General features: G+C 64.4%; 99 protein-coding genes (2 of these 99 running past the window's edge). 69 read left to right on the forward strand and 30 right to left on the reverse strand.

The window, feature by feature from the left end; genetic code table 11:
- Window positions 1-199: the 3' portion of a nuclear transport factor 2 family protein gene (locus AAN986_RS04855; RefSeq protein ID WP_016445466.1), read on the forward strand. It extends 269 nt beyond the left edge of the window; the window shows 199 of its 468 coding nt (coding positions 270-468); its start codon lies off the left edge, out of view; it ends in the stop codon at window positions 197-199.
- Window positions 200-270: 71 nt separating this feature from the next.
- Here AAN986_RS04855 and AAN986_RS04860 read toward each other — a convergent pair whose 3' ends face one another.
- Together AAN986_RS04860 and AAN986_RS04865 are read right to left on the reverse strand one after the other, a co-directional pair.
- Window positions 271-597: a hypothetical protein gene (locus AAN986_RS04860; RefSeq protein ID WP_047217169.1), complete on the reverse strand. Its 327-nt coding sequence runs from the start codon at window positions 595-597 to the stop codon at window positions 271-273.
- 142 nt (window positions 598-739) lie between these two features.
- Window positions 740-2239: an efflux transporter outer membrane subunit gene (locus AAN986_RS04865; protein WP_047217184.1), complete on the reverse strand. Its 1500-nt coding sequence runs from the start codon at window positions 2237-2239 to the stop codon at window positions 740-742.
- An 89-nt stretch (window positions 2240-2328) separates the two neighbouring features.
- On the opposite strand from AAN986_RS04865, the gene AAN986_RS04870 reads away from it, so the two are divergent.
- The 4 genes from AAN986_RS04870 (at window position 2329) to AAN986_RS04885 (ending at window position 7927) form a co-directional block, all read left to right on the forward strand.
- Window positions 2329-2946 carry a TetR/AcrR family transcriptional regulator gene (locus AAN986_RS04870; RefSeq protein ID WP_016445469.1) on the forward strand — a complete coding sequence of 206 codons (618 nt, stop codon included), beginning with the start codon at window positions 2329-2331 and terminating at the stop codon, window positions 2944-2946.
- A gap of 77 nt (window positions 2947-3023) precedes the next feature.
- Window positions 3024-4202, forward strand: a complete 1179-nt coding sequence (locus AAN986_RS04875) for an efflux RND transporter periplasmic adaptor subunit (RefSeq protein ID WP_047217168.1) — start codon at window positions 3024-3026, stop codon at window positions 4200-4202.
- The gene (locus AAN986_RS04880; protein ID WP_047472581.1) at window positions 4195-7263 is read left to right on the forward strand and encodes an efflux RND transporter permease subunit; all 3069 of its coding nucleotides are present in this window, start codon (window positions 4195-4197) and stop codon (window positions 7261-7263) included. The genes AAN986_RS04875 and AAN986_RS04880 overlap by 8 nt, the downstream gene beginning before the upstream one ends.
- 76 nt (window positions 7264-7339) lie before the next feature.
- Entirely contained in the window at window positions 7340-7927 is a 588-nt protein-coding gene (locus AAN986_RS04885) for a peroxiredoxin (RefSeq protein ID WP_047217167.1), read from the forward strand.
- Window positions 7928-7945: 18 nt separating this feature from the next.
- Here AAN986_RS04885 and AAN986_RS04890 read toward each other — a convergent pair whose 3' ends face one another.
- Window positions 7946-8320 (reverse strand): DUF779 domain-containing protein, encoded by a 375-nt coding sequence (locus tag AAN986_RS04890; RefSeq protein WP_047217166.1) that lies wholly within the window; start codon window positions 8318-8320, stop codon window positions 7946-7948.
- A gap of 67 nt (window positions 8321-8387) precedes the next feature.
- Window positions 8388-9911: an aldehyde dehydrogenase family protein gene (locus AAN986_RS04895; protein ID WP_012207447.1), complete on the reverse strand. Its 1524-nt coding sequence runs from the start codon at window positions 9909-9911 to the stop codon at window positions 8388-8390.
- A 322-nt stretch (window positions 9912-10233) separates the two neighbouring features.
- Between AAN986_RS04895 and AAN986_RS04900 the strand changes: the two genes are divergently transcribed.
- A complete protein-coding gene (locus tag AAN986_RS04900; protein WP_047217165.1) occupies window positions 10234-12204 on the forward strand; it encodes a sigma-54-dependent Fis family transcriptional regulator in 1971 nt (656 codons plus the stop codon).
- Window positions 12205-12219: 15 nt separating this feature from the next.
- On the opposite strand, the gene AAN986_RS04905 is transcribed toward AAN986_RS04900, so the two are convergent.
- Window positions 12220-13638, reverse strand: a complete 1419-nt coding sequence (locus AAN986_RS04905) for an RtcB family protein (protein ID WP_047217164.1) — start codon at window positions 13636-13638, stop codon at window positions 12220-12222.
- A 162-nt stretch (window positions 13639-13800) separates the two neighbouring features.
- Complete coding sequence (locus tag AAN986_RS04910) at window positions 13801-14565, reverse strand: IclR family transcriptional regulator (protein ID WP_043822117.1); 765 nt, start codon at window positions 14563-14565, stop codon at window positions 13801-13803.
- 69 nt (window positions 14566-14634) lie between these two features.
- On the opposite strand from AAN986_RS04910, the gene AAN986_RS04915 reads away from it, so the two are divergent.
- Both AAN986_RS04915 and AAN986_RS04920 read left to right on the forward strand, forming a co-directional pair.
- Window positions 14635-15822 (forward strand): M20 family metallopeptidase, encoded by a 1188-nt coding sequence (locus AAN986_RS04915; protein WP_047217163.1) that lies wholly within the window; start codon window positions 14635-14637, stop codon window positions 15820-15822.
- A 51-nt stretch (window positions 15823-15873) separates the two neighbouring features.
- Window positions 15874-16878, forward strand: a complete 1005-nt coding sequence (locus AAN986_RS04920) for a tripartite tricarboxylate transporter substrate binding protein (protein WP_047217162.1) — start codon at window positions 15874-15876, stop codon at window positions 16876-16878.
- A gap of 16 nt (window positions 16879-16894) precedes the next feature.
- Here AAN986_RS04920 and AAN986_RS04925 read toward each other — a convergent pair whose 3' ends face one another.
- Complete coding sequence (locus AAN986_RS04925; RefSeq protein ID WP_047217161.1) at window positions 16895-17749, reverse strand: LysR substrate-binding domain-containing protein; 855 nt, start codon at window positions 17747-17749, stop codon at window positions 16895-16897.
- 131 nt (window positions 17750-17880) lie between these two features.
- Here AAN986_RS04925 and AAN986_RS04930 point away from each other — a divergent pair, with 131 nt between their 5' ends.
- Window positions 17881-18294: a VOC family protein gene (locus AAN986_RS04930; protein WP_012207434.1), complete on the forward strand. Its 414-nt coding sequence runs from the start codon at window positions 17881-17883 to the stop codon at window positions 18292-18294.
- On the forward strand, window positions 18291-19271 hold the full coding sequence (locus AAN986_RS04935; RefSeq protein WP_047217160.1) for a glyoxylate/hydroxypyruvate reductase A: 981 nt from the start codon (window positions 18291-18293) through the stop codon (window positions 19269-19271). Before AAN986_RS04930 ends, AAN986_RS04935 begins: the two co-directional genes overlap by 4 nt.
- A gap of 17 nt (window positions 19272-19288) precedes the next feature.
- Here AAN986_RS04935 and AAN986_RS04940 read toward each other — a convergent pair whose 3' ends face one another.
- Complete coding sequence (locus AAN986_RS04940) at window positions 19289-20179, reverse strand: LysR substrate-binding domain-containing protein (RefSeq protein ID WP_047217159.1); 891 nt, start codon at window positions 20177-20179, stop codon at window positions 19289-19291.
- A 168-nt stretch (window positions 20180-20347) separates the two neighbouring features.
- Between AAN986_RS04940 and AAN986_RS04945 the strand changes: the two genes are divergently transcribed.
- Window positions 20348-20743: a RidA family protein gene (locus tag AAN986_RS04945; RefSeq protein WP_016445482.1), complete on the forward strand. Its 396-nt coding sequence runs from the start codon at window positions 20348-20350 to the stop codon at window positions 20741-20743.
- An 86-nt stretch (window positions 20744-20829) separates the two neighbouring features.
- On the opposite strand, the gene AAN986_RS04950 is transcribed toward AAN986_RS04945, so the two are convergent.
- Window positions 20830-21774, reverse strand: a complete 945-nt coding sequence (locus AAN986_RS04950; RefSeq protein ID WP_013800697.1) for a LysR family transcriptional regulator — start codon at window positions 21772-21774, stop codon at window positions 20830-20832.
- Between the two features lie 155 nt (window positions 21775-21929).
- On the opposite strand from AAN986_RS04950, the gene AAN986_RS04955 reads away from it, so the two are divergent.
- The 11 genes from AAN986_RS04955 to AAN986_RS05005 all read left to right on the forward strand — a co-directional run bounded on the left by AAN986_RS04955 (window position 21930) and on the right by AAN986_RS05005 (window position 34570).
- Window positions 21930-22781 carry a fumarylacetoacetate hydrolase family protein gene (locus AAN986_RS04955; RefSeq protein ID WP_047217158.1) on the forward strand — a complete coding sequence of 284 codons (852 nt, stop codon included), beginning with the start codon at window positions 21930-21932 and terminating at the stop codon, window positions 22779-22781.
- 172 nt (window positions 22782-22953) lie between these two features.
- Entirely contained in the window at window positions 22954-25050 is a 2097-nt protein-coding gene (locus AAN986_RS04960; protein ID WP_013800699.1) for a hydantoinase/oxoprolinase family protein, read from the forward strand.
- On the forward strand, window positions 25047-26837 hold the full coding sequence (locus tag AAN986_RS04965; RefSeq protein WP_043822131.1) for a hydantoinase B/oxoprolinase family protein: 1791 nt from the start codon (window positions 25047-25049) through the stop codon (window positions 26835-26837). Before AAN986_RS04960 ends, AAN986_RS04965 begins: the two co-directional genes overlap by 4 nt.
- An 8-nt stretch (window positions 26838-26845) precedes the next feature.
- Window positions 26846-27211 (forward strand): hypothetical protein, encoded by a 366-nt coding sequence (locus tag AAN986_RS04970; RefSeq protein WP_239972366.1) that lies wholly within the window; start codon window positions 26846-26848, stop codon window positions 27209-27211.
- Window positions 27208-28281 (forward strand): GTP-binding protein, encoded by a 1074-nt coding sequence (locus AAN986_RS04975; protein ID WP_349335588.1) that lies wholly within the window; start codon window positions 27208-27210, stop codon window positions 28279-28281. The genes AAN986_RS04970 and AAN986_RS04975 overlap by 4 nt, the downstream gene beginning before the upstream one ends.
- Window positions 28282-28327: 46 nt before the next feature.
- A complete protein-coding gene (locus AAN986_RS04980) occupies window positions 28328-29326 on the forward strand; it encodes a tripartite tricarboxylate transporter substrate binding protein (RefSeq protein WP_088163726.1) in 999 nt (332 codons plus the stop codon).
- A gap of 78 nt (window positions 29327-29404) precedes the next feature.
- Window positions 29405-30523: a porin gene (locus tag AAN986_RS04985; RefSeq protein WP_349335589.1), complete on the forward strand. Its 1119-nt coding sequence runs from the start codon at window positions 29405-29407 to the stop codon at window positions 30521-30523.
- A gap of 131 nt (window positions 30524-30654) precedes the next feature.
- Entirely contained in the window at window positions 30655-31635 is a 981-nt protein-coding gene (locus AAN986_RS04990) for a quinone oxidoreductase (RefSeq protein ID WP_012207424.1), read from the forward strand.
- The gene (locus AAN986_RS04995) at window positions 31632-32627 is read left to right on the forward strand and encodes a LysR family transcriptional regulator (RefSeq protein WP_343739325.1); all 996 of its coding nucleotides are present in this window, start codon (window positions 31632-31634) and stop codon (window positions 32625-32627) included. Before AAN986_RS04990 ends, AAN986_RS04995 begins: the two co-directional genes overlap by 4 nt.
- On the forward strand, window positions 32624-33514 hold the full coding sequence (locus AAN986_RS05000; protein ID WP_252651396.1) for a DMT family transporter: 891 nt from the start codon (window positions 32624-32626) through the stop codon (window positions 33512-33514). The genes AAN986_RS04995 and AAN986_RS05000 overlap by 4 nt, the downstream gene beginning before the upstream one ends.
- Before the next feature lie 84 nt (window positions 33515-33598).
- Entirely contained in the window at window positions 33599-34570 is a 972-nt protein-coding gene (locus AAN986_RS05005) for a LysR family transcriptional regulator (protein ID WP_016450917.1), read from the forward strand.
- A 48-nt stretch (window positions 34571-34618) separates the two neighbouring features.
- Here the strand turns inward: AAN986_RS05005 and AAN986_RS05010 are convergent, their stop codons facing one another.
- Both AAN986_RS05010 and AAN986_RS05015 read right to left on the reverse strand, forming a co-directional pair.
- Entirely contained in the window at window positions 34619-36886 is a 2268-nt protein-coding gene (locus tag AAN986_RS05010; RefSeq protein ID WP_349335590.1) for a xanthine dehydrogenase family protein molybdopterin-binding subunit, read from the reverse strand.
- A 14-nt stretch (window positions 36887-36900) separates the two neighbouring features.
- Window positions 36901-37374, reverse strand: coding sequence for a (2Fe-2S)-binding protein (locus AAN986_RS05015; RefSeq protein ID WP_012207419.1), 474 nt, complete (start codon window positions 37372-37374; stop codon window positions 36901-36903).
- A 252-nt stretch (window positions 37375-37626) separates the two neighbouring features.
- Between AAN986_RS05015 and AAN986_RS05020 the strand changes: the two genes are divergently transcribed.
- A complete protein-coding gene (locus AAN986_RS05020) occupies window positions 37627-37908 on the forward strand; it encodes a hypothetical protein (RefSeq protein WP_043822143.1) in 282 nt (93 codons plus the stop codon).
- Window positions 37905-38186 carry a type II toxin-antitoxin system RelE/ParE family toxin gene (locus AAN986_RS05025; RefSeq protein ID WP_349335591.1) on the forward strand — a complete coding sequence of 94 codons (282 nt, stop codon included), beginning with the start codon at window positions 37905-37907 and terminating at the stop codon, window positions 38184-38186. The genes AAN986_RS05020 and AAN986_RS05025 overlap by 4 nt, the downstream gene beginning before the upstream one ends.
- 45 nt (window positions 38187-38231) lie before the next feature.
- Here AAN986_RS05025 and AAN986_RS05030 read toward each other — a convergent pair whose 3' ends face one another.
- From AAN986_RS05030 to AAN986_RS05045, 4 genes are read right to left on the reverse strand one after another with little or no spacing between them, the layout of a single operon-like run.
- The gene (locus AAN986_RS05030; protein ID WP_349335592.1) at window positions 38232-39422 is read right to left on the reverse strand and encodes a cytochrome c; all 1191 of its coding nucleotides are present in this window, start codon (window positions 39420-39422) and stop codon (window positions 38232-38234) included.
- Window positions 39423-39434: 12 nt separating this feature from the next.
- Window positions 39435-40256: an ABC transporter ATP-binding protein gene (locus AAN986_RS05035; protein WP_013800718.1), complete on the reverse strand. Its 822-nt coding sequence runs from the start codon at window positions 40254-40256 to the stop codon at window positions 39435-39437.
- Entirely contained in the window at window positions 40250-41305 is a 1056-nt protein-coding gene (locus tag AAN986_RS05040; RefSeq protein ID WP_349335593.1) for an ABC transporter permease subunit, read from the reverse strand. The genes AAN986_RS05035 and AAN986_RS05040 overlap by 7 nt, the downstream gene beginning before the upstream one ends.
- Window positions 41302-42408, reverse strand: coding sequence for an ABC transporter substrate-binding protein (locus AAN986_RS05045; RefSeq protein ID WP_013800720.1), 1107 nt, complete (start codon window positions 42406-42408; stop codon window positions 41302-41304). Before AAN986_RS05045 ends, AAN986_RS05040 begins: the two co-directional genes overlap by 4 nt.
- 218 nt (window positions 42409-42626) lie before the next feature.
- On the opposite strand from AAN986_RS05045, the gene AAN986_RS05050 reads away from it, so the two are divergent.
- From AAN986_RS05050 to AAN986_RS05080, 7 genes are all read left to right on the forward strand, one after another.
- Complete coding sequence (locus AAN986_RS05050; RefSeq protein WP_349335594.1) at window positions 42627-44042, forward strand: O-acetylhomoserine aminocarboxypropyltransferase/cysteine synthase family protein; 1416 nt, start codon at window positions 42627-42629, stop codon at window positions 44040-44042.
- A gap of 35 nt (window positions 44043-44077) precedes the next feature.
- A complete protein-coding gene (locus AAN986_RS05055; RefSeq protein WP_043790067.1) occupies window positions 44078-45181 on the forward strand; it encodes a 2-oxoglutarate and iron-dependent oxygenase domain-containing protein in 1104 nt (367 codons plus the stop codon).
- A gap of 19 nt (window positions 45182-45200) precedes the next feature.
- A complete protein-coding gene (locus AAN986_RS05060) occupies window positions 45201-46013 on the forward strand; it encodes a MetQ/NlpA family ABC transporter substrate-binding protein (protein ID WP_012207412.1) in 813 nt (270 codons plus the stop codon).
- Window positions 46014-46026: 13 nt separating this feature from the next.
- Window positions 46027-47193 (forward strand): methionine ABC transporter ATP-binding protein, encoded by a 1167-nt coding sequence (locus AAN986_RS05065; RefSeq protein WP_349335595.1) that lies wholly within the window; start codon window positions 46027-46029, stop codon window positions 47191-47193.
- On the forward strand, window positions 47171-47836 hold the full coding sequence (locus AAN986_RS05070) for a methionine ABC transporter permease (RefSeq protein ID WP_013800725.1): 666 nt from the start codon (window positions 47171-47173) through the stop codon (window positions 47834-47836). Before AAN986_RS05065 ends, AAN986_RS05070 begins: the two co-directional genes overlap by 23 nt.
- Window positions 47837-47947: 111 nt before the next feature.
- Entirely contained in the window at window positions 47948-48436 is a 489-nt protein-coding gene (locus tag AAN986_RS05075; protein WP_012207409.1) for a VOC family protein, read from the forward strand.
- Between the two features lie 87 nt (window positions 48437-48523).
- Window positions 48524-49462, forward strand: coding sequence for a CysB family HTH-type transcriptional regulator (locus AAN986_RS05080; RefSeq protein WP_013800726.1), 939 nt, complete (start codon window positions 48524-48526; stop codon window positions 49460-49462).
- 20 nt (window positions 49463-49482) lie between these two features.
- On the opposite strand, the gene AAN986_RS05085 is transcribed toward AAN986_RS05080, so the two are convergent.
- The 5 genes from AAN986_RS05085 to AAN986_RS05105 form a co-directional block, all read right to left on the reverse strand.
- A complete protein-coding gene (locus AAN986_RS05085; RefSeq protein WP_034397032.1) occupies window positions 49483-49974 on the reverse strand; it encodes a GNAT family N-acetyltransferase in 492 nt (163 codons plus the stop codon).
- A gap of 72 nt (window positions 49975-50046) precedes the next feature.
- Window positions 50047-51165 (reverse strand): bifunctional nicotinamide-nucleotide adenylyltransferase/Nudix hydroxylase, encoded by a 1119-nt coding sequence (locus tag AAN986_RS05090; protein WP_047217182.1) that lies wholly within the window; start codon window positions 51163-51165, stop codon window positions 50047-50049.
- Between the two features lie 46 nt (window positions 51166-51211).
- The gene (locus AAN986_RS05095) at window positions 51212-52912 is read right to left on the reverse strand and encodes an NAD+ synthase (RefSeq protein ID WP_047217147.1); all 1701 of its coding nucleotides are present in this window, start codon (window positions 52910-52912) and stop codon (window positions 51212-51214) included.
- Between the two features lie 39 nt (window positions 52913-52951).
- The gene (gene pncB, locus AAN986_RS05100; protein ID WP_047217146.1) at window positions 52952-54151 is read right to left on the reverse strand and encodes a nicotinate phosphoribosyltransferase; all 1200 of its coding nucleotides are present in this window, start codon (window positions 54149-54151) and stop codon (window positions 52952-52954) included.
- A gap of 56 nt (window positions 54152-54207) precedes the next feature.
- A complete protein-coding gene (locus AAN986_RS05105) occupies window positions 54208-55038 on the reverse strand; it encodes an isochorismatase family protein (RefSeq protein WP_047217145.1) in 831 nt (276 codons plus the stop codon).
- Between the two features lie 249 nt (window positions 55039-55287).
- Here AAN986_RS05105 and AAN986_RS05110 point away from each other — a divergent pair, with 249 nt between their 5' ends.
- The 19 genes from AAN986_RS05110 (at window position 55288) to AAN986_RS05200 (ending at window position 81521) form a co-directional block, all read left to right on the forward strand.
- Window positions 55288-55680, forward strand: coding sequence for a DUF2304 domain-containing protein (locus AAN986_RS05110; protein ID WP_047217144.1), 393 nt, complete (start codon window positions 55288-55290; stop codon window positions 55678-55680).
- A complete protein-coding gene (locus AAN986_RS05115) occupies window positions 55667-57178 on the forward strand; it encodes a mannose-1-phosphate guanylyltransferase/mannose-6-phosphate isomerase (RefSeq protein WP_047217143.1) in 1512 nt (503 codons plus the stop codon). Before AAN986_RS05110 ends, AAN986_RS05115 begins: the two co-directional genes overlap by 14 nt.
- A 24-nt stretch (window positions 57179-57202) precedes the next feature.
- On the forward strand, window positions 57203-58495 hold the full coding sequence (locus tag AAN986_RS05120; RefSeq protein WP_047217142.1) for a nucleotide sugar dehydrogenase: 1293 nt from the start codon (window positions 57203-57205) through the stop codon (window positions 58493-58495).
- A gap of 8 nt (window positions 58496-58503) precedes the next feature.
- The gene (locus AAN986_RS05125) at window positions 58504-59460 is read left to right on the forward strand and encodes a Gfo/Idh/MocA family oxidoreductase (protein WP_082138038.1); all 957 of its coding nucleotides are present in this window, start codon (window positions 58504-58506) and stop codon (window positions 59458-59460) included.
- Between the two features lie 54 nt (window positions 59461-59514).
- The gene (locus AAN986_RS05130; protein ID WP_082138037.1) at window positions 59515-60099 is read left to right on the forward strand and encodes an acyltransferase; all 585 of its coding nucleotides are present in this window, start codon (window positions 59515-59517) and stop codon (window positions 60097-60099) included.
- A 16-nt stretch (window positions 60100-60115) separates the two neighbouring features.
- Window positions 60116-61213: a DegT/DnrJ/EryC1/StrS family aminotransferase gene (locus tag AAN986_RS05135; protein ID WP_047217181.1), complete on the forward strand. Its 1098-nt coding sequence runs from the start codon at window positions 60116-60118 to the stop codon at window positions 61211-61213.
- Window positions 61210-62298, forward strand: coding sequence for a UDP-N-acetylglucosamine 2-epimerase (non-hydrolyzing) (wecB, locus tag AAN986_RS05140; RefSeq protein ID WP_047217140.1), 1089 nt, complete (start codon window positions 61210-61212; stop codon window positions 62296-62298). Before AAN986_RS05135 ends, wecB begins: the two co-directional genes overlap by 4 nt.
- Window positions 62298-63080, forward strand: a complete 783-nt coding sequence (locus tag AAN986_RS05145; RefSeq protein ID WP_047217139.1) for an ABC transporter permease — start codon at window positions 62298-62300, stop codon at window positions 63078-63080. Before wecB ends, AAN986_RS05145 begins: the two co-directional genes overlap by 1 nt.
- Before the next feature lies 1 nt (window position 63081).
- Window positions 63082-64839: an ABC transporter ATP-binding protein gene (locus AAN986_RS05150; protein ID WP_349335596.1), complete on the forward strand. Its 1758-nt coding sequence runs from the start codon at window positions 63082-63084 to the stop codon at window positions 64837-64839.
- Window positions 64839-66221 carry a class I SAM-dependent methyltransferase gene (locus tag AAN986_RS05155; protein ID WP_162233969.1) on the forward strand — a complete coding sequence of 461 codons (1383 nt, stop codon included), beginning with the start codon at window positions 64839-64841 and terminating at the stop codon, window positions 66219-66221. Before AAN986_RS05150 ends, AAN986_RS05155 begins: the two co-directional genes overlap by 1 nt.
- Before the next feature lie 55 nt (window positions 66222-66276).
- On the forward strand, window positions 66277-67635 hold the full coding sequence (locus tag AAN986_RS05160) for a glycosyltransferase family 4 protein (RefSeq protein WP_082138034.1): 1359 nt from the start codon (window positions 66277-66279) through the stop codon (window positions 67633-67635).
- The gene (locus tag AAN986_RS05165; protein WP_082138033.1) at window positions 67635-70802 is read left to right on the forward strand and encodes a D-glucuronyl C5-epimerase family protein; all 3168 of its coding nucleotides are present in this window, start codon (window positions 67635-67637) and stop codon (window positions 70800-70802) included. Before AAN986_RS05160 ends, AAN986_RS05165 begins: the two co-directional genes overlap by 1 nt.
- The gene (locus tag AAN986_RS05170; RefSeq protein WP_082138032.1) at window positions 70802-71968 is read left to right on the forward strand and encodes a transglutaminase-like domain-containing protein; all 1167 of its coding nucleotides are present in this window, start codon (window positions 70802-70804) and stop codon (window positions 71966-71968) included. The genes AAN986_RS05165 and AAN986_RS05170 overlap by 1 nt, the downstream gene beginning before the upstream one ends.
- A 93-nt stretch (window positions 71969-72061) precedes the next feature.
- Window positions 72062-73984, forward strand: coding sequence for an asparagine synthase (glutamine-hydrolyzing) (asnB, locus tag AAN986_RS05175; protein WP_047217133.1), 1923 nt, complete (start codon window positions 72062-72064; stop codon window positions 73982-73984).
- Window positions 73985-74053: 69 nt separating this feature from the next.
- A complete protein-coding gene (locus tag AAN986_RS05180; RefSeq protein WP_162233968.1) occupies window positions 74054-76054 on the forward strand; it encodes a glycosyltransferase family 4 protein in 2001 nt (666 codons plus the stop codon).
- 150 nt (window positions 76055-76204) lie between these two features.
- The gene (asnB, locus tag AAN986_RS05185; RefSeq protein ID WP_349335597.1) at window positions 76205-78088 is read left to right on the forward strand and encodes an asparagine synthase (glutamine-hydrolyzing); all 1884 of its coding nucleotides are present in this window, start codon (window positions 76205-76207) and stop codon (window positions 78086-78088) included.
- A gap of 4 nt (window positions 78089-78092) precedes the next feature.
- Window positions 78093-79274, forward strand: coding sequence for a hypothetical protein (locus AAN986_RS05190; RefSeq protein WP_156179753.1), 1182 nt, complete (start codon window positions 78093-78095; stop codon window positions 79272-79274).
- Window position 79275: 1 nt separating this feature from the next.
- On the forward strand, window positions 79276-80409 hold the full coding sequence (locus AAN986_RS05195) for a glycosyltransferase (RefSeq protein WP_047217130.1): 1134 nt from the start codon (window positions 79276-79278) through the stop codon (window positions 80407-80409).
- Window positions 80406-81521, forward strand: coding sequence for a glycosyltransferase (locus AAN986_RS05200; RefSeq protein ID WP_047217129.1), 1116 nt, complete (start codon window positions 80406-80408; stop codon window positions 81519-81521). Before AAN986_RS05195 ends, AAN986_RS05200 begins: the two co-directional genes overlap by 4 nt.
- On the opposite strand, the gene AAN986_RS05205 is transcribed toward AAN986_RS05200, so the two are convergent.
- The 3 genes from AAN986_RS05205 to metK form a co-directional block, all read right to left on the reverse strand.
- Window positions 81518-83368, reverse strand: coding sequence for a glycosyltransferase (locus tag AAN986_RS05205; protein ID WP_047217128.1), 1851 nt, complete (start codon window positions 83366-83368; stop codon window positions 81518-81520). The two genes, AAN986_RS05200 and AAN986_RS05205, sit on opposite strands and share 4 nt — an antisense overlap.
- Window positions 83369-83379: 11 nt before the next feature.
- Window positions 83380-85389 carry a tetratricopeptide repeat protein gene (locus AAN986_RS05210; protein WP_047217127.1) on the reverse strand — a complete coding sequence of 670 codons (2010 nt, stop codon included), beginning with the start codon at window positions 85387-85389 and terminating at the stop codon, window positions 83380-83382.
- Window positions 85390-85624: 235 nt separating this feature from the next.
- Window positions 85625-86806, reverse strand: coding sequence for a methionine adenosyltransferase (gene metK, locus AAN986_RS05215; protein WP_017403953.1), 1182 nt, complete (start codon window positions 86804-86806; stop codon window positions 85625-85627).
- A gap of 135 nt (window positions 86807-86941) precedes the next feature.
- Here metK and AAN986_RS05220 point away from each other — a divergent pair, with 135 nt between their 5' ends.
- Both AAN986_RS05220 and AAN986_RS05225 read left to right on the forward strand, forming a co-directional pair.
- The gene (locus tag AAN986_RS05220) at window positions 86942-87793 is read left to right on the forward strand and encodes a lysophospholipid acyltransferase family protein (RefSeq protein WP_082138030.1); all 852 of its coding nucleotides are present in this window, start codon (window positions 86942-86944) and stop codon (window positions 87791-87793) included.
- A complete protein-coding gene (locus AAN986_RS05225; protein WP_047217126.1) occupies window positions 87790-88656 on the forward strand; it encodes a lipid A biosynthesis acyltransferase in 867 nt (288 codons plus the stop codon). Before AAN986_RS05220 ends, AAN986_RS05225 begins: the two co-directional genes overlap by 4 nt.
- Here the strand turns inward: AAN986_RS05225 and AAN986_RS05230 are convergent.
- The 3 genes from AAN986_RS05230 to zwf form a co-directional block, all read right to left on the reverse strand.
- Window positions 88650-89561: an alpha/beta fold hydrolase gene (locus AAN986_RS05230; protein ID WP_047217125.1), complete on the reverse strand. Its 912-nt coding sequence runs from the start codon at window positions 89559-89561 to the stop codon at window positions 88650-88652. The two genes, AAN986_RS05225 and AAN986_RS05230, sit on opposite strands and share 7 nt — an antisense overlap.
- Before the next feature lie 45 nt (window positions 89562-89606).
- On the reverse strand, window positions 89607-90368 hold the full coding sequence (gene yihA / locus AAN986_RS05235; protein ID WP_017403957.1) for a ribosome biogenesis GTP-binding protein YihA/YsxC: 762 nt from the start codon (window positions 90366-90368) through the stop codon (window positions 89607-89609).
- Between the two features lie 218 nt (window positions 90369-90586).
- Complete coding sequence (gene zwf, locus AAN986_RS05240) at window positions 90587-92041, reverse strand: glucose-6-phosphate dehydrogenase (RefSeq protein WP_047217124.1); 1455 nt, start codon at window positions 92039-92041, stop codon at window positions 90587-90589.
- Window positions 92042-92195: 154 nt separating this feature from the next.
- Here zwf and pgi point away from each other — a divergent pair, with 154 nt between their 5' ends.
- Window positions 92196-93740: a glucose-6-phosphate isomerase gene (gene pgi, locus AAN986_RS05245; protein ID WP_026062014.1), complete on the forward strand. Its 1545-nt coding sequence runs from the start codon at window positions 92196-92198 to the stop codon at window positions 93738-93740.
- A gap of 23 nt (window positions 93741-93763) precedes the next feature.
- On the opposite strand, the gene AAN986_RS05250 is transcribed toward pgi, so the two are convergent.
- Window positions 93764-94666 (reverse strand): SMP-30/gluconolactonase/LRE family protein, encoded by a 903-nt coding sequence (locus AAN986_RS05250; RefSeq protein ID WP_206424513.1) that lies wholly within the window; start codon window positions 94664-94666, stop codon window positions 93764-93766.
- 231 nt (window positions 94667-94897) lie between these two features.
- Here AAN986_RS05250 and AAN986_RS05255 point away from each other — a divergent pair, with 231 nt between their 5' ends.
- The 12 genes from AAN986_RS05255 to AAN986_RS05310 all read left to right on the forward strand — a co-directional run bounded on the left by AAN986_RS05255 (window position 94898) and on the right by AAN986_RS05310 (window position 108864).
- Window positions 94898-96208: a sugar ABC transporter substrate-binding protein gene (locus tag AAN986_RS05255; RefSeq protein WP_047217122.1), complete on the forward strand. Its 1311-nt coding sequence runs from the start codon at window positions 94898-94900 to the stop codon at window positions 96206-96208.
- 35 nt (window positions 96209-96243) lie between these two features.
- Window positions 96244-97101: a sugar ABC transporter permease gene (locus tag AAN986_RS05260; protein WP_016445524.1), complete on the forward strand. Its 858-nt coding sequence runs from the start codon at window positions 96244-96246 to the stop codon at window positions 97099-97101.
- 4 nt (window positions 97102-97105) lie between these two features.
- Window positions 97106-97927 (forward strand): carbohydrate ABC transporter permease, encoded by an 822-nt coding sequence (locus AAN986_RS05265; protein WP_047217121.1) that lies wholly within the window; start codon window positions 97106-97108, stop codon window positions 97925-97927.
- Window positions 97928-97950: 23 nt separating this feature from the next.
- Entirely contained in the window at window positions 97951-99003 is a 1053-nt protein-coding gene (ugpC, locus tag AAN986_RS05270; protein ID WP_349335598.1) for a sn-glycerol-3-phosphate ABC transporter ATP-binding protein UgpC, read from the forward strand.
- Between the two features lie 62 nt (window positions 99004-99065).
- Complete coding sequence (gene dalD / locus AAN986_RS05275) at window positions 99066-100505, forward strand: D-arabinitol 4-dehydrogenase (RefSeq protein WP_047217119.1); 1440 nt, start codon at window positions 99066-99068, stop codon at window positions 100503-100505.
- A 1-nt stretch (window position 100506) separates the two neighbouring features.
- On the forward strand, window positions 100507-101475 hold the full coding sequence (locus tag AAN986_RS05280) for a carbohydrate kinase (RefSeq protein ID WP_047217118.1): 969 nt from the start codon (window positions 100507-100509) through the stop codon (window positions 101473-101475).
- Between the two features lie 62 nt (window positions 101476-101537).
- On the forward strand, window positions 101538-102470 hold the full coding sequence (locus AAN986_RS05285; protein ID WP_046238457.1) for an AraC family transcriptional regulator: 933 nt from the start codon (window positions 101538-101540) through the stop codon (window positions 102468-102470).
- 279 nt (window positions 102471-102749) lie between these two features.
- Entirely contained in the window at window positions 102750-103400 is a 651-nt protein-coding gene (locus tag AAN986_RS05290; RefSeq protein ID WP_016445530.1) for a c-type cytochrome, read from the forward strand.
- A 139-nt stretch (window positions 103401-103539) separates the two neighbouring features.
- On the forward strand, window positions 103540-105723 hold the full coding sequence (locus AAN986_RS05295) for a cytochrome c biogenesis protein ResB (protein WP_047217117.1): 2184 nt from the start codon (window positions 103540-103542) through the stop codon (window positions 105721-105723).
- A complete protein-coding gene (ccsB, locus tag AAN986_RS05300) occupies window positions 105720-107057 on the forward strand; it encodes a c-type cytochrome biogenesis protein CcsB (protein WP_016445532.1) in 1338 nt (445 codons plus the stop codon). Before AAN986_RS05295 ends, ccsB begins: the two co-directional genes overlap by 4 nt.
- 192 nt (window positions 107058-107249) lie before the next feature.
- Entirely contained in the window at window positions 107250-108230 is a 981-nt protein-coding gene (gene msrP, locus AAN986_RS05305) for a protein-methionine-sulfoxide reductase catalytic subunit MsrP (RefSeq protein WP_047217116.1), read from the forward strand.
- Window positions 108231-108243: 13 nt separating this feature from the next.
- Window positions 108244-108864 carry a protein-methionine-sulfoxide reductase heme-binding subunit MsrQ gene (locus AAN986_RS05310; RefSeq protein ID WP_026062808.1) on the forward strand — a complete coding sequence of 207 codons (621 nt, stop codon included), beginning with the start codon at window positions 108244-108246 and terminating at the stop codon, window positions 108862-108864.
- Here the strand turns inward: AAN986_RS05310 and AAN986_RS05315 are convergent.
- The gene (locus AAN986_RS05315; RefSeq protein ID WP_012207382.1) at window positions 108861-109688 is read right to left on the reverse strand and encodes an MBL fold metallo-hydrolase; all 828 of its coding nucleotides are present in this window, start codon (window positions 109686-109688) and stop codon (window positions 108861-108863) included. The genes AAN986_RS05310 and AAN986_RS05315 overlap by 4 nt on opposite strands.
- Before the next feature lie 91 nt (window positions 109689-109779).
- Window positions 109780-110061 carry a lipoprotein gene (locus AAN986_RS05320; protein ID WP_082254145.1) on the reverse strand — a complete coding sequence of 94 codons (282 nt, stop codon included), beginning with the start codon at window positions 110059-110061 and terminating at the stop codon, window positions 109780-109782.
- A 12-nt stretch (window positions 110062-110073) separates the two neighbouring features.
- Here AAN986_RS05320 and cyaY point away from each other — a divergent pair, with 12 nt between their 5' ends.
- Window positions 110074-110412 carry an iron donor protein CyaY gene (cyaY, locus tag AAN986_RS05325; RefSeq protein WP_017406663.1) on the forward strand — a complete coding sequence of 113 codons (339 nt, stop codon included), beginning with the start codon at window positions 110074-110076 and terminating at the stop codon, window positions 110410-110412.
- A gap of 70 nt (window positions 110413-110482) precedes the next feature.
- Here the strand turns inward: cyaY and AAN986_RS05330 are convergent, their stop codons facing one another.
- Complete coding sequence (locus tag AAN986_RS05330) at window positions 110483-112807, reverse strand: penicillin-binding protein 1A (protein WP_017406662.1); 2325 nt, start codon at window positions 112805-112807, stop codon at window positions 110483-110485.
- Between the two features lie 371 nt (window positions 112808-113178).
- Here AAN986_RS05330 and AAN986_RS05335 point away from each other — a divergent pair, with 371 nt between their 5' ends.
- The 3 genes in view from AAN986_RS05335 to AAN986_RS05345 are tightly spaced (each overlapping or abutting the next) and all read left to right on the forward strand, a layout consistent with a single transcriptional unit that may run on beyond the window.
- Window positions 113179-114258, forward strand: coding sequence for a pilus assembly protein PilM (locus AAN986_RS05335; RefSeq protein ID WP_026062715.1), 1080 nt, complete (start codon window positions 113179-113181; stop codon window positions 114256-114258).
- Window positions 114255-114866: a PilN domain-containing protein gene (locus tag AAN986_RS05340; protein WP_016445538.1), complete on the forward strand. Its 612-nt coding sequence runs from the start codon at window positions 114255-114257 to the stop codon at window positions 114864-114866. Before AAN986_RS05335 ends, AAN986_RS05340 begins: the two co-directional genes overlap by 4 nt.
- On the forward strand, window positions 114866-115343 hold the 5' portion of the coding sequence (locus tag AAN986_RS05345) for a type 4a pilus biogenesis protein PilO (RefSeq protein WP_016445539.1). Its footprint extends 203 nt past the window's final position; the window shows 478 of its 681 coding nt (coding positions 1-478); the start codon lies at window positions 114866-114868; the stop codon falls past the right edge of the window. The genes AAN986_RS05340 and AAN986_RS05345 overlap by 1 nt, the downstream gene beginning before the upstream one ends.

Raw genomic sequence — 115343 nt, forward strand, 5'->3', positions numbered from 1 at the left:
CTATGAGTGGCACGACGATGCCGGGAACTGGTTCCGGTCGTACGGCAACGAGAACTGGGAGTTCGAGGCCGACGGTCTCATGCGCCGGCGCTTCGCATGCATCAACGACATGCCCATCCAGGAATCGGAGCGCAAGTTCCACTGGCCGCTGGGGCGTCGCCCCGATGACCACCCCGGTCTGTCCGACCTGGGCCTTTAGGCAAAGCCCCGGGCCACGTCCCCAGGCAGCCAGCCGCTGCCGCGATGGCCTGGGCGGGAAGGCGCTCCGCCTTACCGACTCAGCGCCTTGCGGACCTCCGCCTGGAACGCCTCGCTGTTGCGAAGGCGCAGGTACTCCTGGTATGCGGCCCGATATTCCTGCGTTTCGACTCCGTAGGAGATCGATATCTCCGCATGGCGGTCCAATCCGGCGCGGCGCCAGAGTGCGAGATCGGCGATGACTTCGGCGCGGGAAAGCGCTGCGTCCGATGTGGCTGCCGAGGCGTCTTGCGGCTGCGAATGGGCTGCGAAGCAGGTCGAGAAGGCGATGGCCGCAAGCGCCGGCTTCAGGATGCGTGCGGCTGCAGCAACGGTGGGGGAGGGGGTTGTGTTTGGCATGGTTTGACGGATGGGGGTGGGTGGAGCCGGGCCATGGCTTCGGCCGCCCGCGTGGGCAGGGCGCCCGGGCCGCATGTCCCGCAGGGGTGTTCAGTTGCTTTGCTGTGTGTGGAAAGGGGGCTCCTTTCGGGAAGTGGCAGGTTCAGGGGGCAACGCTGGCGGGAAGACCGTGGCTGGCGGCTGCCAATGCCCTGGAAGGCTCCGGCGTCCAGCCGCCGCCCAGCGCCTTGAAGATCGCCACCGTCGAGCGCGCCGACTCCATCCGGGCCTGCGCCTGTGCATCGAGCACGCCCAGCAGGCTTTCATCCGCCTGCAGCACCTCGATCAGGCTGACCACGCCCTTGTCGTAGGCGGCGCCTGCGGCCTGCCGGGCCCGCGTGAGCGCATCCGCGCCCCTGGCGAGCACGGCCATCAGCTCCTGTCGCCTGTCCAGCGAGACCAGGGCGTTCTCCACTTCTTCCGTGGCGCGCAGTACCGACTGCCGGTAGGCGGCAAGGCTTTCCGCCTCCTGTGCCTGCGCCTGGTGGATCTGGGCGTTGATGCGACCGAAGTCGAACAGCCGCCAGCGCAGGCCGCCCACAACGCTGGCCTGCGATGCGCCGGCGCTGAAGAGATTGCCCGCGGAGATGGAGGTGGCGCTGCCGATCAGGCCGCTGATCGACAGCTTCGGGTAGTACTCGGCGATCGCCACGCCGATGCGTGCGTTCGACGCTGCCAGGCGCCGCTCCGCCGCGATGAGGTCCGGGCGTCGCCGCAGCAGATCGCCGGGCGCCTCCGCCAGGGAAAGGGTTGGCAGCACGGGGACCGGGCGGGGATCGGCCAGTTCGGCCCGGTGCGTGCCGGGTGCCGTGGCCAGCATCACGTCCATGGCGTTGAGGGCGGCTTCGAGCGCATTTTCCAGCGGCGGGACGGTGGCTTGCGCCCGCGCAAGTGCCCCCTCGACCTGGCGCAATTGAAGCTCCGGTGCCAGGCCCTTGTTCCACCGCAGTTCGACGATGGAGCGCAGTTGCTCCTGGGTCCGCACTTGCGAGCGTGCCACTGCCAGCCGCGCCTGCAGGCCGCGAATCTGGATATAGATGTCCGCAGTCTGGGCGGCCACCGCGAGCCGCACGGCAGTGGCGCCGGCTTCCGATGCCTGGTACTCGGCCAGGGAAGCCTGCCTGGCCCTGCGCAGGCCACCGAAGAGATCAAGCTCCCAGCTGGCTCCGAGGTTGGCCTCCTGGGCGCTGCCGTAGCGATCGAATCCCGGCATGGAGTCGAGCACCCGGCCCAGCGGAGTCTCGACCGACTGATAGCTCCTGGCTGTTTGCGCCGAGACCTGGGCCGACGGCAGCAACGCAGCTGCCGCCGCGTCCAGCCCGGCGCGTGCCTGAAGCACGCGGCCAGCGGCCTGGGCAACATCCAGGTTCTGCTGCAGTGCCGCCGTGACGAGGCGCGCCATTTGCGCATCGCCAAAGGCTGCCCACCAGGCTGCAAGGTCCGTGGGGGAGTCCGGCGAGGGAGGCTTGCCCTCACCCAGAACGCGGCCCCCCATGTAGGCCTGGGGCAGGGCCGTGGCGGGCGGCTGGTAGTCAGGGCCTACCGCACACCCTGCACAAAGGCTGGCGAGCATCAGAAAAACGGGGGCGGCAAGACGCGGCATGTTCAACAGTCAGAAGCGTGGTGACGCTGTGACTATATTCCAAAATGGTCACTTGCATAGTATTTTTTTGATGGAGTAAGCTAGGCCGCATGAGCACCACCAACGTCTATCCGACCTCTGCGCGCGGCCCGGTCGAACACGATGTCCGGCAACAGATCGTGACTGCGGCGAAAGAGCATTTCAGCCGCTACGGCTACGAGAAAACCACGGTGTCCGACCTTGCCAAGGCCATCGGCTTTTCCAAGGCCTACATCTATAAGTTCTTCGAGTCCAAGCAGGTCATCGGCGAGATGATCTGTTCCAACTGCCTGATGGAGATGGAGGCGGAGATCCGCCAGGCCGTCGCCAGCACGGATGCGCCTCCCGAGCAGCTGCGGCGCCTGTTCAAGGCGATCGTCGCTGCCACGCTGCGGCTTTTCTCCGAGGACCGCAAGCTGTACGAGATCGCCATTTCGGCGTCGGCCGAGCGCTGGCAGGCAGCGCAGGCCTATGAGGAACGCATGCATCAGCTGCTGCTGCAGGTGCTCGACGCCGGGCGCCAGCGGGGCGATTTCGAGCGCAAGACGCCGCTGGATGAAACCGGGCGCGCCATCTTCCTGGTCATGCTCCCCTATCTGAACCCGGTGATGCTGCAGCACAGCCTCGACCATGCGGACGAGGCGCCCGCACAACTGGCCGGATTGGTGCTGAGAAGCCTGTCGCCCTAAATCCTGCAGTTGTGACCATTGACATAAATGGTCACTAATCACAGAATCGGGTCCTGCTCATTGATCGGGACCCCCTCATGCTTCGGCACCGCCATCTGTCCATCGCCGCTGTCGGCGCACTGTCACTTGCACTCGCAGCCTGCGGCAAAAGCCCGCCGCCGGATCCGCGCACCCAGCCACCCCTCGTTCGTACCACCCTGGTAGCGCCAGGCAATGCTTCCGAGCGCGTCTTCACCGGCACCATCGCGGCCAGGGTGCAGGGCGATCTTGGATTTCGCGTGGCCGGCAAGGTGCTCGAGCGCCTGGTGGATACAGGCCAGACGGTCAGGCGCGGCCAGGCATTGCTGCGCCTCGACCCGGTGGACCTGAAGCTGGCCGCCCATGCCCAGCAGGAGGCCGTCGCAGCCGCCAGGGCACGGGCTCAGCAGGCCAGCGACGAGGAGCAGCGCTACCGGGACCTGCAGGGAACGGGTGCCGTTTCGGCCTTGGCCCATGAACAGATCAAGGCGGCCGCGGATGCCGCCCGCGCCCAGCTCAGGGCGGCCGAAGCGCAGGCCGCCGCAGCGCTGAACGCCAGCCGCTACGCCGAACTGCTGGCCGATGCCGATGGCATCGTGATGGAAACACTTGCCGAGCCTGGCCAGGTCGTCAGTGCCGGCCAGGTGGTCGTGCGCCTCGCCCATGCCGGCAGGCGCGAAGCGGTCGTCCAGTTGCCCGAGACACTGCGCCCCGCGCTGGGCTCGGCGGCCCAGGCCCGCCTGTTCGGCAGGGAGGATGTGGCCGTCCCCGCCAGACTGCGCCAGCTGTCCGATGTGGCCGACCGGGCCACCCGCACCTTTGAGGCCCGCTATGTGCTGGACGCCGGCGCGGCGGCCAGCGCTCCGCTGGGCAGCACGGTCACGCTCAGGATTGGCGGGACATCGACATCGACATCGACATCGACATCGACGGCCGGCAAGTCAACCCTGCAGGTCCCCATCGGCGCCATCCTCGATGAGGGCAAGGGCGCCGCTGTCTGGGTGGTGCAGGGCGATCAGGTCAGGCGCCAGCCCGTCACCGTGGTTCAGGTGCAGGACGGCAATGCCCAGGTGGTGGGTGCGCTCGGCCAGGGGGACCGGATCGTCGCGCTCGGCGCGCATTTGTTGAGCGAGGGGGCGCAGGTGCGGCTGGACAGCGAGGCGCCGGCGCCTTCAACGGCAACAACGGCAACAACGTCCACGGCGTCCTCCGTGTCCAAGGGAGCGTCCCGTGAGTGAAGGCCGTTTCAACCTGTCGGCGCTTGCCGTCCGTGAGCGCTCCATCACGCTGTTCCTGATCCTGCTGATTTCGCTGACGGGTGTCTTTGCCTTCCTGAAGCTGGGCCGGGCGGAAGATCCGGCCTTCACCGTCAAGGTCATGACCATCATCACGGCCTGGCCTGGCGCCACCCCGCAGGAAATGCAGGACCAGGTGGCAGAGAAGCTGGAAAAGCGCCTGCAGGAGCTGCGCTGGTATGACCGCACCGAAACCTTCGTCAGGCCGGGGCTGGCCTTCACCACGCTGACCCTGCTTGACTCCACGCCCCCCGGCGAGGTGCAGGAGGAGTTCTACCAGGCCCGCAAGAAGCTCGGTGACGAAGCCCGCAACCTGCCGGCGGGCGTGATCGGCCCGATGGTGAACGACGAGTACGCCGACGTGACCTTTGCGATCTACGCCCTCAAGGCGCGCGGCGAGGAGCCCCGGGCGCTGGTGCGCGATGCCGAAGCCTTGCGCCAGCGTCTTTTGCATGTGCCGGGCGTCAAGAAGGTCAACATCGTCGGCGAGCAATCCGAGCGGATCTACGTGGAGTTCTCGCACGAGCGCCTGGCCACGCTGGGCATCAGCCCGCAGGACGTCTTCGCGGCATTGAACAACCAGAACGCCCTCACCCCTGCCGGGTCGGTGGAGACCCAGGGACCGCAGGTGTTCATCCGCATCGACGGGGCGTTCGACGCGCTGCAGAAGATCCGCGACACGCCCATCGTGGCCCAGGGCCGCACGGTCAAGCTGTCCGACATCGCCACCGTCCAGCGCGGCTACGAAGACCCCTCGACCTTCATCATCCGCAACGGTGCGGAGCCGGCCTTGCTGCTGGGCGTCGTCATGCGCGACGGCTGGAACGGGCTGGACCTGGGCAAGGCGCTGGACCGGGAGGTGGGCGCCATCAACGCAGACATGCCGCTGGGCATGGGCCTGACCAAGGTGACGGACCAGGCCGTGAACATCAGCGCCTCCGTCGATGAGTTCATGCTCAAGTTCCTGGCCGCGCTGCTGGTCGTGCTGGTGGTGTGCTTCGCCAGCATGGGCTGGCGCGTTGGCGTGGTGGTGGCTGCGGCCGTGCCGCTGACGCTGGCGGCCGTGTTCATCATCATGGCCGCCACGGGAAAGAATTTCGACCGCATCACGCTCGGCTCGCTGATCCTTGCGCTGGGCCTGCTGGTGGACGACGCCATCATCGCCATCGAGATGATGGTGGTGAAGATGGAGGAGGGCTACGACCGCGTGGCCGCGTCCGCCTACGCCTGGAGCCATACCGCGGCGCCCATGCTGTCCGGAACGCTGGTGACGGCGGTGGGCTTCATGCCCAACGGGTTCGCACGCTCCACGGCGGGCGAGTACACCAGCAACATGTTCTGGATCGTCGGCATCGCGCTCATCGTGTCCTGGGTGGTGGCCGTGGTGTTCACGCCCTATCTGGGCGTGAAGATGCTGCCCCCTCTCAAAAAGGTCGAAGGCGGACATGCGGCGATGTATGGCACGCCCCGCTACGAGCGCCTGCGGCGCGTGCTGGGCAAGGTGATCGCCCGCAAGGGCATGGTGGCCGCAGTCGTGGGCGGGCTCATGGTGGCTTCCGTGCTGGGCATGTCCATCGTGAAGAAGCAGTTCTTTCCCATCTCCGACCGGCCCGAGGTGATGGTCGAGGTGCAGATGCCCTACGGCACCTCCATCGGCCAGACGAGCGAGACCACCCGCACGGTGGAAGCCTGGCTGCTGCAGCAGCCCGAATCGGAGATCGTGACCGCCTATATCGGCCAGGGCGCACCGCGCTTTTTTCTGGCCATCTCCCCTGAGCTGCCCGACCCGTCGTTCGCCAAGATCGTCGTGCGCACCGCCAACCAGGCGCAGCGCGACGCGCTCAAGCTGAGGCTGCGCGAGGCCATCGCCCAGGGACTGGCCCCGCAGGCGCAGGTGCGCGCATCGCAGATCGTGTTCGGGCCGTACTCCCCGTTCCCCGTGGCGTATCGCGTCTCCGGCCCCGACCCGCAGCGGCTGCGCGACATTGCCGGCCAGGTGCACCAGGTGCTGCACGACAGCCCGATGATGCGGACCGTGAACTCCGACTGGGGCGTGCGCACCCCCGTCATGCGCTTCACCCTGGACCAGGACCGGCTGCAGGCCATGGGCCTGACCTCCGCGGCAGTCGCGCAGCAGCTGCAATTCCTGCTCAGCGGCGTGCCCGTGACCACCGTGCGCGAGGACATCCGCACCGTGCAGGTGATGGCGCGTTCTGCGGGCGGCACCCGCCACGATGTGGCCAGGGTCGGCGACTTCACGCTCACCAACGCCACTGGCCAGCGCATACCGCTGTCGCAGCTGGGCGAGGTCACCGTGCAGATGGAGGAGCCCGTCATGCGCCGCCGCGACCGCATGCCCACCATCACGGTCCGCGGAGACATCGATGACAGCCTGCAGCCGCCCGATGTCTCTGCGGCCATCACCCGGCAGCTGGAGCCCATCAGGAAGGCGTTGCCTGCGGGCTACCGCATCGACGAGGCCGGCTCCATCGAGGAATCCGGCAAGGCCATGACGGCCATGCTGCCCCTGTTCCCGATCATGATCGCCATCACGCTGATCATCATCATCTTGCAGGTGCGGTCGATATCGGCCATGGTCATGGTGTTCCTGACCAGCCCCCTGGGATTGATCGGCGTGGTGCCGACGCTGATCGTCTTTCAGCAGCCCTTCGGCATCAATGCACTGGTGGGGCTGATCGCGCTGTCGGGCATCCTGATGCGCAACACGCTGATCCTGATCGGGCAGATCCAGCACAACGAGCAGGAGGGGCTTGCGCCGTTCCAGGCGGTGGTGGAGGCCACCGTCCAGCGCGCCCGGCCCGTGATCCTGACCGCGCTGGCGGCGATCCTGGCCTTCATCCCGCTGACCCAATCGGTGTTCTGGGGAACGCTGGCCTATACGCTGATCGGCGGCACGCTGGCCGGCACGGTGCTGACGCTGGTCTTCCTGCCCGCCATGTACTCGATCTGGTTCAGGATCAGGCCCGGCGAATCCCCGCGCTGATCCACGGCAAATGCGCCAGCGGCCCGGGCCGATTGGCCACAATGGCGCATCCCGTTCCAGGCTCAGGAGGCCATGCATGTCCGATATCCGCTGCGGCGATTCCACCCAACATCGCACCTCTTGGGGCCGCCGCTGCGCGCGCGCCGCCGCACCCGTGCTTGCGGCGCTGCTGCTGTCGCCGCTGGCCCAAGCCGCGCTCAAGGTGGGCGACACCGCGCCGCGCTTCACCACGCCGGCCGCGGTGGCGGGCAAGGCCTTCGATTTCGACATGGCCGCCACGCTCAGGAAGGGGCCGGTGGTGCTGTATTTCTTCCCCAAGGCCTTCACCCAGGGCTGCACCATGGAAGCCCACGCCTTTGCCGAGGCCACGCCGCGTTTCGCGGCCATGGGCGCCACGGTGGTGGGCATGTCGCATGACGACATCGATACGCTCAAGCGCTTTTCCACCGAGGCCTGCCGCGACCAGTTCGCCGTGGCATCGGACCCGCAGGCGCAGACCATCCGCGCCTACGACGCCTCGGCCGCCGCCAACCCCCAGCGCGCCGACCGCATCTCCTACGTGATCGGGCAGGACGGCAAGGTCCGCTTCGTGCACATGGGCTCGGACCCGGACGAGCATGTGCGCCAGACCGAGGCCGCGGTCAAGCGGCTGACCGGAAAGTAGCCCGCCGCGCGGCCCCTGTCAGGGGCCGTTGCCCTCGCCGGCCAGGATCTCGGCGTATTCCTCGTCCGTGAACAGCCTGGAGCGTGTGTGGAAGGCCTTGCCCGTGCTGCCCTCCAGCGAGAAGGTGCCGCCCTGGCCCTCGATCACGTCCAGGATGAGCTGGGTGTGCTTCCAGTATTCGTACTGCGACTTGCCGATGTAGAAGGGCGCGCCGCCCACCTGGCCCAGCACCACGTCCTGGGCGCCTATCGTCAGCTCGCCGGGCAGGTAGCAGTTGGCGGCGCTGTTGTCGCAGCAGCCGCCGGACTGGTGGAAGAACACCGGCCCGTGCTGCGCCTGCAGGTCGGCGATCAGCGCCAGCGCGGCGTCGGTGGCAATCACTTTGTCAACCATGGGGTGGTCCTTTCCTGGACGGCCGGCCGCGCTGCGCGCCGCCGGCCGCATTCACCTGGGAAGAACTTCAGAAGAAGCCCAGCTTGTTCTCGCTGTAGCTGACCAGCAGGTTCTTGGTCTGCTGGTAGTGGTCCAGCATCATCTTGTGGGTCTCGCGGCCGATGCCCGATTCCTTGTAGCCGCCAAAGGCCGCGTGCGCCGGGTAGGCGTGGTAGCAGTTGGTCCACACGCGCCCGGCCTTGATGGCGCGGCCCATGCGGTAGGCCACGTTGCCGTTGCGGCTCCACACGCCAGCGCCCAGGCCGTAGAGCGTGTCGTTGGCAATGGCCAGGGCCTCGGCCTCGTCCTTGAAGGTGGTCACGGCCAGCACGGGGCCGAAGATTTCCTCCTGGAAGATGCGCATCTTGTTGTGGCCCTTGAACAGCGTGGGCTGCACGTAGTAGCCGCCTTCCAGGTCACCGCCCAGATGGGCCTGGCCGCCGCCGGCCAGCACCTCGGCGCCCTCCTGCTTGCCCAGGTCCAGGTACGACAGGATCTTGGTGAGCTGCTCCTTGGACGCCTGCGCGCCCATCATGCTGTCGGTGTCCAGCGGGTTGGCATGCCGGATGGCGGCCACGCGCTGGAGCACGCGCTCCATGAAGCGGTCGTAGATGCTTTCGTGGATCAGCGCGCGGCTGGGGCAGGTGCAGACCTCGCCCTGGTTGAAGGCGAACAGCACCAGCCCTTCGACGGCCTTGTCGAGGAAGGCATCGTCCTTGTCCATCACATCGGCGAAGAAGATGTTGGGCGACTTGCCGCCCAGCTCCAGCGTGGCAGGGATCAGGTTGTTGGCGGCGGCCTGGGCGATCACGCGGCCCGTGGAGGTGGAGCCCGTGAAGGCGATCTTGGCGATGCGCTTGCTGGTGGCCAGCGGCATGCCGGCCTCGCGGCCGAAGCCGTTGACGATGTTGAGCACGCCGGGCGGCAGCAGGTCGGCAATGAGCTCGGCCAGGATCAGGATGCTGATGGGCGTGGACTCGGCCGGCTTGAGCACCACGCAGTTGCCCGCGCCCAGCGCGGGTGCCAGCTTCCAGGCCGCCATGAGGATGGGAAAGTTCCAGGGAATGATCTGGCCCACCACGCCCAGCGGCTCCTGGATGTGATAGGCCACCGTGGTCTCGTCGATATGGCTGAGCGCGCCTTCCTGGGCGCGCACGCAGCCCGCGAAATAGCGGAAATGGTCCACGGTCAGCGGGATGTCGGCATTCAGCGTCTCGCGGATGGCCTTGCCGTTGTCCACGGTCTCGGCATAGGCGAGCAGCTCCAGGTTGGCCTCGATGCGGTCGGCGATCTTCAGCAGGACGTTCGCACGCTCGGCCGCGCTGGTGCGGCCCCAGGCGTCGCTGGCGGCATGGGCGGCGTCCAGCGCCAGTTCGATGTCCTCGGCCGTGGAGCGCGCGGCGCGGGTGTAGACCTTGCCGCTGATGGGGGTGACCACGTCGAAGTACTGCTCCTTGACCGGAGGTACGAACCTGCCGCCGATGAAGTTGTCGTAGCGGGCCTTGTAGGCGATCTTGGCGCCAGCGGCGCCGGGTGCTGCGTAGACGGTCATGCTGCTTGTCTCCTGAGGATGCTTATGGGTCTGTTGTGATCGGGTGTGGATCGGGATATCCGGCCATGGCCGGACGGCAGACATGATTCAAAAGCCGTGCCAGCCCGCAGGCCGCAGGGCAGGTGCCCGCAAAGGCGCGCGGGACGTGGCTGCTGCGGGTATTCCCGTGCGCGTTCGCCCTGTGCCGTGACGTTGCGCAACAGGACAACTGTCCAGAAATGGAACAGTCGGGCGCCTGACCCGCCACTTGGCTTGCCCGGTGCCCGCCGGCCCCGCATACTGGCCCGCAACGCGGCGCAATGACGCCCGAGCAGGAGACAGCATGCAATCGAGAGCCTCCCTTGTGGCCTTGCGCCAGGCCCGTCACAGCCTGATGGAGTCGGGCCTGTGCCCCAGCGGCCTGGTGGACGAGCGCCTGGCGCGCTCGTGGCAGCGCTGCATCGAGCAGGGACTGCGTCCCACCGGGCGCCTGGGCGCCGCCGATAACCTGGAGCAGCATGCGCTGGGCGTGCTGCGCAGCCGCCACCATGCGCTGCTGGCGCATTCACGGCCCGTCATGGAGTACCTGTCCGAGCAGGTGCGCGGCAGCCAGAGCGTGGTGGTGCTGGCCGGCCCCTGCGGCACCCTGGTGGATACCTGCGGCGACCCCTTCTTTCTGGGCAAGGCCGAGCGCGTGGCCCTGGCCAGCGGCGCGTCCTGGCATGAGGCGCAGCGCGGCACCAATGCCATCGGCACGGCACTGGCCGAGATGGACTCCATCGAAATCCAGGGCGGCGAGCATTTCCTGGAGCGCAACGGCTTTCTCACCTGCGCGGCCGCGCCCATCCTGTCGGGCACGGGCCAGCTGCTGGGCATCCTGGACATCTCCAGCGAATATGGCCGGGGCAGCCCGCACACGCTGGGCCTGGTCGGCACGGCGGCCCGCATGATCGAAAACCGCCTCATGGCCTGCGACGGCCAGCGCCACATCCGCCTGCACCTGCACGCGCGGCCCGAAGGCATTGGCACGGTGGGCGAAGGCATTGCGCTGATCTCGGGCGACGGCTGGGTGGTGGGTGCCAACCGCGCCGCTCTGGCCTTGCTGCGCCTGTCGCACGCGCAGCTGGGCAGCGTGGCGCTGGACCAGGTGCTGGACGCCAGCCTGCAGGAGCTGCTGTCACGCCAGCACCGCCAGCCCGATGCGGCCCAGCCGCTGCGGCGCCATGACGGCACGGCGCTGTTCGGCCAGCTGGTGCCGGACCGGCGCACCATCATGGCGGGGGCGGCGGCGCAGACAGTGCAGGAGGCGCTGGGAGCGCGGCAAGCGGGGGAAACACGGCAGGCCCCCCGCGATGCGCTGGCGCGGCTGGACACGGGCGATGCGCGCTGGCGTGCGGCGGCCGACAAGGCCCGGCGCGTGCTGGGCAAGCCGATTGCGCTGCTCATCCAGGGCGAGTCCGGCGTGGGCAAGGAATGGTTTGCGCGCGCGGCCCACGACAGCGGGCCGCGCCGCGACGGCCCCTTCGTGGCCATCAACTGCGCGGCCATGCCCGAGTCGCTGATCGAGGCCGAGCTGTTCGGCTACCGCCAGGGCGCCTTCACGGGCGGGCGGCGCGAAGGACAGGCGGGCCTGCTGCGCCAGGCGCACGGCGGCACGCTGTTCCTGGACGAGATCGGCGACATGCCGCTGTCGCTGCAGACCCGGCTGCTGCGCGTGCTGCAGGAGCGGCAGGTGGTGCCGCTGGGCGGTGGCACGCCCGTTGCGGTCGATTTCGCGCTGGTCAGCGCCTCCAACCGCAGGCTGCGCGAGGATGCGGACCAGGGGCGCTTTCGTGCCGACCTGTACTACCGCATCAACGGCCTGGCCGTGGAGCTGCCTCCGCTGCGCGAGCGCGGCGACTTCGAGGCGCTGGCCGCGCGCATGCTGGCCGACATCGAACCCGCGCGCCCGCTGCGCATGGCGCCGGCCCTGCTGGCGCAGCTGGCCGGCCATGGCTGGCCCGGCAATCTGCGCCAGTGCGCCAGCGTGCTGAGAACGGCCTGCGCCATGCTCGATCCCCATGAGGACTGCCTGCAATGGCAGCACCTGCCCGACGACTTCCAGGCCGAGCTGGCGCAGACCGCCCGCAGCGGCCCCCGGCTCGACGCTGCGCCGCAGAGCCTGGATGAACTCTCGCGCTGGGCCGTGCGGCAGGCGCTGGAGAACTGCCGGGGCAATGTCACCCAGGCCGCGCGCATGCTGGGCATCAGCCGCCAGACGCTGTACCGCAAGCTGGCCCAGGACCGTGCGGCGGACGGCTTGCGGCTGCAGTGAGGCGCCTGCCGGTGCTCAGGCCTTGAAGGTGATCCAGGGCCTGAGCTTCACGGCGGCGTGGATCAGGCCGGCGGCCTCCTGCGACTCGATGACCGGGCCGATGGGCTTGTAGGCTTCGGGCGCCTCCTCGATGCGGCGCTCCTCGCGCAGCGTCACGCATTGCCAGCCCTGCTCGGCCGCATGGCCTGCACTTGCCTCGGGGCGCAGCGCGCGCACGGCCTGGCGGCGCATGCGCCGCCCCGCGCCATGGCTGCAGGACCAGAGCCAGTCGGCCGCGCCCAGGCCCGTGACCAGGTAGGAGGCATCGCCCATGGACCCCGGGATCAGCGCGAAGTCGCCCTCGTTGGCCGGCGTGGCGCCCTTGCGGTGGATGTTCATGCCGCCTTGCTGCAGGACCACGTTGTGCGGCACATCGACCACCAGGCGCGAATCCGCTGCGCCCACGATCTGCTCCAGGTCCTTGCGCACCAGCTCGGCCAGCACCACGCGGTTGGCCCAGGCATAGCGCGCCGCCACGCCCATGGCCTGCAGGTACTCGCCGGCCAGCGGACCCGACAGGCCGTACAGGCCGCTGGCCGGGTGCTTCACGCCTTGCGGCCACTCGGCCCGGGCGCGGTCCATCCAGGCCTGGCCCACGTAAAAGCCCAGGTCGCGCGAGCCGCTGTGGATCATCACCACCACGTCGCCCGCGCGCAGGCCAGCCCGGTAGGCCGCGTGGCGGTCCAGCACCTCGTCGACCACCTGCAGTTCCACGAAATGGTTGCCCGATCCCACCGTGCCCAGGCACGGGTCGCGGAACACGGCATGGCGCTCCTGCAGATAGGCATGGGGCGCGTGGCGGGCGCTGCCAGCGAAGCTGTCCAGGCCGATGCAGGCGGCCAGCTCGCGGTGCAGGCGGTCCCTGTCGACATGGCCCCACAGGCCCTGGCCGCTCAGCCGGTCCACAAAGGCGGCCGGCCCGTGGTCGAACAGCGCGCGGAAGGCGGCCGTGGTCACGGGCACGTCGCGCCCGCTGCCCAGCAGGCTGGCGGTCAGCAGTTCCACCAGCCGGCCCTTGTGCGGCGCCAGCTGGTCCAGCCGGGCGCCCGTGGTCAGCAGGCGCACGCTGCAGTTGATGTCCGTGCCGATGGCGGCCGGAATGACGAAGTCCGATGGCGTGGCCACCACGCTGCCCACGGGCGCCACCGTGCCCGGATGGAAGTCGGGCGTGGCGCAGGCGCGGCAGACGGCGCCGTGGCTGCCCTGGCCGTCATGCCGGCGCACGGCGGCAAAGGCCAGCAACTGGCGCACGGCCTTGTCCTCCAGGGGAAGGCTGTCGGGAAGAAGAATGTGGGCCTCGGCCTGGCCATCGCGCACGTGGTAGATGCCGTCGCGATAGTCGAGAGAGATGCCCGTGCGTGCAAAGGCACGCTGGAGTCGTTGAGGAGTGCTCATGGCTGCAGATCCGCGAGGCCTGGTTGGCGCTCGCCGCGTCCGATGGGTGTACGGACGATGAAAGACACCCGGGCGGCAAAGGCCCGGAAAACGTCTTTCCTGCAGCAGCTCGTTCAAGAAAGAAGGGGGCAGTATAGCGGGATCCGCGCTGGACGGCAGGCGCTACGCGTTGCGCCGCTCGTACTGGGCGATGGCGTTGAGCAGCAGGGGCGAGAACTTCTTCGCGTAGTCGGCGCCGCTCCACTGGCTTGACGATCCGCTCAGGTGCAGGGCGCCCAGCGGCACGCCGTCGGCATCGACCACGGCGGCGGCCAGCGCGACCTCGCCCATGATGAATTCATCGACCACCATGGCGTAGCCGCGCTCGCGCACCTTCTTCAGTTCCGCCTGGACGGCCTTGGCCGTGGTCAGCGTCCGGGGCGTGCTGGCCAGCAGGCGGCCGGGGGCCAGCAACTGCTCCACCTGCGCCTCGTCCAGCCGTGCCATCACGGCGCGCCCGCCTGCCGTGCATTGCAGGGGCACGCGCCGGCCCACGAGCGAGGCGTGGTAGTGCTCGGTGCTGGTCTGGTGGCGCAGCACATGCACCAGCCAGTCGCCGTCGCGCAGCGACAGGCTGATCTTCTGCTCCGTGTCCTTGGACAGCTGCAGCAGCAGGGGGTTGAGCGCCTCCGCCAGCGCATGGGTTCGCAGGAAATGGAAGGTCAGGTCCAGCACGCCCGGGCCCAGCCGGTAGCGGCGGGTCTGGCTGTTTTGCTGCAGGTAGCCCTCGGCGCTGAGGGTGTAGGCGTAGCGCTGGGCGGCGCTCTTGTCCAGGCCGCTGCGCTCCATGATTTCCGTGAGGCTCAGGTCGCCCGCCGCGCCCTTGAAGCAGTCCAGCACGCGGAATGCCTTGCCCACGGAGCCCACATACAACGCGTTTTCGATCATCGTTTTACCTGATTGTGAATCTAAAGTATTAAATAACAATACCAAGTATTGAAAATACGGAGGCAGCGGATGCCACAGCAAGCCATTGTCAGTGCGGACCGGGCGGTCGGCGCGTCGGAGTGGATCAAGGGCCAGCGGGAGAACATGCTTTCGCTGCTGGCCGACATCGTCAACATCGACTCGGGCAGTTTCGACAAGCCTGGCGTGGCGCGCGTGTTCCGGCGCCTGGAGGCCTTCTTCCTGAGCCAGGGGCTGCAGGTCAGCCCGCATTTCGTCGATGGCGTGGAGGCGGCGATCTCGGTCACCGTGAACGCGGGCAGCACCGTGGGCAGGCCCGTGCTGCTGATGGGGCACTGCGACACGGTCTTCCCTGAAGGCGAGGCCGCGCGCAGGCCGTTTCGCATCGAAGGTGGCAGGGCCTACGGCCCGGGCGTGGCCGACATGAAGTCGGGCATCGTCATGAACGCCTTCCTGCTGGCTGCGCTGGCCCACAGCGCGGAGCCTGCGCCCGAGGTCACGGGCCTGTTCACCTGCGACGAGGAAATCGGCTCCCCCCTGAGCAAGTCCGTCATCGAGCCCTTTGCGCGCAAGGCGGGCTTTGTCTTCAATGCGGAGCCGGGCCGGCCTTCGGGCAACGTGGTCACGGGCCGCAAGGGCGGCGTGTTCTTCGGCGTGGAGATCGAGGGCAAGGCGGCGCATTCGGGCGCCAACTTCGCCGAGGGCATCAGCGCCATCTCGGAGCTGGCGCACAAGGTGGTGGCGCTGGACGCGCTCACCGACCTGGACAAGGGCGTCACCGTCAACGTGGGCCTGGTGTCGGGCGGCCTGTCGGTGAACACGTCGGCGCCGTCGGCCAAGGCGGCCATCGACCTGCGCATCTTCGACCTGGACCAGCGCGAGTCCCTGGTGGGCCGCATCCGCTGCATCTGCGACAAGTCCTTCATCCAGGGCACGCGCTCCACGCTGAACATCACCGGCGAGTTCCGCCCCTTCGTTCCCACGCCGCAGTCGCAGCAACTGTTCGAGCTGTACCAGGCCGAGCTGGGCGTGCTGGGCCACAAGGCCGAGGGCGAGTTCAGCGGCGGCTGCGCGGACTCGGGCGTGACCTCCAGCCTGGGCGCCATCACGCTGTGCGGCACCGGCCCCGTGGGCGGCAAGTTCCACACCACCGACGAGTACTGCGAGGTGGACACCATCGTCCCGCGCGGCCTGGCGGTGCTCCACACCATTGCGCGCCTGCCCCACGCCCGGTGGTAGGGCGCGCCTGATTCCCGCCTTCCCCCTCAAGCCACTGCCTGGTGCACTTTCATGAATCCACTTGCCTTGCCCACACGCCGCTCGCTCCTGAAAATCGCCGCCGGCCTGCCGCTGGCGCCCCTGCTGCTGCAGCCTGCCGCGGCCTCGGCGCCCGGCCCGGTCAGCCTGATGGTGCCCTACCCGGCAGGCGGGCCCAGCGACGTCAGCGCCCGCATCCTGAGCAAGCCCATAGGCGAGGGACTGGCGACCAAGGTGATCGTGGAAAACCTGGGCGGCGCCACGGGGACGATTGCCGCCTCCAAAGTGCTGGGCGCCAGGGCCGACGGCAGCATGTTCTTCCAGGGCACGCAGAACGAACTCATCCTGCCGCCGCTCACCAACAAGGCCGTGCGCTACCAGCCCGATGCGTTCGAGAACCTGCAGTACATCACCGTCACCCACCTGGTGCTGCTGGTGCGTTCGGGCCTGCCGGCCCGGGACATGCAAGAGTTCCTGGCGCTGGCGCGCTCGCGCAACGAAAGCAATTCGCTGACCTACGGCTCGGTGGGCGTGGGCTCGCTCTACCACCTGATCACCGAGTACATGGGCAAGGTGGTGAAGGTGCCGTTCACCCACGCGCCCTATGCGGGCACGGCGCCCGTGATCCAGGACCTGGCCGGCGGCCAGATCGACTTCAGCATCATGCCGTTCCAGGCGTCCATGCTGGAGATGATCCGCACCGGCCGCTTCCGGGCGCTGGCCGTGCTGTCGCGCAACCGGCCTGCCGTGCTGTCGGCCGTACCCAGCATCACCGAAGTGCCGGCGCTGCGCGATTTCGAGTACGCCAGCCTGGCGGGCTACTTCGTCAAGCGCGGCACGCCGCAGGACGTCAAGCAGCGCCTGAACCAGGCCATCGGCCAGGCCCTGCTGGACCCGCAGGTCATCGCCAAGCTGGAGGCCGACGGCCGTGACGTCGCCAAGCCCATGGGCCTGGACGATGCGGCGGCCGCCTATGCGCGCGAGATCGCCAAGTACCGCGAGATGATCCGCGTCACGGGATACGTGCAGGCGGATTGAGAACGAAGGCCGCAACCTAAGCGAGTGCACCCTCCAGCAGCTCGGCCATGCGCGGCAGGTCGGGCTCGGCGCTGGTCACCAGCCAGATGGCGCGCTCATAGGCGGCGCCCGCAATGGGCAGCATGCGGCAGTCGCCCATGAAGCGCTCCAGGCCCGTCCAGTGCGGCACCAGGCCCACGCCCATGCCGTCGGCGGCCAGCATGGCAATGGCCTCCAGCGCGTCCAGGTCGCACAGCACCGCAGGCTCCAGCCCCTGGTCGGCCAGCCAGTCGGCCGCATGGCGGCCACCCCAGGCATCGGGGTCGTAGCGTATGTAGGGCAGGCTGCGCAGCAGCGCGGCAGGCCGGCCGCGCGCCTGGGGCGGTGCCAGCAGCACCAGCGGCTCGCGGCGCAGCTGCACGCTGCGCAGCGCCTTGGGCAGTTCAAAAGGGGGCGCCACGATGACGGCGGCATCGAGCTCGCCGGACTGCAGCATCTGGAACAGCGCGCGCGAGGTGCCCGGCACGATGACGGGCCGGCACTGTGGCGCCGCCTGCGTGAGCTTGCGCAGCGCGGCCGGCAGCATGCCCGTGAGCGCGGTCGAGATGGCGCCGATGCGCAGCGTGCCGGCCAGGCCATCGGCGCTGGCATCGCTGCCCAGCAGCGCGGCCTCGCGCACCAGGCGCCGCGCGCGCGGCAGCAGGTCCAGGCAGGCCTGGGTGGGGCGGGCCGCATGGCCGCTGCGCGAGAGCAGGGCAAAGCCCAGTTCGCGCTCCAGCGCCTGCACGCGCTGGCCCACGGCGGCGGCGGTCAGGTGCTCGGCGCGAGCCGCATCGGCGATGGAGCCGCTGTCCACCACGGCGATCAGGCTCTTGAGATAGCGGGTCTCCAAAAGATTTCCTTGGGGATTGCAAAGAAATCAACGCTATCACTTTTGAAAAGCCTCTGCTAGGCTCGCGCCACCCACGGCAGGCCACGGCCTGCGAACCTGCCTGCACCACAAGCACAACCAAAGGATCAGCCATGCGCACCAGTTTCCACCTTGCCTACCATGTCCGCGATCTGGACGAAGCGCGCGCCTTCTACGGCACGCTGCTCGGCTGCCAGGAAGGCCGCAGCACCGAGACCTGGGTGGACTTCGACTTCTTCGGCCACCAGATCTCGCTGCACCTGGGCGAGCCCTTCCCGGTCACGAACACCGGCCGCGTGGGCGACCACATGGTGCCCATGCCCCACCTGGGCCTGGTGATGGCCATGGACGACTGGAAGGCCCTGGCCGCGCGGCTGTCCGGCGGCGTGGTGGACTTCGTGCTGCAACCCGGCATCCGCTTCGAGGGCGAGCCCGGCGAGCAGGCCACCATGTTCTTCCGCGACCCCAGCGGCAATCCCATCGAGGTCAAGGGCTTCGCCGATCTGGACAAGGTCTTCGCCAAATGAGCGGTTCGCTGTCTCCTCGCGCCTCGCTCCCCCCGCTCCCCCCGCTCCCTTTCCTCTGCGCACCCGGCTACCCGGCAGCCCAGGCCTGGCTGCAGGCCCTGCAGGCGGCCCTGCCCGAGGAGCGCGTGGTGGCGCTCGATACGCTGGATGCCGACCAGCGCGCGGCCTGCGAGGTCGCCATCGTCGCCAACCCCCAGCCTGCCGACCTGCGCACGCTGCCGCGCCTGCAATGGGTGCACAGCGTCTGGGCCGGCGTGGAGCGCCTGGTGGCCGACCTGGGCGATACCGACCTGCGCATCGTCCGCCTGGTGGACCCGCAACTGGCCGACACCATGGCCGAGGCCGTGCTGGCCTGGACCCTGTACCTGCACCGCGACATGCCGCGCTATGCCCGGCAGCAGGCCGCGCGCCAATGGCTGGCGCATGACGGCGTGCGCGCGCAGGACAGGACGGTATCGCTGCTGGGCCTGGGCGCACTGGGCGAAGCCAGCGCGCGGCGGCTGCTGGCGGCAGGCTTCAAGGTGCGCGGCTGGAGCCGCACGCCCAGGCAGATGGAAGGCGTGCAATGCCATGCGGGTGATGCCGAGCTGCCCGCCATGCTGGCGCAGACCGACATCCTCGTATGCCTGCTGCCGCTCACGCCGCAGACGCGCGGCATCGTCGGCGCGCAGGCGCTGGCCGCGCTGCCTGCCCATGCCTCGCTGATCAACTTTGCGCGCGGCCCCATCGTGGACGATGCCGCGCTGCGCGCCGCCCTGGACAGCGGCCGCCTGGCCCATGCCGTGCTGGACGTGTTCGAGCAGGAGCCCCTGCCCGAAGCGTCCTGGCAATGGGCGCACCCCGCCGTGACCGTGCTGCCCCACATCTCGGCACCCACGGACCGCGCGACGGCATCGGCCATCGTGGCGGGCAACATCCGGCGCTGGCGCTCCAGCGGCGAGCTGCCGCAGGCGGTGGACGCGGCGCGGGGCTATTGAGGGCGGCTACGGTACGGCTATGGCACGGCCATGGACTGGCTTCTGAGCCAGTCCATGACGGCGCGCACATGGGGGCCCGGCTCCCGTTGCTCGCCCACGGCCAGATGGTAGGTATGGCCGGTGATCGAGGGGCCGAAGGGCTGCAGCAGGTGGCCGGCCGCAATGTCCTCGGCCACCAGGGCCAGGCTCACCAGGGCAATGCCATGACCGGCGATGGCCGCCTGGATGGCATGGCCCTCGTCGGAAAAGCGCAGTTGCCCCGCCGGTGAATTCCAGGCCAGGCCTGCCTCGTCAAACCAGCGCTCCCAGGTGGGATTGCTGGCGTGCGCCGTCTTCCAGTCAAAGCGGATCAGCGGCAGGCGGGCCAGGTCGGCCGGACACAGCACGCCCAGCCGGGGATTGGCCACGGGCGCAAAGCGGTCGCTGAACAGGGGCTCGGCCACCAGGCCCGGATAAGGGCCGCGCCCGTAGCGCACGGCGATATCGACGGCATGGGAGCGCAGGTCCACCACATCGTCCGAGGCCTGCAGTTGCAGGTCCACCTCAGGGTGCATCGCGCGGAAGCTGGCCATGCGCGGCACCAGCCATTTCACGGTGAACGCATTGGTGGCCGAGATGCTGACCTGGGCGCGCAGGCGCTTTTGCAGCAGGCGCTCCAGCGTGGCGGCAAAGGCGTCGAAACCATCGCGCAGCACCGGATAGAGCTGGGCGCCGGCCTCGGTCAGCACCACCTTGCGTACCTGGCGATCGAACAGCGCCAGGCCCAGCTGTTCCTCCAGCGCGCGGATCTGGTGGCTGATGGCCGTGGGTGTCACGGCCAGGTCGTCGGCGGCCTGCTTGAAGCTGCCCAGGCGGGCGGCGGCCTCGAAGGCGCGCAGTGCGGAAAGCGGCAGCTGGTTGCGTTGCATGAGGGCTGGAGGACGCAAGGGTCGGGTGAGGAATGGGGTGAGCAATGGGGTGAAGAAAACTCATCTTATGCCTGACAAATGAACCTTTGTCGCAATCATCTGGCTTCCCTATCGTTCACCCATGCCCCAAGCGCGATCCTGCCGGGGATGGATGAAGGAAATGAAACCATGCTGCACCGTGTCACCACGCAACCCGACCCCTACGAGCCGTTTTTGCTGTCGCAAGGCATTCGCTTTGGCGAGCTGCTGTTCATCTCCGGCCAGGCCGGCGCCGGAGACGATGGCCGCATCGTGCCGGGTGGCTTCCTGGCACAGGGCCGGCAGGCGTTTGCCAATCTGCGCCGCGCGCTGGAGGCGGGCGGCTCCAGCCTGAAGGACGTGATCAAGGTCACCATCTTCGTCACCGACATGGGCCACTTCGACGAGGTGGTCGCCCTGCGCCGCGAGTTCTTCGGCGCCCCCTATCCGGCCGACACGATTGCCCAGATCCAGGCGCTGTACGACCCGGCGGCCATGATCGAGATCGAGGCCATTGCAGCCGTGCGTGATGGCCAGGCGCGCTGACATGGTTGCGGCCGTTCTGTTCCGATGGCCTGGCCACGGCGTGCATGGCCGACGACTGGAGCCGATGGGGCCGATATCTGATCCCTTCAACCGCCGAGCAGTCCCGAGGTGCTCAGCGGCCCCGGCGACAGCTGCTGTCCCCAGGCCTGCGTCAATGCCTCGATGGCATCGCCCACCACGCGGCAGGCCTGGGTGAGCTTGCCGTGCCGGGGCAGGGCCAGCGTCACATGGCGCACCAGGCCGGGGTTGACCAGGCGGCTGGCCTGCAGCCGGCCCTGGCGCAGCTCGGCATCGATGGAATACGGGCCGATCACCGAGTAGAGGCCGGGCGCGTGGGCCACGAGTTCCTTTTGCACGGTCAGCGAGTCGGCCTCGGCCGCCGCCGCGAGCCGAAAGCCGTGGCTGTGCGCGGCCTCATCGAGCGCGTCGCGCCAATGGCTGGGGCGTCGCGGCAGCACCAGTTGCAGGCCGTCGAGCGCGGCGAACTCCGTGGTGGGCGCCAGGGTCAAGGGGTCGCCAGGGCGCGACACCAGATAGCTGTGCGCGGTGCTCAGCAGCCGCTCATCGCCGCCGGCCGGGCGCGCGAAGCGAAAGAGGATGGCCAGGTCCACGGCGCCGCTGTCCAGCAGCGCGTCGAGCTCCGTGCCCTGGGCCTCGGTGATGTTCAGGCGTATGCCGGGGTGCTCGCGCTGCAGCCAGTCGAACACATGCGTCATCAGCGGGTGCGCGGCCGAGGGCACGATGCCCAGCCGCACCTCGCCCCATAGCTGGCCTGCGTCCGCACGCAGTGTTTCCTGCAATTGCTCGGTTTCCTGCAGCCAGCTGCGCAGCCGCAGCGCGGCCCGCGCGCCCAGCGGCGTCAGCGTGACGCCCCGGCCCGTGCGCCGCAGCAAGGGGCCGCCCAGAGACGCTTCGAACTCGCTGATCTGCCGGCTGATGTGCGACTGCACGGTGTGCCGCCGTGCCGCGACCTTGCTGATGCTGCCGGCTTCGGAGACCTCGAGGAAGAGCTTGACGCTGGGCAGGTGCATGGTGGTTACCCGGTTGAGGTATGCCTGATGAGGCAATTCTGAAAGCCTGAAATTCTATCTATCCAGATATCAACGGGATTTCTACAGTGCAGTCATGCCTTGCCAGCGGCCTTGCCGTGGCAGGTTTTCCAGACACCGAACCTAAGGAAAATCCGTTGAAACTCGCCAGCTTCATCCATGCCGGACAGCCCCGCTACGGGCAGGTTCTGGCCGAGCGCTTCCTGCAGCCGCCCGCCGACTTTCTCGCCCGCCATCCCGACCTGCTGTCCGTGCTGCGCGCACAGGCGCTGGGCGAGCTGGAGCAGGCCCTGCAGGCCGGCGCCGTGTCCGTCGATGCGGCGCAGACCCAGGCGCTGCCCGTCATCCCCAACCCCGGCAAGCTCATCTGCGTGGGCCTGAACTACAAGACCCATGTGGCCGAGACGCGGCGCGCCGACAGCGAGCACCCGTCGCTGTTCCTGCGCTTCAACGACAGCCTGGCCGCCGATGGCGACGAGCTGCTACGCCCGGCCTTTTCGGAGCGTTTCGACTGGGAGGGCGAGCTGGCCTTCGTCATCGGCCGGGGCGGGCGCCACATTGCAAAGGAAGATGCCTTCGACCACATCGCCGGCTATGCCTGCTTCAACGATGTGAGCGTGCGCGACTGGCAGCGCCATACGCACCAGTTCACGCCCGGCAAGAACTTTCCCGGCACGGCGCCCTTCGGCCCCTGGCTGGTCACGCGCGACGAGGTGGCCGACGTGCGCAGCCTGGCGCTGCAGACGCGCCTGAACGGCAGCGTGGTGCAGCAGGCCAGCCTGGGCGACCTGATCTTCGACATCCCCACCATCGTGGCCTATGTGTCGCGCTTCACGCCGCTGTCGCCCGGCGATGTGATCGCCACGGGCACGCCGGGCGGCGTGGGCGACCGCCGCGAGCCGCCTCTGTACATGAAGCATGGCGATGTGGTCGAGGTCGAGATCACGGGCCTGGGCGTGCTGCGCAACCGTATCGGCACTGATGTCTGAGATGACTCCCCCTGAGTCGCTTCGCGCCTTCCCCCTCTCTCGCTTCGCGGGAGGGGGACGACACCCTCGGTGCGGGGCGGCCCTTCCTCGGTGTCCCTCGCTTTGGGGCACGCCGGTTTCAAGGACTGTGGGCGGCGCATGGCGCTGTGAATAACTGTCTCTGGAGAATTTCATGGATAACCAACAAGCGATTTCGCAGCGGCCCCGGCTGCGCATTGCCGTCGATATCGGCGGCACCTTCACCGACATGGCGGCGTTCGACGAGGCCAGCGGCCAGCTGCTGTTCGGCAAGGCCCTGTCCACGCATGGCGAGCTGGTCAACGGCATCCAGGCCACGATAGACAGCGCGGGCATCGACTGGCGCGACGGCCATCTGTTCCTGCACGGCTCCACCATTGCCATCAACACGCTGCTGGAGCGCAATGGCGCCCACACCGCGCTGCTGATCACCGAGGGCTTCCGCGACATCTACGAGATCGGCCGCGTGAACCGGCCCGATGCCTACAACCTGTTCTTCAACAAGCACCAGCCGCTGGTGCGGCGCTCGCTGCGCCATGAGGTGTCCGAGCGCCTGCGCGCCGACGGCAGCCTGCACAAGCCGCTGGACGAGGCAGCCGTGCGCGAGCTGGCCCGCGAGCTGGCAGGGCAGGGCGTGGAGGCCGTGGCCGTGCTGCTGCTGCACTCCTACCGCAACCCGGCGCACGAGCAGCGCGTCAAGCAGATCCTGCAGGAAGAGATGCCGGGCGCCTTTGTCTGCGCCTCGCACGAGCTGTCGCAGGAGTACCGCGAGTTCGAGCGCGTGTCCACCGCCGTGGCCAATGCCTATGTGGGGCCGCGCGTGTCGCAGTACCTGGGCCAGCTGGAGAACCACCTGGGCGGCAAGGGCTTCGAGGGCGATTTCTACATCGTGCAGTCCACGGGCGGCCTGTTCCCGGTCGAGCATGCCAAGGTGGGCTGCGTGCGCATGCTCGAATCGGGTCCGGCGGCCGGCGTGATCGGCGCCCAGGCCATCTGTGCACAACTGGGCATGGGCGACGCCATCGCCTTCGACATGGGCGGCACCACGGCCAAGGCCGGCGTGATCAGCGAGGGCCGGCCGCTGACCACGGGCTCGGCGCTGATCGGCGGCTACGAGCAGGCCCTGCCGATACAGATCCCGATGATGGACATCCACGAAGTGGGCACGGGCGGCGGCTCCATCGCCCGCGTGGAGACGGGCAACGCGCTGCGCGTGGGCCCGCAGAGCGCCGGCTCCATCCCCGGCCCCGTGGCCTATGGCCGTGGCGGGCTGGAGCCCACGGTGACCGACGCCAACCTGGTGCTGGGCCGGCTGGACGCGGAGCATTTCCTGGGCGGCGAGCTGCAGCTGGACATGGACGCCTGCCAGCGCCAGATGGCCGAGCGCGTGGCGACCCCGCTGGGCCTGGAGCCCACCGAGGCGGCCGACGGCATCCTGCGCATCGCCGTGACGCAGATGTCGCATGCCGTCAAGGCCGTGACCACCGAGCGCGGCCTGGACGCGGGCAGCTTCACCATGGTCGTCTACGGCGGCGCGGGGCCGCTGCACGCCTCGGCCATTGCGCGCGAGATCGGCATCCGCAAGGTGCTGATCCCCTATGCGCCCGGCTATTTCTCGGCCTACGGAATGCTGTTCTCCGACCTGCGCTACGACTACGTGCGCTCGGTATTCCGCAAGCTGGGCGAGGTGTCCTTCGAGGAGATCGAGGCCGCCTACCAGAGCATGGAGGACGAGGGCCGCGCCGCGCTGGCGCAGTCCGGCATCGCGCCGGACGGCATCGTGATCGAGCGCGCCGCCGACATGCGCTACGTGGGCCAGGAGCATGCGGTGACCGTGGACCTGCCCATGGCCTTCTTCGAGGGCAGGGACCGCTCGGCCATCAAGCGCCAGTTCGACGAGCTGCACAAGGTGCGCTACGGTACCTCGGCCCCGCAGGAGCCGGCCGACCTCGTGAGCCTGCGCGTCACCGTGCTGGGCACGATGAAGAAACCGCCCAGGCACAGCGTGGAACGCGGCAGCGCCGAGCCCAGCCGTGCCTCCGTGCGCACGGTCAAGCCCGTCTATTTCCGCTCCAGCGGCTGGGTGGACACGCCGGTGCATCTGCGCGAGCGCCTGTTGGCGGGCAACGAGATCGCGGGGCCCGCGCTGATCGAGGAACACGCATCCACCACCGTCGTGCAGCCCGGCGACCGGCTGCGCGTGGACGAACTGGGCAATCTGCAAATCGACATCGGGAGCGACCGCACATGAACCACCCCACTGACTCCAGGCCCGTCGATCCGGTCACCGTCGAGATCATCCGCAACGGCCTGTACGCCGTCACGGAGGAGATGAAGACCAACCTGACGCGCACGGCCTACAACCTCATCATCTACGAGGCGCTGGACTTCACGGTCGGCCTGTTCACGCGCGAGGGCGACACGGTGTCCATCGGCCTGGGCCTGCCCATGTTCATCCGCGGCATGTCGGAGACGGTCAAGGCCAAGATCCGCCACTTCGGCTACGAGAACATCCTGCCCGGCGACATCCTGGTCACCAACGATGCCTACACCACCGGCAGCCACCTGAACCACTTCACGTTCACCATGCCGGTGTTCCATGAGGGCCGGCTCGAAGGCTTCACCTGCTGCATGGCCCACTGGCTGGACGTGGGCGGCACGCTGGGCAACGTCACCACGGACATCTTCAGCGAGGGGATACAGATCCCCATCATGAAGTACCAGCGCCAGGGCGAGGTCAACCAGGACCTGATCGACATCATCGCGATGAACGTGCGCCTGGCCGAGCGGGCCCTGGGCGATCTGCGCGCGCAGATCACGGCCATCACCACGGGCGAGCGCCGCTATGTGGAACTGCTGCAGCGCTATGGCGTGGATGCGGTCAACGGCGCCATCGCGCAGATCATGGATTCCAGCGAGGCCGTGGCGCGCAAGAACACGCTGTCGATTCCCGATGGCGTGTACGAGGCCGAGTCCTTCATGGACGACGACGGGCTGGACATCGGCAAGCGCATTCCCATCCGCGTCAAGGTCACGGTGCAGGGCGACGAGATGACGGTGGACCTGTCGGACGTCTCCAAGCAGGTGCGCGGCTTCTACAACTCCGGCTTCACCACGGGCATCGCCTGCGCGCAGGTGGCCTACAAATGCCTCACCACGCCGACCGACTACCCGGTCAACGACGGGAGCTTCCGGCCGCTCAAGGTGATCATGCCCATGGGCACGGTGATCAGCGCCGAGAGGCCCTATCCCATGCGCGTGTGGATGACCTTCCCCATGACGGTGATCGACACCATCTTCAAGGCGCTGGCGCCCGCGATTCCCGACCGCTCCATCGCAGGCCACCATGCGGACCTGGTGTTTCCCAACATCCATGGCATCTCGCCCGAGGACGGGCGGCTGTTCATCGTCGGCATCGGCCCGCTGGGCGGCGGCTGGGGCGCCAAGAGCCGTGAGGACGGCGTGTCCGTCACCGTCTGCATCAATGACGGCGACACCCACAACAGCCCCACCGAGCAGCTCGAGGCCAAGTACCCGGTGCTGGTGGAGAAGTACGAGATCCGACAGGACTCGGCCGGCGCGGGCCAGTATCGGGGCGGCCTGGGCGCGGAGATGGTGGTGCAGGCGCTGTCGCCCTTCACCGTCACCACGCGCATCGACCGCGTGCACTGCAAGCCCTGGGGCCTGGAGGGCGGCGGCGACGCCATGGGCAACGGCCTGGCCGTGCGCCACAAGGGCGAGTGGAAGACCGACCATGCCAACGCCAAGATCTTCAACGTGCGCCTGGAACGCGGCGATGCCTACCGCATGCTGTCGGGCGGCGGCGGGGGCTTTGGCGACCCGCTGGCGCGCGAACTGGACAAGGTGGCCGAGGACGTGCGCGAAGGCTATGTGAGCGCCCAGGTGGCCCGCGAGGTCTACCGCGTGGCGCTGGATGGCCAGGGACAGGTGGACCACGAGGGCACGCAGGCGCTGCGCAGCGGCAGGTCTCCGTCCGCCGCAACGGCAACCTCAGCCGTAGCCTGGGACGGGCAGTGAGCACGGCCATGGCCTCAGACCACGCCCTGCAGGCCGAGCGGCTCTGGGACCTGTGGTGCGCCCTGGCGCTGCGCCATGTCGCGCTGGGCGGTGCCTGCGCCTGCGGGGCGGGCGGCATCAGCCTGCGGCTGGAGGACTTCGAGCTGGACATCGTGGACTACCTGCAGGACGGGGGCGAGCGCTGCGAGCAGCCCGAGGTGGCGGCCTGGTTCCGTGCCCGGCCCGCACCCGAGCAGGGCGCGCAGCCGCTGCGCGGCCTGCTCGATGCGCTGGGCTCGGACGAGGTGCCGCAGGCCGTGGCGCAGTGGGCGCTGGCGCGGCTGGAGCGCACGCTGCGCTCGTTCGCCGAGGTGCATGGTGGGGTGGCGTCATGAGCGGGCATTTCTCCAGCCTGCTGGCCCTGCCCGAAGCGGCGGACCAGCGCATTCCGGCCACCGTGCTCACGGGCTTTCTGGGCAGCGGCAAGACCACGCTGCTCAACCGGCTGCTGGCGCTGCCGGACCTGCACGGGACGGCCGTCATCGTCAACGAGTTCGGTGCGGTCGGCATCGACCAGGACCTGACCAGCCTGGCCTGCGAGGACACGGTGCTGCTGGCCAATGGCTGCCTGTGCTGCAGCGTGCGCGGCGATCTGGTGGAGGCGCTGGAGCGCCTGGCCCTGCGCGAACAGGGCGCGCCGCGCCGCGTGCTGATCGAAACCAGCGGCCTGGCGGACCCGGGGCCGATACTGCGCTCCTTCCTGGGCGAGCCCGCCGTGCGGGCGCGCTATGCGCTGGCCGGCGTGGCCTGCACGGTCGATGCCGTGCTGGGCAGCGCCACGCTGGCAGGCTATCCCGAAGCCGTGCGGCAACTGGCCGTGGCTGACCTGGTGCTGCTGACCAAGACAGACTTGCTGGGCGGCGCACAGCCCGCTGCGCAACTGCTGGCCCAGGTGCAGGCCATCAACGGCGAGGCGCCGCAAGGCATGGACCCCGGCCACCATGTGGCGCTGCTGCAGCGGCTGATGTCGGAAGGCGCGACGGGGCAGGAGGACGCCGCTGCGGGCATGCTCCAGGCACCCGGCTACCGGGCCATGGCTCCGATGACAGCGCCGGCAGGCGCGCACCGCGACGGCATCTCGTCCTTTGTGCTGCAGCGCGACGAGCCCCTGCCCGCGCAGGCGTTCGGCGAATGGATGGACTGGGTCACGGCCATGCGCGGCGATGACCTGCTGCGCGTCAAAGGCATCGTGCACCTGCAGGAGCACCCGGACCAGCCCCTGGTCATCCATGGCGTGCAGCACCTGTTCGCCCCGCCGCAGACGCTGCCCCGCTGGCCGGGTGCCGACCGGCGCACGCGCATCGTCTTCATCACGCGGGGGCTGGATGCCCAGGCCCTGGACGACACGCTGAGCGTGCTCGTGCGCAGGCACAGGCGGCGCGCGCCGAATCAGGACCCGGGCTGAGCCACGCAACGGCCGGCCCATTTTCAAAAGAAACAGGAGACAAAGCATGAAGACTCTGACACGGCTGAAGGGGCCGGTGCTGGGCGCCTTACTGGGTGCGCTGGCTGCCTTGCCCATCGCCAGCATGGCCTCGTCCAGTGCGCCCGCCGCCTTTCCCGAGCCGGGCAAGATGGTCAAGGTCATCGTCCCGTTCGTGGCGGGCGGCGGCGTGGACAGCGCCGCGCGCCTGTTCGCCGAGCAGTTGCGCAAACAGCTGGGCACAACGGTCATCGTTGAGAACCGCGTGGGCGGCAGTGGCGTGGTGGGCGGCCGCGCGGTGCTGGCGGCTGCCCCCGATGGCTACACCCTGCTGTTCTCGGCCGCCACGCATGTGCTGGCCAAGCAGGTATTGGCCCATCCGCCCTATGACCCGCAGACCGACTTTGTCCCCGTGGCGCGCGTGGGCGAGGCGCCGCTGATGCTGGTGATCTCGCCGCAACTGCCCCACAGCAAGCTGGGCGAGGTGCTGGCCGCAGGCGCCAAGAGCACGTGGACGGCGGCCATTCCCGCCGTGGGCGCACCCAGCCACCTGGCCACGCTGCTGCTGGCCCAGCAGGGCCGCATGCGCCTCGAGTACGTGCCCTACAAGGGCACGCAGCCCGCGCTGGTGGATGTGGGCGGCGGCCATGTGGACCTGCTGCTCGACTCCATGGTCTCCGTGCTGCCCCTGGCCAAGGCCGGCAAGGTGCGGCCGATTGCCATCACCTCCGGCAAGCGCAGCCCGCTGGCGCCCGAGGTGCCCACCATGCAGGAAAGCGGACTGCCGCGGTTTGCCTACACGTCCTGGTACGGACTGTGGGCGCCCAGGGACACGCCTGCCGACCGGGTGCAGCGGCTGAACCAGGCCTCCAACGCGGCGGTGGCCGAGCTGGCCAGGTCCGGCGCCTTCGCGAGCCTGGGCATCGACACGGTTTCGGAGAGCACCGAGCAGTTCAAGCGCTTCATCGCCGCCGATGTGGCGCAGAGCGCCGCGCTGCTCAAGGGCGCGGGCTTCAAGCCCGAGTAGCCGGGCAGACCCCGGCACACGCCCGAGAAAAACAAAGAGCAAAGAGCAAAGCAAAGCAAAAAACCACAAGGAGACAACATGCAGGTATTCATACGCCATGCCCTGGCCGCCTCGCTGGGGCTGGCCGCCGCGCATGCGGGCGCGCAGTCCTCGGTATCGATCTCGGGCACCGTCGATGTGAGCGTCAGGCAGGTGCGCAACCAGGGCCTGGGAACGGTCACCTCGCAGGCCAGCGGCGCCAACTCCACCAGCAAGCTGGTATTGCGGGGGCAGGAGGACCTGGGCGACGGCCTGAGCGCGGGCTTCTACCTGGACGGCAGCCTGCTGGCCGACACCGGCGCCATGGGCGCCAGCGGCCCGTTCTGGGACCGGCGCTCCACGGTCAGCCTGGCCTCGCGGCAATGGGGTGAGCTGCGGCTGGGGCGGGACTGGGTGCCCACGCACCTGGTGTGGAGCGGCTTCGATCCGTTTGCCACGCTGGGCATCGGCAGCGCCAATGGCTTTCGCTCGTTCACGGCTTCCCGCGCGCTGGGCCAGGCCTTCGGCACGGCGCCGGAGTCGCAGTCGGCCAATCCCACGCTGCGCGTGAGCAATGCGGTGGAGTATTTCCTGCCGGCCGGCCTGGGCGGGCTGCAGGGCGTGTCCGGCAGCCTGATCGCCACCCTGGGCGAGAAGGGCGCCACGGCGGCAGGCCAGACGCGCGGCAACGGCTTTCGGCTGGGCTGGGCGGGCGCGGGCTGGAACGTGGCGGGCGCGCAGTTCACCACGCGCAACACCCTGAGCGGCATCCATTTCAAGGACCAGAGCTACGGTGTCTCCTACGACTTCGGCTGGCTCAAGGCCAGCCTGGCCCAGCGCCGCTGGGTCCATGGCGTGGACCGCACGGTCAACACCCTGGTGGGCATGAGCGTTCCCGTGGGCAGCGGCGTGGTCAAGCTCAGCTACGTCAAGGCCGACCAGAAGGGCGCGACGGCGGCGCAAAGCGCCAGCGATGCCGACCTATGGGCGCTGGGCTATGTGCACTCGCTGTCGCGGCGCACGGCGCTGTACGCGCATGCGGCCCGCATGTCCAACCGCAATGGGGCGGCCTTCGCCATTGCCGGGGGTGCGGCTGTCAGCGGCAATCCGGCCGCGGCCAATTACTTTGGCGGGCGCGCTTCCACGGCCTTCGAGCTGGGCCTCCGGCACGACTTCTGACGGGCGGCGTGGGCGGCGTGCGCGCTGGTTCGTGGTCATTGCTGCACCCCATGCAGCAGTGAACTGCACGCCGGCCTATTGCTGCCCTCAATCGCTTCTTCTACGCTGCACCCATTTCACGGAGCAGCGAGATGAATCCATTGATCAAGGTCCGCATGGACGCCGCAGGCACCCCCGACGCCATGCGCCTGGAGCCGGTCGAGGTGCAGGCGCCCGGCCCCGGCCAGGTCTGGCTGGAGCAGACGGCCATCGGCGTGAACCCGCTGGACGTGAGCCAGCGCAAGGGCGCTGTCGCCATCGCCTTTCCCTCGGGCCTGGGGCTGGAGGGCGCGGGGCGGGTGGCCGCCGTGGGCGAGGGCGTGACGAATGTGGCCGTGGGCGAGCGCGTGGGCTACGCCACGGGGCCGCTGGGCGCCTATGCCAGCGCCCGCCTGTATCCGGCCGAGCGCCTGGTGAAGCTGCCCGATGCGCTGCCTGACGACGCGGCGGCGGCCGTGCTGTTCAAGGGCATCACGGCGCAGTACCTGCTCAAGACCACCCATGCCGTGGGCCCCGGCAGCCGCATCGTGATCTATGGCGCCGCCGGTGCGCTGGGCCAGTTGATGTGTGCCTGGGCCAGGCACCTGGGCGCCCTGGTGATCGGCGTGGTGTCCAAGGCAGCCAGCGTGGAGCGCGCGCGGGCGGCCGGCTGCGACGAGGTCTTCGTGTTCGATGCGGCCACGCTGCCGGGCCAGGTGCTGCAGGCCACCGGGGGCCTGAAGGCCGACGTGGTCTACGACCCCATCGGCCGCACGACGCTGGGCGCCTCGCTGGACTGCCTGCGCCCGCGCGGCCTGCTGGTGTCCTTCGGCGCGACCTCCGGCCTGCCCGATCCCATCTCGGTGGCCACGCTCAATGCCAAGGGCTCGCTGTTCCTCACGCGCCCCTCGCTGGCCGCGCACACGGCCACGGCGGCCGAGTACCAGGAGCGCGCACGGGACGTGCTGGCCGCCGTGGCGGCCGGCATCATCGTGCCAAGCGTTTGGCGCCGGTATGCGCTGGCGGAGGTGGCGCAGGCGCATGGCGACCTGGAGCAGGGACGCTCCCAAGGTGCGATCATCCTGACCCCATGAACCTTCTGGACAGCCAGCACGCCGATGAACTGGCGGCCCTGGTGGCGCTGCATGAACAAGGCTCCTTCGCTGCGGCGGGGCGGGCCTTGCTGCGCCATCCGTCCGTGCTGTCCAAACGCCTGAACGCGCTGGAGACCCGTCTGGGCGTGCGGCTCGTGGAGCGCAGCACACGCCATCTGCACCTGACCGACGAGGGCCTGCGCCTGGTGGACAAGGTGCGCCAGGCGGCCGGCCTGATCGCCGATGCCCAGAAGGAGGCCGCCCAGGGCGCCTCGCAGGCGCGGGGCCGGCTGCGGCTGTCGCTGCCGGCAGCGATGGGGAGGCGCTGGCTCAGCCCGCTGCTGGCCGAGTTTGCGCTGGCCCATCCGCAGATCGTGCTGGAGGTGGAGTATGCGGACCGCTTCGTGGACATCGTGGGCGAGCGCTTCGACGCGGCGGTGCGCATAGGCCGGCTGGCGGACAGCCGTCTCGTGGCGCTGCGGCTGGGCGGGCACCAGCGCATCCTGGGCGCCGCGCCCGCCTACCTGCAGGCCCACGGCACGCCGGTGCACCCCGAGGACCTGGCGGCGCACCACTGCCTGGGCTTCACGGGACTGCAGTCGTTTCCGCAATGGGAGCTGGTGCACGGTGGCGCATCGGGCGATGTGCCTCAGGGCCAGGCCCGGCACACGGTGCTGGTGCGCGGCCCCATGGTCAGCAATGACAGCGAGGCCCTGCTCACGGCGGCCGTCATGGGGGTGGGCATTCTGGCCGGCGGCGACTGGCTGATGAGCGAGCACATGGCCGCAGGCCGGCTGGTGCGGGTGCTGCCGCAATGGCGCCTGGATGGCGCCTCGGGCATCTACTTCGTGCGGCCCTCGGCGGCATTCAGCAGCGCGGCCATGACGGCGCTGCGCGACTGCCTGGTGCGGTGGTTTGCCACGCGCAGCCCCTGGCGCACGGGGCATGACACACTGGCGCCGCCCCTATCGTCTTGCGCATCCGCTCCATGACCCAAAAAACCTCGCCGCCCGCCTTGGCGGCCGCCTTGCTTCCCTGGCTGTTCGTGCTGCTGTGGAGCACGGGCTTCATCGGCGCCAAGTTCGGCCTGCCCTATGTGGAGCCGCTGACCTTTCTGACGCTGCGCTATGCCATCGTCCTGGTGCTGATGGCGGCGGTGGTCCTGGTGCTGCGCGCGCCCTGGCCGCGGTCGGCACGCCAGTGGCTGCACATTGGCGTGTCAGGGCTGTTCGTGCATGGCGTGTACCTGGCCGGCGTGTTCACGGCCATCGCCCATGGACTGCCTTCGGGCGTGACGGCCCTGGTGGTGGGGCTGCAGCCGCTGATCACGGCCCTGGTGGCCGGCACCTTGCTGGGCGAGTCCGTGCGGCCCCGGCAGTGGGCCGGGCTGGCGCTGGGCTTCACGGGCGTGGCCCTGGTGGTGGCGGGCAAGATCGCCTCGGTGCCGGTCCATGCCCTGCTGGCCATGCTGGTGCCGGCCGTGGTGGCGCTGGCCGGCATCACGGCCGGCACGCTGTACCAGAAGCGGTTCTGTCCATCGTTTGATCTGCGCACGGGCTCGGTCATCCAGTACCTGCCCTGCCTGGTGGCGACGGGGGCGCTGGCCCTGGCCACGGAAACCATGCAGGTGCGCTGGAGCGGCGAGTTCCTGTTTGCGCTGGGCTGGCTGGTGCTGGTGCTGTCCGTGGGCGCGGTCAGCCTGCTCAACCTGCTGATACGCCGCGGCGGCGCCGTGCACGTGGCCAGCCTGTTCTACCTGACGCCGCCGGCCACGGCCCTGATCGCCTGGGCCATGTTCGGCGAGACGCTGGGCGGCCTGGCGCTGGCGGGCATGGCCTTGACGGCAGCCGGTGTATGGCTGGCGCGCCAGGGGCGCTAGCTTGCCCCGCAAGCCGCGGGCAGGGCATGCGCAAAGGCGGGATACTGCGGCACTGTCAGCCCACGAATACCGGATTTCCGCACCATGCCCATCAATGAACTGCGCGCCATCGCCACCTTTGCCAAGGCGGTCGAGCTGGGCAGCCTGCGCCAGGCGGCGCTGTCCCAGGGCGTGAGCCCCCAGGCCGCCAGCCAGGCGGTGGCCCATCTGGAGCAGCACCTGGGCGTGCGCCTGCTGCACCGGACCACGCGCAGCCTGGCGCTGACCGAGGAGGGCCAGCGTTTCCTGCAGGACACCCAGCCGGCGCTGGCCGCGCTGGACCGCGCACTGAACCTGGCACGCGACAGCCGCGAGGGCATTGCGGGGCCGTTGCGCATCGTGGGCCCCAAGTCCTGCTTTGCGCCCGTGCTGATGCCGCTGCTCGATGAGTTCTGCCGCCTGCACCCGGGCATCGTCCCCGATGTGCGGCTGGACGACGGCATAGGCAACTGGGTGCTGGACCGGGTCGATGCGGGGTTTCGCATCGGCGCCTCGCCCGATGAAAGCGTGATCGGGCGGCGGCTGTTTCCCGTGCAGCTCATCGTCTGCGCGGCGCCGCAGTACCTGCAGCGCCATGGCGTGCCCCGGTCGCTGGACGAGCTGGCCGCGCACCGCTGCAGCATGTTCCGCCATGCGGCCACGGACACGGTGATGCCCTGGTACCTGCCGGTCGATGGCGAGCTCACGCACCGCTACCTGCAGCCGGCCCTGTCCACCAACGATGCCGAGCTGGAGCTGCATGCCGTGCTGGCCGGCCAGGTGCTGGGCCAGCTGTCCAACATCTGCGCGGCCGCGCACATCCGCGCGGGGCGCCTGGTGCCCGTGCTGCTGGCGCATGTCAGCGAGCACATCGGCCTGCATGTCTACTACGGCAGCCGCGACGCGCTGCCCCGGCGCGTGCGTGCCTTCATCGACCTGGCCGTGCAGCGGCTGCAGGACTGCCCGGACTATCTGCTGACCATGGAAGAACTGGAAAGGGCGGCGGCCGCAGGTGCCGCCGCCCTTTCCGGGGGCTGACCGGGATCAGGTCCGGCCGTTCAGGCCAGATCGATCACGCCAGCTCGATCACGCCAGGTCGAACGGCAGCTTGCGCACGGGCTTGCCCGTGAGCTGCGCCACGGCGTTGGCGAAGGCCGGTGCCAGCGGCGGCAGGCCGGGCTCGCCCATGCCCGTCGGTGGCTCGGCGCTGGGCACGACGTGGACGGCGATCTCAGGCATGTCGGTGATGCGCGGCACGGCGAAGTCGCCGAAGTTGCTCTGCTCCACCACACCGTCCTTGAGCGTGATCGCCGCGCCGGGCAGGCACATGGACAGGCCCATCAGCGCCGCGCCCTGCACCTGCGCCTCGATGGTGCGCGGGTTCACGGCCAGGTTGCAGTGCACGCCTGCCGTGGCCTTGTGCAGCACCGGGCGGCCGTCCTTGACCGAGGCCTCCACCACATAGGCCACCACCGTGTCGAAGGACTCGTGCACGGCCACGCCCCAGGCGCGGCCCGCGCGCAGCTGGCGCTTGCCGTAGCCGCTCTTGTCCACGGCCAGCTGCAGGGCCAGGCGATGGCGCGGGTGCTTGTCGCCGAACATCTGCATGCGGTAGGCCACGGGGTCCTGGCGGCTGCTGCGCGCGATCTCGTCGATCAGCGTTTCCATGACGAAGGCCGTGTGGGTCGATCCCACGCTGCGCCACCACAGCACGGGCACGTTGACCTTGGGGTGGTGCACGGTCAGGCGCATGGGCAGCGGATAGGGCTCGCGCATGCCCTCCACGGCCGTGGCGTCGATGCCGTTCTTGATCATGCCGCCCTCGAACATGGTGCCCGCCGTGATGGACTGGCCCACGATGGCATGGTCCCAGGCCAGCACCTTGCCGCGTTCGTCGAAGCCGATCTTCGCGCGGTGCAGGTGCATGGGGCGGTAGTAGCCGCCCTTGATGTCGTCCTCGCGGCTCCAGACCATGCGCACGGGAGCGTTCAGGCCGGCGCGGCGCGCGGCCAGCGCCACCTGGCAGGCCTCGACCACATAGTCGCTGGTGCCCACGCCCCGGCGGCCAAAGCCGCCGCCGGCCATCTGCACGTGCACGCGCACCTGTTCGGGCTTGAGGCCCAGCACACGCGCGGCGGCCATGCCGTCTACGCCCGCGAACTGCGTGCCCAGGTAGAGGTCGGCTCCGGCCTCGCCGGTCTCGCCCATCTGCACCGTGCAGTTGAGCGGCTCCATGGGCGCATGGGCCAGGTAGGGGAAGCTGAACTCGGCCTCGATATGGCGCGGCGCCTTGTCCAGCGCCGAGATATCGGCGTCGAAGTGGCGCGCGCCGGGCTGCGCGGCCAGTTCGCGGTACTGGGCCAGCTGGCGTTCGCTGTCCACCTTCTCCACGGCGTCGGTGTTCCATTGCGCCTTCAGCGCCTCGCGGCCCTTGCGCGCAGGCCAGTAGCCGGTGGCGATCACGGCCACGCCTTCGCCGCCGCCGTCCACGGGCACGCGCAGCACGGCCTTGACGCCGGGCACGGCACGCGCCGCAGCGTCGTCCAGCGAGGCCAGCTGTGCCTTGAACACGGGCGGATGTGCAATCACCGCCGTCAGCTGGCCCGGCAGGTGCATGTCGATGCCGAAGCTCTGCTGGCCGCTGCTCTTGGCCCGGGCGTCGATGCGGCCCGTGGGCTTGCCGATCAGCCGGAAGTCCTTGGGATTCTTCAGCACGACGGTGGCCGGCACGGGCTGGGCCATGGCGGCCTGGGCCAGCTCGCCATACGACAGCTTCTTGCCATTGGGGCCGAGCACGAAGCCCTCGCGCGTGCGCAGCGTGGCGGCGTCCACCTTCCACTGCGCGGCGGCGGCGGCCACCAGCATGGCGCGCGCACGGGCGCCCAGCTCGCGGTACTGGGTGTAGCTGTGCTTGAGGGCGGTGGAGCCGCCCGTCATCTGGATTCCGTAGCGCGGATCGGCATAGGCCGCATCGTTGCCGCCCAGGCGGGCGCGGACCTTGCTCCAGTCGGCGTCCAGCTCCTCGGCCAGCACCAGGGGCAGGGCGGTGTGCACGCCCTGGCCGAACTCCAGGCGGTTGATGGCCACGGTGACTTCGCCGCTGGGCGAGATCTCCACGAAGGAGGCGGGCTGCTCGGTGGGCTTGAGGCCGGCGGCCTCGCCCTTGCCCGGCGCCTGCGCCATGGCGGGAAACACGCCCAGGGCCAGCGAACCGGCACCGGCGATCTTGAGGAAGCTGCGGCGGGGGATCTGTGCAAGGGCTGGCGCGTCGGCGATGGCGGCAGCGGCCTCGTCACGGTCCAGGATGTGCTGCAGGGCGCGCGGCAGTTCGGCGGGGTTGAAGGTGGTCAGCATGCGGCGTTCTCCGTTCAGCCCAGGGTGCGCGCGGCATCGGCCACGGCCGTGCGGATGCGTGCATAGGTTCCACAGCGGCAGATGTTGCCGGCCATGGCCGCGTCTATCTCCTCGCCGCTGGGCTTCTTGCCCTTGGGCAGCGACTTGAGGAAGGCCGTGGCGCTCATGATCTGCCCGCTCTGGCAATAGCCGCACTGGGCCACGTCGTGGCGCACCCAGGCATCGCGCACGGCGGTGCCCACGCGGTCGGAGCCCGAGGTCATGGCCTCGATGGTGGTGATCTTCTGGCCCGCGGCCGCCGAGATCGGCGTCACGCAGGAACGTATGGCCTGGCCATTCATGTGCACCGTGCAGGCGCCGCACAGCGCCGCGCCGCAGCCGAACTTGGTGCCGGTCATCTCCAGCGTGTCGCGCAGAGCCCACAGAATGGGCGTCTCGGGGTCCAGGTCCATGGAAACGGTCTTGCCGTTGATGGTGAGATCGGTCATCGCAGTCTCTCCTTGTTGTGGGTCAGTCAGGCAGGGGTGGGGTCCCCGCAGTAGTGTCGTGCGCAGCGGCGGCCCATGGAAGCCGGGCGCCGTCGAGGCGCGAATATAGAAAGAGGCCTTGCTTGCAACTAGTCCTGATTTGCTTGATGCATTGGCAAGTGCAAGTTGCGAATGGGGTGAAGCGGTTGAGTCTCTGGAGTGTTTGGTACTGACGATGTATATACTTTGTTGGTATCTTCACAGGAGTCAATCATGCCCAAGGAAGCCGTTTTCACCATGAAACTGGAAGCCGAGCTGCGCGAAGACTTCATGGCCGAAGCCGCAGGCGAGGACCGGCCCGCATCCCAGGTCATGCGGGAGTTGATGCGCGACTACATTGAGCAGCGCCGCAAGGCCCGCGAATATGACGGCTATCTTCAGCGCAAGGTCGAGGAGGGACGTGCCTCCATGCGCGCTGGACTTGGCCGCTCGAATGAGGAAGTCGAGGCCGAGTTCGCTGCCCGGCGCCGTCAGGTTGCGGCAGACCGTGCGTGAAAGTCATCTGGACGCCGCAGGCGCAGCAGGATCGCGCCGATATCTGGGACTACATCGCAGCTGACAATCCTCGCGCAGCCTTGCGCATGGACCTGCTTTTCAGCGACGCAGCGGCCCGGTTGGCCGCGTATCCCAAGATGGGCAAAACGGGCAGGATTGCCGGCACGCGCGAGCTGATTCCCCATGGAAGCTACCGCCTTGTCTATGAGATAGAAGGCACGACGGTCTGGGTGCTGTCCCTGGTGCACACCGCGCGCCAGTGGCCGCCAGCGCGGTGACGATAACTGCATGCCAGGCCGGGATGGCCCTGATCAATGCACAACTCAATGCACAAACCCACCCTTGATGAACCGCACGGGCTCGGCGTCCATGCGTGCAATCAGCGCGCCCAGGCCGTCGGCCACGGCGCCAGCGCCGGAGGTGGTCTTGGCCGCCGTGTCCGTGCGGCAGACCAGGTCGTCCTCCGACCAGCCCTGGGCGCCCGGACGCGATAGCGCGCGCAGCCAGCCGCTGCGGTCGCCCAGCCATTGCATGCCCTGCAGCTGCTCCGAGCCGCTGAGCAGGGCCATGGCCTGCCAGGCGCGCGGGTCGTTGACGGTGCAGTCCAGGGCGCTGGCGGCGCGGTTGCCGCCATCGGGCGACAGCTGCAGGCTGACCAGGCGCGGGTCTTCCTGCACCGGGCCGCTGCCTGCCACCACCCTCAGCCGCTGCTGGCGGCTTTGCCAGGTGCTCAGGCGGCGTGCGGGCTGGCCTGCGCACTGCACGGCCATGTCGGGAAGGCCCACGGGATAGGGCCAGTTGCCGGCGATCTGCAGCATCTGGCCTGCGGCGCGGGCCTTCATGAAGTCGATCAGGGCCCAGGCGTCGTCGCTGGACAGCCGGTCGGCCTGGCCGTGTGCCCGTGCGCCGTCGCCAGACTCCACGGGGCGGCTGTCATGAAGAATGGCCCAGAGCAATTCCCCATCGGCGCGGCGCCACAGCAGCGGGCTGGTGAAGTTGGGGGGCCAGACCGGCTGGCTGGCGGCCAGCGGGCCGTGGCCCCGGCCATCGGCACCGTGGCAGGCCGTGCAGTGCTGGGCATAGACCGCGCCGCCGCGCGCAATGCTCTCCACGCTGAAGCCCGTGGGCGAGGCATGGAAGCTGGTGGCATGCGCGGGCACCAGGATCAGGTCGGCACGCGGCCAGGGGGCCAGCAGCAGGGCGAGCGCGGCCAGCGCGGTCAGCACCAGGGCCGGCAGGCGGATGCGGCGCAGCACCAGGGCCAGCGCCAGGGCCAGCACCAGCAAAACGATGGCGGTGGCCACGGCCGCCAGCGACCACAGCAGGCCCCGGGCCTGGCCCAGGTCGATCACCAGGTTTTCGCCGGACAGGCGCAGGGCCCAGGGCCAGGCGGGCTGCCCATCCACCGTGCCGGCCAGGCCCAGGCCGTGCAGCAGCTGCAGCAGGCCGACCTGGGCCTGCTGCATGGCGCCGATCAAGGGGTTGAGCCAGTCGGGGGAGTCGCTGCGTTGCATCGGAGGCGGGCGCTACCAGGTCTGGTCCAGGCCCAGGTGGCGCAGGGCCTCGTGGCGCAGCTCGGACAGGCGGGCGTGGCCGCGCTGGCGCGGGTAGGGCAGGTCCACATCGATCTCGGCCACGATGCGGGCAGGCCGCTGGCTGAAGACCAGCACGCGGTGGGCCAGGAAGAGGGCCTCTTCCACATCGTGGGTGACCAGCAGCACGGAAAAGCCTGCGCGCTGCCAGATCTTGAGGATCTCGCTTTGCATGGCCAGCCGCGTCAGCGAGTCGAGCTTGCCCAGCGGTTCGTCCAGGATCAGCAGGCGCGGGTCGTTGACCAGCGCGCGCGCCAGGGCCGCGCGCTGGGCCATGCCGCCCGACAGCTGGTGGGGATGGCTGTCCGCAAACTCTTCCAGCCCGACAAGGCGCAGGGCCTCGTCAACGCGGTGCGCCTGGCTGTCCAGCAGTCCGCGTGCCTGCAGGCCCAGGGCCACGTTGCCGCGCACCGTGCGCCAGGGAAACAGCGTGGGGTCCTGGAAGACGACGATGCGCGAGGGATCGGGCTCGGTGATGGCCGTGCCGTCCTGCGCCACGGCGCCGGCCGTGGGCGCGTCCAGCCCGGCCACCAGGCGCAGCAGCGTGGACTTGCCGCAGCCGCTGGGGCCCAGCAGGGCGACGAACTCGCCAGGCCGCACCTGTAGGCTGACCTCGTCGAGCACCTGCAGCGCGCCCTGTCCCTGGCCGAACCAGTGGCTGACGGCCTGCACATCGATGGCCGCGCCGGCTAGGGCCGCCCCTGCGATGGCGGGCGTGGCTGCGGCGTTGGCGGCATGTTCTGCGGCAATCACCATTTGACGGTTCCCTTCTGCCATGACAGCGTGCGGTCGCGCACGGTGAACAGCAGCGTGATCAGGCCCGAGCACAGCACGGCCATGACCAGCAGCGCCGTGTACATGTTGGCGTAGGCTGCCCAGCCCTGGGCCCACTGCAGATACCAGCCCAGGCCGGCCTTGACGCCCATCATCTCGGCCGTGATCAGCACCGAGAACGAGGCGCCCAGCCCCATGAACAGGCCCACGAAGACCTGGGGCAGGGCGGCCGGGATGGCCACGCGCAGCACCAGGAACCAGGGCGATGCGCCCAGCGTGCGCGCCACGTCGTAGTAGCTCTTGCTGACCGATGCCACGCCCGACCAGGTCAGCACGGCCACCGGGAAGAACGTGGCCAGCGCCACCAGGAACACGGCTGCCGAGTAGCTGGACGGCGCGAAGAAAAAGGCCAGCGGCAGCAGGGCCGAGGCCGGCACCGGCCCCAGGAAGCGCAGCAGCGGATGCACCCAGTAGCCCGCGATGCGCGACCAGCCTATCCACACGCCCGTGAGAAACCCGATCACCGCGCCGAACACGATGCCGTTGAGCAGCAGCCGCAGCGAATACAGCGTGGACAGGCCCAGGCGCTGCCAGTCCTCATGGACCACGTCGATCAGGCTTTGCGGCGGTGCGAAGAACGGCGGCGGCAGCGCGCCGAGCTTGGCCGTCAGCGTCTCCCACAGCGCCAGCAGCAGTGGCGCCGCCACCAGCCAGGCACCGGCCGGGCGCAGCCAGCGGTCGATGCGCCGTACGCGCCGTACTCGTCGCACAGGCAGCGCAGCCGATGCCAGCAGCAAAAGGGCCACGGCCAGGGCGGCAATGCCGAATTCCTGCGTGAACGCCCATTCGCTGAAGCCGATCTCCTTGTTGGGCCACAACAGGGTCAGCATGCCCAGGCCGGCCCAGGCGGCGGCGGCCAGCAGGCCGGTGCGCCAGGGGCCGGCCTTGCGCGTGCCTTGCGCCTGTTCCCGTTCCAGGCCGGGTGCGGCATCCGTGGCGCCCAGGCGCCAGCGTGGTCTTGCGGTGCTCATGCCAGCACGTCCAGCGTGATGTGACTGGCAAAGCGGCCAGGGTCGGTCTGCTTCTTGAGCACGCCGGCCGTGCGGAAGTCGGCCGCAAAGGCCTGGACCTCGTCGCGCAGCGGCTTGCCGTGCGGATGGTGCTTGAAGGTCAGCTCGGCCAGCAGGCGCTGCAGGTCCTCGACGGGCACCTTGGGCGAGTACTTGGCAAAGATCTTCGCCGTTTCGTTGGGGTTCTCGGCGATGTAGTCCGAGGCCTGGGTCAGCGCGCGCACCACGCTGGCCGCTGCGGGCTTGTTGGCCCGGGCGAACTTTGCGCCTGCGCCGATCACGCAGCAAATGCTTTCGGCGTACTCGTTCTTGGCGCTGTTGCCCAGTTCGAGGAAGGTGCCGGGGTTGCGCTTTTCGATCAGGTAGAGATTCGGGTCGCCGTCGGCAATGGCCTGGATCTCGCCCTTCTTGGCGGCCACATCCAGCAGGTCGGCCGGGTAGACGCGCCATTCGATGTCCTTGTCCACATCCAGACCGCGCTTGGCCAGGTGGATGGAATAGAACTGCTTGGCCGGGCTGTTGAGGTCGGCCACGCCGATGGTCTTGCCCTTGAGCGTGCTGGGGTCCAGCGTGACGCCGGCCGACTTCAGGCCCACCAGGCGCAGGCAGCCGCCGTGCACGCTGCCGATGAGCTTGACATCCAGCCCCGCCTCCAGCGGCTTGATCCAGCGGTGGATCAGGCCCGCGCCCGCATCGGCCTTGCCCGTGGCCAGCGCCTCCAGCAACTGGTCGGCCGAGCCGCCCCAGTTCAGCAGCTCCACGTCCAGGCCGTTGCGCTCGAAGAAGCCGCGCTCCAGCGCCACGGGAATGGGCGAATGGCAGAAGCTGGCCTGGCTCCAGGCAAAGGTGATCTTCTGGCGCGGCTGCGCCCCGGCGCGGCCGCTGAACCAGGCGGCCGATCCCAGCGCGCCGGCTGCGGCGCCGGCGCGGATCAGGGTGCGGCGCGAGAGCGAGGGCTCGGTCGCCTCGGGAGCATCGAGCGCCCCGAAAGCACCGCAATCGGCGCCATGGGCGCAGCGGCTGTCCTGGGTCCTGTCGATCTCGGTCTGGGTCTTGCGGGTCATGGAACTCCCTCCAAAGCAGTTTCGGGACTGCCGATGCTGTCCGCTGAGTGCCGTGTTTCCAACGACGCAAAACGCGCATCCATATGTGCGTGGCAACTAGGAAGGGCGCGGCCCGGCGACATGCGCAAACCGAATAAGCGAACGCGTTTTTCTTCGTAGTGCGCAGGGCGCGGGCTTCGAATAATGGGCTGCATCGACCACTCATACGGAGTCCATGCATGACCTCAGCGACCGGCACCGAGTCCGCCCCGCACGACGCAGCCAGCGATGCGCTGTGGCAGCAGGACACCCAGGCCCTGCACGCCGGCTACCGGGGGCGAGAGCAGCAGCGCAGCGCGGCCGTGCCCATCTACCAGAGCACCTCCTTCGTGTTCGACAGCGCCCAGCACGGCGCCAACCTGTTCGGCCTGGTGGAGGAGGGCGATGTGTACTCGCGCACGGCCAACCCCACGCTGGCGGTGCTGGAGCAGCGCATTGCGGCACTCGAAGGCGGCGTGGCCGCGCTGGCCCTGGCCTCGGGCATGGCCGCCATCGACGTGGCACTGGCCACGCTGGCCAGTGCGGGCGACCATGTGGTCGTGGCCTCGCAGCTGTATGGCGGCACGCACAACTTCATCGCCCATGTGCTGGCCTCGCGCGGCGTGCAGAGCACGGCCGTGGCCAAGGATGATTTCCAGGCGTTGCGCCGGGCGATAGGGCCGCGCACCAAGGCCGTGTTCGTGGAGTCCGTGGGCAATCCATCGGGCGGCATTGCCGACCTGCGCCAGCTGGCCGACGTCAGCCATGCGGCCGGCGTGGCGCTGGTGGTGGACAACACCGTGGCTTCGCCGCTGCTGCTGCGGCCCTTCGACTGGGGCGCCGACATCGTCGTGCATTCGGCCACCAAGGCCATCGGCGGACACGGCAATGTGCTGGGCGGGCTGATCGTGGACAGCGGCCGCTTCGACTGGGTGGCGCACGCGGGGCGCTACCCGCAGTTCAGCGCGCCCGAGCCGGCCTACCAGGGCTTTGTCTTCACCGAGAAATTTCCTGACCGGGCCTTCATCGCACGGGCCCGTGCCGTGCTGCTGCGCAACTGCGGCGCGGCGCTGGCGCCGCACAGCGCCTTCCTGCTGCTGCAGGGCCTGGAGACACTGGGCCTGCGCCAGGAGCGCGCCAGCCGCAACACGCTGGCCGTGATCGATTTCCTGCAGGCTCATCCTCTGGTGGAGCGCATACACCACGCCAGCCAGAGCGGCCACGCCGACCACGCGCTGGCCCTGCGCCAGCTGCGCGGCGGGCATGTGCCGGCGCTGCTGGGCTTCGAGCTGCGCGGCGGCCGGCCGGCGGCGCGCGCCTTCTATGACGCGCTGCGCCTGTTCCTGCGCCTGGTCAACATCGGCGACAGCAAGTCGCTGGCCGCCATTCCTGCCGAGACCACGCACAGCCTGCTCAGCGACGAGGAGCTGGCGCGCGTGGGCATTGCGCCCGGGCTGGTGCGCCTGTCCATCGGCATAGAGCACCCGCAGGACCTGCTGGCCGACCTGGAGCAGGCGCTGGAGCAGGCGCAGGGCCATGCGGTGTTGGCTGCCGAACGCGGACAAGACCGCGAACAAGACCACGAGCAAGACCGCGATCAGCGCCTGGCGGCCTGAGCGCCCCTTCCTTCCCACTTCCCTGGCAGCACAGCATGAGCACCTTGACAGCATCCACCCTCGAAGCGCCCGCCGCCACGGCGGCAACCCCGGCCCTGCCCGTCATCGACCTGCAGGCCCTGCGCGACCCGGCCACGCAGGCCCAGGCGCTGCGCCAGCTGGCGCGCACGGCACGCGACACCGGCTTCTTCTACCTGGAAGGGCACGGCATAGGCCGGGACGCATGGCAGGGCATACAGCGGCGCGCGCGCGAATTCTTTGCGCTGCCGCTGGCGGACAAGCAGGCGCTGGCCATTGCCAACACGCGGCACTTCCGGGGCTATACGGCCGTGGGCATGGAGATCACGCGCCAGCGGCCCGACCAGCGCGAGCAGATCGACCTGGGCGAGGAGTCGCCCGAGATTCCCGCAGGCCCCGGCGTGCCGGACTGGAAGGGGCTGCAAGGCCCCAACCAGTGGCCGCAGGCCCTGCCCGGGTTCCGCGAGGAGGTGCTGGCCTGGCAGGCGGCAGCGCATGGCGTGGCGCTGGAGCTGCTGCGCCACTTCGTGGCCGCGCTGCAGCTGCCCGAGGGCGCGTTGGACGCCCTGGTCAGCGGCCTGCCTGCGCACCGCATCAAGATCATCCACTACCCGGGCAGCGAGCTGGGCGCAGCAGGCCAGGGCGTGGGCGCACACAAGGACGGCGGCCTGCTGACCCTGCTGCTGCAGGACGAGGTGGGCGGGCTGCAGGTGGAGACGCCGGCTGGCTGGGTCGATGTGCCGCCGCGCGACGGGGCCTTCGTCATCAACATCGGCGAGATGCTGGAGCTGGCCACCAACGGCTATCTGCGCGCCAACGTGCATCGCGTGCTGGTGCCGCGCGCGGGCGTGCAGCGCTACTCCATCGCCTACTTCCTGGCGCCGCGCCTGGACCTGGGCCAGGTGCCGCTGCTGACCCTACCGCCCGAGCTGGCCGTGCTGGCCACGGGGCCGCAGAGCGACCCGGACAACCCGCTGTTCAGCCATGTGGGCGAGAACGCGCTCAAGGGCCGCGTGCGCTCCCACCTGGATGTGGCCCAGCGCTTCTATCCCGAGCATTTCGCCCGCCTGCAGGCCCAGGCCCGCGCGGCCGGCCGTGAGCTGCACCCTGGTGCCTATTGATTCTTGAAAGGACTGTGCGATGGACAAGCGAGTATTTCTGCGGGGACTGGCGGCGGGGGCCTCGGTGGCGGCGATGTCAGGCGCCATCCGGGCCGCGCAGGCCGGCCCGCTGCGCGTGGGCGTGCGCGGCGGCGTGGACGAGGAAATCTGGGAAGTGGTGACCCGCGTGGCACGCGAGCAGGGTCTGCAGGTCAAGCCCGTGGTCATCAGCGGCGCGGCCAGCCCCAACGAGGCGCTGAACAACGGCGACATCGAGGCCAACTCCTTCCAGCATGTGCCGTTCCTGCGCGACCAGAACCAGCAGCGCGGCTACCGGCTGGTGGCGGCGGGCGACACCTACATCTCGCCCATCGCCTTCTATTCGAAAAAGCACAAACGCCTGGCCGACCTGCCCGCTGGCGCGCGCCTGGGCATTCCCAACGATCCCAGCAACCAGACGCGCGCGCTGGTGGTGCTGCAGGACCAGGGCATCCTGAAGCTGCGCGAGGGCTTCGACCCCTTCAAGGGCACGGCGGGCCTGGCCGACATCGCCAGCTACCAGAAGAAGGTGCAGCTGGTGGAGGCGGCCTCGGTGGTGCTGGCGCGCTCGCTGGACGATCTCGATGCCTCGGCCATCGTCAACAGCTTTGCCTACCAGGCGGGGCTGATCGCCACGCGCGATGGCATTGCCGTCGAAAGGCGCGAGCGCAATCCCTACGTGAACATCATTGCCGTGCACGAGCGCGACCGCGCTGCACCCTGGGTCGCGGCCCTGCTGCGCGCCTACCAGTCCGAGCCCGTGCGCCAGTTCATCGTGAGCAGGTACCAGGGCTCGGTGCTGCCGGCCTTCTGAGGCGTGTAAGGCAATGAAGGTGGAACAGGCGGCGGCCGGCGAGCCCCATGCAATCGATGCGCTGCAGCGGCCGCACATCGTCTTCGAGGGCGTGCGCAAGCACTACCCTGGAACGGGAAGGGGCGCGGGAAGAAGCGCGGGCGAGCCCGTGCACGCACTGCAGGCGCTGAGCTTCGAGGTGGCGCGTGCCGAGGTGTTCGGCATCATCGGCCGCAGCGGCGCCGGCAAATCCACGCTGCTGCGCACCATCAATGCGCTGGAGCGGCCCAGCAGCGGCCGCGTGCTGGTGGACGGCACCGATGTCGCCACGCTGGACGAGGACGCGCTGGTGGCGCTGCGCCGGCGCATCGGCATGATCTTCCAGCACTTCAACCTCCTGTCCTCGCGCACGGTGTACGAGAACGTGGCCCTGCCGCTGCAGGCCGCGGGCTGGCGGCCCGCGCTCGTGCGCGCGCGGGTGGACGAGCTGCTGGCCCTGGTGGGGCTCGCGGACAAGAGCGGCGCCTATCCGGCCCAGCTCTCGGGCGGGCAAAAGCAGCGCGTGGGCATTGCGCGCGCGCTGGTGCACGAGCCCGAAATCCTGCTGTGCGACGAGGCCACCTCGGCCCTGGACCCCGAGACCACGCAGTCCATCCTGGAGCTGCTGCGCGAGATCAACCGCAAGCTGCGGCTGACCATCGTGCTCATCACGCACGACATGGCCGTGATCCGCGAGGTCTGTGACCGCGTGCTGGTGCTGGACCAGGGCCGGCCGCAGGAGATCGGCGAGGTCTGGCAGCTGTTTGCGGCACCGCGCTCGGAAGCAGCGCGTGCGCTGCTGCGGCCGCTGCGGCAGGCCTTGGCGGCCGACCTGGAACTGGTGGCGGCGGCCGATGGCCCGGAGGCCGTCGCCGTGCTGGCCATCGGATGGGCCGACGGCGGCAGCCAGCAGGGCCTGCCGCTGGCGCAGCTTCAGGTGCTGGGCCCGCGTGCCCGTTTGTTGCAGGGTGGCCTGGACTGCATGCGCGGGCGTTCGCAGGGCCGCCTGCTGGTGGGCGTGCCGGTGCAGGATCTGCCGTCGGCACCCCCGCCGCTTTCACCGCTTTCACCCCTTTCACCGGCCGCGCTGTCTTCCCTTCAACAGGCGCTGGGCGCCGATTCACTGCAACTGCTTGGCCATGTCCCTGCCCCCGCTCGATAAATACCTGCAGGCCTTTCTGGAAACCCTGCTGATGGCGGGCGCGTCCTCGCTGATCGCCATCGTTGCCGGGCTGGCGCTGGCCATCGTGCTGCACACCACGGCGCCGGGCGGGCTCTACGCCAGGCCGCGCCTGTACCGGGGGCTGTCGGCGGCGGTGAACATCGGCCGGGCCATTCCCTTCATCATCCTGCTGGTGGCCCTGCTGCCGGTGACGCGCGCCATCGTGGGCACCACGCTGGGCACCTGGGCGGCGGTGGTGCCGCTGTCGGCCAACCTGATTCCGTTCTTTGCGCGCATCGCCCAGGTCAGCCTGGGCGAGGTGGACGGCGGCCTGGTGGAGGCGGCGCGCGCCATGGGCCTGCGCCGCCCGCAGATCGTGCGCCAGGTGCTGCTGCCCGAGGCGCTGCCGGGCCTGATCGGCGGCATGACCGTGAGCGTCATCGCCATGGTCAATGCCTCGGCCATGGCGGGCGCCGTGGGGGCGGGCGGCCTGGGCGACCTAGCCATCCGCTACGGCTACGAGCGCTATGAGACGCGCGTGATGTTCGAGGTCATCGTCATCCTGGTGGCCCTGGTGTCGGTGCTGCAGTTCGGCGGCGAATGGCTGGCGCGCCGTGCCGACCACCGGCGTTCGATCTCTTGAGATGATTTGGAAATAACAGACTGAATTTTTATTATTTTTGGTTTTTTCGACTTGTCTCGACAATGGCCTGCAGCAGCATTCGGGCTGCTGATTCTTTTCCGAGATGCTTCGATGACCCACACCACACGCCCCGCCTGGCCTTCCCCTCTTGCCGGCCGCACTGCCATGAAGCCTGGCGTGGCCATCGTCTGTGGCGTCCACCATGTCCAGCTGTCCTTTCCGGCGCGCGCCCAGGCGGCCATGGAGCGCTTTTATGGCGAAGTGCTGGGCCTGTCTGCCCTGACCGTTGCCGGGCGTCCGGGCCTGAGCTTTCTGGCCGGCGGGCAGCGCATCGATCTCGTGCCCTACAAGGGGCAGTCCGGCGGCACCGAGCGCGCGGCGGGCAACCTGGTGCACCTGGCGCTGACGGTCAGCGACGTGGATGCGCTGCGCCAGCAGTTGCTGGTGCACGGCGGCCTGGCGCTGGAGGTGGCGCCCGTGAGCGAGGGCCGGCGCTGCTATGCGCGAGACCCCGCAGGCAATCTGATCGAGCTGCTGGAGCTGCCCCGCGAGGCAGCGGCCGATGCCCCGGACGAGCCGGCCGTGGCCTGTTCGGCCTGAAGCCTCTCGCCGTCCCCCTCTCTCTTCCCTTTCTGCTTTTGCCTTCCACAGGCCCGGGCCGCACCGGCCCCGGGCGGAGCCTTGCCCATGAACTTCCAGCAACTGCGCTATGTGCGCGAAACCGTGCGCCGCGGCTACAGCCTGACCGAGGTGGCCCACACGCTGCACACCTCCCAGCCTGGCGTGAGCCGTCAGATCCGCGAGCTGGAGGAAGAGCTGGGCGTGGAGATCTTCATCCGCGCAGGCAAGCGGCTGACCGGGCTGACGCCGCCCGGCGAGGCGCTGCTGCCCATCGTCGAGCGCCTGATGCTGGAGGCCGACAACCTGCGCCGCGTGGGCGCCGACTTCAGCGCCAGCGAGCAGGGGCGGCTGTCGATTGCCGCCACCCACTCGCAGGCCCGTTATGCGCTGCCCCATGTGGTGCGCGACTTCCGCCAGCGCTATCCGCAGGTGCGCCTGCACCTGCACCAGGGCTCGCCCGAGCAGGTGGCGCAGATGCTGCGCAGCGGCGAGGCCGACATCGGCGTGGCCACCGAGGCGCTGGCCGGCTATGAAGGCCTGGTCGCGCTGCCCTGCTACCGCTGGACGCACGGCGTGGTCGTGCCGCCCGGCCACCCGCTGCTGCAGTCGCAGCAGGCGCTGACGCTGGAGGCGCTGTCGCGCTTTCCCATCATCACCTACGAGCAGGGCTATACGGGCCGCGCCCACATCGACGAGGCCTTTGCGCGCGAGGGCCTGGAGCCCGACGTGGTGCTCACGGCCATGGACGCCGACGTGATCAAGACCTATGTGGAGCTGGACATGGGCGTGGGCATCGTCGCCTCGGTGGCGCTGGATGCCGAGCGCGACCAGGGCCTGCGCACGCTGGACGCCGGCCACCTGTTCGAGGTCAACACCACGCGGCTGGGCCTGCGCAAGGGCGCCTGGCTGCGCGGCTATGCCTATGCCTTCATCGAGACCTTCGTGCCCACGCTGACGCGCGAGGTGGTCGAGCAGGCCGTGCGCCAGGGCGTGGAGCCCGAGTAGGCAGACGAAGGGGGCCGGCCTCAGGCCGGCTCGCGCGCCATCTCCAGCAGGGTGTCGCCCGTCACGCGGTAGCGGATCCACTCGGTCTGGGGCAGGGCGCCCAGGCGGTCGTAGAACTCGATGGAGGGCAGGTTCCAGTCGAGCACGCTCCACTCGAAGCGGCCGCAGTCCTTCTCGACGGCGATCTGCGCCAGGCGGCGCAGCAGCGCCGTGCCCGCGCCCAGGCCGCGCGCCTCGGGCGTGACGTAGAGGTCTTCGAGGTACAGGCCGTGGCGGCCCTGCCAGGTCGAGTAGTTGAAGAAGTAGACCGCAAAGCCCACGGGCTGGTCGCCATGCAGGCAGATCAGGCCAAAGACGGCGGGGTTGTCGGCAAACAGGGTGCGCTTCACATGCTCTGGCGTGGCCAGGACTTCATGCTCGGCTTTTTCATAGACGGCGAGTTCGCGCACGAAGCGGACGATGAGCTCGGCGTCATCGGGGGTGGCGGGTCGGATCTGTAGGGTGGTAGTCATTCAATCGCGGGGGAACACGGGAAGCCCGGAAAAACGGTATTGCGGCGCAAGATGGCGCCGCAATCTCCGGTTTTAGCCGATTTTCACGCCCGTGTCCGCCAGGGGCTGTTGCACCGGAAGGGGCAGGAACTGGCGCAGGATCTGGAAGTGGTCCTCGAAGAACGCGCTTTCCATGGCGGGCAGGTCGCAGACGGCCACCCAGCGCGCCAGTGCCGCATCGTCGCCGCCCTGCACGGGCGGCAGCGAGGGCAGCACGCCCAGGTCCAGGTAATGCACATGGGTGATGGTGCGCCCGCGCAGGCTGCGGTCGGGGTGGTCGAAGACCTGCACGGACTGCAGGGCCGCCTGCAGGTCGGCCTCGCTGAGCGTGGAGCAGGTCTCCTCGCGCAGCTCGCGCAGGCAGGACTGCCACAGCGTGTCGCGCGGCTCCAGGAAGCCGCCCGGCAGCGCCCACAGGCCCAGGCCCGGGGCATGGGCGCGGCGTATCAGCAGGATGTGGTCCTGTTGCGCGTCTTCGTGCGGCACACGGCAGCGCAGCAGCGCATCCACGGTCACGAAGACGGGCGGGTAGGGCGCCGCAGCCCAGGCCTGGCGGTACCGGGCCAGCATGCGCCATTCCTCGCACATCTGCGCATGGACGGGCGTGGTGGCCCATTGGCGCAGGAACTGCAGGGTGGCGGGCGGCACCTGGGCGGCCAGGGCCTCGAAGTCCACGCCGGATTCGCCGAAGTAGATGTCGCGCAGCGGCGTGGCGTCGAACTGGCCCAGGCGCGGCAGGCTGATCAGCTGCCAGCGCGGAAAGCGCGCCAGGTAGCCGCTGGTCGCGTCCTTGAAATGGCCGACCAGGGCCACGCTGGCGCCTTCGGGCACGCAGGACTGCACGGCCTGCTGCACGGCCTGTACCCACAGCGGCTCGTTGTAGTAGTCGCGCACGGGCACGCAGTGCAGGCGGGCCGCGTCGGCCGGCGGCAGCGCCTCGCGCAGCATCTGCGCGCGCTCCTGCCAGCTGAAGGGGTTCTTGGGATTGGGCGCCTGCCAGGCGCTGCCCAGCACGACGACGATCTGCTCGGCACGCTCCAGCGCCGCGCGCAGCAGGGCCATGTGGCCGTTGTGCAGCGGCTGGAAGCGCCCGATCAGCACGGCGGTGTGCACGCGCTCGCTGGTGGCCGGGGTTTCGGGGGGGGCGTCCATGGCGGCAGTCTCTTGCATAAACAGGCTCGGTGGCTTCACTCTGGCTTCATTCGTAGTGGGCGGCAATGGGCATCTGGCGCCCGGTGCCGAAGGCGCGCGGGCGCACGCGCAGTATGGGCGGGGCCTGGCGGCGCTTGTACTCGCTGCGGAAGATCATGCGCTTGACGCGGTCAACCAGCTCGGCCCCGCCGGGTTGGCCCAGCAGCTGGGTCACAAAACGCTCAGCCGTGCCGTACTCGGCGGTGGACAGGTGCCGGCCCTCGATGGCGTATTTGAGGATTTCGTCCAGCACCGCATAGGGCGGCAGGCTGTCCTCGTCCTTCTGGTCGGGCGCCAGCTCGGCCGAGGGCGGCTTGTCGATGATGGCCTGGGGAATCAGCTCGCGGCCGGCACTGTGGTTGATGTGGCGCGACAGCTCGAAGACCTCGGTCTTGTACAGATCGCCCAGCAGGCCCAGGCCGCCGTTGGTGTCGCCATACAGCGTGCAGTAGCCCACCGAGATCTCGGATTTGTTGCCCGTGGTCAGCAGCAGGTGGCCGAAGGCGTTGGAGTACTCCATCAGCGTGGTGCCGCGGATGCGTGCCTGCAGGTTCTCCAGCGGCAGGCCCTGCAGCGGCTGGCCGAAGCTGGACTCGAACTGGCGCGCATAGCCGTCGACCAGCTCGCGGATCGGGTGCTCGTGCAGCGTGATGCCCAGGTTGCGGCACAGGATCACCGAGTCATCGACCGAGCCGCTCGACGAAAAGCGCGAGGGCATGGTGACGGCCACCACGTTGTCCGCGCCCAGGGCCTCGGCCGCCAGGGCCAGTGTCAGCGCGCTGTCTATGCCGCCCGAGCTGCCGACCACCGCGCGCGTGAAGCCGCAGCGGCGCGCATAGTCGCGAAGGCCCAGCACGATCTGGCGGCGGTAGAACTCCATGGTGGGCAGGCCTTCGGCCGGCACGCTCATGCAGGGCTGGCCGGCTGCGTCGAGGAAGCGTCCGTCGTCGAACTGCAGCGTGCGCAGGTCTTCGACAAAGCGCTCGGCCTCGAAGACCACGCCGCGCCCGGGCTCCACCGCGAACGAGGCGCCGTCGAACACGATCTGGTCCTGGCCGCCGATCTGATTCACATAGAGGATGGGCAGGCCGTGGCGCGTGGCCGCCTGGCCGAAGATCTCGTGGCGCTGCTCGCGCTTGCCCAGGTGGCTGGGGCTGGCGTTGATGCTGACCACCAGGTCGGGCGCGGCGTCGGCCATGCGCGCGAAGGGGTTGGTGGCGTAGTCGGCACCGGCGTCGTTCCAGCCGTCCTCGCACACCAGAAAGCCCACCTGGGCCTGGCCTATGCGCAGCACCTTGGCCGCGTCGGGGCCGGGCTCGAAGTGGCGGCGCTCGTCGAAGATGTTGTAGGTGGGCAGTAGCTGCTTGTCGTAGCGCAGGCGCACGGCGCCGTCCTTGAGCACCAGCAGGCTGTTGTGCAGCGGCTTGCCGGGCCCGCTGGCACGCGTGGGCGCGCCGATGACCCAGTGCAATTGCGGCCACTGGCGCGTGGCCTGCAGCAGTTGCTGCAAGCCTTGCTCCAGGCGCTCGCGAAAGGCAGGCTCGTCCAGCAGGTCGCCAGGGTAGTAGCCGCACAGCGACAGCTCGGGAAAGACCAGCAGGTCGGCCTGCGCGCGCACGGCGCGGGCAGCGGCCTCGGCCATGCGGGCCACGTTGCCGGCGATGTCGCCGACGGTGGGATTGAGTTGGGCGATGGTGATGCGCAGCATGAATGGAGCCTTGGCGGTGTCAGGCGGTGTCAGGCGGTGTCAGAAGGCGACAGGCTGGGCCAGGCCGAAGACCTGGCGCAGATAGGCCAGATAGGTTTCGTCGTTGCACAGCGTCTTGCCCGGCGAGTCCGAGATCTTGGCCACGGGCTGGCCGTTGGCGTGGGTGAGCTTCATCACGATGTTGATGGTCTCCAGCCCCATGTCGTTGGTCAGCCGCGTGCCGATGCCGAAGCCCAGCTGTATGCGGTCGGCAAAGCGCTGGTACAGGGCCAGGGCCGTGTCCAGGTCCAGGCCGTCGGAGAACACCAGGCGCTTGGCCTGGGGGTCTATGCGCAGCTTCTGGTAGTGGGCGATGGCCTTCTCGCCCCAGGCATACGGGTCGCCCGAGTCGTGCCGCAGCCCGTCGAAGAGCTTGGCGAAGTACATGTCGAAATCGGCCAGGAAGGCATCCATGCCCACGGTGTCGGTCAGGGCCACGCCCAGGTCGCCCCGGTACTCCTGCACCCAGTCCTCCAGTGCTGCGATCTGGAAGTCGCGCAGGCGCACGCCCTGGGCCTGGTAGCTCTGCAGGTACTCATGGGCCATGGTGCCTATGGGCACGATGCCGAAGTCGCGCGCCAGCAGCACGTTGGACGTGCCCTTGAACCACTGCGCCGTCTGCGTGGCAAAGGCCTGCACCACCTCGCGCTGCCAGGCGCCCGAGAAGCGCCGGCGCACGCCGAAGTCGAACAGCTCGAAGGGATTGCGCAGCCTGGCCTCGCAGGCCAGGTGGCGCAGGCGCTCGATCTTGCCGGCCAGGCGCCTGCGGCCTTCGGCCAGCGCCGCCTCGGCGTCGAAACGCCGGAAATACAGCTCGTTGACGATGGCCAGCACATAGATCTCGAAGCCCATCACATGGACCTGGGGGCCCTTGGCCTCGATGTGCAGGGTGTCGCCATCGGCCCAGGCACGGATGAAGGCGCGCTGGAACTGGAAGATGCGCAGAAAGTCGATGAAGTCGCTCTTCATGAAGCGCAGCCCGCCCAGGTAGGCCAGGTCTGCGGGCGTGAAGCGCAGCGCGCACAGGGCGTCCAGCTCGCGCTCCACCTCGGGCAGCAGCTCGGCCAGCGGGAAGGCCGTCTTCGTGCGGCAGACGAATTCGTATTCGGCCTCGGTCTGGGGATTGCGGTGCAGCATGGCCTGCCACATCGTGAATTTGTAGAGATCGGTGTCGAGCAGGCTGGTGATGATGGGAGCCATGGTGCGATGCTGGGGAAACAGGAAAGGGGGCTGCGTGCGGGAAGGCGGTCCGGCCCCTACAGGTGGAGTTCTTGGCTGGAGGCCAGCCGCAATCCGCGGGCCTGCATGGCTGCAAGGAAATCATGGTGCGCGGACTCGAAGCCCGGCACCGGGCTCATGGCGTCGTGCATCAGCACGATGCGCTCAGGATGGGGAAGGTGCTCGACCAGATGCTCGACCGTGGAGCGCACGCAGTGACTGCTCGCCTCGCCCGCGACCACCAGCATGTCTGCCTGGGCCAGCCGCTCCAGCAAGGCCGTATTCAGCAAGGTCGCCGGATCGGCAGGGTCCGGCACCTCGGCCTGCAGCGCGCTGTAGTGCTCGGTCCAGGGATTGAGCCCCTTGAAAACGTTGTACACGGCGCGCTGGCGCTGCTGCTGCCAGTCGCCGCAGGCCGCCAGCACATCGGCATGGATACCGTGGCCCCAGCTGCCCACCTCGCAGTGCACGGGCCAGACCATCAGCGTGTAGCGGCTATTGGCTTCGAGTGCATCCAGATAGTCCAGGCTGCGCTGCAGCGCCTCGGCGTTGCGCGGCCGGAACACCCTCGCCCGCACCTGCGCCGCCGTGATCGCGGTGAACGGCACCACATCGCCGCTGTCGTCGCCATTGCCCTGTTGCCAGAAAGCCGGATGGGCGATGTCGTAGCGCTGGTGCGAGTCCAGCGTCACCGTGATCTCGTCAATTCTCGCCCCCTCGCGCCGTATCCAACCGGCAAGCCGCTGCATGTCGGCATGGGCGCCCGCCACGGGAAGGCTGGGGCGTAGTCCGCCAGGACACCAGCCCTCAGGCAGATCGCAGAAGTCGTTCTGGGGGTCTATGACCAGGAGCTGGGTGGTGGGGGGCATGGACGAACGCCACTTAGCGCAATACGTTAAAAGCCGAGTGTAGTGTCGTCCTGAAGAACTGTTTCCATCGATAGCAGCTCGGTCTGAGGCCTGTCCCAGCGATATTTCATATGGTTACCCGTTGCCAAACTACAATCGTGAGTTTTCATGCGCACGCAATTATTCGCTTGAATCTCTGCCGATACCCCAATCACTCGCAAGGCTGAGCGTGTAACTGAGCAGCTTCGTGCAATAGTTTTATTGGTAACAATGGCATCTCTGCAAGCTACAACGGCGTTCATGGGGGTGGGGTTGGCAGTGCTGATCCTTTACCTGATCCGCCGTGACCATCTTTACCTTATGCACGGCCTTTTCTGGGTGGTCGTGGCTGCGGCTGCGATGGTTTTGGGCGTCTGGCCGGGGTTGATCGACAGGGCGGCGCGGCTACTGGGCATCAGTTATCCACCCGCGATGCTGCTGTTGTTTGCCAGCGTTGTGCTTCTGATCAAATCTTTGCATGCCGACATGGTCAACACCCGCATTGAACGGGACGTGCGCCGCCTGACCCAACGACTGGCAATGTTGGAAGCCGAGGCCGAGCATCAGCGAGGTGCTGGCTCAGGATCTGACGAAGCTTGGGTGGAGCACGATGCATCAAGATAAGGAAACTGCGGCGCTCTTGCCGGTGATTCTTTGTGGGGGGTCTGGCACTCGGCTGTGGCCTTTGTCTCGCGAGACCTACCCCAAACAGTTCCTGGCTTTGCCCGGCAAGCACTCGATGCTGCAAGAAACAGCGCTGCGATTGCACGTGTCTGCGAGCCGGTGCGAACTTCCCAAAGTCATGCCACCCATGCTGATCTGCAATGTGGAGCATCGCTTTCTTGCGGCCAGCCAGTTGTTGGAAGCTGGCATACCGGATGCCTGCATCCTGTTGGAGCCTTCTGGGCGCAATACGGCACCGGCTCTGACGTTGGCGGCGTTGCAGGCCGTGTCTTCCGGCGAAGATCCCGTGCTACTCGCCATGCCTGCTGACCATGTGATGGCTGATGTGCAGGCCTTCGCACTTGCTGTCGAGCAGGCGTTCCCGATCGCCGAGCAGGGGGGCATGGTGACCTTTGGGGTCGTACCCGATCGTCCTGAGACCGGGTATGGCTACATCCGAAGGGGTGAGCCCTGGCAGGGCGAGGCAGGCGCATTTCGTATTGCAGGTTTTGTGGAAAAGCCCGACAGGTCGCAGGCCCTCCGATACCTTGCTGCCGGAGATCACCTATGGAACAGCGGGCTGTTCATGATGCGCGCCAGCGTGTGGCTGCATTTGCTCGCGCAATGTCGTGCAGACATGCTTGCTGCTTGCCAGGTCTCCATGAAGGAAGCTAGACACGATCTGGACTTCATTCGCCCCGGAGTAGGCAGTTTCGAGGCCTGTCCAAGTGATTCCATTGACTACGCCGTGATGGAGCATCTTCCTGGGCATCCTGAGTGGGGGGTAGGCGGTTGTGTCGTACCGTTGAGGTCAGGATGGTCGGATCTGGGCACCTGGGACGCACTATGGGATCTGCAGGAACGCGATGCACAGGGCAATGCCTTGATGGGGGAGGTGTTGACTCATGACTGTGCTGATTCTCTGTTTGTATCCAGCAGTCGGCTGGTGGCTGGCGTGGGTCTGGAGCAGATTGTGGTGGTGGAGACCCCGGACGCCGTTCTGATCGCAGACAAGCGGCGTGCGCAGGAAGTGAAGCAGATCGTGGCGAAACTTCGGGATTCAGGCCATGAGCTGGTGCAGGCGCACAGAAAGGTCTACAGGCCATGGGGTTGGTATGACTGTCTGGACGCTGGCGAACGCTTTCAGGTCAAGCGAATCGTGGTGAAGCCAGGTGCGAGCCTGAGTCTGCAGATGCACAGGCACCGTGCTGAACATTGGGTGATCGTGCAGGGCACGGCACAGGTCACCAATGGCGATGACACCTACTTGCTGGGTCCGGACCAGTCGACCTATATACCGGTGGGGAACGTGCACAGGCTCACAAATCCTGGCGAATACCCGCTTGAGATCATTGAAGTCCAGTCAGGGGACTATCTGGGCGAGGACGACGTCGTGCGCCTTGATGACATCTATGGTCGAAGTGCTCTGATCAACGGATCAGATATCGACAACGGTTGAATTATTTTTTCCTTCGCTTGAAACATGCAAATTAAAGCAAAGATTGCCGTGGTGGGGTTGGGCTATGTGGGCTTACCCTTGGCCGTGGAGTTTGGCAAGCACCGCGAGGTTCTGGGTTTTGACATCAATGCGGCACGTATCGCCGAACTACAGGGAGGCGCGGATGGCACCTTGGAGGTCAGTGCCGATGAGCTGAAGGCTGCCGCGCTGCTGCACTTCACCTCGGATCCGCGAGAATTGGCGGATTGTCAAGTCTTCGTCGTGACCGTTCCCACGCCCGTGGATAAGGCCAATAGGCCCGACATGACACCCCTGGTCAAGGCCAGCGAAACGGTTGGGCGTGCAATGCCGCCGGGCGCTCTCGTGATTTACGAATCCACCGTCTATCCCGGAGCAACCGAGGAAGTGTGCGTGCCTGTTCTGGAGCGTTTCAGCGGCAAGACTTTCAACCGCGACTTCTTCTGCGGCTACAGTCCCGAGCGCATCAATCCGGGGGACAAGGTCAACACGCTCACCAAAATCAAGAAGATCACGAGCGGTAGCACACCCGAAGCTGCTGACGCGGTGGACGCCCTTTACGCCAGCATCATCACCGCAGGCACTCACAAGGCCAGCAGCCTGAAAGTCGCGGAAGCGGCCAAGGTCATAGAGAACACTCAGCGAGATCTCAACATCGCGCTGGTCAACGAATTGTCTGTGATCTTTGAGCGCATCGGCATCGATACCCTGGACGTCCTTGAGGCCGCCGGCAGCAAATGGAACTTCCTGCCTTTCCGGCCGGGCCTGGTTGGCGGCCATTGCATAGGCGTTGATCCGTACTACCTGACGCACAAGGCGGAAGAAGTGGGCTACCACCCCCAGGTCATTCTGGCTGGCCGCCGCATCAACGACAACATGGGGCGCTATGTAGCGCGTAACACCATCCGCCTGATGCTCAAGAACGGCATGGATGTACCGCGTTGCCGTATTGGTGTGCTCGGTATCACCTTCAAGGAAAATTGCCCGGACATCCGCAACAGTAAAGTCGTGGACATGATCCGTGAGTTCGAGACCTGGGGTGCCAATGTCGTCATTGCCGATCCCTGGGCAAGCACCGAGGAGGTAGCTCACGAGTACGAACTGACTCTGGGCCAGATCGATGCGGAGCATCCCGTCGACGCCTTGGTCGTTGCCGTTGGGCACAACGAGTTTCGCCAGTCTTCTCTCCAGCAACTTCGTAGCCTGTGCCGCGGCGATCGTCCTGTGCTCGCCGACGTGAAAAGCCTTTTCTCCAGACAGCAGGCCGCCGATGCAGGCTTTACCGTATTTCGCCTCTGAATTCCACCATGAAAAATTTTGCTCTGATCGGTGCCGCCGGATACATCGCACCCCGGCACATGCGCGCCATCAAGGACACCGGAAACAATCTGTCCGTCGCCTATGACATCAATGATTCAGTGGGGATCATTGACAGCATTTCACCGCAAAGCGACTTCTTCACTGAGTTCGAACGCTTTCTTGAACATGCCCATCGTCTCAAGCGTGATCCAGCATCCGCTCTGGACTACGTCTCCGTGTGCTCTCCTAATCACTTGCACCATGCCCATATCGCGGCCGGCCTGCGCCTGGGCTGCGATGTGATCTGCGAAAAACCTCTGGTGCCCACGCCTGCGGTACTTGACGAGTTGGCGCGTATAGAGGCGGAAACAGGCCGGCGGGTCTTCAATATCCTGCAGTTGCGCCACCATGATGCCATTTTGCGTCTGCGTGAAAAAGTGGCAAACGCGCCCAAGGACACCAAGTTTGATGTCGAGCTGACCTACATCACGTCGCGCGGGAAATGGTACCAAGAAAGCTGGAAGGGTGATCCGCGCAAATCCTTCGGAGTGGCAACCAACATCGGCGTGCATTTCTTTGACATGCTGCACTTCATCTTCGGCAATCTGCAGGAAAACCGAATTCATCTCAGCGAGCAGACCAAGGCTGCTGGTTATCTCGAATACGAACGTGCGCGCGTGCGCTGGTTTCTTTCTATTGATTCCAATGATCTGCCTGCTGAGGTCCAGGGAAAGAGGACTACATTTCGGAACATCGATATCAGCGGTGAGAAATTGGAGTTCTCGGAAGGTTTTACGGATCTCCATACGATCAGCTATCAAGAGATCGTTGAAGGGCGTGGCTATGGAATTGAAGATGCAAGACACTGCATTGAAGCAGTTAATTTCATACGAGATGCATCGATAGTTTCAGACAGCGATGGCCGCATGCACCCTTTCGTTCGCCAAAGTCGGCTGAGTTTCTGATATTTTTATCCGATTCCAATAATTTGCATTGACCTTGATGAAGTTCAGCTAGCTATGAATGGAAAAGAATACCAGGTTCATCCTACAGCCATCGTAGATGAGGGTGCGGAAATTGGTGCCGGCACCAGAATATGGCATTGGGTGCATATTTGTGCGCAGGCACGTATTGGTGAAAACTGTTCATTCGGTCAGAATGTATTCGTTGGGAATGATGTGACTATTGGAAACAATGTCAAGGTTCAGAACAACGTGAGCGTTTATGATGCGGTAATGCTCGAAGATGATGTTTTCTGCGGCCCTAGCGCGGTGTTCACCAATGTCTATAACCCTAGAAGCGCCGTGGTACGCAAGAACGAATATAGAAGGACATTGGTCAAGCGAGGGGCGACACTTGGCGCAAATTGCACCATCATTTGCGGCGTGACTGTAGGTGCGTATGCCTTCATTGCAGCAGGTGCAGTGATAAACAAGGATGTCAAGCCCTACGCATTGATGGCGGGTGTGCCGGCTCGCCACATTGGGTGGATGAGTGAAAGTGGGACTCGTCTGGAACTGGCCTTGACGGGAGAGGATAGCGCGACATGCCCGGAAACCGGTGTGCGTTATGAATTACGTTCCGGTCAAGTTCATCGTATATGAATTAAAGAGGCAATTTATGGAATTCATCAATCTCAAGGCGCAGTACCAAGCATTGAAAGAGGATATCAATGCGAGAATTCAAAATGTGCTAGAGCATGGAAAATACATCATGGGGCCGGAAGTGGGTGAGTTGGAGGAGAGGCTTGCCGAATACGTTGGTGTGAAGCACTGCATATCCGCCAGTAACGGGACGGATACTCTGATGATCGCGATGATGGCGCTGGGTATCGAGCCTGGAGATGAGGTGATCACTACACCATTCACCTTTGTGGCTACGGGTGAAATGATCGCCTTGCTAGGTGCGGTGCCTGTCTTCGTGGATATCGATCCGCGCACCTATAATATAGATCCGGAAACCATCGAGTCCGCCATCACCAAAAGGACAAAGGCGGTTATGCCCGTGAGTCTGTACGGGCAATGCGCGGACATGGGCAGGATCAACGAAATTGCCGACAAGCACGGGCTGGCCGTTATCGAAGATGCAGCGCAGTCTTTTGGTGCAATCTACAAGGAGCGCAAGTCCTGTGGTCTATCGACTATTGGATCGACAAGTTTCTTTCCCAGCAAACCTCTGGGATGCTATGGCGATGGAGGAGCGCTCTTCACTAATGACGATGCGCTAGCTACGGCAATGCGGGAAATCCGTGTCCATGGCCAAGACAGGCGCTATCATCATCCCCGATTGGGCATCAATGGGCGGCTTGATACATTGCAGGCCGCGATTTTGTTGGCAAAACTCCCACGCTTTCAGTGGGAAGTGGAACAAAGAAGGAAGATCGGGGCCAGGTACACGGAGCTATTGAAAAGCAATTGTCCTGAAGTCGTTACGCCATGGATTGAGGCGCATAACACCAGTGTTTATGCTCAATACAGCATATCGGTGGCGGATAGGGATCATGTTGCTCAAGCCCTGAAGGAAAAAGGGATTCCTACAGCGATTCACTATCCCGTGCCTTTGAACCAGCAGCCTGCCTACCAGAAGCTTGGTCGAGGAGAAACCCCTATCAGCCGTGAGGCGGCAACCAGAATCATGAGCCTTCCCATGAGCGCCGATCTTGCTCCAGAAGATCAACAAGCCGTGGTCGATGCTCTTCAATCAGTGCTTCAGAAATGAAAAAAGTCATCACCATTGTTGGTGCACGTCCTCAATTCATCAAAGCTGCTGCTGTCTCTCGGGCAATCAGGGCGAGCTACGGGGACTGCGTCTCGGAGGCTATCGTTCACACGGGCCAGCATTACGATGCAAATATGTCTCAGATTTTCTTCGATGAATTACAAATTCCTGTGCCGAAGTTCAATCTTGAGATATCCGGAGGTTCTCATGGAGTCATGACGGGGCGCATGATGGAGGGGATCGAGAGGATATTGCAGGATCAGAAGCCAGATTGGGTAATGATATACGGCGATACAAATTCCACGCTGGCTGGTGCATTGGCTGCTGCGAAAATGCATATTCCTATTGCGCACGTAGAAGCTGGGCTGCGCTCTTTTAATATGCGAATGCCTGAAGAGATCAATCGCGTTCTCTCTGACAGGGTCTCTAAGCTGCTTCTGTGTCCTACGGGAACTGCCGTAAGGAATCTTGCCAATGAGGGGATTGTGCAAGGCGTCCATAACGTGGGGGATGTAATGTATGACGTTGCTCTTTACTATAAAGATCGGGCAAAAAAGGAAAGCCAGGCGCTGCGGAAGCTGGGCTTGTCTGAGCGTAGGTATGCTCTTGTAACTTGCCATCGCGCGGAAAATACAGATGATCCTGCGAGATTGAAACAAATATTGGAGGCTCTGAGCGAGATATCCAAGAAGCTCAAGATCGTCTTGCCATTGCATCCCCGGACACGCAAGCTCATCGCCGACTATGGATATGAGCACATGTTGTCACGCATGATGATTGAGGAGCCACTTCCATTCTTGGACATGGTTGCTCTGGAGCAGGCTGCGAAAATAATCCTTACGGACTCTGGCGGGGTTCAAAAAGAAGCCTTCTTCTACAAGGTGCCATGCATTACCATGCGCGACGAGACAGAATGGATTGAAACCCTGGATTCTGGATGGAATCAGCTTGTGGGTGCGTCCAGGGAAAAGATTCTGTCCGCCTTCGAATCTTTGGAAATTATGGAGCCTGGCGAGGAGTATGAACCTTTTGGCAATGGTGAAGCTGGCATGACGATTGCCTCCATGTTGGCAAAGGGTTATTGATGCAGATATTAGCCGATCTCTTCAGCCACCGGAGCATTCTATACTCCTCCGTTGTGCAGGGAGTATTAAAGAAAACCAGTGGTAACGCACTGGGTTTATTCTGGCTGGTTTTGTATCCAGTGCTTTTTCTTGGAATGTATAGTATCGTATTTGTTCATATTCTCCAAGTCAAAGTGCCGGGGAGTAGCCCAGTCAGCTATGTGTTGATGATATTTTCGGGGTTAGTCCCTTTTCTGGCCTTCGCGGAAGCTTTTGGCGCAGGAGCTACCAGCATTGTAGCCAACCGCGATCTGGTCATGAACACTCTCTTCCCCATCGAACTTGTCGTAGCCCGTGATGTGTTGGTTGGTCACATAACAATGGGTGTGGGAATGCTTCTTCTTCTTGCAGGCGCGGCATATTTTCACGGAATTCACTGGGCATTCCTGTTGATTCCGTTGATTTATATTCTTCAAATCATCATGATCCTGGGTGTCGTGTGGCTGGTCGCTACATTGACGGTGTTTTTTCGAGATATTCAGCAAGCCGTTCCAATCGTCGTGCTTTTTTTGATGATGGTTTCGCCTATTGGCTATAGTGCTGAAATGGTTCCGGAAAATCTGAAAGGCTTCTTGTGGGCTAATCCTTTGGCTTGGTTCATTGAGCTGTATCGCGCTTGTTTACTGGATGGTGTTTTTCCTTTCAAGGATTTGGCAATAGTGGCCGTATCTTCCATAGCTTCCTTCACCCTGGGAGGTGCATTTATCAGGCGCCTGAAACCGCTGTTCTCTGATTATGTCTGAAATGGCAATATCGATTCAAGGGGTAAGCAAGAGTTTCAGGAGATTCAGCCATCCTGGCTGGCGGGCGCTCGATGCTCTGGGATTTCCCATCTCCACCGGTCGCTACGACGTTTTTCGGGCGGTCTCGGACGTGGATCTGAGGATAGAGAAAGGTGAGCGCGTTGCGTTGATTGGTCGCAACGGTGCTGGAAAAAGTACGCTATTGCGGTTGATATCCGGGCAGATGCGGCCTGACACGGGTGAAATCCGTGTCCATGGCAGGGTTCAGGCGTTGATGACCCTAGGAACGGGGTTTCATCCTGAGTTTACCGGCTTGGAGAACATACGTTCTGCACTTGCATTCCAGGGGGTTTCATCATCCCGACTGGATGAGTGTATTGAGGAAATATCGGACTTTACAGAACTAGACTCTTTCCTGCAGCGCCCCGTGAAAGAGTATTCCGCCGGTATGTATGCGCGATTGGCGTTTGCAGTTGCAACATCCATCACCCCGGAAGTGTTGATCATTGATGAAATTCTGGGAGCAGGGGATGCATATTTTCTGGGGAAGTGCATTCAGCGAATGAAAGCATTGACCGGGCAAGGGGCGACAATTCTCTTTGTCTCGCATGACATCAGCTCGGTTCAGATGCTGTGCGACCGTGGTGTCTGGTTGGATAAAGGACATGTCCGTCAGGATGGTCCTTTGCTTCCCGTCAGCAAGGCCTATCTTGCAAGCATCCGGCAGGAAGAGGAGTACAGGCTCAGATCGAAGAGCATGTCCTTGACGAAAGGACAGGTTGCTGCGCTTCTCAACGAGGAGCGTCACACGACGCTTTTGCGTTTTCTGGGGTGTGATGGTGAGCCTCCGGCCCAGGGACAGATGCTGCTTCGTTCCGTGGAATATGGTGCTGAGAACCGTGTTATGGGAATAATTGACTCTTCCGGCAAAGCCACCGAAGGCTCTTGTCTGATTGTGGATCCCCAGTTTATGAATTGGAGGAAGCTCGATCGTTCTGATAAAAGTACATGGGCCTTCGGAAGCTTCGGTGCCAAGTATAAACATGCACCTTTTCAAGTAGTTTGGCCGAGAAAGCAGCCATCTCTAGCTTGGGTTCAGATTGAATATTGTTTGCAAACCAGTACGCCATTAGTTTTGGAGCAATATGATGCGGAAAGCGATAGTTATCGGACGTTGGCAAATTTGGTATCTACGGAAAATGATGGTTGGTCTAGCCTAAGAATTCCTATTTTGGCGGGCCCGCTGAAGGGCGAGAAGAGTCCGGAACTCGAGGTACTTGGTGATCTTCAAGAGCTTGGAGCTGATGATCGCTATGGTGACGGCGAAATCAGTATTATAGGCTTTGGTTTCTTCGACGAAGGCGGAGAGCGTCGTCATACATTAATTTCCGGAGAAAATGCATATGCTGTCATGGCATACCAAGCGGATAATATCGTTGCCGAAGCGGTGGCCGTAATTGCAATCTATCGACCCGATGGAACCTGTGCAATGCAGGTAATATCAAGCTTGGCGGGTAAAAGATTCCATAGGCTTGAAGGCAAAGGCGGTATTCGTGTAAATTTCTCTCCGCTGTTGCTTGGACCGGGCGAGTATTTGGTATCCGTTGCGCTGTTCAAAGAAATTAATCTTGCATCTGCTATTGAGCCTGCTGCCTATGATCTGCATGATCGATGTTATGCCATAAAGATATTGCCACCACCAGGCATACATGTTGAAATTGGTACGGTTAATCAGCCTAGTCAATGGGAACTGCTGTAATGATCCAAAATGAGACCTTGTATGATCTATCCCAGGTTTGGGATCAGCCGCTGCAAGAAGGGCAACGCAATCTGCTGCAAGCCATATATGATTTTCTCCCAGAATCTGTTTGCAGCTTGCTCGACGTTGGCTGCGGCGATGGGAAGATAACCAGACATCTGCGCAGTGGAGGCCGGCAGGTCGTTGGCTTGGATGGAAGTCAGGAGGCACTTTCCCGTCTTTCTGTACCCGGGGTTCGTGGAAACGCCGCCGCCCTGCCATTTGCCAATTCTTCGTTTGACTTGGTTCTCAGCACGGATGCATTAGAGCATATGTCCGAATCTGAGGAAGACTCTGCTTGGGGCGAGCTCTTTCGGGTTGCGGGGAAATATCTTATGGTTGCTGTACCGTTCAGAGAGGAGCTTCTGGATGCTATGGCCAAATGCCAGCAGTGTGGAAATCACTATCATGTCAATTGGCACCATCGTGCCTACGATATACATGATCTATGCAAAAGAGCTCCGCCTGACTGGAGAGTTAAATCTGTAATTTTGTCGGGTGAGAGCTGGAGCCCCATGATTCCCTTCGAAACTCATTTTCGGAGATTGATGCTTGATGAGTGGTCTGGTTGGGATGCGTCATTCTGCCCCTCCTGCGGAGCCAAGGGCGAAAACCGCATGACGCCTGCTTCAGTGTTGGATAGGGAAACGGAATCTGGCCTCGGATCGTATATATACAAGGCACTGAGAAAGCAGAGGTTCTTTCGAAGCCATAGTGAGATTCTGGTGCTTTTCGCCAAGGCGAAAGATGACCGACCAGTAGAGAGCATTCGATTTGCAAACTCCAGTTCTGCGCCAGCAAGTTCGTTGAATTTTAGTGAGAACTTCATAGAGTCTTCGTTGAATCCCTATCCGCAGACGGCTAGGGCAGTGAAAGCTATTGAAGGTGGCCTGCGTCTCCAATTCCCTGTTTATGAGGAGCAGCCAAAGCTGTATATTAGAAGAATTCCAGGATCAAAAGGACCTTTGCATCTGCGTTTGGAAGACGTCGACGGGATTCTACTGGATGGAGAATTGCTTTCCGAATCTGATGATGAGATCGAACTGGTTCTTCCCAGAAAAGTTCAGCCTGGATACTATGGGGTGCTAGCGACGTGCTCTGCCGAGGAACCGTTCCAGATAGTGAGCCTGGGTTGGGCTCCTGAAATGACACGATTGTATTCGCTTAAGCAAAATTCTCCATGCACATACTTCAAGGTTGCAAGAAGTGATTGCACTGTCTACATACAAGTTACAAATAAGATCTCTGTTGACATCAGTGCAGTCAAGCAAGATGTTAGAGCAGTGGATTCTCCTGGGATTTTGTTGGCTGCTATGCAAGCAAGAAAATACAGAACAGGCTAGATTCACCATTCAATCGAATTTGACGTAATTACTGATTAAAATATAGGGAGAGGTAATGGCTAGTATACTGATGCTTTGTCATGATCAGATTTTGGACAGGCGCGTGCTGGCACAGGCTGAGAGCCTGATCGCCAAAGGTCATAGCGTGAGGCTACTGGCAATTGCATTGGAGAGCGAAACCGTTGAGGAGAAAATTGGCAACGGCATTGATCTCGTAAGAATCGGCCTAGTGTATATTATTCCTGAGAACATAACATACAAGAAGTATATTTCTAGGCAGCAGGCATTGAATCAATGGGTGAACAAGCAATGCAATGAATTTCCTCGCGGGGCATGGTTTCATAGAAGAGTTTTCAGTATCGGTTCAAAACTTCATTGGCAGGCATACCGATGGACAATGAATTTCCGCTATCGGAATAGGACGATGCACGATCCTTTGCCCTTCAGATCAGCCTTTGTCTCACATGCTGAGAAATACCAGGCCGACTTGGTGCAGGTTCATGATCTTCCGGCCCTGGCCGCGGGCTCGGAACTGGCTGAGCGCTGGAAGGTGCCTCTGGTCTATGATGCTCATGAGTTGTATCCTGAGCAGAAGTCTTTCTCAGCCGTTCAGCGCCGTATATGTTCCGAGGCGGAGGCGTTGTATATCAAGAAGGCCCGCCTTGTATTTGCGGTGAATGAATCCATTGGCGAGGAGATGGCCAAAAGATACAGCATTTCCAAGCCGATTACGCTGTTGAATGCGATTGATCCTCCTGTTGAGTTTGACCCTGCCATACGCTACGACTTTTTTAGAGAGAAGTTGGGAATCCCTGCAGAAAAGAAGATATTGCTGTTCCAGGGGGGATTTGCACCGCATCGCAATCTGGAAGCATTGATAAAGGCGATGACTTATGTAAGCCATCCCGATGTCGTTCTGGTGATGATGGGTTTTGGTAATTTTGGGGAATTTTTGAAGAAAAAAGCAATAAAGCTGCGCTTGCTCGGTAGCCGAATTTATTTTCTTCCTGCAGTTTCCCAGGGGGAGTTATTGCAGCACAGTGCTTCCGCTGATATAGGAATTATTCCTTATCCTCATATCGATCTGAACTCCTACTATTGCACTCCTAATAAGCTTTTCGAGTTTATTCAAGCTGGACTTCCCATACTTGCCAACGACTCTCCTGAGTTGAATCGTTTCGTTAAATTGAATGGATTTGGGTATTCTGCAAAAATGGATAGTGCGTTGGATATCGCTACAGCCATTGACATGGCATTCAGAATGAATAACGGCGTTGAATGGCGTGAGAATATCAAAAGAAAAAGAAACGATCTCGCCTGGAAGTTGCAGGATAATATCTACTCCTTCGAGATGGCAAAAATATTCGATACCCTTAAATTTTCGAATATTTCAGATTTGGGAAAAGATTTTTAATGTTGAAAAAATGCGTTGCTCTTTATTTATTTTTTGTTCTCGGTGTCGCGCAATCCGATGTCGTTGAAAAAATAAATGAATTACAAACAAATGTTGCCCAGGCAAAGCATCAGGTTGATGTAAAAGGTATTCCTTTGTTGAATATCGGTGGAGTTGGGGTAGTGAATCATCCGGCGTGGACTGCACTCTACGCATTGGCTTATGCTGGTGTGGAATTTTATGAGCCCATGCTTGGTCTTAAAAAGGATGAGGCAAAATTTACGGCTTCCATCGAGTGGTTGAAGAATAACCTCGTAATCAACAAGCAAGGACAATGGGTCTGGATCTATCATTTTGACAACACCTACAACGATGTCAACATAAAGGCTCCTTGGAGTAGTGCATTTGCTCAGGCCGTAGGCATTCAGGCTTTGCTGGCGAGCTGGAAGCAGGATGGAGACAAGCAGAGTCTCGCTTTGGCAGAAAAAGCTGCAGAATCTCTTTTTGTTCCTCCAGAAAAAGGTGGTTTTCTGTTTTCCAGTGGAAAAGATGTATGGTTCGAAGAAATACCATCGCCCTCGGATAATCCCTCGCATATTCTTAATGGGCATATGCGGGCGCTCCTTGCGCTGGGAGAGTTGGGTGCAGTAACTGGTGAGGAAAAATACAAGCGCTGGTTTGATAAAGGGGCCGAATCTTTGCTGAAATGGCTTCCCTTGTTTGATACTGGATATTGGTTTCGCTACGATCTGAACCCTAGAAAGAACGAGCTCTTGTACAGATTCGCAAATCCGTACGGTTTTGCCAATCCTGCTTTGGCGATTGATCGTATTGTTTTGCGTGATCCACTTTCGGGTATGGAGTCTGTATTGGATGTAGGGTCTGAAAACGACGCGGAAGGTCCTTTGCGTATAGCTGGAAACGATTGGGGGGCACGGGAGTCCATTGACGGTCGCTCTGTGCGACGATTAAAGCCTGTTCAGGTTGCACGCGATATGACTGGCAGGGGTGGGGGAATGCTTGCTCCTCATTCGTATTTTTATTTGTCCTTGCCAGGAGAGTGGAAAGACAATCTTCGATCAAAGCGCTTTGAGCTTTCTATTGAATACTTTGATGAAGCTCCTGCCAATCTAGAGGTGCAAACTCGCGCGATTTCATCGGGTGGAGATAACTTCAAGCCGCTACGAGATGGTGATTTGCTGATATCAGGGGGGAAAGAGTGGCGAAAATGGAATGTGGAAATAAATCCCAGGGATCTCGGGTACTGGGTAGGAGAGCTCTACGCGAAAAAGCATTTCGACTATCTTTCCACTCTGTCCAAGATGGACCGCCGTTTTTTACCGTGGGAGAATTCTGCGAAATTTTATCTGGAAAATATTCGCGATGGAGCTGACTACAACACTGTAAATCCGAAAAAAAAGGTGTTGCCAAGGCAAACACCTATGCTGCCATTATTATCCTTTGATAAGGATGGTGTTTTGATGCAGCATTTGCCATCTACTGAATCAAAGTTTGATCAGACAGGTCTTTACGATTTTTCTTCAGACAAAGGATCTCCTGTCTATTCTCCTTATATCATTGCGACGCAAGTGGTTGATGGTAACAATCCGGCTTGGGCGAGCGCGTTGATTCAGAAGAATGTGAAGATAAGGCGGTTGCCGGCGCTGAATTGGCTGACCAACAAAAAAAATCAGCAATGGAATGGAGATGCTGTTCTATACGCGTTTCCATTTGTCAATGTCTATAATGATGTGGAAACGAAAGCGCCCTGGCCATCCGCTTTCAGTCAGGCGTATATTCTCAAGGCTTTTGATTATGCCCGCAGAAATTTGGGTGATTCTGAGCAATTGAGGAAAATAAGCAAATCTGCCGCTTTAGCGTATTTCGTGTCAGTAGATAAAGGTGGAATTTCGGCACTCAACAAAAATGGCTTTCGATTTTTTGAAGAAGTACCAAATTCAACGCATGTGTTGAACGCGCACATCGCGAGTATAAATGCGCTATCTGATACTGCTAATCATTTGAATGACGCTACTGTCAGGGAGCTTGCTAATCAAGGTGTAGATGCAATAAGAAATGAACTTTATCTATTTGATAGTGGATACTGGTTGCGTTATGATCTGAATCCTAGAAAGAATTTGCTATTTCAGATTGACTGGGTAAATGGGGAAAAATCCCCTCTTGTCGAATCCATCAGTCTGGAGGCTCCCCAGTTCTCCAAAAAGGTCAAGTTATTAATGGGGGGTGACAAGGCTTTTGATGGTGAATCGAGAATTGCCGGGCTTGAATGGTCTCCGGTCCAATCCGTGGATGGAAATCTGGGTCGTTCATTCAGCAATGGATATGCATTGCGACGCGATGCAGTCAAAGGGGGTACCAGGCATAACGTTTATGCGTTCATGCAATTGCCAATTGCGGATTTTGTTGATTATTTTGAAGTAAAGTCACATCGATTGGTCATACGATATAAAGATGTGGCGCCTGGCCAGTTCTTGATCAAACTGCAAGCTGTGAATGAAGGAAATTTTCTTGATTTTGTTCCTTTGCGGAATGCCTTGCTTACAACAATTGGTGATCAGAAATGGAAGAGCGCGGTTGTCGAGGTTCGGCCTCAGGATATGGGGTGGTTTAAAGGGAAAGACTACCAGTCTTATGAGACGACTCAGCTGGAACTGATCGCCAAGCTCACTGGAGATTGGTTTTTCAGTCAGTATGCCCAACGTCAGAAGTATTTTCTGAACATGAAGGAGAATGGGAAAACGGTAATTTTTGAACCTGTCTCTTTGGATCAGGTCAAAGAAATTAAGCTCTCTGTGGTTAATTCCTCCAAGACTTATCCCGGATTTGGCTTCGATAATTCAATTGACGGAAATCCTGACAATAATTATGTTGCGGGACTAGAGAATGAGAGGTTGGCCTATGTGGACCTGAAGCTGGAGGAAAGTGCCCAACCCCGAGAGCTCAGGATTTTGTGGGAAAGTGGGAGTAATTATTCGCGCCACGTAAAGGTGTATGCATGGCGTGATGCTGGAGAAGAACCAAAAATAATTGGTGAGACGAATAATGCATCGGGAATAGTTTCAATAATTAAGCTGGAACCTCAGGATAAGATTGATTATATCCGCGTGGAGTTTTCCGGTTTCTACGGTCAATCTAGAGTTTTGTTGAGAGAAATGGAATTTCACTGATGAAAGACGATTTTTATCTGGCGGCAAACCTCGTGCAAGCTAAGCGCCGGAAATTCCTGCTTTCCTTGGGCTGGAGTACTGCTGGTTTTCTCGTAGGTTGCGGTGGCGGTGGCAATAGTCAAGATGAGCCCCCAGGATCCTCGGGTAATCTCCCAGAACTAGTGCCTTCTCCAGAGGGCGATGCCATTTTTCTGACGGGGGATGATCCCAGCAATCCTCTCCATATTTTCTTGACCCCCATCACTAGGAGAATTCAAGTCTTGGCGGAAGATCTGGGTAAAGGTGCAGTTTCTGTTTTTGAGAAGATAGATCGTTTCATTTCCTATATAGATGGATTTGACGTTGGAAACGCGTCATCTCCAGATCCTGATGCTACCGTTTTGGAGAGAATCGGGGCATGTGGCACCTATACGGGCGTTTTATTGGCGTTGACACGGTGCATTGGTATTCCCGGGAGATATGTCAATTTTTATAATTGGCCTGTGAATAACGGACATACAGTTGCTGAGTTGTTTATTAACGGTCGTTGGATGCTTTTCGACCCTACTTATCATCTTTATTACTCAGAGGCGGGGCGTGCGGGTGACTATCCTCTGTCCTATGAAGAAATCCTGCATCGATATAGAACCAATCTACCCGTTGTCAGAGTTGGACAAAACACCAGAGATGGGTTGAATGAATTTTCCGGCGTGAATCTATACACCAATGCGAGTCCTCAGGGCGTAATCGGTCCGGATCGTCCCCTGGCCTTCCCTCTGAGACTGCATGCCCAGGACAAGCCTATCATAGGCTCTAGCGATTTCCCGCTCTTCAACCAGGGGGCCGAATATTTGGGCGCAGCAGGTGTCAATATCGAGCAATCCTGGGATCTGTCCGGCTTGGAGATCGGTCGAGAATATAAATTCTGTATCATCGCTGACTGGCTTGGTGGCTATATTAATGCTGATGATTATTTATTCGATTTCTCTTATGAATTAAAATCGGCAATTGATTTGAATAGTCCGAAATCTTATTTCGAATTCAATAATGACGATGTGTCTCCATTTGAGCTGAAGTTTATGGCCCAACAGGAGAATGTCGTACTAAATATAAAACATCCTTATCGTGGTCCTCAGTTTCGCTACTTGATTGTTTCGGAATACAAGTTGCTCGCCGGAGATTCTTGAGAGAGAATTTTGAATTTTTTGATTTTGAGTGTCGTGTGTTTATACGCCAATACCTTGTTGTGGTTATATATTTAATATAGTTAAGCAGAGTCTATGTGTGGAATAGCTGGAATAGTATCTTTTGCTAATACTGATATAGCTGTCGGCCTGAAAAACATGATGCATGCCATGCGGCATCGAGGACCTGACGGTGATGGGCTATGGTTGGATGATCGACTGCCCGTCGGGTTGGGGCACGTCCGCTTGGCGATCATTGATCCTGAGCATGGGAAACAACCCATGCTCACGGAGAGCGGTCGCTTCATCATATCTTTCAACGGTGCTATATATAACTATCTTGAGTTGAGGCGTGAGCTGCTTGGCAAAGGCTATCCTATCCATAGCTACTCTGACACCGAGGTGCTGCTCTATGCATACTGCCACTGGGGTGAGGCGCTGGTTGACCGTTTGGTAGGCATGTTTGCCTTTGCCATCTGGGATCGGCAGGAGCAGAGGATGTTCTGCGCCAGAGACAGGATAGGTATCAAGCCCTTTTACTATGAATTTGATAGAAATCGCCTGCTTTTTGCTTCTGAGATAAAAGCCATACTCGCGGATGATTCCGTACGCGCGGAAGCAAATCCCCAAGGTCTGCAAGACTATCTGACTTTCCAGTTCTGTCTGGATCAGAAGACGATGTTTAAAGGCATTGACAAGCTGGAGCCTGGGCATTGTCTATCCGCTTGGTACGATGGCAAATCTCTCAAAGTGCAGACCCGACAATATTGGGATCTTAATTATCATATTGATGAGACGCATGATGAGCGTTATTTTGTTGATACATTGGCTGGATTGATTGATGATTCAATCCGTCTTCACATGCGTTCCGATGTGCCCTTGGGTGCACATCTGTCCGGTGGACTCGATTCCAGCGCAGTTGTATGCCTGGCTTCCAGAATGATTGGTGGAGAGTCGATGAACACTTTTACCGGTGCGTTCAGCGAAGGGCCTCAGTTTGATGAGACGAAGTACGCCAAGGAGGTCGCTGCCTTCTCTGGTGCAAGGTATAACGAAATCTATATCCCCGCAGGACGCGAGTTGGAGGATGTATTGCCGCGTCTCATGTACTACATGGATGAGCCTCTGGCAGGGCCGGGCGTGATTCCGCAGTACTACGTATCTCGACTGGCAAGTGAACATGTCAAGGTTGTTATGGGAGGGCAGGGAGGCGACGAACTATTTATTGGCTATGCTAGATACATGGCCGCGTATTTGGAGAAATGTCTGTCCGGTGCGATTTATCAGACCGCCAATGAAAATCGCTATGCGGTATCTCTGGAGTCAATCGTTCCCAATCTACCGTTGCTGAACACCTATCAGCCCATGCTCCAGATGCTATGGCGTGATGGTCTGTTCGGTCCCAGAGATGAGCGTTATTTTCGCCTGATTGATCGTAGCGAAGGCATGAGCCAGCTCATCAATCCTGAGTGCCTGAAATCTGATAATGGTTATTCGTCTTTTTATGCATTCCAGAGGATTTTCAATCGGGAGGGTATGCACTCCTTGGTCAACCAGATGACCTACTTTGACCTAAAGGGGTCTCTTCCCGCGCTGCTCCATGTGGAAGATCGAACCAGCATGGCTGCTTCCATAGAGTCACGCGTTCCGCTGCTCGATCATCGTATCGTGGAGTTCATGGCCACCATTCCGCCGAACATCAAGTTTGCAGGTGGTCAGATGAAACATATATTTAAGGAGGCGGTCCGAAGCTCTTTGCCCAAAGCAATATTTGAGCGTAAGGATAAAATGGGTTTTCCAACGCCTTTGAATCAATGGACGAAGGGAGCAGCCAAGGGCTTTGTCAGGGATGTTCTGCTATCGGAGCGAGCCAGGGGGCGAGGCCTTTTCAACGTTGCTGCTGTGGAAAATGCTCTGAGCAATGAGCGAGAATTTGGTCGGGTCGTCTGGGGGCTGCTGTGTATGGAGCTTTGGCATCGCATCTTCATTGATGGCGACATGCATGTCAGCGGCATCTGAAATCTGCTGCTTGGCATTCTGCGAGAATATTTGCCGTGGATTTTCATGGGCTCGGGATGGGAATTTGGAATGAATAGTTCATTGGATGAAAATATGGCAACCAGCGGGCTGGCGCCGGGTTGTGTTTTTCATCCCGGGTTTACCGCAATGGCGCCCGGCCCAGTGAGGGTGGCATGGCTTGGTCTTGCTACGGCAGAGCATGGGCACGATTCCGATGAGCTTCGTTCCGCAGGCATCTTTCAAGCTGGTTCCAGGTTCGCCGTGACGGTATTCGATGACCCGCTTTTCTTTGACCCCAAGAAAGCACAGCCAAGATTCGATACTTTGTTGGTGGCGGGCGCTGCGCTTTCCGAGCCTAGATATCAGGAGTTATGTATTGCATCGGGCCTGCCCGTGCTAGTCTTGGGGAATTGGTGCATTGATGCAGGACATGCAACGTTTTATAGTATCGATGAACCACTTCCCTTTCAGGCCGGTGCGGTCGAACGTTTGGATCGTCGGCTGGAGGAGGTGCTGCAGTCTCGCAGTGATTGGCCAGACACCAGAGCGGTCACCCAGGCAGGCCAAAATATCCTGATCCTAGTTCCCCATAGGCCCAAGCAGGACCCTCGTCTAAGCTGGATAGCGGCCGGAGCGCCCTCGCCGCTGCGCGTTCATCAACTCGGGGTGCATCCTGCACACGAAAATAAGATCGAGCAGGCCTTCGATGGCAGAGAGGGGTTGGTGGCCTCGGTGCCCATGCACGCCTATCGACATGGAGAGGCCGTGTTGTGGGGAGCCAGGTGCGGTGCCAATGCGGGCGCGCAAGCCGCAGTGGGCCAACTGCTCTGGATGGAAAGGGCCCTGGCGCTGCCTGACGAAGCATATCTGCGCGCGGTTGGGGCATGGGTCATGGGCGAGCGTGCATTGATTTTGCGCGACCTTTTTCGTTACTTTCTAAATGTTTCAGCAACCTTGGTGCATGAGGCCAGCCGGTTGCGTGGGATCGACTGCGTCATTGCCGCAGACCTTCCAACCCTACCTGCCGCGCTGATGCTGGGTGCCATTTTCAAGGCTAAGGTAGTCTTCGATGCACATGAGTACTGGGCTGAGGCGGATCTGGGCGCGGCGGATTTTGAGATCCAGCTCTGGGCCCGCGTTGAACGCCTGCTGCTCCCTCATGCCGATCTGAGGTTCACGGTTTCAACGGGACTGGCCCGAATGATGGAGGCCAGCTACGGGGTTCCCGTCGGGGTTCTGCCGAATGCAGAGCCAAAGTCGGAGCAGCGAAGAATGGGGGGGCACAAGCCGGATGGCGTCTGTGATTTCCTATTTCAGGGCGGATTTGCCAGAGGCAGAGGGATAGAGTTGCTGATCGATGCGTGGCCGGATGTTGCGGAGAGTGCCCACCTGCATTTGAGGGGGCCTCTGGGAGATTGGCGGGATCGGATGCTGGCCAGGGCAGCGGCGACGGGGCTGTTGAACAAAAGAATCTTCTTCCCACTCCCCGTTGACGAGTCCGAGCTGGTGGATGCGGCGGCACGCTTCCACGTGGGGCTGATTCCTTACGAGCCCCATGGCGCCAACCACCAGCATTGCTGTCCTAACAAGATGTCGCAGTACATGGCTGCAGGCCTGCCCATGCTGGCCAATGAAACCTCCTATGTGGGCGAAGTGATTCGGCGCGCGGACGCGGGCCTGGTCGTGGACTTCCGGGACCGGCAGGCGTTGGCAAGAGCCGTGAACCTACTGGCCAGCGATCCGGTCGCGCGCGAACGGTTCGCGCGCAACAGTGCAGACCACTCCCTGTCAACATTCCATTGGGAGGCCGTTAGCGTGGACTTTTATCAGGACCTGGGCGGCTTGCTGGCTGACAGGCCGAGCAGGCCGCTGCAATGGTTCGGGCCAGGGCGTGGCGTGGCGGATGACGTGAGCGTGACGGAGTTCGACACCTCTAGGCAGCTCGGTCTCGGGCTGAGGTCTCTGCTGCTTCGAGTAGGCCATGTCGTATGGTCGAATACACCACCACCGCTGCGTCGCCGCTTGAAGCCGTTCGCCGATATGGTGTGGCGTCGTTTGCAAGGAATCTGACATGGCCTCCTTGATTCACACCGCCTTAGCGCACGGGATGCCTGCGCTCGACCCGGCGCGAGCGCGAGGCGGTCCGCTGCGGGCCGAACTGTATCCTGAGAGTGCATGCTTGCGCCACGGCCGCAGTGAACGGAACGAGGTAGGTCTGCGATGTGTGGAATAGCGGGGAGCTTCTCCAGGAGATGCAACCCCACTGTGCAGGTAGCCGCCGCCCTGGATCTGTTGGCGCACCGTGGCCCTAATGATCGTGGTCTCGAGGCTGTGGCGGTAGAGGCCGGGCACGTAGTGCTGGGGCAGACGCGACTAAGCGTCATAGATCTCAGCGAACAGGCCCATCAGCCCATGCGTAGCATGGATGGACGCTTTCTGCTGGCTTTCAATGGCGAAATCTACAACTACCGCGAACTGCGGGCACTACTGCAGTCCGGCGGACGCTGCTTTCGCTCCAACTCCGATACGGAGGTGCTTCTTCAGGCGTGGGAGGTCTGGGGCGAAGCCGCACTGTCACGATTCGTGGGGATGTTCGCCTTCGTGCTCCTGGATCGCGAGACAGGCCTGCTGCACGGTGCGCGCGATGCATTCGGCATCAAGCCGCTGTACTACTGCACGGATGCCGAGGGCTTTGGCTTTGCTTCGGAACTACCGGCCTTGCTGGCGCTTGGTGAGAACGGGAGCCATGACCTGGACTGGCAGGTGGCCTACGATTATCTGACCCATGGCAGTTACGACACAGGTGAGCGCACCTTCTTTCAGGATGTGCGAGCGGTGCCGCCTGGCCACCGCTTCTGCTACGACGTTTCCCGGCGCCGCTTCACGTTGAAGTCCTGGTGGCAGCCGAAGGTCACTCCCGTGCAACGCCTTGGCCTAGATGAGGCCGCGCAGGAGTTCAGGCGGCTGCTGCTCGACAGCGTGCGCCTGCATCTGCGCAGCGATGTGCCCCTGGGTGCCGCGCTCTCCGGCGGCCTCGACTCCTCTGCCATCGTCGGCTGCATCAGACATCTGGAGCCTGATGCCCCGCTGCACACCTTCAGCTTCATTGCTTCGGGCAGCACTGTGTCGGAAGAGCGTTGGGTCGACCTCGTGAATGACCGGGCAGGCGCCGTGGCCCACAAACTGGAGATTGCGCCGCGGGAACTCGCAGCAGACCTCGACGATATGATCGCGGCACAGGGCGAGCCTTTCGGTAGCACCAGCATTTATGCGCAGTATCGCGTGTTCCGGCTTGCGCGCGAGCAAGGCATGGTCGTAACACTGGATGGACAGGGCGCCGATGAGCTTTGCGGAGGTTATGTTGGATATCCGGGGCCGCGTGTGCGCAGCTTGGTGGAGCAAGGGCATTGGGGCCAAGCGGTGGCATTCCTGAGGAATTGGGGGCGGTGGCCTGGGCGAACGCCATTGGATGGACTCAAGGCTGCCGTGGCCGAGTTCACGGGTGATGGCGCCTACCATTTGCTGAGACGGCTCAATGGCACCCAGGCGACGCCTTCCTGGCTCGACGGCCATGTGCTGCACGAAGCCGGGGTGTCCCTGCGCTTTCCTCGGCCACGCTCCGACGTGACGGCACCGGGCCGACGCATGAACGCTGAACTGGCGCGTTCGCTGCACGGCCTGGGCCTGCAGGGGCTGCTGCGCCATGGGGACCGTAACTCCATGCGTTTTTCCGTGGAGAGCCGAGTTCCCTTCCTTACCACGGCGCTGGCTGATTTTTTGCTGACCTTGCCCGAGGAGTACCTTGTTGCACCTGACGGCGAGACCAAGCATCTGCTGCGTCGCGCCATGCGGGGTCTGGTGCCGCAGGAGGTACTGGAGCGGCGCGACAAGGTCGGCTTTGCCACGCCGGAGCAGGCCTGGCTGATGCAGATGGCGCCCCAAGTGCGGGAATGGCTGCGCCAGCCGCTGAACCTGCCTTTCCTGCGCCAGGATGAGATCCTGAAGGCCTTCGACCAAGTGGTGGCCGGCAAGCAGCCCTTCAGCTGGCAGGTATGGCGCTGGATCAACTTCACTCGCTGGCATGCGCGCCAGTTCGGGGGCTGATGCCATGGCGCGCCTGCTGCTGCTGTCCCTGTCGCCCATCGTTTCAGACCCACGCGTCATGCGCCAGATCGAGGCTTTGGGCCAGGAGCACGAGCTTCATGTGCTGGGCTTTGGCCTCCGGCCAGCAGGTGTCCACGCCTTCGAAGCCGTACGCCACGTAGGAGGCGGCGCATGGTCCGCTGCGGCCAATGCTGTCCTGCTGGCGGCGCGCCGTCACCACTTGTATTATTGGCGCCATGCACAGATCCGTGCGCTGATGCATGCTGCACAGAGGCTGCCGGCCAATAGTTTCGACCTGGTACTCGCCAACGACGTGATGGCCTTGCCGGCCGCGCTGGAGCTGGCGCGGGGTGCTCCTGTATGGCTTGATGCCCACGAATATGCGCCACGTGAATTTGAAGACAGGACGGCATGGCGCTTGCTGCTGGGACCTTTCTTCGATGCCGTGTGCCGGAGCGAACTGGGGCGCGTGGCGCGCATGAGCACGGTCTGTGATGGCATCGCGCAAGAGTACGCAACGCGCTACCGGCTGCCGGTAGCGGTCATGCCCAACTGTCCCGAGCCTATGGACTTGCCCGTGCAGCCTGTAGCCGACGGCTCGATACGCATGATCCATCACGGTGCGGCCATCGCCTCGCGCCGCATTGAAGTCATGATTGATCTCATGCGACACCTGGACCAGCGCTTCTCCCTGGATTTGATGCTGGTCGAACAGGACCCGGCCTATATGGCGTCGCTGCGGCGCAGGGCACAGGACCAGCCTCGCATACACTTCGTGGCTCCCGTGGCCATGTCGGAGATCGCGGCTCGCACCAACGACTATGACGTCGGTCTGTTCCTGCTGCCTCCCGTCAATTTCAATTACCTGCATGCCCTGCCGAACAAATTCTTCGAATTCATTCAGGCGCGTTTGGCCATCGCCATCGGCCCATCACCGCAGATGCAAGCCTTGGTCAATGCGCATGGCTGTGGTGTAGTAGCACCCGGTTTCGAGCCCGCTGATCTCGCTGGCGTACTCAATGCGGTCACGCGCGAGCAGGTTCAGGCTATGAAGCAGGCCTCCGATCGGGCCGCGAAGCGCTGGAACGCCGAGGCCACGCGCGCCTGGCTGCGGGCCGAGGTCAACGCGCTGCTCGAGGGCTGGCGGCCGTGCGTGGATGCGGCAAGCACCGGTGAAGGACCCTGAAATGCAGGCTATCCTTTTCGGTACCCAGTCTTTCATCGACGGCGGCACTAAGGTCGGCATCCAGTACCTGGCCCAGGCGCTGGCCGTGGCGGGCTGGCGCGTGGACTATGTGCCCACTCTGTCATCGCCCCTGGACCTTGTCGGCCGTCAGCGCCATGCGCGCCTGCGCCGTGCATGGGGCGGCGGGGGCATGGCCCGGGAGATTTCTCCAGGGTTGACTGAGTGGACCGCCAAGGCACCGTTTCCTGCGCACCACTTGTTTCTGCGATTCGCATGGCAGACCAGTCTCTATGGCAGCCTGCTGCCGGCACGGTTGCGCCGCACCCGCTATGACCTGTGCTTGGCCGATGTCGCGCCCAATATGCTGGCGCAGGGCAGGATCGTTGCGCGCGTGCGTGTCTGCCGGCTCAATGACTGGCCGCAGGGCTTCGCCAGGGATTTGCATCCGGTGGCGCTGAAGGCCCTGGAGGACGGGCTGCGTGGACCGGGCTTCGACGAAGTATGGGCCGTCTCCAAGCCGCTGCAGGAATATGCTCTCGAGCTTAATCCGGGAATGTCAGTTCCGTACATACCTAACGGGGTGGAAGCGCGGCTGTTGGAGCTGGCGTGGCCTAATAAGGCTCGGTTGCCGCGCAGCGCCGTGTATGTGGGCGCCATGACGGCTTGGCTGGATAAGGGCTTGCTGGCTGCAGTGGCGCGGCGCATGCCTGCCTGGCGTTTCGACATCTATGGCCCCGGTGCCATTCCGCGACCCGAGGATCCTCCAAATCTGCGCTGGCACGGCAGCGTTTCGCGCGATGTGCTGGCGCAGCTGCTGCCGCGCTATGAGGTCGGCCTTATCCCCTTCCAGGATACGGACGGGCGCATGCGCTACGTGGAGAGGCCGCTGAAGTTCTATGAATACGTGGCGGCCGGTCTCGGCGTGGCGAGTACCGATTTCGGCGCTCTGCGTGTGGGCATGGGAGAGCTGGCTCGCTACGGCAATGGAGCATCGGGCTTCGCGCAGGCCATAGAGCAGGCACGTGCCGAGGCGCAGGCTCGTCCCCATGGGTATGCTCAGGAGTTCGTGCGCGAGCATGCCTGGGAGAAACGTATCCAAGCCATGCTGGCCCGCTTGGAGGCATTGTTGGCATGACGAAACGGACTGAAGGCGGACATTTCCTTCTCTATGATTTCATGCAGGTCGCGGGTGGCGCGGAGCGCGTCACCCTGATGCTGGCAGAGGCATTGCCTGGCTTCGAAACCCTGGTGAGCCGCTGTTATGCGCAGGCTATGCCGCTGCTAGAAGGGTCACAGGTGCGCGTGCGCGAGCTGCGCGGCGGCTGGTCGGCCTGGTTGCCGCGTATACCTGAAAGCATGTGGTGCTTTCGCTTTCGATCGCAGTGCCTGCGCGATGCACAACAGGTGGTCTACAGCGGCTTTTATGCTCCTTTCGCGGTTCACCAGCAGCGCGGCGGGCTGCGCCTGTACTACTGCCATACGATTCCTCGCTTTGCCTACGATCTCTACGAAAGCACACTGGCTCAGTTTCCTGCGCCCCTGCGCCCGCTATACAGGCTATTCGTCTGGTGGTTCCGCAGGCGCTACGAGAAGGCCATAGGCCGCATGGACCGCATTCTTGTGAACTCCGAGAATGTGCGCCAGCGTTTGCGGCGCTACACAGGACTGGATGCCACAGTTGTCTATCCGCCTGTAGCCACAGAAAGTTTCAGGCCATTGGATGACGCAGGCTATTACCTGTCCACCGCGCGGCTGGTGCCCAACAAGCGCGTCGACATCATCGTGCGTGCTTTTTTGCGTATGCCGCAGCGGCGGTTGGTAGTGTTATCGGGTGGCGCAGAGCTTGGGCGCCTGAAGGCGCTGGCGGCAGGTGCTGCGAATATTGAATTCACGGGTTGGCAAACCGATGAGCAGCTACGCCTTTGGATGGGGCGGGCCCGGGCGGTAGTCTACTTGCCGGTGGACGAAGACTTCGGTATGTCGCCGGTGGAGGCCATGGCTGCTGGCAAACCAGTCATCGGTGTGGCGCAGGGGGGACTGCTAGAAACCGTGGTCCAAGGCCAGACGGGCATTCTGGTCGCCGACCCCCCCACCCCGGAGTCCGTAATGGCTGCAGTGGATGACTTGGAGTATATGCACGGGCCTGAGGTGTCCCGGGTCTGCATGGACCGGGCTCGGCAGTTCACACAAACCCGATTCGTGGAGAGCATGCGTGCGGCGCTGGATCTACCCAGCGTGCCGGTTTAGTCGCCGGATCTGGCGCGCAAGTGAGCCACCCCAAGCAGAGTAGATACAGCCACATAGCGCAGCGCATGGGCCCAGGATTGGAACATCTTGGAGCGGTCTGGCTTGGCGGTGTGAAGAGGCAGGGCTATCTCGGCAATTCGCAATTGTGCACGGCGCATGAGCAAGAGCGTACCGATATCCTGGTAGTCGAGCAGCGTTGCATCGGCTGAGGCTGCGACGCGCATGGCGCTGCGGTTGTAGACGCGAAAGCCTGAAACAAAGTCGCGCAACGCAAAGCCGGTGACCCAACGAAACCATTGCCAGGCCATGCGCCGCACCCGGCTGTGGCGGGCTTCGAAGTAGCCCACCACCACGTCGGCAGCCCCTCTGGCAGAGAGCAGCGTCGGTATTTCCTCGGCTTCGTAGCGCCCATCGGCATCGATGGTGATCACCGTCTCAAAGCCTTGGGCCAATGCATGGCGTATGCCGGTTTGCAAGCTGCCCCAGGTGGTCATGGCTAGCAGGGGGCGCATGACCTGCGCACCACTTTGTTCGGCAAGGTGACAGGTGGCATCCGTGCTGCGGTTGTCGACCACGACAACAGTGGCATCCACCAGCGAGTGCACTCGGTGCACGAGCTCGGTGATGCTCGCTTCGTGGTTGCGCGTGGAAATCACCACCATGAGATGGCGTACTGTTTCCTCGACTGTGCGCTCAGGCAGTAGACCGGGCGCCATCGAGCGGTAGTGCCGGGCCATGGCGCGTTCGCAGGCCCCAATGCCGAAATAGCGTTGCAAGGCCTTGGGGCCACTGCGGCTGAGTCGTTCGCGCAGCGCACCGTCATGCTGCAGTCGTGCGATGGCGCTGCGCCAAGCGTCGATGTCTTCAAAAGGCACGTGCAGCCCACAGCGGGCCTGTGCAACTACCCAGGGCATACCTGAACCGGGAAGATCGGTCACGATGCAGGGACGTTGGTGCAGCATGGCCTCCAGCAGCACAATGCCAAACGCCTCAGTGCGCTCACGCGAAGCTAGACAGAAGATGTCGCACCCTGCAAACAAGGCATGTTTTTCCTCGTCCGACACCGCGCCCACCAGTCGCACACTGGCCTGTCTGCCCTCAGGAGTGCATTGGCGTATCAGCTCTTGCAGGGATGCTCGCAGCTCGCCTTCTCCCGCAATCAGCAACTCCACGCCAGGCATGGCCGAGGCGGCTCGGATCAAGGTTTCGAAGCCTTTGTAGTAGGTCAATCGGCCGATGGACAACAGGCGCAGCCGGGTGTCGGGGCGCCAGCCTTGGCCGTGCTGCAGCGATGCTGGTGCAGGAATGGTTTCGAGGTTCAGGCCCAGCGGAACGATCTCGCATTTGCTGCGCCAGGTGCGCAGGGCATTGCTGGCCTCAAGATATGGCGGCGACGTTGCGAATACCTGTTGTGCACGTTCCAGCAAGGCCTGCTCGAACGGCCGGTACAGCATGTAGGCCAATGCCACGGACCACTTGATGTTGGACACCACCACATCGGAGTGCCAGTGGATGACCCAGGGCACGCGCCGCGCGATGGGCAGGGTCAGTGCCCAAAGCGCCGAGTTGTTGGGCAGATGCAGGTGCAGTACGTCGGGCTGAATGCGTTCGATGGCGCGGCCCAGTGCGCGCCGGAATCCCATGGCCATGGGGGCATAGACCAGATTGAATTGAACGGGTACGCGTTCCAGCCAGGCGGGATCATCCGGCTCCGGATCACCATGGACCAGGGCATGGGCATCGACACCCTGGCGTCGTTGCTCATGTATCAGGTCGGCCAGAAAGACTTCCATACCGCCCCGGTAGGGAGGGAAGAATTTACCGACGTGAAGTATGCGCAGGGCCATTGCAGAGGGCCTTACTTCGCTGGCTGGGGTTTGGCCGCCGACTGTTGGCTCAACTGGTTACGGATTTGCCTATATTGCGGATTTTGAGGCTCCCGTCGAATGGCTTGGTCCAGGTATTTCAGGGCTTCAGTCAGATTTCCTTGGCCGTGATAGGCCATGGCAAGACCGTACAGCGCAGGTGCGCTGGGGTCGCGGGCTACCAGCGGCGTGAGTAATTCCTTGGCTTGGGCACTTTCGCCCTTGCCAATCAAGGCCAGACCCATCCCGACAATCAATCGAGGTGCGCTAGGCGAGGTTTTCAGCAGACTTTGAAAGTCATCAAGGGCTACCTGATATTGCTGAGCCCCGATGGCTGTTTCCGCACGCTTGAGGCGAAGGGTTTGTTCCATCTGCTTGGCGCTGGCAGTATCTTCCGCAGGCGCTGAGAGGGCTTTGGTGTATTCCTGGAGTGCTTCGCGAGGTTGGCCCAGGGCCAAAAGCGCCTCGGCTTTTTGGTAATGCAGAGCTTGGCCGTTGAAGCCCTTTGATTGTGCTGCCCAGAAGGCATTCAGGGCTTCGGAGAATTTCTTCTGCTGAGAAAGCACAGCACCCATGTTGAACAGTGCGTTGCCTCCCAGGTCGCCAAGGGCATTGGCCGTGGCGAAATCCTGCAGTGCCTGGTCGAGCATGCCCTTGTCGGCGTGTGCCGTTCCGACATTGAGGAAGGCACGACCGCGTCCCACGGCATTGGCCGGGGCCTTTTTATCGATTTTTTCGGCGGCATCGGCCCAGGAGGTGCCCGCGTCCTGAAGAGAGAGCACACGCTCGAAGGCCAATGCCCCAAACACAATGCCGATGACAATGCCGACGATGTAGAGGGTGCGTGGCTTGACCCCCGTCAGCGCAATGGCCACCAATCCCGGGATGGCCACAGCCCACAGGTAGCTGCGATACAGCACGAAGGGGTCCTGCAGCCAGACTGTGGCGAATTCGGTCGCATACCAGAGCAGGGGAAACAGGAGGCAGAGCGCGACCAGGCCGATGACACCGGGGCGCTTGAGCAAGGCCCAGATGGAGCAGGCCAGCAGGGCCAGGTAGCCCAGCGCGCCGGCCAGATGCCAGATCGATCCGAAGCCGAGAGGGAATGCCGGTCGCAGATCGATGGACATCCAGCCCACATAGGGAACGATCCACAGGAAACCATAGGCAAAGAAAAGGGCTGCCTCGTTAAGGATGCTCAGGGGATAGATCCGAGAGGTGATCCCGGGCTGAAGGGCTTCCAATTGCCTTGCATAGCCTTGGGATTGCTCGTCGAAAATCTGGCCCACCAGACTGCCGAAGAAATGAAAGACTGCTGCCGAGGCAACGGCCAGCAGCAGCAAGGCCATTCCCACAATGACCATGGCAGCCTTCAGGCCGGGGCGCTGCACAAAGATATAGAGCGGCACCACCATGGCGACCGTCAGAAAGGCATGCTCCTTGGACAGGATGGCGAGCACATAGCAGATCAATGCCGCGATATGCCAGAGGACTCGCCCGCCCTGAAGCCCGCGCACAAAGGCCCAGCATGCCATAACGGCAAAGAGGGTTGCCATGACGATGGATCGCTGCACCAGGTATCCAACGGCGTAGACCGCGACAGGGTTGAGCGCGAAAAGGACCAAGCCCAGTTGCAGGGCTGCATCGCGCGACGCGTGGAAGTGGGGTTGCTCCTCGATGTCGTGCGGAAAGCGCGTCTGTGTCAGCAGTGCCTTGAACAATGCATAGAGAGCCGCCACGGTCGCGAGATGCAAGGCGATATTGAAGACGCGCTGCTTCCACCAGCCGTCTCCGAAAATCTGTTCGATCCAGACGAAGCTGCCATACGACAGCGTGCGCTGCTTGAAGTCCAACAGGCTGCCATAGTTGCCGAAAATCGTTCCATCCGTCAGACGCATATCGTCGAACAGCAGCCCGTTGTTCAGGCCGGGCAGATACACCCCCAATATGGCCAGCAAAAGAAGGGCACTGAACCAGTAAATCGCTTTGGAGGGGGCAGCCATTGCTTCTTGACTTGTCTCGGATGTGGCGGAACTTGAAATGGTGGGCCGGGAAATGGCCGCTCTTGGGAAGAGCGCAGGCAGTTTACCAGCCGAGCAACCCGCTACCGCAGCCTGCTGCGCCGGTTTGACGTGAGTGTTGTGAGAAGGACCGAGATGAAAAAAGCCCCATGCTGCGTCAGGCGCGGCATGGGGCCGGGAGGCCATCAGATGGGCGTGAACGCCCCTGGCATTTTGCTTACAGGCCAGCCGCAGCACGCAGCGCCGCTGCCTTGTCCGTCCGCTCCCAGGTGAACTCGGGCTCTTCACGGCCGAAGTGGCCATAGGCAGCGGTCTTGCTGTAGATCGGGCGCAGCAGGTCCAGCATCTGGATGATGCCCTTGGGACGCAGGTCGAAGTGGGCGGCCACCAGCTTGGCGATCTCGGCGTCGGGGATGACGCCCGTGCCTTCGGTGTAGACCGTGATGTTCATCGGGCGTGCCACGCCGATGGCGTAGGCCACCTGGATCTGGCACTGGCGCGCCAGGCCGGCGGCCACGATGTTCTTGGCCACGTAGCGCGCGGCGTAGGCGGCGCTGCGGTCCACCTTGGTTGGGTCTTTGCCGCTGAAGGCGCCGCCGCCATGGGGGCAGGCACCGCCGTAGGTGTCGACGATGATCTTGCGGCCGGTCAGGCCGCAGTCACCCTGGGGGCCGCCCACGACGAAGCGGCCCGTGGGGTTGATCAGGTACTTGGTGTCCTGCAGCCACTCGGAGGGCAGCACGGGCTTGATGATTTCCTCGATGATGGCTTCGGTGAAGCTGGACTTCATCCTGGTGGCCGATTCCGACTGGTCGGGGCTGTGCTGGGTGGACAGCACCACGGTGTCGATGCTGTGGGGCTTGCCGTCCACGTAGCGCATGGTCACCTGGCTCTTGGCGTCAGGACGCAGGAAGGGCAGGCGGCCGTCCTTGCGCAGCTGGGCCTGGCGCTCGACGAGGCGGTGCGCGTAGTAGATGGGCGCGGGCATCAGCTCGGGTGTCTCGTCGCAGGCGTAGCCGAACATCAGGCCCTGGTCGCCGGCGCCGGTGTTGAGCTCGTCATCGCTGGCCTTGTCCACGCCCTGGGCGATGTCCTGGCTCTGCTTGTCGTAGGCCACGAGCACGGCGCAGCCCTTGTAATCGATGCCGTAGTCGGTGTTGTCGTAGCCGATGCGCTTGATGGTGTCGCGTGCGACCTGGATGTAGTCGACGTTGGCGCCCGTGGTGATCTCACCTGCCAAAACCACCAGGCCCGTGTTGGTCAGTGTCTCGGCCGCCACGCGGCTGTACGGGTCTTGGGCGAAAATGGCGTCCAGGATCGCGTCAGAGATCTGGTCGGCCACCTTGTCCGGATGGCCTTCAGAGACGGATTCCGAGGTGAAAAGAAAATCGTTCGCCATGTGAATAAACTCCTTGGTTGCAGCTTTTTTTGATGGGCGTTGCCCAAGCTGCAGGAGCCCTGGCGAACGCTTTAGCAGACTTGTTTTACGTCGCTCTGCAAGTTGCTCAGTTAACTCAGCGACCCGCACATTTTAATGCCTTCCTTGTTCCGACTGTTTGCTGCACTGCCTTTGTGGCTATTGCACCCCCTTGGCGCGCTCATCGGCTGGGTGGCTTTCGTGGCCTCCGGCACGTACCGGCGCCGCTTTCTGGCCAATGCCCGCCAGGCCGGCTACGGCTTCGGCGCCGTGGCGCCGGCCGTGGGGCACGCGGGGCGCATGGTGGCGGAGCTGCCGCGCATGTGGATGGGCAGGCAGCCGAGCTGCCAGATGCACAACGAGGAATGCGTGCGCCGGGCCTACGCTGCCGGGCGCGGAATCATCTTTCTGACGCCCCACCTGGGCTGCTTCGAGCTGTCGGTGCAGCATGCGGCACGGCAATGGTCGGCCGAGCATGGCGAGATCACCATTCTCTACCGCCCCGCGCGCCAGCCCTGGCTGGCCCGCGTCATGGAGACGGCGCGCAACCGCCCCGGCGTGCAGGCCGTGCCGACCACGCTGGCTGGCGTGCGCCAGATGATCAAGGCGTTGCGCAAGGGCATGGCCGTGGGGCTGCTGCCCGACCAGGTTCCGCCCGAGGGGCAGGGCGTCTGGTCGCCGTTCTTCGGCCGTGATGCCTATACGATGACGCTGGCGGCGCGCCTGGCGTTGCAGACGGGGGCCGCGGTGATCGTGGCCCGTTGTGAGCGCTTGTCCTGGGGGCGGGGCTATGCGCTGTATCTTGAGGAGTTGCCCGTGCCCTTGTCCGAGAATCTGGAAGCTGCGGTGCAGCAGATCAACGAGGCGATGGAACACACCATCCGCCAATGCCCGCAGCAGTACCTATGGGGCTATGCGCGCTACAAGCAGCCGCGCCGTGAAGCAGTTGCCGGCGAGGTGGGTGCATGAGCGGGCGCATCGGCGTGTGGCTGATGCGGTCGCTGGCGTGGATGCCGCTGCCGTGGCTGCGGGGGCTGGGTGCGTTTCTGGGGCGTGTGCTGTTCGTGCTGGCCGCGCCGCGCCGCAAGGTGGCGCTGCGCAATCTGGCGATGTGCTTTCCCGAGCTGACCGAGGCGCAGCGCGTGGATCTGGCGCGCCGCAACTTCATCGTCTTTTGCCAGACCTGGCTGGACCGCAGTTGGCTGTGGGCGGCGCCGCGCGAGGTGGTGGCCGAGCGCGTGAAGCTGCAGGGTGCCGTGCATGAGCTCGATGGCGACACCCCGACCATCCTGTTCGCGCCGCATTTCTACAGCATGGACGCGGGCGGGCTGGCCTTGCCGCTGCACACCACCCGGCCCTTCACCTCGATCTTCTCCACCCATCCGGACCCGGCGGTCGATGAGTGGTTCATGTCGGGGCGCCAGCGCTTTGGCGACGTGCGCATGCTCAACCGCGCCGACGGGGTCAAGCCCATCATCTCCAGCCTGCGCAAGGGCGGTTTGCTGTACCTTTTGCCCGACATGGACTTCGGTCGCAACGACTCGGTCTTCGTGCCTTTCTTCGGCGTGAACGCGGCCACCATTCCCTCGCTGTCGCGCTTCGCGCGCCTGGGCCGGGCCAAGGTGCTGGGCATGTACACGCGCATGACGCCCACGGGCTATGTGGCCGAGATCACGCCGGCCTGGACGGATTTCCCCACCGACGATGTCGAGGCCGATACGGCCCGCATGAACCGTGAGCTGGAGGCGGCCATCCGCACCATGCCCGACCAGTACTACTGGGTGCACAGGCGCTTCAAGACCCGGCCCGAGGGCGAGCCCTCGGTCTACTGAACGGGGCGGGACAGGAACTGCTCCAGCGCTTGCCGCACCGCATCGGGCTGCTCGTGCACGACCCAGTGCGAGGTGCCGGCCAGGTGCTGCACCGTCAGGCGCGGCACCCACGGCTCCAGACCTTCGACCAGGGCAGGCTGCAGCGCCGGGTCGCTGTCGCCCCAGAGCACATGCGTGGGCACGCCGATGTCCAGCATCTCGGGCGGCAGCCTCAGGTTGCGCAGTGCGTCGGCTGAGTCCGGATCTTCGGGCCGGGGTGGCACCAGGGGACTGGCGCCGTAGTAGTGGCAGGAGCCTTGCACGCCCAGGTCCCAGTGCTCGCGGTAGCGCTGCTGCAACTGCGGCGTGAGCCATCCGGGCAACTCGCCCTGCGGCGTGCGGAAAAAGCCCAGCATGCGCTGCCAGTCGTTCTCGGCCAGCAGGGCGGGCGCATCAGGTCGGCGCAGAAAATGCATGTACTGGCTTGCGGCCTGCTGCACGGGGTTGTGCAGCAGTTCGCGCAGAAAGGCGCCCGGATGCGGGGCGTTGAGGATCATCAGCCGCTGCATCAGCCCGGGATGGCGGTTGGCCAGACCCCAGGCCAGGGCACCGCCCCAGTCGTGGGCGATCACGCAGGCTGCGGGTGCGCCAGGGCTTTCGATGGCGATCAGCGCCGCCAGATCCTGCAGCAGGTGCTTGGCCTTGTACTGCTCCACACCGGCCGGCTGGCTGGAACGGCCAAAGCCCCGCAGATCGGGGGCGACGCAACGCCATTGCGTGCCGAACTGCTCCAGCATGCCTTCCCAGATGAAGCTGCCTTCAGGAAAGCCGTGCAGGAACAGCAGCAGTGGCTGGCCGGGTTCGCCGCTGACGCGGCAGTGCAGATGGATGCCGTGAGGCAGCTCGCGAATGCAGGTGTTCACCATGTTGCGCTCCTTGCGGGGCGCTGGCTACACGAGCGCCTCCAGGCGCTAATCTTGGGGGCTGTCGGTCGCGGCGGGCGTCGCAGTTGCGACGTTCGCGACGTCGGCGGGCCCGTCCGTGGCCGCCGGCGGATTCAGGCCTTCGGGATGACTCCAGTGCCACAGCAGCTGGGCCACCTCGTCCACGCCCTGCTTCTTGAGCGCGGAGAACATGCGCACTTCGCCACCACCGGCGTTGAGCCGCGTGATGGACAGCACCTTGGCCTGCTCGGCGCGCGTGAGCTTGTCGGCCTTGGTCAGCAGCACGAGGAATTTCAGGCCTTCCTGCACGCGCGGGCGCATGGCGTCGAGCAGGGCTTCGTCCAGCTCCGTCAGGCCCAGGCGCGGATCGCACAGCAGCACGATGGCCGACAGGCTCTCGCGGCTGACCAGATAGTTCAGCATCACGCGCTGCCAGCGCTGCTTGTCCGTGCGCGAGACGGCGGCATAGCCGTAGCCGGGCAGGTCGGCCAGCACGGCGTCGGTCACGCCCTGCTTGCCCAGGGAAAACAGGTTGATGTGCTGTGTGCGGCCAGGCTTCTTGGAGGCGAAGGCCAGCTGCTTTTGCTGCGTCAGCGTGTTGATGCAGGTGGACTTGCCGGCGTTGGAGCGGCCCACGAACGCGATCTCGGGCACATCGACCTTGGGAAGATGGTGCAACTGCGCAGCCGTCGTCAAAAAGCGCGCCGTGTGCATCCAGCCCATGGCCAGCTTGGGATCGATCAGGGAGGAAGTGGGGGCGGCATCGCCAGCCGGCGCAGCAGGATTCATGGTGTGGTCAGTCTCTCGGGGCCTCATTGTAGGTTCCCCCATGGAACCGGCGCGCCCAGCGGGCTATAGGCAACGGTGCTGACAAAGCGTGGCGCACGAAACTGTCGCACTCCAAAGTCGGAGACAGCGAGCAAGGGCCGCCCCGCCGCTAAGCTGTCGTCCCCCTCCCCCGCGAAGCGGGCAGAGAGGGGGAAGGCGCGCAGCGCCTCAGGGGGAGCCTAAACCTCTTCGCTCCAGCAAAAGCCATCCCTCGCAATCATGGCGCTGGCTGCGCTGGGCCCCCAGCTGCCCGCCGCATAGCCGCGCGGCCCCGAGGTGTCGCTGCGCCAGTGCTGAAGGATGGGTTCCACCCAGCGCCAGGCCTGCTCCTGCTCGTCGCTGCGCACAAAGAGGTTCAGCCTGCCGGCGATCACGTCCAGCAGCAGGCGCTCGTAGGCGCCCACGCGCTTGGCACCGAAGCGCTGGTCGAAGTCCAGGTTCAGGTGCACGGGGGCCAGCGAAGGCTCGGCCTGCTGCTGGGTGGCGCCCTGTGCCAGCAGGTGCAGCTCCAGCCCGTCCTTGGGCTGCAGATTGATCACCAGGCGATTGGCTTCGGAAAGGGGCGAGCGGAAGATCGGGTGGGGCACGGGCCGGAAGTTCACGACGATGCGCGCGTCCCTTCCTGCCAGCCGCTTGCCGGTGCGGATGTAGAAGGGCACGCCGGCCCAGCGCCAGTTGCAGATCTCGGTGCGCAGGGCGACGAAGGTCTCGGTCTGGCTGCCCGCCGCCACGCCTTTTTCCTGCTGGTAGGCCGGCACGGGCTGGCCCTGGCTGGCGCCGGCCAGGTACTGGCCGCGCACCACGTGCTGGCTCAGGGTTTCCGGCGTCCAGGGCCTGAGCGACTGCAGCACCTTGAGCTTTTCGTCGCGGATGGCATGGGCCGATGCGTTGATCGGCGGCTCCATGCCGATGGCGCACAGCAGCTGCAGCGCATGGTTTTGCACCATGTCGCGCAGCGCGCCGGTCTGGTCGTAGAACGCGCCCCGGCTTTCCACGCCCAGTTCCTCGGCGATGGTGATCTGGATGTTGGCAATGGTCTCGCGCCGCCACAGCGGCTCGAACAGCGCATTGCCAAAGCGCAGCGCCAGAAGGTTCTGCACAGAGGGCTTGCCCAGGTAGTGGTCTATGCGGAACACCTGCTCTTCGCGCAGCACCTTGCGCAGCGTGGCATTGATGGCCTGGTTGGAGGCCAGGTCGTGGCCCAGCGGCTTTTCCAGCACCACGCGGGTGCGCGGGCCGTTCAGGCCCACGGCGGCGATCTGCTCGCAGACCGTGGTGAACAGGCTGGGGGCGGTGGCCACGTACATCACCACCGTTTCTGCGTCGCGCGCGGCCAGCGCCTGTGCCAGCTTCCCGTAGTCGGCGGGCTGCGACAGGTCCATGCGCAGGTAGTGCAGCAGGTCTGCGAAGCGGGCGAATTCCTCGGGGTTGGGGCGCTTGGACAGCTCGACGCCGTCAAAGCGCGACTGGATGAGGGCGCGGTATTGGTCGTCGCTCAGGTCATCGCGGGCCACGCACAGGATGCGGCCGCCCTCGGGCAGGGTGCCGTGGCGAAACGCCTGGAACAGCGCCGGCATGAGCTTGCGCCATGCCAGATCGCCCGTGCCGCCAAACAAGACCAGATCGAAACCCATGTTGCCTCCCGAGGTGAATATTTTGGTAACTGAGTTACCAATTTTTGAGGAAATCGAATAAATTATAGAGGTGCCACGTCATTTGATTGAAGCTTCAGATGATGATTGTTGTAATTTTATTACTTCTCTGCAAGCAGCCCTGTCGGTGAACCCCATGCTTATCCGTTGCGATCACGCCCTCGCCTGGCCTCTTTTGCAAAACCACGCCCGGGCCGTGATGCCCGAGTTCGACCTGCGCGGTGCCTTCGCCTCTGACCCCGCCCGGTTCGCGCGCTTCAGCCAGGAGGCTCCGCACTGCTTTGCGGACCTGTCCAAGAATCTGTGGGACGCGCAGGCCGAAGACCTGCTGCTGCAGCTGGCCCGCGATTGCGAGGTGGAGCGCCAGCGCGACGCCATGTTCGCGGGCGAGGCCGTCAACTCCACCGAGGGGCGTGCGGCGCTGCACACGCTGCTGCGCCATCCGCCCGGCAATGCGCCGCCGGGCCTGGCCTGGGCGCTGGCCCAGGTGCACGAGACGCTGGATGCCATGCTGGCCTATGCCGAGCGCGTGCGTGCGGATGCGGATATCACCGACGTGGTGTGCATGGGCATAGGCGGATCGGGTCTGGGGCCGCAGATGGCGGTCCAGGCGCTGCAAGGCCTGGGCGATGCGCGCCGGCGCATGCACTTCGTCTCGAACGTGGATGGCCACGCGCTGCAGGCCGTGCTCGTGGGCCTGCAGCCGCGCAGCACGCTGTTCATCGTGGCCTCCAAGGTGTTCAACACGCAGGAGACGCTGACCAATGCGCGCAGCGCACTCGACTGGTTCCACGCAAACGGCGGCAGCGAGGTGTCCCGCCATTTCGTCGCGCTGACCACCCATGCCGCTGCGGCGGCGCAGATGGGCATCACCACCACCTTCGGCTTCTGGGACTGGGTGGGCGGGCGCTATTCGCTGTGGTCGTCCATCGGACTGCCGGTGGCCGTTGCCGTAGGCGCTGCCGCGTTTCGCGCCATGCTGGCCGGTGCGCACGCCATGGACATGCATTTCCGCACGTCGCCGCTGCAGGCCAATCTGCCCGTGCGCCTGGGCCTGCTCGACGTCTGGTACCGCAATCTGCTGGGCTTTGGCAGCCGCTGCATCGCGCCCTACCACGCAGGCCTGCGGCGCCTGCCGGCCTATCTGCAGCAACTGGAGATGGAGAGCAACGGCAAGCGCGTGGACCGGCAGGGCCGGCCGCTGGCGCTGGGCTCGGCGCCCGTGCTCTGGGGTGAGCCCGGCACGGATGGGCAGCATGCCTTCTTCCAGATGCTGCACCAGGGCAGCGACATCGTGCCGCTGGAGATCATTGCGGTGAAGCAGGCTTCGCACACCTTGCCAGGCCACCAGGAACAGTTGCTGGCCAACGCGCTGGCCCAGGCCCAGGCCCTGATGCAGGGGCGTGCCAGCGAGGACGGGCACCGCCATTTCCCCGGCAACCGTCCCAGCAGCTTCCTGCTGCTGGACGCGCTCACGCCTGCGGCGCTGGGCGCGCTGGTTGCGCTGCAGGAGCACCGCGTGTTCGTGGCCGGCGCGCTGTGGGGCATCAACAGCTTCGACCAATGGGGGGTGGAGCTGGGCAAGCTGCTGGCGCGTGACCTTCAGCTGCGCCTGGGCAATGGCGACATGGCGGGGCTGGACGCCTCCACCGCCGGCCTGCTGCAGCGGCTGCGGGCCTGATGGCCTGAGGGCCTGGCCCCGCTCTACGCCTCCCGGAAGCAGTTGACCGGCAGCCCTGGCACCTCGACGCGGCAATGCATCAACGCCCCGGCAGGCACGGCGGCCCGGCGTTCTTCCTCGGGGCGGCCGTGCGCGGCGGAGGTGATGTAGAGCGTGCGCAGGTCTTCTCCGCCCAGGCAGACCATGGTGGGGCAGCGCACGGGCGTCTCGATGCGCTGCACGACTTCGCCCTGCGGGTCCAGCCGCAGCACGCAGCCGCCTTCGTACATGGCCACCCAGTAGTGGCCCCGGGTGTCGACGCAGGCACCATCGGGCCGGCCGCCGTACAGGCGCCCTTGCGTGCGGGGCGCGAAGGCCTTCCACAGTGCGCGGGCGCCCAGCGTGCCGGTGTCCAGGTCGAAGGCAAAGCGGTCTATGCGGTGTGCGGGCGTGTCGGCCCAGTACAGCCATGCGTCGTCGGGGCTGAAGGCCAGCCCGTTGGCCGTGGTGCAGTCGCCTGCCATGCGCTGGACCGCGTAGCCGCCGTTGTCCACCGCGCGCAGGCACCACAGTGCCGCCTCGGGCGCGGTTTTGGGTGCGAACAGGGAGCCCGCCCAGAAGCGGCCGGCTCGGTCGCAGCGGCCGTCGTTGAGGCGGAACTGGCGTGGATCGTGGTCCAGGCCGGCCAGCATGGTGATGTGGCCGGTGGCCGGCTCCAGCAGGCCGAAGCCGTCTCGCAGGCCGATGACGATGCGGCCCTGGTCCGTGGGCGCGCAGCAGCCGGGCTCGCTGGGCGTGGCCCAGCTTTGCTGCTGGCCGCTGGCCGGGTCCCAGGCATGGATGCGCAGGCCCTGGATATCGCACCAGTAGAGCCGGCGATCAGCGGGGTGCCAGAAGGGCGATTCGCCCAGGGCGCTGGGAGGAACCTGGGCGATCTGCATGGCCATGGTCTGCTCGCTGGAAGTCATGGCCAGCATTCTAGGAGCGGCTCCCGCCAGACCGCTGCTCGCAGATAGTGTGTTGCGCAGATCAGGGATATCTCTAGTCAGGCATGTGCATAGAAGTATCGGCGGCCGGGCTGCCCGTACCAATGCACCCGCAGGCCTGTCCCCACAATCGGTCACCAGCGGCAGGGATGGACCGCGAAGACCACAGCATTCATTGCGAAGGAGACAGACATGCACAGCTTGCTCAGGGTGGGCGCGGCGCTGGCCGTGGCCGCATCGGTCGCCGGCGCACAGGCCGACACCGAACTCGTGATTGCGACCGTGAACAACGGCCACATGATCGAGATGCAGAAACTCTCTGCCCGCTTCGAGCAGGCCCACCCCGGCATCACGCTCAAATGGGTCACGCTGGAAGAGGGCATGCTGCGCCAGCGCGTGACCACCGACATCGCCACCAAGGGCGGCCAGTTCGACGTGATGACGGTGGGCCTGTACGAGGTGCCGATCTGGTCGAGGAATGGCTGGCTGCTGCCGATTGCCACCGATGCCGCCTATGACGCAGACGACTTGCTGCCTTCCATCCGCAAGGGCCTGTCGCACGAGGGCAGGCTCCACGCCCTGCCGTTCTATGGCGAGGCATCGATGCTCATGTACCGCCGTGATCTGGCCGAAAAGGCGGGTTTCACCATGCCCGCGCAGCCGAGCTGGGAGCAGGTGCGGGAATTTGCCGCCAAGGCCCATGATCCCAAGGCTGGCGTCTACGGCATCTGCCTGCGCGGCAAGCCGGGCTGGGGTGACAACATGGCCCTGGTCACCACCATGGTCAACACCCACGGTGGCCAGTGGTTCGACATGCAATGGAAGCCGCAGCTGGACACACCGGCCTGGAAGAAGGCGGTGGGTTTCTATGTGGAGCTGCTGAAGGCCTACGGGCCGCCCGGCGCATCGGCCAACAGCTTCAACGAGAACCTGGCGCTGTTCAACGAGGGCAAGTGCGCGGCCTGGGTCGATGCCAGCATTGCGGCCTCGTTCGTGGGCGATCCACGGCAGTCCAAGGTGGCCGGCAAGGTGGCGTATGCGGCCGCTCCCGTGGCCTCCACGCCCAAGGGGGCGTCGTGGCTGTGGACCTGGAACCTGGCCATCCCCGCCAGCTCCAGGAAGGTGGATGCGGCCCAGGCCTTCATCAAATGGGCCACTTCCAAGGAGTATGTGCAGCTGGTGGCGCGCGAGCATGGCTGGCGCGCCGTTCCCACGGGCACGCGGCAGTCCACCTATGCGAGCGCCGAGTTCCAGAAGGTCGCGGACTTTGCCGGCGCCGAGAAAAGCGCCATCGACAGCGTGAGCCTGAGCGATGCGACCGAGCCGCGCTCACCCTACATCGGCGTGCAGTACGTGGCCATCCCCGAGTTCCAGGCCATAGGCATTGCCGTGGGGCAGCAAGTCAGTGCGGCGCTGTCGGGCAAGGCCACGGTGGAGCAGGCGCTCAAGACCTCGCAGACCCTGGCGGACCGCGAGATGAGGAAAAGCGGCTACTACAAGTGATGGCTGCCTCGATGCTTCGACCAAGCCCCGCGCCCATGACGCGCCTGCTGCCCCGCGCGCTCATGGCTCCCGCCGTGGCCGTGCTGCTGTGCTGGATGCTGGTGCCGCTGCTGATGACGGTGTATTTCTCGTTCGTCGACTACAACCTCATGCAGCCGGGCGGCCACCCCTTCGTGGGCCTGCGCAACTACGAGTTCTTCGTCACCGACCCGGACTTCATGCCCGCCGTGCGCCAGACCCTGGTGTTCCTGGCCAGCGTGGTGTCGATCACCGTGGTGCTGGGCGTGCTGCTGGCGCTGCTGGTCAACGAGCCATTTCCGGGCCGCGGCATGGTGCGCGTGCTGCTGATCTCGCCCTTCTTCGTGATGCCCGCCGTCAACGCGCTGCTGTGGAAGCACATGATGATGAATCCCATCTACGGCGTGCTGGCCAGCCTGTGCAGGGCGCTGGGCCTGGAGCCTGTGGACTGGCTGACCGAGGTGCCGCTGCTGTCCGTGGTCATCATGGTGTCCTGGCAGTGGCTGCCTTTTGCCTGCCTGATCTTCATCACCTCGCTGCAGTCGCTGGACCGCGAGCAGATGGAGGCGGCGCGCATGGACGGCGCCAATGCCCTGCAACGTTTCCACCACCTCACGCTGCCCCATCTGGCCCGACCGATGGCGGTGGTGGTGATGATCGAGATGATCTTCCTGCTGGGCGTGTTTGCGGAGATCGCCATCACCACGGCGGGCGGCCCGGGCAACGAGAGCACCAACCTCACCTATCTCATCTACAAGCAGTCGCTGATGCATTTCGATGTGGGCGTGGCCTCTGCGGGGGCATTGTTCGCCGTGGTGCTGGCCAACATCGTTGCCGTCTTCCTGATCCGCATCGTCGGCAAGAGCCTGGACTGAGCGCATGACGGCCCCTTCACTTTCCACCGCCTTGCGTGCCGCCGCGGCCTGGGCGCTGGCGCTGCTGCTGTTCTTTCCGCTGGGCTGGCTGTTCCTGACCGCGTTCAAGACCGAGCTGCAGGCCATTGCCGTGCCGCCGCTGTTCGTGTTCGAGCCCACGCTGGCCAACTTCGGCGAGGTGCAGCAGCGCAGCAACTACCTGCTGCACGCACGCAACTCCTTGGTCACCAGCCTGGGGTCCACCCTGGCGGGCCTGGCCATCGCCGTGCCCGCCGCCTACTCGATGGCCTTCTTTCGCACGCGGCGCACACGCGATGTGCTGATGTGGATGCTGTCCACCAAGATGATGCCCGCCGTGGGCGCATTGCTGCCCATCTACGTGCTGGCCCAGGGCGCCGGCCTGCTGGACACGCTCACGGTGCTGACCGTGGTCTTCACGCTGTCCAACCTGCCCATCATGGTGTGGATGCTCTACAGCGCGTTCAAGGACATCCCGCACGAGATCCTCGAAGCCGCGCGCATGGATGGCGCCTGCCTGTGGGCCGAGTTCCGCCATGTGGTGCTGCCGCTGGCGCTGGGCGGCATTGCCTCCACGGGCCTGCTGTGTCTGGTGCTGAGCTGGAACGAGGCCTTCTGGTCGCTCAACCTCAGCAGCGCGCGCGCCGGCACGCTGGCCACGCTGATCGCCTCCTACTCCAGCCCCGAGGGGCTGTTCTGGGCCCGTCTTTCGGCCGCCTCGCTTTTGGCCATCGCGCCCATCGTGGTGTTCGGCTGGTTCAGCCAGAAGCAACTGGTGCAGGGCATGACCTTCGGCGCCGTCAAGTAGCCGCTCTTCAAACCAAGAAAACCATGGCCTATCTGCAACTGCAAGACATGCGCAAGAGTTTTGGCGAGGCGCACATCATCCGTGGCGTGGACCTCGCCATCGAGCGCGGCGAGTTCATCGTCTTCGTCGGCCCCTCGGGCTGCGGAAAATCCACGCTGCTGCGCCTGATCGCGGGGCTGGAGTCCGTCAGCGCGGGCCATCTGCTGCTCGATGGGTGCGACATCACGCACGCGCCCTCGGGCCGGCGCGATCTGGCCATGGTGTTCCAGAGCTATGCGCTGTACCCGCACATGAGCGTGTACGACAACATGTCCTTTGCGCTGCGCCTGGCGGGCGTGCCGCGCAAGGAGATATTGCGCAAGGTCGGCCGGGCGGCAGAAACGCTCAATCTCACGGCCTGCCTGGAGCGCCGCCCGGGCGAGCTGTCGGGCGGGCAGCGCCAGCGCGTGGCCATCGGACGCGCCATCGTGCGCGAGCCCAAGGTCTTCCTGTTCGACGAGCCGCTGTCCAATCTGGATGCGGCGCTGCGCGGCAACACGCGCGTGGAAATCCTCAAGCTGCACCGTGCATTGGGCGCCACCACCATCTATGTGACGCACGACCAGGTGGAGGCCATGACCCTGGCCGACCGCGTGGTGGTGATGCGCGACGGCGCCATCGAGCAGGTGGGCTCTCCTCTGGAGCTCTATGACCGCCCGGCCAACCGCTTTGTCGCGCAGTTCATCGGCATGCCGCCGATGAACCTGCTGGCGGCCCATGCCGTGCCGGGCCTGTCGGCCAGCACGCAGGGGCGCTTGCCGCGGGACGGCACGCTGGGCATACGCCCCGAGGCGCTGCGCCTGTCCCGGGCAGATGCAGGTCCCAGTGATGGGGCTGGCGTCCAGGGGCGCGTGGACCTGATCGAAGCCTTGGGTGCCGACACGCTGGTCCATGTGGATGTGGCCGGCGTGCCGCTGGTGGCACGCCAGACCGAGCGCATGCCGCTGGCCGTGGGCGATGGGGTGAGGGTGTCCCTCGACCCGGGCTGCATGCTCCATCTGTTCGACCGCGATGGCCGTGCGCTGGCGGCCTGCTGAGCCTGGCGGCCGAGCCCTGCCTTCTTCTTTCCGTCTCTTCCCATCCCTTTGTCCGGGACACCATGAACGCGACTGCCCCCTCCCTTTCCCGCCCCACGGTGCTGCACCTGGGGCTGGGCTCTTTCCATCGCGCGCACCAGGCTGCCTACCAGCAGCGATTGATGGATGCGGGCGACACGCAGTGGGCGCTGGTGGGCGCCAACCTGCGCCCTGACATGGCGCAGACGCTGGACGCCCTGGTGCGACAAGGCGGTGCCTACACGCTGGAGACGATTGCGCCCAACGGCACGGTGCACTACCAGTGGATGGATGCCTTGAGCGAGGTGATTCCGTACGCGCCCGGGCTGGCCGCCGTCGTGCAGCGGGGCGCCTGGCCGGCCACCCGCATCATCTCCTTCACGGTCACCGAGGCCGGTTACTGCCTGGATGGTCAGGGAGCGCTCGACGCCGCGCATCCCGATCTGGCGCAGGACCTGGAGCGCGCACGCCGGGGCGAGGCGGGGACCACCATCTATGGCGTGCTCTGCGCCATCCTGCAGGCGCGCCGCGCCACCGATGCCGGCCCCGTCACGCTGCTGAGCTGCGACAACCTGCGCCACAACGGCGACCGCCTGCGCGCCGGCCTGCTGGCCTTCATGCGCCAGGCACAGCTGCATGGGCTGGCCGACTGGGCACAGCGGCATACCAGCTGCCCCAACGCCATGGTCGATCGCATCACTCCCCGCCCGCCACCGGAGCTGCGCGCGCGCGTGCTGGCCGCCACCGGCCGCGACGACGAGGCCGCGGTGATGGCCGAGCGCTTCACGCAATGGGTGATCGAGGACCGCTTCATTGCCGGGCGCCCCGCCTGGCAGACCGTGGGCGTGGAGCTGGTGCCCTCGGTGGCGCCTTACGAAGAGGCCAAGATCCGCATCCTCAACGCCAGCCACAGCTGCATCGCCTGGGCCGGGACGCTGGCGGGCCTGGAGCATATCCACGAAGGCTGCGCCGTGCCCGCGATACGCCAGATGGCCTGGGACTACGTGACCCGGGATGTGATCGCCTGCCTTTGCGCACCGGGCCGGCCCAGGCCGCTGGACCTGCCGGCCTACCGTGACACGGTGCTGGAGCGCTTTGGCAATGCCGCCCTGCGCGACACCAACCAGCGCGTGGCGGCCGATGGGTTTGCCAAGATCCCCGGCTTCATCGCGCCTACGCTGCGCGAGCGGCTGGCGGACAACGCCACCATCGATGCCGCGGCCATGCTGCCAGCGCTGTTCCTGGCCTTCCTGCAGCGCTGGCACCGGGGCAAACTGCCCTATGCGTACCAGGACCAGGCCATGGACCCGGCGGTGGCGCATGCCATCTGCGCGGCGCCCGATCCCGTGGCCTCGCTGTGCGCCGAGCCGCTGCTGTGGGGCGAGGTGGCAGGCCATCCGCAGTTGGTGGAGTCGGTGCGCCGGGCCTCGGAGCGGGTACGGGCATTTGTGGACAGAACCGAAACATGCACAAGGCGGAGCTGACATGCGCATAGCCATCGTGGGCGAGGCCCTGATCGATTTCACCGCCACGGGTGGCCTGGCCTTCCAGGGCCATGAGGGCGGGGCGCCCGCCAATGGCGCCATCGCGGCGGCGCGGCTGGGGCAGGCCACGGGCCTTGTCTCGCAGCTCTCGGAGGACCTCTTTGGCGAGCGCCTGTTCGCGCACCTGCAGCGCAACGGCGTGGACATGCGCCTGGTGCAGCGCTGCAGCGCGCCCAGCACGCTGGCCTTTGTGGAGCGCGGCGAACACACCAACCGCTATGCCTTCTACATGCAGGGCACGGCCGACACGCTGTGGGCGCCTGCCGAGCTGCCGAAGTTGCCGGACGAATGCCGCATCCTGCAGTTCGGCTCCATCGCGCTGCTGCATGCGCCGGCGGGGCCGCGCATCCTGGATCTGGTGGCCGCGCAGCGCGGTCGGCGCCTCATCGTCTTCGACCCCAATGTGCGCCCCACGCTGATCCGCGATGCGCAGGCCTTCCGGCGCGACTGCCTGGCCTGGCTGGCCCTGGCCGACCTGGTCAAGCTCAGCGACGAGGATGCGGCCTTCATCGCGCCCGGTCAGCCGGTGCTGGAGGCTGCCGGGAGCTGGCTGTCGCGTGGGCCCAGGGCCGTGGTGCTCACGCAGGGGGCCGAGGGCGCCACCTTGCTGCGCGCAGACCGCGCTCCGCTGTCGGTGCGCCCGCCTGCAGTGCCGCTGGCGGACACCATCGGCGCGGGCGACACCTTTGGCGCGGCACTGTCCGTGGCGTTGCTCGAGCGCGGCGTGGAGCAGGCGCAGCAGTTGAAGTCCCTGCCAGATGCCGCGTGGCGCGAGGTGCTGCGCTTTGCGGCCACGGCTGCCGCGCTCAATTGCACGCGCGCCGGCGCCCAGCCGCCCTGGCGTGCGGAGCTGGATGCCGCGCTTGCGGGCCTGCATGCTGCGCAGGCGCAGCAGCACCACAGGGCGTAGCGGCCGCCGGTGTTACCGTGCGCCCTGTGCCCGTCTCCATCGTCCCTGATTGACCGACTGCCATGCCCAGCACACGCCGCCGCCCGCCGCGCCAGCGCCATCCCGAACTGGAGCGCGACTTTGTCCGCACGCCCGCCCTGGGCTATGAAGACGTGGAGGGCAGTGGCCTGGTGCGCTGCCTGGCACATGGTTTCCCGAGTCCGCTGGTGCGCTGGCATTTCCATGACGAGTACGAGCTGCATCTCATCACCCACACCTCGGGCCGTGCCTTCGTGGGTGACTGGATAGGGCCGTTCGAGCCGGGCCACCTCGTGCTGTGCGGGCCGCGCCTGCCGCACAACTGGATATCGTTCGACGTGCCCGAGGCCGGCGCGCCCGAACGCGATCTCGTCATCCTGTTCAACCACGATCCCATTGCCCTTGCGGCCGAGCAGATCCCCGAGATGCGCGAGGTACTGCAGCTGCTGGACCGCGCGCGCCACGGCATCGAGTTCTTCGGCATGGCCGAGGCAGCGCGCGTGCACTGGGAGGCGGTCCGGGGTGCGCGCGGCATGCGCCGCTTCGCGGCCTTTTGTGATCTGCTGTCTGATCTTTCCGAATGCACCGACTACCGGCTGCTGTCGGCCGTGCAGATGCAGGGCGTGCAGGCCGAGGCCCAGGTGGACCAGATCAACGAGGTGGTCAACCGCATCATGGCGCGCGTGAACGAGCCGCTGAGCCTGGCGGACGTGGCGGCCGAACTGGGCATGAGCGAAAGCCGCTTCAGCCGTTTCTTTCGCCGTGCCACAGGCAACAGCTTCACCGACTTTGTCAGCCGCGTGCGCATCAACAGTGCCTGCCATCTGCTCATGCAGACCGATTGCTTCATCGCCGATATCTGTTTTCAGGTCGGCTTCAGCAATCTGGCCAACTTCAACCGGCGCTTCCTTGAAATCAAGGGGATGACGCCCTCGGAATTCCGCAGGCAGGCCGAAAGCCGCTTCGGCGCGGGCTGAGGCGGGCGAGGGACCTGGAATCCGGGAAAGAAGGGGTGTGGTATTGCGCGCCACATGGGTAGAGCCCTTATTGCCGCGCTGGCACAGATCGATATGCTGGGTTGCGAAAAACACATGTTCCGCACCGGATCCGTGGCCAGTTTGTGACCACGATCAAGGAATGTGTCTTCCTCTGCGCGCAGGGGCGAAAGCAGGGTTCCTGACGATATCAATCACAGGGGGCCCCATTGTAGAATCCGCCGAATTTTGCGCTTTCAACAACAGAACCACGCCCTCGATATGAAGTTGCTTGCCTCTTTGCTGACGGCTGCCATTCTTGCTGCAGCCCCCGCCTTTCCCGCTTTCTCCGCTGGCGAGGCACCTGCTGCCCCGGCTCAGCCGAAGGCGGCCAAGGCCGATCTGGCGAAGGGCGAGGCCAGCTACACCGCCGTCTGCGCGGCATGCCATGCGGCTGACGGCAATTCGACGGTGCCCATCCAGCCCAAGCTGGCCGGCCAGCATCCCGAGTACCTGGTCAAGCAGTTGCTGGAGTTCAAGGACGACAAGCGCAAGGACCCGGTGATGAAGGGCTTTGCCAGCATGCTCAGCGAGCCTGACATGAAGAACATCGCCGCCTGGCTGCATGCGCAAAAGCCCAAGGACGGCTTTGCCAAGGACAAGGACCTGGTGGCCATGGGCGAGCGCATCTACCGTGGTGGCATCCAGGAGCGCAACATCGCCGCCTGCGCAGGCTGCCACAGCCCCAACGGCGCCGGCATCCCGGCCCAGTACCCGCGTCTGGCCGGCCAGCACGCCGACTACACCACCACCCAGCTCACGGCCTTCCGTGACGGCAAGCGCGGCAATAGCATTCAGATGACGCAGGTTGCTGCCAAGCTTAACGATCGCGAAATCAAGGCCGTGGCAGACTACATCGCTGGCCTGCGTTGATGTGCTCCCGGAACCGATGCGGTTCCCAGGGTAATCACCGGGAACCTATTGCCCTATAGACGCCCCAAGCCAGGCGGGTCCATCGCATGAATGCAGATGGTCCCGCTTTTTTCATTCGGGTTTTGGTTTTTCGCTCTTCATGTCAGACAACTCTTCCGGTGCCGCTCTTGCCTCTCCCCGCCCGCAGGCCGCGCGCGCGATGCTGGAGCTGCTGGCATCGATGCGCTTTGCGATCTCGCTGCTGACGGTCATCTGCATTGCCTCGGTGATCGGCACCGTGCTCAAGCAGCATGAGCCGGTGGGCAACTACGTCAACCAGTTCGGACCGTTCTGGGCCCAGCTGTTTCTTGCGCTCAAGCTCAATGCGGTCTACAGCGCCTGGTGGTTCCTGCTGATCCTGGCCTTTCTGGTGATCAGCACCTCGCTGTGCGTGGCACGCCATGCGCCCAAGTACCTGGCCGATCTGCGCAGCTACAAGGAAAACGTTCGCGAACAAAGCCTCAAGGCCTTCGGCCACCGTGCGCAGAACGTGGTGCCCGGCAGCACCGAGGAAGCCGCCAGGCGCCTGGGCCAGCAGCTGGTGTCGGGCGGCTGGAAGGTGCGGCTGCAGCAGCGCGATACGGCGGCCGGTCCCGGCACGGGCTGGATGCTGGCGGCCAAGGCGGGCGCGGCCCACAAGCTGGGCTACATCGCCGCCCATGGCGCCATCGTGCTGATCTGCCTGGGGGGGCTGTTCGACGGTGACCTCATCGTGCGTGCGCAGATGTGGCTGGGAGGCAAAACACCTTATACCGGCGGTGGCCTGATCTCCGAGGTGTCCGAGCAGCACCGGCTGAGCGAACGCAACCCCACCTTCCGCGGCAACCTGCTGGTGACCGAGGGCGGCACGGCGGGCACGGCCATCCTGTCGCAGTCCGATGGCGTGCTGCTGCAGGAGCTGCCCTTTGCGGTGGAGCTCAAGAAGTTCATCGTCGAGTACTACTCCACGGGCATGCCCAAGCTGTTTGCCAGCGAGGTCGTCATCCACGACAAGGCCACGGGCGAGAAGCTGGAAAAGCGCATCGAGGTCAACCACCCGGCCAGCTACCGCGGCATCGAGATCTACCAGTCCAGCTTTGATGACGGCGGCTCGTCGGTGAAGCTGCATGCCGTGCCGCTGGAGGCCGGGACCAAGCCCTTCGATGTCGAAGGCGTGATTGGCGGCTCCAGCCAGTTCACGCGCAAGCTCGCCGACGGCAAGGACGAGGCGCTGACGCTGGAGTTTGCCGAGCTGCGCACCATCAACGTCGAGAACTTCGGCGGTGCGGGCGGCGCCAGTGGCAGCGCCACCGATGTGCGCAAGGTGGACCTGAAGCAGGCCATCGACGAGCGCCTGGGCGCGGCCCACAAGACCGTGACCAAGAAGGAACTGCGCAACATCGGCCCCAGCATCCGCTACAAGCTGCGCGATGCCGCGGGCCAGGCGCGCGAGTTCCAGAACTACATGCTGCCCGTGGACACGGGCGACGGCCAGCGCGTGTTCCTGCTGGGCGTGCGCGACAACCAGGCCGACGCCATGCGCTATCTGCGCATTCCCGCCGACCCCGAAAGCGAAATGGACACCTTCCTGCGCCTGCGCAGCGCGCTGCAGGATCCCAAACTGCGCGAGCAGGCGGCCCGGGCCTATGTGGCCAAGGCCATCGATTCCTCGCGCTCCGAGCTGAGCGGTGCGCTGGCGCAGTCGGCCACCAAGGCGCTGGAGCTGTTCGCGGGACAGACCGACAAGAAGGGTCCCGATGGCAAGCCGCTGGGCGGGCTGCAGGCCATCTCCGATTTCATGGAAAGCAATGTGCCCGCGGCCGAGCGTGAACGCGCGGGCGAGGTGCTGGTGCGCATTCTCAATGGCGTGCTGTTCGAGATGGCCCAGATCGTGCGGGCCCAGGCCGGCCAGGCACCGCTGGAGCCCAGCGAGCAGACGCAGTCCTTCATGACACAGGCCGTGTTCTCGCTCAGCGACTCGCAGTTCTACCCCGTGCCCATGGTCTTCATGCTGCAGGACTTCAAGCAGGTGCAGGCCAGCGTGTTCCAGGTGGCGCGTGCGCCGGGCAAGAACGTGGTGTATCTGGGCTGCCTGTTCCTCATCATCGGCGTGTTCTGCATGCTGTACGTGCGCGACCGCCGCATCTGGATCTGGCTCACGCCTCGCGATGGCCAAAGCCATGCCGAAATGGCCTTGTCCACCAATCGCAAAACGCTCGATGGTGATAGAGAATTCGCCATGCTGGCCGGCAAGCTGATAGGCGCCGAGCCCATCCACAAGAAACCCCCCGGAGGTTCCGCATGAACACCGCCACCACGACGACTTTGACGCTCAACGAGGGCTTCTTCGCCCGCCGCAACTGGTTCGACTGGGTGTTCGCGGCCCTCGTGGCGGCGGGGCTGCTCTATGCGCTGCAGCGCTATGGCGAGTACATGGATGTCTACGAGAAGTGCATCCTGGTCGGCACCATTCCCGCGGCCATCTGGCTGGGCTGGTTCTGGCGCTCGCTGCGGGCGCTGATGCTGGTGGTGGCCGGGCTGTCGCTGCTGGCCATTGCGCTGTACCAGGGGCCGGAGGGGGCGCAGCTGGCGCGCTCGGACACGGTGTTCGGCCTCAAGTACTTCCTGTCCAGCCAGTCGGCCATCCTCTGGATGAGCATGGTGTTCTTCATCAGCACCGTCTTCTACTGGATCGGCATGTTTGCGCGGGGCGAGGGCACGGCGCTGTCGCTGCTGGGCTCGCGCCTGGCCTGGCTGGCCGTGACGCTGGCGCTGGTGGGCACCATGGTGCGCTGGTACGAGAGCTATCTGATCGGCCCCGATGTGGGCCACATCCCGGTCAGCAATCTCTATGAAGTGTTCGTCATGTTCTGCTGGATGACGGCGCTGTTCTATCTGTACTACGAACAGCACTACGACACGCGCGCCCTGGGTGGCTTCGTGATGCTGGTGGTCAGCGCGGCCGTGGGCTTTTTGCTGTGGTACACGCTGGTGCGCGAGGCGCACGAGATCCAGCCCCTGGTGCCGGCGCTCAAGAGCTGGTGGATGAAGCTGCATGTGCCGGCCAACTTCATCGGCTACGGCACCTTCGCGCTGGCGGCCATGGTCTCCTTCGCCTACCTGATCAAGCAGCAGGCCACGGAGACGCGCTGGTACAAGCTCGCGCCGCTGTGGATGCTGGGCGTGGTGCTGTGCTTCGAGCCCATCGTTTTCCGCAAGGGTGCGACCGACAACGGCGGCAGCTACTGGATGGTGTACTTCGGCGTCTCGGCGCTGATCGTGGCCGGCATCCTGCTGGCGCGCAAGCGCATCGCCGAGCGGCTGCCCAGCTTCGAGCTGCTGGACGATGTGATGTACAAGTCCATCGCCGTGGGCTTTGCCTTCTTCACCATCGCCACCGTGCTGGGCGCGCTGTGGGCGGCCGAGGCCTGGGGCGGCTACTGGAGCTGGGACCCCAAGGAAACCTGGGCGCTGATCGTCTGGCTCAACTACGCGGCCTGGCTGCACATGCGCCTGGTCAAGGGGCTGCGCGGCACCGTGTCCGCCTGGTGGGCGCTGGGCGGGCTGGCCATCACCACCTTCGCCTTCCTGGGCGTGAACATGTTCCTGTCGGGACTGCACAGCTACGGCGAGCTGTGATCCGCTGCTGATTCGGACCGCCGCCGAACAAAGGGCTGCATGCGCCGGCGCGCATGCAGCCCTTTTTGTATCCGGCTCTTTTTCATGGCAGTTGAGGCTGGGGCGTAGCATGGAACTTGCGCGGGCCTGCAAGGCTCCCAATCGTCATGCCGCCCGGCGCCCCTGCCGCAGCAGGCACTTTCGGAGATTCCCATGCTGATCCGCTCCCACGACAACGGCTTCCAACATCCGCAAGGCAGCGAAATCACGCCCCGGGCGAGCTACCTGCAGCGCCGGGCCTGGCTGCAGTACCTGGCCGCAGGTTCGGCCGGTGCCGCCTTGCCGGGCTGGGCGGCAGGCGTGCAGCGCCCCGGCAAGCTGGCGGCGCTGGCTTCCGTGCCTTCGCAGGTGCCGGGCGCGAACTCCATGGAGCGCGTCACCGCCTATGCCGATGCGTCGCAGTACAACAACTTCTACGAATTCGGCCTGGACAAGGACGATCCTGCCAAGAACGCCCACACGCTCAAGACGCGGCCGTGGACAGTGAAGATCGAAGGCCTGGTCCAGCAGCCGCAGACACTGGACCTGGATGCGCTGCTCAAGCTCGCACCGCTGGAAGAGCGCATCTACCGGCTGCGCTGCGTGGAAGGCTGGTCCATGGTGATTCCCTGGGTCGGCTATTCCCTGGCCGAACTGCTGCGCAAGGTGCAGCCGCTGGGCAGCGCGAAATACGTGGAATTTGTCACCCTGGCCGACAAGGCGCAGATGCCGGGCCTGCGCAGCGGCGTGCTCGACTGGCCGTACACGGAAGGGCTTCGCCTGGATGAGGCCATGCACGCGCTGACCCTGCTGGCCTTCGGCATGTATGGCGAAGTGCTGCCCAACCAGAATGGCGCGCCCGTGCGGCTGGTCGTGCCGTGGAAATACGGCTTCAAGAGCGCCAAGAGCATCGTCGCCATCCGCCTGACCGACAAGGAGCCGGGCACGGCCTGGAACAAGGCGGCGCGCAACGAGTACGGCTTTTATTCCAATGTGAACCCGGACGTGCCGCACCCGCGCTGGAGCCAGGCCACGGAGCGGCGCATTGGCGAGGATGGCCTGTTCGCCAAGAAGCGCAAGACGCTGCTGTTCAACGGCTACGAAGCCCAGGTCGGCCAGCTCTACACGGGCATGGATCTGAAGAAGTTCTATTGATGCGGCCCATGCAATGACGGTGTTACAGCGCCTTTTGCTGCACCGGGCGGCCAAGCCGCTGGTGTTTCTTGTGTGCCTGCTGCCGTTTGCGTGGCTGCTGGCCGGAGCCATCCTGAACACTCTTGGCGCCAATCCGGCCGAGGCCCTGCTGCGCTCCACGGGGGACTGGACGCTGCGCTTTCTGTGCGTGGTGCTGGCCGTGACACCGCTGCGCCAGGCGCTGGGGCTGACGGCGCTGGCGCGCTTTCGGCGCATGCTGGGCCTGTATGTGTTCTTCTACGCCGTGCTGCATCTGCTGTGCTATGCGTGGTTCGACATGGGGCTGGACTGGGGCGAGATCGTGCTCGACATCCCCAAACGCCCGTTCATCCTCGTGGGCTTTGCGGCCCTGCTCTTGCTGACCGCGCTTGCCGCCACATCGCCGCACCGTGTGCTCCGGGCCATGGGCGCAAAGCGCTGGCAATGGCTGCACCGCTGCATTTATGCGGTGGCGCCGCTGGCCCTGCTGCATTTCTTCTGGATGCGCGCGGGCAAGAACAACTTCGCCGAGGTCGGCGTATACGCCGCCATTCTTGCGCTGCTGCTGGGCTGGCGTGTGGCCCATGCACTGCGCCGCCGGCGCGCCAGAAGCTAGCCGGCGACGGCGCGCAGGGCAGGGCGCAACTGGCGGGTGACAGGGTCGATGTCCGCCATGGGCAACTGGTAGTTGCGCTGGTCGAACAGATCAATGCCGCACTGCAGGCCTTCCAGCCAGTTGAACAGGTCGGCAATCGCCTTGGCGCCCATGATGGGCGCGCCGTGCTGGGGCACGATCATGTCGATGGGCAGCTGGCGCGCCATCTGCACCCACAGCCGCAGGATCTTGTTGGAGACCATGTATCGGCGGTGAAAGCCTTCCATGCGCGCGATGTGCGGCACGAGGTCGGTCACGGGCACCTGCGCCTCGATGCCATTCATCAGGGACACGCCGAGGTCGCCCGTGAAGAGGATGCGGCTGACCGGGTCGTAGAAGTGGAAGTTGCCTTCGGCATGCAGGAAGTGGGCGGGCAGCAGGTGCAGTTCATGGCGGCCCAGCGGCAGCCGGCCACCGGCGTCCGGCACGCCGATCACGCGGTTCTCGGTCTTGCCGACCTTGGTGAAGTGGGGCGCAAAGCGCTCCCAGATGCGCGAGATCACCAACTGGGCCTTGGTGCTGGTCATCCAGCGATCCAGCGAGGCAATGATGTCGGGATCGGCGTGGGAGGCAATCAGATAGGAAAGCTTGTGCGGCGCGAAATGCCGAGACATGCCCATGAACAGCTCGTTGAACGCGAGATTGCCGCCCGGATCGATGATGGCGCCCGTGTCGTCATCGACGATGAGGAACTGGTTGGCCTGGATGGCCTGTCCATCTTCCTCGATGAGGTCGGTGAACATCAGGCAGGCGTGGTTTTTGTCTCGGTAAAGCTCTACGGGCATGGCGGGTTGTCGAGGGACAAGATGCGGTCACTCTAAGCGCCATGCCATGCAGCGGGGTTGACGTGCATCAAGCCGCAGTGCGGCTGCCGCGTCAGTCGGCCTGTGGCCTGCGGGAGTCCGAGGCGCCCGTGGGCGTGGAGCTTTCCTCGACGGCTGCATTGGAGGGGCCGGTCGGCAAGGTGGTGGGCGCCGGTGCGGGCGTTGCCCGCTCGGCCGGGCTGGAGATGCCCAGGGTCTGCGGCAGCGTGGCGCGGTGGCTGGCGGCTGGCGAGCTGGGCAGGAACAGAGGCCCCTTCTGCCCACAGGCCGCAAGGGACGCCGCACAGGCCCCAAGGGCAATGCACCTGACTAGAATTTGCGAGGCTTTCAACATAAGCGAATTGTAATGACCGACCAAGAATTTCTGGACCTTGCCGAACGACTGCTGCTGGCGGTGGAGCAAGACTGCGATCGCATCAACGATGAAACCGATGCCGACCTCGATGCCCAGCGCGTGGGAGGCATGGTGACCCTGGTCTTTGCCAACCGCAGCCAGATCGTGATCAACCAGCAAAAGCCGCTGCACGAGATCTGGCTGGCCGCCAAGGCCGGCGGCTTCCACTACCGCTACGACGCGTCGCAGGGCGCCTGGCTCGATACCAAGGGCGCGGGCGAGTTCTTCGCCAACCTGAGCCGCTACGCCACCGAGCAATCGGGCCTGGCGCTGCAGTTCTCGGCACGCTGAGACCCCGGCTTTCGGCTGGCTCCAAAAGAAAAGCCCGGCATGGCCGGGCTTTCTTGCGTGGTCGACCGCCTCAGTTGCGGAACAGGTCGAGGATGCGGTTGCGTTCCTCGGTGGCGGGCGGGGGCGTGGCGCCTGCGGCGCTGCCCGTGGATGCACTGTCCATGCCCAGACTGCTGACGCCGCCGTTGCGCGCGTTTTCCTCGTAGTACCACTCGCCGCCCATGTTCACGACGCCGGGCGGCACGGGCATCTCGGCCACGGGAACGCCCTTGAGCGCGTGCTGCATGAAGCTGATCCAGATCGGCAGGCTCAGGCCGCCGCCGGTCTCGCGGCTGCCCAGGTTGCGCGGCGTGTCGTAGCCGATCCAGGATACGGCGGCCAGCGTGGGCTGGAAGCCCGCAAACCAGGCATCCACCGAATCGTTGGTCGTGCCGGTCTTGCCATACAGGTCGGGGCGCTTGAGCGTGGACTGCGCGCGCGCTGCCGTGCCCACGCGCGCAACGTCCTGCAGCAGGCTGTCCATGATGAAGGCGTTGCGCGCGTCGATGGCCTGGGGCAGTTCCTGCACCGGGGGCGGTGTGAATTCGGACAGGATGCGGCCTTTGTGATCGGTGACGCGGGAAATCAGCCAGGGATTGACGCGGTGGCCGCCGTTGGCGAACACGGAGTAGCCTGCCGCCAGCTGCAGCGGCGTGACGGCACCTGCGCCCAAAGCCATGGTCAGGTAGGCCGGGTGCTTGGCGGCATCAAAGCCGAAGCGCGTGACCCACTCCTGGCCCTGCTTGGGTCCCACGGCCTGCAGCAGCCGGATGGAGATCATGTTCTTGGACTTGTTCAGGCCCGTGCGCATGGTCATCGGCCCGTCGTAGCGGCTGTCGTAGTTCTTGGGCTCCCAGGGCTGCCCGCCCGTCACGCCCGCACTGAAGAACAGCGGCGCGTCATTGATCATGGTGGAGGGCGAGAAGCCCTTTTCCAGCGCCGCGGAGTAGATGAAGGGCTTGAAGGCCGAGCCGGGCTGGCGCCAGGCCTGGGTCACATGATTGAACTTGTTCTTCTGGAAGTCGAAGCCGCCGATCAGGGCGCGCAAGGCGCCCGTCTGGGGAACCAGGGCCACGAAGGCGCCTTCCACCTCGGGCAGCTGCGTGATTTCCCAGGTGTTCTTGGGCGTCTTGACCACCCGGATCACGGCGCCGGGACGGATCTTGATGTTGGGCGGTGCCTTGGGGTTCAGGCCCGATTCGGCAGGCTTGAGGCCTTCGCCCGTGATCTCGATCTGCTCGCCGTCGGCACGGGCCGCCAGGATCTTGCGCGGGTTGGCATCCAGCACCACGGCGGCGAGCACGTCTCCGTTGTCGGGGTGGTTGGCCAGGGTGTCGTCGATGGCGTCTTCACGGTCCTCGGCGTCGGCGGGCAGGGCCACGAACTTTTCGGGGCCGCGGTACTTCTGGCGGCGCTCGTAGTCCATGATGCCGCGGCGCAGCGCGGCGTAGGCGGCTTCCTGTTCGCCGGCATTGATGGTGGTGTAGACGTTCAGGCCGCGCGTGTAGGCCTCGTTGCCGTACTGGGCAAAGATCAGCTGGCGCGCCATTTCGGCCACGTACTCGGCATGCACCCGGGTGTTGAAGGAGCCTGTGCGGATCTTCAGCGGCTCGGCCTTGGCTTCAGTGGCCTGGGCCGCCGTGATGAAGCCGTTTTCCTCCATGCGCTCGATGATGTAGAGCTGGCGCGAGCGGGCGCGCTTGGGGTTGCTGATCGGGTTGTAGGCTGAGGGCGCCTTGGGCAGGCCGGCCAGCATGGCCGCTTCGGCGACGGTGATGTCCTTCAGTGGCTTGCCGAAATAGGCTTCACAGGCGGCGGCAAAGCCATAGGCCCGATTTCCCAGATAAATCTGGTTCATGTAGATCTCGAGAATCTGGTTTTTGCTCAGCAGATGCTCTAGCTTGAAAGTCAGTAAGACTTCGTAAATTTTGCGTGTAAAAGTTTTCTCGGAAGACAGATAGACATTGCGTGCCACCTGCATGGTGATGGTCGATGCGCCCTGGCTTTTCACGCGGCCCAGATTGGCCAGCGCGGCGCGGGCCATGCCCTTGTAGTCGACGCCACCGTGCTCGAAAAAGCGGGTGTCTTCAATGGCCAGCACCGCGTCGGTCATCACTTTGGGGATGTCCTGGATGGGCGTCAGCGTGCGCCGCTCCTCGCCGAACTCGCCTAGCAGGGCGCCTTCGCTGGAGTACACGCGCAGCGGCAGCTTGGGCCGGTAGTCGGCCAGCTCGGACACGTCGGGCAGGTTGGGGTAGGCCATGGCCAGGGCCACGGCCACGGTCAGCATCAGGGCCAGCGCGCCGGCGACGGCGATGCCCGCCAGCCATAGCAAGGCCTTGGGAAACCAATGCATGGGCTTGGACGGAGCGGAGCGAGGCTTTCCAGCCTGGGGTTCTCGGGAGTCTGAGGACGGCATGTCGCAGGGAGTGCTGAGGAGTGTCGCATTATAAAAATGCGTTCCCCAGGGGGTCGGTAGGAGGCGGCTGCACACGGTTGCCAGCATGGCCGCAAGCCTCGCATCCTAAGCCAGGCGTACAGGCCGACATGCAAGCAGGGGTGCATTCCTGTCGCATTTGATGGCTCGCAACAATGTCTGTTTTTGGCCACTACCGTCAACCGTGCTCCGGCAGGCATGGTGAGTTGCGCGCAGTCTTGCTGATAGCATTCAACCTATATGTGAAGGTTTGTTGCGTTCTTTACATACACAAGAAGAGGGAGGGCAAGTTGATTGCTATGGGATCCTTATTCAGTCGCCAGCCCGCACCTTTGCTAGGCATCGACATCAGTTCTTCGAGCGCCAAGCTCGTTGAGCTGTCTCGTGCCAGGTCGGGCGAACTGTTGCTGGAGCGCTGTGCCATCGAGCCGCTGGAGCGGGGATGGATCACGGATGGCAACATCGAAAAGTTCGACGAAGTGGCAGAGGCTGTACGGCGGCTGGTCAAAAAAAGCGGCACGCGGACCAAGAACGTGGCCATGGCATTGCCGGCTTCGGCCGTGATCACCAAGAAGATTTCGCTGCCCGATGGCATGAGCGAGCAGGAACTGGAGGTCCAGGTCGAATCCGAGGCCAATCAGTACATTCCTTTTTCGCTCGACGAAGTGAGTCTGGACTTCTGTGTCATAGGCCCGTCATCGAATTCGCCTGGCGACGTGGATGTGCTCATTGCCGCCTCCCGCCGCGAGAAGGTGCAGGACCGCCAGGGCCTGGCCGAGGCGGCCGGCCTCAAGCCGATGGTCATCGACATCGAGCCCCATGCCTCCCGCATGGCCGCCGGACGGTTGATCGAGCGCCTGCCCAATCAGGGCAACAACGCTTTGGTGGCGCTGTTCGAGGTAGGCGCCATGACGACCAGCATGCAGATCCTGCGTGACGACGAGGTGCTGTACGACCGTGACCAGGCCTTTGGCGGCGCCCAGCTGACGCAGCTGATCGCGCGCCAATATGGTTTTTCCCTCGAAGAGGCCGAGTCCAAGAAGCGCAACGGCGAACTGCCGGAGGACTACGCCTCCGCCGTGCTCAAGCCCTTCGTGCAGAGCATGACGCAGGAAGTGTCGCGTGCACTGCAGTTCTTTTTCACCAGCACGCCCCACAACCGCATAGACCACATCCTGCTGGCTGGCGGCTCGGCACCGCTTTCCGGCCTGTCCGAGGCCATCACGCAGCAGACCGGATTCGCCTGCAGCCTTGCCAATCCCTTCGATGGCATGGAAGTCGGCAGCGGCGTGCGCCTCAAGCGCATGTCGCGCGAGGCCCCCGCCTACCTGACCGCCTGCGGTCTGGCCATGCGGAGGTTTGTGTCGTGATCCTGATCAATCTGCTTCCTCACAGAGAAGCCACACGCAAGCGACGCAAGGAAGCATTCCAGGCCACCATGGTCCTTTCGGCCCTGATAGGGGTTTTGATCATTGGTGCTGTCTACTGGTGGTACCAGATGATGATCGAAGCCCAGCAGGCAAAGAACAGCATGCTGCGCGCCGAGATCACGGTGCTGGAGTCCCAGATCAAGGAAATCGCCGGGCTGGAGGATGAGATCACTGCCCTGCGTGCACGTCAGAAGGCCGTGGAAGACCTGCAGTCCGATCGCAATCTGCCGGTGCACATGCTCAACGAGCTGGTGTCCCAACTGCCCGATGGCGTCTACATCACCAGCATCAAGCAGGAAGGTCTGGCCGTGACCATGCAGGGCACGGCGCAGTCCAATGAGCGGGTGTCCGAGATGCTGCGCAATCTGTCCGAGGGAACGCCCTGGATCTCCAAGCCGGAACTGGTGGAGATCGTGGCCAAGACGGTCAACGTCACGCCCAAGGACCAGCGCCGTGCTGCAGCGTTCAATCTGCGCTTCCAGCTCACGCGCGCCAGCGTTGCGGAGAAAGGCCTTCCGACGGCGGCCAACCCAGGAAAGTCCCAGTGATGGCCAAGAAGAAAAAGAACGACATCGACTTCTCCGCACTGCAGGAGAACATCCAGCGCCAATTCCGTGGTCTTGATCCCAATGATCCTTCGCGGTGGCCCTTGCTGCCGCGTTTTCTGTTGTGCGTTGCCATTGCGTTGGGCGTTGCCGCCTTGCTCTGGTACGTACTGATCAAGGACTATGAGGACATGCTGGAGCAAGAGCGCAACACCGAAGTCACGCTGCGCCAGGACTTCAGCCAGAAGCTGTCCAAGGCGGTCAGCCTGGATGGCCTGAAGAAGCAGCGTGAACAAGTCCAGCAATATGTGACACAGCTGGAAAAGCAGTTGCCCAGCAAGGCGGAAATGGCTGCGCTGCTCTCGGACATCAACCAGGCCGGACTGGGGCGCAGCCTTCAGTTTGAAACGTTCCGCCCCGGGGCGATGGTGGTCAAGGAGTACTACGCCGAGCTGCCCATTGCTTTGAAGGTCACAGGAC

The organism is Delftia sp. DS1230, assembly GCF_040112715.1.
Lineage (GTDB): Bacteria > Pseudomonadota > Gammaproteobacteria > Burkholderiales > Burkholderiaceae_C > Comamonas > Comamonas tsuruhatensis.

Coding starts and splice junctions, on each gene's coding strand:
- AAN986_RS04860 (WP_047217169.1), bottom strand. CDS start 597: ATGCCAAACACAACCCCCTCCCCCACCGTTGCTGCAGCCGCACGCATC.
- AAN986_RS04865 (WP_047217184.1), bottom strand. CDS start 2,239: ATGCCGCGTCTTGCCGCCCCCGTTTTTCTGATGCTCGCCAGCCTTTGT.
- AAN986_RS04870 (WP_016445469.1), top strand. CDS start 2,329: ATGAGCACCACCAACGTCTATCCGACCTCTGCGCGCGGCCCGGTCGAA.
- AAN986_RS04875 (WP_047217168.1), top strand. CDS start 3,024: ATGCTTCGGCACCGCCATCTGTCCATCGCCGCTGTCGGCGCACTGTCA.
- AAN986_RS04885 (WP_047217167.1), top strand. CDS start 7,340: ATGTCCGATATCCGCTGCGGCGATTCCACCCAACATCGCACCTCTTGG.
- AAN986_RS04890 (WP_047217166.1), bottom strand. CDS start 8,320: ATGGTTGACAAAGTGATTGCCACCGACGCCGCGCTGGCGCTGATCGCC.
- AAN986_RS04895 (WP_012207447.1), bottom strand. CDS start 9,911: ATGACCGTCTACGCAGCACCCGGCGCCGCTGGCGCCAAGATCGCCTAC.
- AAN986_RS04900 (WP_047217165.1), top strand. CDS start 10,234: ATGCAATCGAGAGCCTCCCTTGTGGCCTTGCGCCAGGCCCGTCACAGC.
- AAN986_RS04905 (WP_047217164.1), bottom strand. CDS start 13,638: ATGAGCACTCCTCAACGACTCCAGCGTGCCTTTGCACGCACGGGCATC.
- AAN986_RS04910 (WP_043822117.1), bottom strand. CDS start 14,565: ATGATCGAAAACGCGTTGTATGTGGGCTCCGTGGGCAAGGCATTCCGC.
- AAN986_RS04915 (WP_047217163.1), top strand. CDS start 14,635: ATGCCACAGCAAGCCATTGTCAGTGCGGACCGGGCGGTCGGCGCGTCG.
- AAN986_RS04920 (WP_047217162.1), top strand. CDS start 15,874: ATGAATCCACTTGCCTTGCCCACACGCCGCTCGCTCCTGAAAATCGCC.
- AAN986_RS04930 (WP_012207434.1), top strand. CDS start 17,881: ATGCGCACCAGTTTCCACCTTGCCTACCATGTCCGCGATCTGGACGAA.
- AAN986_RS04935 (WP_047217160.1), top strand. CDS start 18,291: ATGAGCGGTTCGCTGTCTCCTCGCGCCTCGCTCCCCCCGCTCCCCCCG.
- AAN986_RS04940 (WP_047217159.1), bottom strand. CDS start 20,179: ATGCAACGCAACCAGCTGCCGCTTTCCGCACTGCGCGCCTTCGAGGCC.
- AAN986_RS04945 (WP_016445482.1), top strand. CDS start 20,348: ATGCTGCACCGTGTCACCACGCAACCCGACCCCTACGAGCCGTTTTTG.
- AAN986_RS04950 (WP_013800697.1), bottom strand. CDS start 21,774: ATGCACCTGCCCAGCGTCAAGCTCTTCCTCGAGGTCTCCGAAGCCGGC.
- AAN986_RS04960 (WP_013800699.1), top strand. CDS start 22,954: ATGGATAACCAACAAGCGATTTCGCAGCGGCCCCGGCTGCGCATTGCC.
- AAN986_RS04965 (WP_043822131.1), top strand. CDS start 25,047: ATGAACCACCCCACTGACTCCAGGCCCGTCGATCCGGTCACCGTCGAG.
- AAN986_RS04970 (WP_239972366.1), top strand. CDS start 26,846: ATGGCCTCAGACCACGCCCTGCAGGCCGAGCGGCTCTGGGACCTGTGG.
- AAN986_RS04975 (WP_349335588.1), top strand. CDS start 27,208: ATGAGCGGGCATTTCTCCAGCCTGCTGGCCCTGCCCGAAGCGGCGGAC.
- AAN986_RS04980 (WP_088163726.1), top strand. CDS start 28,328: ATGAAGACTCTGACACGGCTGAAGGGGCCGGTGCTGGGCGCCTTACTG.
- AAN986_RS04985 (WP_349335589.1), top strand. CDS start 29,405: ATGCAGGTATTCATACGCCATGCCCTGGCCGCCTCGCTGGGGCTGGCC.
- AAN986_RS04990 (WP_012207424.1), top strand. CDS start 30,655: ATGAATCCATTGATCAAGGTCCGCATGGACGCCGCAGGCACCCCCGAC.
- AAN986_RS04995 (WP_343739325.1), top strand. CDS start 31,632: ATGAACCTTCTGGACAGCCAGCACGCCGATGAACTGGCGGCCCTGGTG.
- AAN986_RS05000 (WP_252651396.1), top strand. CDS start 32,624: ATGACCCAAAAAACCTCGCCGCCCGCCTTGGCGGCCGCCTTGCTTCCC.
- AAN986_RS05005 (WP_016450917.1), top strand. CDS start 33,599: ATGCCCATCAATGAACTGCGCGCCATCGCCACCTTTGCCAAGGCGGTC.
- AAN986_RS05010 (WP_349335590.1), bottom strand. CDS start 36,886: ATGCTGACCACCTTCAACCCCGCCGAACTGCCGCGCGCCCTGCAGCAC.
- AAN986_RS05015 (WP_012207419.1), bottom strand. CDS start 37,374: ATGACCGATCTCACCATCAACGGCAAGACCGTTTCCATGGACCTGGAC.
- AAN986_RS05020 (WP_043822143.1), top strand. CDS start 37,627: ATGCCCAAGGAAGCCGTTTTCACCATGAAACTGGAAGCCGAGCTGCGC.
- AAN986_RS05030 (WP_349335592.1), bottom strand. CDS start 39,422: ATGCAACGCAGCGACTCCCCCGACTGGCTCAACCCCTTGATCGGCGCC.
- AAN986_RS05035 (WP_013800718.1), bottom strand. CDS start 40,256: ATGGTGATTGCCGCAGAACATGCCGCCAACGCCGCAGCCACGCCCGCC.
- AAN986_RS05040 (WP_349335593.1), bottom strand. CDS start 41,305: ATGAGCACCGCAAGACCACGCTGGCGCCTGGGCGCCACGGATGCCGCA.
- AAN986_RS05045 (WP_013800720.1), bottom strand. CDS start 42,408: ATGACCCGCAAGACCCAGACCGAGATCGACAGGACCCAGGACAGCCGC.
- AAN986_RS05050 (WP_349335594.1), top strand. CDS start 42,627: ATGACCTCAGCGACCGGCACCGAGTCCGCCCCGCACGACGCAGCCAGC.
- AAN986_RS05055 (WP_043790067.1), top strand. CDS start 44,078: ATGAGCACCTTGACAGCATCCACCCTCGAAGCGCCCGCCGCCACGGCG.
- AAN986_RS05060 (WP_012207412.1), top strand. CDS start 45,201: ATGGACAAGCGAGTATTTCTGCGGGGACTGGCGGCGGGGGCCTCGGTG.
- AAN986_RS05065 (WP_349335595.1), top strand. CDS start 46,027: ATGAAGGTGGAACAGGCGGCGGCCGGCGAGCCCCATGCAATCGATGCG.
- AAN986_RS05070 (WP_013800725.1), top strand. CDS start 47,171: ATGTCCCTGCCCCCGCTCGATAAATACCTGCAGGCCTTTCTGGAAACC.
- AAN986_RS05075 (WP_012207409.1), top strand. CDS start 47,948: ATGACCCACACCACACGCCCCGCCTGGCCTTCCCCTCTTGCCGGCCGC.
- AAN986_RS05080 (WP_013800726.1), top strand. CDS start 48,524: ATGAACTTCCAGCAACTGCGCTATGTGCGCGAAACCGTGCGCCGCGGC.
- AAN986_RS05085 (WP_034397032.1), bottom strand. CDS start 49,974: ATGACTACCACCCTACAGATCCGACCCGCCACCCCCGATGACGCCGAG.
- AAN986_RS05090 (WP_047217182.1), bottom strand. CDS start 51,165: ATGGACGCCCCCCCCGAAACCCCGGCCACCAGCGAGCGCGTGCACACC.
- AAN986_RS05095 (WP_047217147.1), bottom strand. CDS start 52,912: ATGCTGCGCATCACCATCGCCCAACTCAATCCCACCGTCGGCGACATC.
- pncB (WP_047217146.1), bottom strand. CDS start 54,151: ATGGCTCCCATCATCACCAGCCTGCTCGACACCGATCTCTACAAATTC.
- AAN986_RS05105 (WP_047217145.1), bottom strand. CDS start 55,038: ATGCCCCCCACCACCCAGCTCCTGGTCATAGACCCCCAGAACGACTTC.
- AAN986_RS05110 (WP_047217144.1), top strand. CDS start 55,288: ATGGCATCTCTGCAAGCTACAACGGCGTTCATGGGGGTGGGGTTGGCA.
- AAN986_RS05115 (WP_047217143.1), top strand. CDS start 55,667: ATGCATCAAGATAAGGAAACTGCGGCGCTCTTGCCGGTGATTCTTTGT.
- AAN986_RS05120 (WP_047217142.1), top strand. CDS start 57,203: ATGCAAATTAAAGCAAAGATTGCCGTGGTGGGGTTGGGCTATGTGGGC.
- AAN986_RS05125 (WP_082138038.1), top strand. CDS start 58,504: ATGAAAAATTTTGCTCTGATCGGTGCCGCCGGATACATCGCACCCCGG.
- AAN986_RS05130 (WP_082138037.1), top strand. CDS start 59,515: ATGAATGGAAAAGAATACCAGGTTCATCCTACAGCCATCGTAGATGAG.
- AAN986_RS05135 (WP_047217181.1), top strand. CDS start 60,116: ATGGAATTCATCAATCTCAAGGCGCAGTACCAAGCATTGAAAGAGGAT.
- wecB (WP_047217140.1), top strand. CDS start 61,210: ATGAAAAAAGTCATCACCATTGTTGGTGCACGTCCTCAATTCATCAAA.
- AAN986_RS05145 (WP_047217139.1), top strand. CDS start 62,298: ATGCAGATATTAGCCGATCTCTTCAGCCACCGGAGCATTCTATACTCC.
- AAN986_RS05150 (WP_349335596.1), top strand. CDS start 63,082: ATGGCAATATCGATTCAAGGGGTAAGCAAGAGTTTCAGGAGATTCAGC.
- AAN986_RS05155 (WP_162233969.1), top strand. CDS start 64,839: ATGATCCAAAATGAGACCTTGTATGATCTATCCCAGGTTTGGGATCAG.
- AAN986_RS05160 (WP_082138034.1), top strand. CDS start 66,277: ATGGCTAGTATACTGATGCTTTGTCATGATCAGATTTTGGACAGGCGC.
- AAN986_RS05165 (WP_082138033.1), top strand. CDS start 67,635: ATGTTGAAAAAATGCGTTGCTCTTTATTTATTTTTTGTTCTCGGTGTC.
- AAN986_RS05170 (WP_082138032.1), top strand. CDS start 70,802: ATGAAAGACGATTTTTATCTGGCGGCAAACCTCGTGCAAGCTAAGCGC.
- asnB (WP_047217133.1), top strand. CDS start 72,062: ATGTGTGGAATAGCTGGAATAGTATCTTTTGCTAATACTGATATAGCT.
- AAN986_RS05180 (WP_162233968.1), top strand. CDS start 74,054: ATGAATAGTTCATTGGATGAAAATATGGCAACCAGCGGGCTGGCGCCG.
- asnB (WP_349335597.1), top strand. CDS start 76,205: ATGTGTGGAATAGCGGGGAGCTTCTCCAGGAGATGCAACCCCACTGTG.
- AAN986_RS05190 (WP_156179753.1), top strand. CDS start 78,093: ATGGCGCGCCTGCTGCTGCTGTCCCTGTCGCCCATCGTTTCAGACCCA.
- AAN986_RS05195 (WP_047217130.1), top strand. CDS start 79,276: ATGCAGGCTATCCTTTTCGGTACCCAGTCTTTCATCGACGGCGGCACT.
- AAN986_RS05200 (WP_047217129.1), top strand. CDS start 80,406: ATGACGAAACGGACTGAAGGCGGACATTTCCTTCTCTATGATTTCATG.
- AAN986_RS05205 (WP_047217128.1), bottom strand. CDS start 83,368: ATGGCCCTGCGCATACTTCACGTCGGTAAATTCTTCCCTCCCTACCGG.
- AAN986_RS05210 (WP_047217127.1), bottom strand. CDS start 85,389: ATGGCTGCCCCCTCCAAAGCGATTTACTGGTTCAGTGCCCTTCTTTTG.
- metK (WP_017403953.1), bottom strand. CDS start 86,806: ATGGCGAACGATTTTCTTTTCACCTCGGAATCCGTCTCTGAAGGCCAT.
- AAN986_RS05220 (WP_082138030.1), top strand. CDS start 86,942: ATGCCTTCCTTGTTCCGACTGTTTGCTGCACTGCCTTTGTGGCTATTG.
- AAN986_RS05225 (WP_047217126.1), top strand. CDS start 87,790: ATGAGCGGGCGCATCGGCGTGTGGCTGATGCGGTCGCTGGCGTGGATG.
- AAN986_RS05230 (WP_047217125.1), bottom strand. CDS start 89,561: ATGGTGAACACCTGCATTCGCGAGCTGCCTCACGGCATCCATCTGCAC.
- yihA (WP_017403957.1), bottom strand. CDS start 90,368: ATGAATCCTGCTGCGCCGGCTGGCGATGCCGCCCCCACTTCCTCCCTG.
- zwf (WP_047217124.1), bottom strand. CDS start 92,041: ATGGGTTTCGATCTGGTCTTGTTTGGCGGCACGGGCGATCTGGCATGG.
- pgi (WP_026062014.1), top strand. CDS start 92,196: ATGCTTATCCGTTGCGATCACGCCCTCGCCTGGCCTCTTTTGCAAAAC.
- AAN986_RS05250 (WP_206424513.1), bottom strand. CDS start 94,666: ATGGCCATGCAGATCGCCCAGGTTCCTCCCAGCGCCCTGGGCGAATCG.
- AAN986_RS05255 (WP_047217122.1), top strand. CDS start 94,898: ATGCACAGCTTGCTCAGGGTGGGCGCGGCGCTGGCCGTGGCCGCATCG.
- AAN986_RS05260 (WP_016445524.1), top strand. CDS start 96,244: ATGACGCGCCTGCTGCCCCGCGCGCTCATGGCTCCCGCCGTGGCCGTG.
- AAN986_RS05265 (WP_047217121.1), top strand. CDS start 97,106: ATGACGGCCCCTTCACTTTCCACCGCCTTGCGTGCCGCCGCGGCCTGG.
- ugpC (WP_349335598.1), top strand. CDS start 97,951: ATGGCCTATCTGCAACTGCAAGACATGCGCAAGAGTTTTGGCGAGGCG.
- dalD (WP_047217119.1), top strand. CDS start 99,066: ATGAACGCGACTGCCCCCTCCCTTTCCCGCCCCACGGTGCTGCACCTG.
- AAN986_RS05280 (WP_047217118.1), top strand. CDS start 100,507: ATGCGCATAGCCATCGTGGGCGAGGCCCTGATCGATTTCACCGCCACG.
- AAN986_RS05285 (WP_046238457.1), top strand. CDS start 101,538: ATGCCCAGCACACGCCGCCGCCCGCCGCGCCAGCGCCATCCCGAACTG.
- AAN986_RS05290 (WP_016445530.1), top strand. CDS start 102,750: ATGAAGTTGCTTGCCTCTTTGCTGACGGCTGCCATTCTTGCTGCAGCC.
- AAN986_RS05295 (WP_047217117.1), top strand. CDS start 103,540: ATGTCAGACAACTCTTCCGGTGCCGCTCTTGCCTCTCCCCGCCCGCAG.
- ccsB (WP_016445532.1), top strand. CDS start 105,720: ATGAACACCGCCACCACGACGACTTTGACGCTCAACGAGGGCTTCTTC.
- msrP (WP_047217116.1), top strand. CDS start 107,250: ATGCTGATCCGCTCCCACGACAACGGCTTCCAACATCCGCAAGGCAGC.
- AAN986_RS05310 (WP_026062808.1), top strand. CDS start 108,244: ATGACGGTGTTACAGCGCCTTTTGCTGCACCGGGCGGCCAAGCCGCTG.
- AAN986_RS05315 (WP_012207382.1), bottom strand. CDS start 109,688: ATGCCCGTAGAGCTTTACCGAGACAAAAACCACGCCTGCCTGATGTTC.
- AAN986_RS05320 (WP_082254145.1), bottom strand. CDS start 110,061: ATGTTGAAAGCCTCGCAAATTCTAGTCAGGTGCATTGCCCTTGGGGCC.
- cyaY (WP_017406663.1), top strand. CDS start 110,074: ATGACCGACCAAGAATTTCTGGACCTTGCCGAACGACTGCTGCTGGCG.
- AAN986_RS05330 (WP_017406662.1), bottom strand. CDS start 112,807: ATGCATTGGTTTCCCAAGGCCTTGCTATGGCTGGCGGGCATCGCCGTC.